This window comes from Sinorhizobium sp. 7-81, assembly GCF_030124405.1.
Classification (GTDB): domain Bacteria; phylum Pseudomonadota; class Alphaproteobacteria; order Rhizobiales; family Rhizobiaceae; genus Sinorhizobium; species Sinorhizobium psoraleae.
On the sequence record NZ_JASKLT010000008.1, the window covers coordinates 1 to 115,343 of the forward strand.

Annotated in this window: 99 protein-coding genes, 1 tRNA gene, 1 other RNA gene and 3 pseudogenes (1 of these 104 running past the window's edge); 48 read left to right on the top strand and 56 right to left on the bottom strand. The window is 61.6% G+C overall.

Annotated features, from left to right (window positions below):
* The 3 genes and pseudogenes from QN224_RS23140 to ppk2 all read left to right on the top strand — a co-directional run.
* Positions 1–643, top strand: a pseudogene (locus tag QN224_RS23140) (HlyD family secretion protein); the annotation flags it as partial.
* A 15-nt stretch (positions 644–658) separates the two neighbouring features.
* Entirely contained in the window at positions 659–2,359 is a 1,701-nt protein-coding gene (locus QN224_RS23145) for a SulP family inorganic anion transporter (RefSeq protein ID WP_283978537.1), read from the top strand.
* 148 nt (positions 2,360–2,507) lie between these two features.
* Complete coding sequence (ppk2, locus tag QN224_RS23150) at positions 2,508–3,287, top strand: polyphosphate kinase 2 (RefSeq protein WP_283978689.1); 780 nt, start codon at positions 2,508–2,510, stop codon at positions 3,285–3,287.
* A 110-nt stretch (positions 3,288–3,397) separates the two neighbouring features.
* On the opposite strand, the gene QN224_RS23155 is transcribed toward ppk2, so the two are convergent.
* The 6 genes from QN224_RS23155 to arcD form a co-directional block, all read right to left on the bottom strand.
* A complete protein-coding gene (locus QN224_RS23155) occupies positions 3,398–3,868 on the bottom strand; it encodes a histidine kinase (protein ID WP_283978538.1) in 471 nt (156 codons plus the stop codon).
* Positions 3,869–4,092: 224 nt separating this feature from the next.
* A complete protein-coding gene (locus tag QN224_RS23160; protein WP_283978539.1) occupies positions 4,093–5,640 on the bottom strand; it encodes a Na+/H+ antiporter NhaC family protein in 1,548 nt (515 codons plus the stop codon).
* Positions 5,641–5,671: 31 nt separating this feature from the next.
* Positions 5,672–6,613, bottom strand: coding sequence for a carbamate kinase (gene arcC / locus QN224_RS23165; protein WP_283978540.1), 942 nt, complete (start codon positions 6,611–6,613; stop codon positions 5,672–5,674).
* Between the two features lie 2 nt (positions 6,614–6,615).
* Positions 6,616–7,620 (bottom strand): ornithine carbamoyltransferase, encoded by a 1,005-nt coding sequence (locus QN224_RS23170; protein WP_283978541.1) that lies wholly within the window; start codon positions 7,618–7,620, stop codon positions 6,616–6,618.
* Between the two features lie 38 nt (positions 7,621–7,658).
* On the bottom strand, positions 7,659–8,888 hold the full coding sequence (arcA, locus tag QN224_RS23175; RefSeq protein WP_283978690.1) for an arginine deiminase: 1,230 nt from the start codon (positions 8,886–8,888) through the stop codon (positions 7,659–7,661).
* A gap of 48 nt (positions 8,889–8,936) precedes the next feature.
* Positions 8,937–10,409, bottom strand: a complete 1,473-nt coding sequence (gene arcD / locus QN224_RS23180; RefSeq protein WP_283978542.1) for an arginine-ornithine antiporter — start codon at positions 10,407–10,409, stop codon at positions 8,937–8,939.
* Positions 10,410–10,853: 444 nt separating this feature from the next.
* Between arcD and QN224_RS23185 the strand changes: the two genes are divergently transcribed.
* The 5 genes from QN224_RS23185 (at position 10,854) to QN224_RS23205 (ending at position 16,441) form a co-directional block, all read left to right on the top strand.
* Entirely contained in the window at positions 10,854–11,111 is a 258-nt protein-coding gene (locus QN224_RS23185; RefSeq protein WP_283978543.1) for a hypothetical protein, read from the top strand.
* A gap of 90 nt (positions 11,112–11,201) precedes the next feature.
* Entirely contained in the window at positions 11,202–12,593 is a 1,392-nt protein-coding gene (locus tag QN224_RS23190) for a DUF3300 domain-containing protein (RefSeq protein ID WP_283978544.1), read from the top strand.
* A 17-nt stretch (positions 12,594–12,610) separates the two neighbouring features.
* Positions 12,611–13,576 (top strand): DUF2950 domain-containing protein, encoded by a 966-nt coding sequence (locus QN224_RS23195; RefSeq protein WP_283978545.1) that lies wholly within the window; start codon positions 12,611–12,613, stop codon positions 13,574–13,576.
* 137 nt (positions 13,577–13,713) lie between these two features.
* Positions 13,714–15,822, top strand: coding sequence for a mechanosensitive ion channel family protein (locus QN224_RS23200; protein ID WP_283978546.1), 2,109 nt, complete (start codon positions 13,714–13,716; stop codon positions 15,820–15,822).
* A 103-nt stretch (positions 15,823–15,925) separates the two neighbouring features.
* On the top strand, positions 15,926–16,441 hold the full coding sequence (locus QN224_RS23205) for a CYTH domain-containing protein (protein WP_283978547.1): 516 nt from the start codon (positions 15,926–15,928) through the stop codon (positions 16,439–16,441).
* Positions 16,442–17,109: 668 nt separating this feature from the next.
* On the opposite strand, the gene QN224_RS23210 is transcribed toward QN224_RS23205, so the two are convergent.
* Both QN224_RS23210 and cpdR1 read right to left on the bottom strand, forming a co-directional pair.
* Positions 17,110–17,184 (bottom strand) — tRNA-Val (locus tag QN224_RS23210).
* Between the two features lie 287 nt (positions 17,185–17,471).
* Entirely contained in the window at positions 17,472–17,834 is a 363-nt protein-coding gene (cpdR1, locus tag QN224_RS23215; protein ID WP_003531148.1) for a response regulator CpdR1, read from the bottom strand.
* Between the two features lie 191 nt (positions 17,835–18,025).
* Between cpdR1 and QN224_RS23220 the strand changes: the two genes are divergently transcribed.
* Positions 18,026–18,907 carry an N-formylglutamate amidohydrolase gene (locus QN224_RS23220; RefSeq protein ID WP_173510141.1) on the top strand — a complete coding sequence of 294 codons (882 nt, stop codon included), beginning with the start codon at positions 18,026–18,028 and terminating at the stop codon, positions 18,905–18,907.
* A gap of 304 nt (positions 18,908–19,211) precedes the next feature.
* Positions 19,212–20,018 (top strand): histidinol-phosphatase, encoded by an 807-nt coding sequence (gene hisN, locus QN224_RS23225; protein WP_283978548.1) that lies wholly within the window; start codon positions 19,212–19,214, stop codon positions 20,016–20,018.
* 52 nt (positions 20,019–20,070) lie between these two features.
* Here hisN and QN224_RS23230 read toward each other — a convergent pair whose 3' ends face one another.
* On the bottom strand, positions 20,071–21,060 hold the full coding sequence (locus QN224_RS23230) for an alpha/beta hydrolase (RefSeq protein WP_283978549.1): 990 nt from the start codon (positions 21,058–21,060) through the stop codon (positions 20,071–20,073).
* Between the two features lie 456 nt (positions 21,061–21,516).
* On the opposite strand from QN224_RS23230, the gene QN224_RS23235 reads away from it, so the two are divergent.
* Positions 21,517–21,978 carry an Hsp20 family protein gene (locus QN224_RS23235; RefSeq protein ID WP_173509124.1) on the top strand — a complete coding sequence of 154 codons (462 nt, stop codon included), beginning with the start codon at positions 21,517–21,519 and terminating at the stop codon, positions 21,976–21,978.
* A gap of 97 nt (positions 21,979–22,075) precedes the next feature.
* Here the strand turns inward: QN224_RS23235 and QN224_RS23240 are convergent, their stop codons facing one another.
* Positions 22,076–22,702: a hypothetical protein gene (locus QN224_RS23240; protein WP_283978550.1), complete on the bottom strand. Its 627-nt coding sequence runs from the start codon at positions 22,700–22,702 to the stop codon at positions 22,076–22,078.
* 258 nt (positions 22,703–22,960) lie between these two features.
* On the bottom strand, positions 22,961–24,007 hold the full coding sequence (locus QN224_RS23245) for a low specificity L-threonine aldolase (protein ID WP_283978552.1): 1,047 nt from the start codon (positions 24,005–24,007) through the stop codon (positions 22,961–22,963).
* Positions 24,008–24,651: 644 nt separating this feature from the next.
* Here QN224_RS23245 and gltB point away from each other — a divergent pair.
* Both gltB and QN224_RS23255 read left to right on the top strand, forming a co-directional pair.
* Positions 24,652–29,373 (top strand): glutamate synthase large subunit, encoded by a 4,722-nt coding sequence (gene gltB, locus QN224_RS23250; protein WP_283978553.1) that lies wholly within the window; start codon positions 24,652–24,654, stop codon positions 29,371–29,373.
* A gap of 97 nt (positions 29,374–29,470) precedes the next feature.
* Complete coding sequence (locus QN224_RS23255; RefSeq protein WP_283978554.1) at positions 29,471–30,928, top strand: glutamate synthase subunit beta; 1,458 nt, start codon at positions 29,471–29,473, stop codon at positions 30,926–30,928.
* 207 nt (positions 30,929–31,135) lie between these two features.
* On the opposite strand, the gene QN224_RS23260 is transcribed toward QN224_RS23255, so the two are convergent.
* Both QN224_RS23260 and QN224_RS23265 read right to left on the bottom strand, forming a co-directional pair.
* Positions 31,136–32,404: a DUF459 domain-containing protein gene (locus QN224_RS23260; RefSeq protein WP_283978555.1), complete on the bottom strand. Its 1,269-nt coding sequence runs from the start codon at positions 32,402–32,404 to the stop codon at positions 31,136–31,138.
* Between the two features lie 175 nt (positions 32,405–32,579).
* Entirely contained in the window at positions 32,580–33,800 is a 1,221-nt protein-coding gene (locus QN224_RS23265; protein WP_283978556.1) for a lytic murein transglycosylase, read from the bottom strand.
* Between the two features lie 299 nt (positions 33,801–34,099).
* Between QN224_RS23265 and galU the strand changes: the two genes are divergently transcribed.
* Complete coding sequence (gene galU / locus QN224_RS23270; protein WP_283978557.1) at positions 34,100–34,987, top strand: UTP--glucose-1-phosphate uridylyltransferase GalU; 888 nt, start codon at positions 34,100–34,102, stop codon at positions 34,985–34,987.
* Between the two features lie 185 nt (positions 34,988–35,172).
* Here the strand turns inward: galU and QN224_RS23275 are convergent, their stop codons facing one another.
* The 9 genes from QN224_RS23275 to QN224_RS23315 form a co-directional block, all read right to left on the bottom strand.
* A complete protein-coding gene (locus QN224_RS23275) occupies positions 35,173–36,615 on the bottom strand; it encodes an outer membrane beta-barrel protein (RefSeq protein ID WP_283978558.1) in 1,443 nt (480 codons plus the stop codon).
* Between the two features lie 116 nt (positions 36,616–36,731).
* On the bottom strand, positions 36,732–37,187 hold the full coding sequence (locus QN224_RS23280) for an NfeD family protein (protein WP_283978559.1): 456 nt from the start codon (positions 37,185–37,187) through the stop codon (positions 36,732–36,734).
* 10 nt (positions 37,188–37,197) lie between these two features.
* A complete protein-coding gene (locus tag QN224_RS23285; RefSeq protein ID WP_283978691.1) occupies positions 37,198–38,193 on the bottom strand; it encodes an SPFH domain-containing protein in 996 nt (331 codons plus the stop codon).
* A 101-nt stretch (positions 38,194–38,294) separates the two neighbouring features.
* Positions 38,295–39,329: a ferrochelatase gene (hemH, locus tag QN224_RS23290; RefSeq protein WP_283978560.1), complete on the bottom strand. Its 1,035-nt coding sequence runs from the start codon at positions 39,327–39,329 to the stop codon at positions 38,295–38,297.
* Positions 39,330–39,442: 113 nt separating this feature from the next.
* Positions 39,443–41,320: a 5'-nucleotidase C-terminal domain-containing protein gene (locus QN224_RS23295; protein WP_283978561.1), complete on the bottom strand. Its 1,878-nt coding sequence runs from the start codon at positions 41,318–41,320 to the stop codon at positions 39,443–39,445.
* Between the two features lie 324 nt (positions 41,321–41,644).
* On the bottom strand, positions 41,645–42,037 hold the full coding sequence (locus tag QN224_RS23300; protein WP_336621123.1) for a GFA family protein: 393 nt from the start codon (positions 42,035–42,037) through the stop codon (positions 41,645–41,647).
* Positions 42,038–42,174: 137 nt separating this feature from the next.
* Positions 42,175–42,540: an outer membrane lipoprotein Omp10 gene (gene omp10, locus QN224_RS23305; RefSeq protein WP_173509138.1), complete on the bottom strand. Its 366-nt coding sequence runs from the start codon at positions 42,538–42,540 to the stop codon at positions 42,175–42,177.
* Between the two features lie 275 nt (positions 42,541–42,815).
* Positions 42,816–44,267: a homospermidine synthase gene (locus QN224_RS23310; protein ID WP_173509139.1), complete on the bottom strand. Its 1,452-nt coding sequence runs from the start codon at positions 44,265–44,267 to the stop codon at positions 42,816–42,818.
* Positions 44,268–44,512: 245 nt separating this feature from the next.
* Positions 44,513–45,391 (bottom strand): DUF3445 domain-containing protein, encoded by an 879-nt coding sequence (locus QN224_RS23315; protein WP_283978562.1) that lies wholly within the window; start codon positions 45,389–45,391, stop codon positions 44,513–44,515.
* Positions 45,392–45,551: 160 nt separating this feature from the next.
* Between QN224_RS23315 and QN224_RS23320 the strand changes: the two genes are divergently transcribed.
* Positions 45,552–46,493, top strand: a complete 942-nt coding sequence (locus QN224_RS23320) for a diguanylate cyclase (protein WP_283978693.1) — start codon at positions 45,552–45,554, stop codon at positions 46,491–46,493.
* On the opposite strand, the gene QN224_RS23325 is transcribed toward QN224_RS23320, so the two are convergent.
* Genes QN224_RS23325 through QN224_RS23335 form a run of 3 tightly spaced genes read right to left on the bottom strand, consistent with a single transcriptional unit; the run spans position 46,467 to position 50,175 of the window.
* Positions 46,467–47,093 carry an aminotransferase class IV family protein gene (locus QN224_RS23325; RefSeq protein ID WP_283978563.1) on the bottom strand — a complete coding sequence of 209 codons (627 nt, stop codon included), beginning with the start codon at positions 47,091–47,093 and terminating at the stop codon, positions 46,467–46,469. The two genes, QN224_RS23320 and QN224_RS23325, sit on opposite strands and share 27 nt — an antisense overlap.
* On the bottom strand, positions 47,090–48,247 hold the full coding sequence (locus QN224_RS23330; protein WP_283978564.1) for an aminodeoxychorismate synthase component I: 1,158 nt from the start codon (positions 48,245–48,247) through the stop codon (positions 47,090–47,092). The genes QN224_RS23325 and QN224_RS23330 overlap by 4 nt, the downstream gene beginning before the upstream one ends.
* A 53-nt stretch (positions 48,248–48,300) precedes the next feature.
* A complete protein-coding gene (locus QN224_RS23335) occupies positions 48,301–50,175 on the bottom strand; it encodes a M3 family oligoendopeptidase (protein ID WP_283978565.1) in 1,875 nt (624 codons plus the stop codon).
* 186 nt (positions 50,176–50,361) lie between these two features.
* Here QN224_RS23335 and QN224_RS23340 point away from each other — a divergent pair, with 186 nt between their 5' ends.
* Both QN224_RS23340 and QN224_RS23345 read left to right on the top strand, forming a co-directional pair.
* Positions 50,362–51,906, top strand: a complete 1,545-nt coding sequence (locus QN224_RS23340) for a sigma-54 dependent transcriptional regulator (protein ID WP_283978566.1) — start codon at positions 50,362–50,364, stop codon at positions 51,904–51,906.
* A gap of 180 nt (positions 51,907–52,086) precedes the next feature.
* Complete coding sequence (locus tag QN224_RS23345; protein ID WP_283978567.1) at positions 52,087–53,940, top strand: DUF882 domain-containing protein; 1,854 nt, start codon at positions 52,087–52,089, stop codon at positions 53,938–53,940.
* 74 nt (positions 53,941–54,014) lie between these two features.
* Here QN224_RS23345 and QN224_RS23350 read toward each other — a convergent pair whose 3' ends face one another.
* The 3 genes from QN224_RS23350 to QN224_RS23360 form a co-directional block, all read right to left on the bottom strand.
* Positions 54,015–54,281: a DUF2312 domain-containing protein gene (locus QN224_RS23350; protein ID WP_173509146.1), complete on the bottom strand. Its 267-nt coding sequence runs from the start codon at positions 54,279–54,281 to the stop codon at positions 54,015–54,017.
* Between the two features lie 175 nt (positions 54,282–54,456).
* On the bottom strand, positions 54,457–54,762 hold the full coding sequence (locus QN224_RS23355; RefSeq protein ID WP_173509147.1) for a DUF1244 domain-containing protein: 306 nt from the start codon (positions 54,760–54,762) through the stop codon (positions 54,457–54,459).
* A 121-nt stretch (positions 54,763–54,883) separates the two neighbouring features.
* Complete coding sequence (locus tag QN224_RS23360; protein WP_283978568.1) at positions 54,884–55,678, bottom strand: N-formylglutamate amidohydrolase; 795 nt, start codon at positions 55,676–55,678, stop codon at positions 54,884–54,886.
* A gap of 288 nt (positions 55,679–55,966) precedes the next feature.
* Between QN224_RS23360 and QN224_RS23365 the strand changes: the two are divergent.
* Positions 55,967–56,347: pseudogene (locus tag QN224_RS23365) on the top strand (DUF1036 domain-containing protein); the annotation flags it as partial.
* Entirely contained in the window at positions 56,347–57,786 is a 1,440-nt protein-coding gene (gene pyk, locus QN224_RS23370) for a pyruvate kinase (RefSeq protein ID WP_283978569.1), read from the top strand. The pseudogene QN224_RS23365 and the gene pyk, both read left to right, overlap by 1 nt.
* A gap of 86 nt (positions 57,787–57,872) precedes the next feature.
* Here pyk and QN224_RS23375 read toward each other — a convergent pair whose 3' ends face one another.
* The 6 genes from QN224_RS23375 to QN224_RS23400 all read right to left on the bottom strand — a co-directional run bounded on the left by QN224_RS23375 (position 57,873) and on the right by QN224_RS23400 (position 61,865).
* Positions 57,873–58,904 carry an alpha/beta hydrolase gene (locus tag QN224_RS23375; protein ID WP_283978570.1) on the bottom strand — a complete coding sequence of 344 codons (1,032 nt, stop codon included), beginning with the start codon at positions 58,902–58,904 and terminating at the stop codon, positions 57,873–57,875.
* 167 nt (positions 58,905–59,071) lie between these two features.
* The gene (locus QN224_RS23380) at positions 59,072–59,686 is read right to left on the bottom strand and encodes a tetratricopeptide repeat protein (protein ID WP_173509151.1); all 615 of its coding nucleotides are present in this window, start codon (positions 59,684–59,686) and stop codon (positions 59,072–59,074) included.
* A gap of 96 nt (positions 59,687–59,782) precedes the next feature.
* On the bottom strand, positions 59,783–59,908 hold the full coding sequence (gene ykgO / locus QN224_RS23385) for a type B 50S ribosomal protein L36 (protein ID WP_012709334.1): 126 nt from the start codon (positions 59,906–59,908) through the stop codon (positions 59,783–59,785).
* A 173-nt stretch (positions 59,909–60,081) separates the two neighbouring features.
* Positions 60,082–61,131 carry a 5-(carboxyamino)imidazole ribonucleotide synthase gene (locus QN224_RS23390; RefSeq protein ID WP_283978571.1) on the bottom strand — a complete coding sequence of 350 codons (1,050 nt, stop codon included), beginning with the start codon at positions 61,129–61,131 and terminating at the stop codon, positions 60,082–60,084.
* On the bottom strand, positions 61,128–61,592 hold the full coding sequence (purE, locus tag QN224_RS23395; protein WP_173510144.1) for a 5-(carboxyamino)imidazole ribonucleotide mutase: 465 nt from the start codon (positions 61,590–61,592) through the stop codon (positions 61,128–61,130). Before purE ends, QN224_RS23390 begins: the two co-directional genes overlap by 4 nt.
* Positions 61,593–61,661: 69 nt before the next feature.
* Positions 61,662–61,865 (bottom strand): YdcH family protein, encoded by a 204-nt coding sequence (locus tag QN224_RS23400; RefSeq protein ID WP_012066888.1) that lies wholly within the window; start codon positions 61,863–61,865, stop codon positions 61,662–61,664.
* Positions 61,866–62,077: 212 nt separating this feature from the next.
* Between QN224_RS23400 and QN224_RS23405 the strand changes: the two genes are divergently transcribed.
* Complete coding sequence (locus QN224_RS23405; RefSeq protein ID WP_173510145.1) at positions 62,078–62,251, top strand: YdcH family protein; 174 nt, start codon at positions 62,078–62,080, stop codon at positions 62,249–62,251.
* Positions 62,252–62,430: 179 nt separating this feature from the next.
* On the opposite strand, the gene QN224_RS23410 is transcribed toward QN224_RS23405, so the two are convergent.
* Together QN224_RS23410 and QN224_RS23415 are read right to left on the bottom strand one after the other, a co-directional pair.
* Positions 62,431–62,691, bottom strand: a complete 261-nt coding sequence (locus tag QN224_RS23410) for a metalloregulator ArsR/SmtB family transcription factor (RefSeq protein ID WP_153436425.1) — start codon at positions 62,689–62,691, stop codon at positions 62,431–62,433.
* Between the two features lie 86 nt (positions 62,692–62,777).
* Positions 62,778–63,557: a sulfite exporter TauE/SafE family protein gene (locus QN224_RS23415; RefSeq protein ID WP_283978572.1), complete on the bottom strand. Its 780-nt coding sequence runs from the start codon at positions 63,555–63,557 to the stop codon at positions 62,778–62,780.
* Between the two features lie 197 nt (positions 63,558–63,754).
* On the opposite strand from QN224_RS23415, the gene QN224_RS23420 reads away from it, so the two are divergent.
* The 3 genes from QN224_RS23420 to QN224_RS23430 all read left to right on the top strand — a co-directional run bounded on the left by QN224_RS23420 (position 63,755) and on the right by QN224_RS23430 (position 66,649).
* Positions 63,755–64,408 (top strand): thiamine phosphate synthase, encoded by a 654-nt coding sequence (locus tag QN224_RS23420; protein ID WP_173509154.1) that lies wholly within the window; start codon positions 63,755–63,757, stop codon positions 64,406–64,408.
* Between the two features lie 9 nt (positions 64,409–64,417).
* A complete protein-coding gene (locus tag QN224_RS23425) occupies positions 64,418–65,569 on the top strand; it encodes a tetratricopeptide repeat protein (RefSeq protein ID WP_283978573.1) in 1,152 nt (383 codons plus the stop codon).
* 279 nt (positions 65,570–65,848) lie between these two features.
* Entirely contained in the window at positions 65,849–66,649 is an 801-nt protein-coding gene (locus tag QN224_RS23430; RefSeq protein WP_173509156.1) for an inositol monophosphatase family protein, read from the top strand.
* A gap of 48 nt (positions 66,650–66,697) precedes the next feature.
* Here the strand turns inward: QN224_RS23430 and ggt are convergent, their stop codons facing one another.
* The gene (gene ggt / locus QN224_RS23435; protein ID WP_283978574.1) at positions 66,698–68,314 is read right to left on the bottom strand and encodes a gamma-glutamyltransferase; all 1,617 of its coding nucleotides are present in this window, start codon (positions 68,312–68,314) and stop codon (positions 66,698–66,700) included.
* A 411-nt stretch (positions 68,315–68,725) separates the two neighbouring features.
* On the opposite strand from ggt, the gene QN224_RS23440 reads away from it, so the two are divergent.
* The 3 genes from QN224_RS23440 (at position 68,726) to QN224_RS23450 (ending at position 72,637) form a co-directional block, all read left to right on the top strand.
* Complete coding sequence (locus QN224_RS23440) at positions 68,726–69,826, top strand: MotA/TolQ/ExbB proton channel family protein (RefSeq protein WP_269281489.1); 1,101 nt, start codon at positions 68,726–68,728, stop codon at positions 69,824–69,826.
* Positions 69,827–69,830: 4 nt separating this feature from the next.
* On the top strand, positions 69,831–70,862 hold the full coding sequence (locus QN224_RS23445; RefSeq protein WP_173509159.1) for a peptidoglycan -binding protein: 1,032 nt from the start codon (positions 69,831–69,833) through the stop codon (positions 70,860–70,862).
* A 125-nt stretch (positions 70,863–70,987) separates the two neighbouring features.
* Positions 70,988–72,637 carry an FAD-binding dehydrogenase gene (locus QN224_RS23450; protein WP_283978575.1) on the top strand — a complete coding sequence of 550 codons (1,650 nt, stop codon included), beginning with the start codon at positions 70,988–70,990 and terminating at the stop codon, positions 72,635–72,637.
* Positions 72,638–72,718: 81 nt separating this feature from the next.
* Here the strand turns inward: QN224_RS23450 and QN224_RS23455 are convergent, their stop codons facing one another.
* Together QN224_RS23455 and QN224_RS23460 are read right to left on the bottom strand one after the other, a co-directional pair.
* Positions 72,719–73,711, bottom strand: a complete 993-nt coding sequence (locus tag QN224_RS23455; RefSeq protein ID WP_269281493.1) for a tripartite tricarboxylate transporter substrate binding protein — start codon at positions 73,709–73,711, stop codon at positions 72,719–72,721.
* Between the two features lie 125 nt (positions 73,712–73,836).
* Positions 73,837–75,639, bottom strand: a complete 1,803-nt coding sequence (locus QN224_RS23460) for an ABC transporter transmembrane domain-containing protein (protein WP_283978576.1) — start codon at positions 75,637–75,639, stop codon at positions 73,837–73,839.
* 256 nt (positions 75,640–75,895) lie between these two features.
* Here QN224_RS23460 and rpmE point away from each other — a divergent pair, with 256 nt between their 5' ends.
* Positions 75,896–76,117, top strand: a complete 222-nt coding sequence (gene rpmE / locus QN224_RS23465; RefSeq protein WP_173509163.1) for a 50S ribosomal protein L31 — start codon at positions 75,896–75,898, stop codon at positions 76,115–76,117.
* A 236-nt stretch (positions 76,118–76,353) separates the two neighbouring features.
* Here rpmE and QN224_RS23470 read toward each other — a convergent pair whose 3' ends face one another.
* From QN224_RS23470 to QN224_RS23480, 3 genes are all read right to left on the bottom strand, one after another.
* A complete protein-coding gene (locus tag QN224_RS23470; protein ID WP_283978577.1) occupies positions 76,354–76,872 on the bottom strand; it encodes a DUF1465 family protein in 519 nt (172 codons plus the stop codon).
* Positions 76,873–77,250: 378 nt separating this feature from the next.
* The gene (locus tag QN224_RS23475) at positions 77,251–77,439 is read right to left on the bottom strand and encodes a DUF1192 domain-containing protein (RefSeq protein ID WP_283978578.1); all 189 of its coding nucleotides are present in this window, start codon (positions 77,437–77,439) and stop codon (positions 77,251–77,253) included.
* Positions 77,426–78,727 (bottom strand): MFS transporter, encoded by a 1,302-nt coding sequence (locus QN224_RS23480; protein ID WP_283978579.1) that lies wholly within the window; start codon positions 78,725–78,727, stop codon positions 77,426–77,428. The genes QN224_RS23475 and QN224_RS23480 overlap by 14 nt, the downstream gene beginning before the upstream one ends.
* A gap of 243 nt (positions 78,728–78,970) precedes the next feature.
* On the opposite strand from QN224_RS23480, the gene QN224_RS23485 reads away from it, so the two are divergent.
* Both QN224_RS23485 and QN224_RS23490 read left to right on the top strand, forming a co-directional pair.
* A complete protein-coding gene (locus QN224_RS23485) occupies positions 78,971–79,126 on the top strand; it encodes a hypothetical protein (RefSeq protein ID WP_283978580.1) in 156 nt (51 codons plus the stop codon).
* Between the two features lie 211 nt (positions 79,127–79,337).
* A complete protein-coding gene (locus QN224_RS23490) occupies positions 79,338–81,248 on the top strand; it encodes a tetratricopeptide repeat protein (protein ID WP_283978581.1) in 1,911 nt (636 codons plus the stop codon).
* A gap of 22 nt (positions 81,249–81,270) precedes the next feature.
* Here QN224_RS23490 and QN224_RS23495 read toward each other — a convergent pair whose 3' ends face one another.
* The 6 genes from QN224_RS23495 to tkt all read right to left on the bottom strand — a co-directional run bounded on the left by QN224_RS23495 (position 81,271) and on the right by tkt (position 88,504).
* Positions 81,271–82,188, bottom strand: coding sequence for a PhzF family phenazine biosynthesis protein (locus tag QN224_RS23495; RefSeq protein WP_283978582.1), 918 nt, complete (start codon positions 82,186–82,188; stop codon positions 81,271–81,273).
* Between the two features lie 187 nt (positions 82,189–82,375).
* The gene (locus QN224_RS23500; RefSeq protein WP_283978583.1) at positions 82,376–83,401 is read right to left on the bottom strand and encodes a class I fructose-bisphosphate aldolase; all 1,026 of its coding nucleotides are present in this window, start codon (positions 83,399–83,401) and stop codon (positions 82,376–82,378) included.
* A gap of 243 nt (positions 83,402–83,644) precedes the next feature.
* Positions 83,645–84,844 carry a phosphoglycerate kinase gene (pgk, locus tag QN224_RS23505; protein WP_283978584.1) on the bottom strand — a complete coding sequence of 400 codons (1,200 nt, stop codon included), beginning with the start codon at positions 84,842–84,844 and terminating at the stop codon, positions 83,645–83,647.
* On the bottom strand, positions 84,844–85,434 hold the full coding sequence (locus QN224_RS23510; protein ID WP_283978585.1) for a putative glycolipid-binding domain-containing protein: 591 nt from the start codon (positions 85,432–85,434) through the stop codon (positions 84,844–84,846). The genes pgk and QN224_RS23510 overlap by 1 nt, the downstream gene beginning before the upstream one ends.
* Before the next feature lie 5 nt (positions 85,435–85,439).
* Entirely contained in the window at positions 85,440–86,450 is a 1,011-nt protein-coding gene (gene gap, locus QN224_RS23515) for a type I glyceraldehyde-3-phosphate dehydrogenase (RefSeq protein ID WP_173509173.1), read from the bottom strand.
* A 71-nt stretch (positions 86,451–86,521) separates the two neighbouring features.
* Positions 86,522–88,504, bottom strand: coding sequence for a transketolase (tkt, locus tag QN224_RS23520; protein ID WP_283978586.1), 1,983 nt, complete (start codon positions 88,502–88,504; stop codon positions 86,522–86,524).
* Positions 88,505–89,023: 519 nt separating this feature from the next.
* Between tkt and QN224_RS23525 the strand changes: the two genes are divergently transcribed.
* The 3 genes from QN224_RS23525 (at position 89,024) to ssrS (ending at position 89,897) form a co-directional block, all read left to right on the top strand.
* On the top strand, positions 89,024–89,293 hold the full coding sequence (locus QN224_RS23525; protein WP_283978587.1) for a DUF4164 domain-containing protein: 270 nt from the start codon (positions 89,024–89,026) through the stop codon (positions 89,291–89,293).
* Positions 89,294–89,303: 10 nt separating this feature from the next.
* A complete protein-coding gene (locus QN224_RS23530) occupies positions 89,304–89,681 on the top strand; it encodes a cell division protein ZapA (RefSeq protein WP_269281517.1) in 378 nt (125 codons plus the stop codon).
* Between the two features lie 57 nt (positions 89,682–89,738).
* A non-coding RNA gene (ssrS, locus tag QN224_RS23535) (6S RNA) lies at positions 89,739–89,897 on the top strand.
* A 51-nt stretch (positions 89,898–89,948) separates the two neighbouring features.
* On the opposite strand, the pseudogene QN224_RS23540 reads toward ssrS, so the two are convergent.
* A pseudogene (locus tag QN224_RS23540) lies at positions 89,949–90,861 on the bottom strand (LysR family transcriptional regulator).
* Positions 90,862–90,938: 77 nt separating this feature from the next.
* Here QN224_RS23540 and QN224_RS23545 point away from each other — a divergent pair.
* Positions 90,939–91,169, top strand: a complete 231-nt coding sequence (locus tag QN224_RS23545) for a hypothetical protein (RefSeq protein WP_283978589.1) — start codon at positions 90,939–90,941, stop codon at positions 91,167–91,169.
* Here the strand turns inward: QN224_RS23545 and QN224_RS23550 are convergent.
* Entirely contained in the window at positions 91,164–91,373 is a 210-nt protein-coding gene (locus QN224_RS23550; protein ID WP_283978590.1) for a transcriptional regulator, read from the bottom strand. The genes QN224_RS23545 and QN224_RS23550 overlap by 6 nt on opposite strands.
* Positions 91,374–91,770: 397 nt before the next feature.
* Between QN224_RS23550 and QN224_RS23555 the strand changes: the two genes are divergently transcribed.
* From QN224_RS23555 to QN224_RS23580, 6 genes are all read left to right on the top strand, one after another.
* Positions 91,771–92,352, top strand: coding sequence for a 5-formyltetrahydrofolate cyclo-ligase (locus QN224_RS23555; protein WP_173509179.1), 582 nt, complete (start codon positions 91,771–91,773; stop codon positions 92,350–92,352).
* A 113-nt stretch (positions 92,353–92,465) separates the two neighbouring features.
* On the top strand, positions 92,466–93,290 hold the full coding sequence (locus QN224_RS23560) for a TIGR00282 family metallophosphoesterase (protein WP_173509180.1): 825 nt from the start codon (positions 92,466–92,468) through the stop codon (positions 93,288–93,290).
* 290 nt (positions 93,291–93,580) lie between these two features.
* Positions 93,581–94,741 (top strand): efflux RND transporter periplasmic adaptor subunit, encoded by a 1,161-nt coding sequence (locus tag QN224_RS23565; protein WP_283978591.1) that lies wholly within the window; start codon positions 93,581–93,583, stop codon positions 94,739–94,741.
* A complete protein-coding gene (locus tag QN224_RS23570) occupies positions 94,738–97,920 on the top strand; it encodes a multidrug efflux RND transporter permease subunit (protein ID WP_283978592.1) in 3,183 nt (1,060 codons plus the stop codon). The genes QN224_RS23565 and QN224_RS23570 overlap by 4 nt, the downstream gene beginning before the upstream one ends.
* A 269-nt stretch (positions 97,921–98,189) precedes the next feature.
* Complete coding sequence (locus QN224_RS23575; RefSeq protein ID WP_283978593.1) at positions 98,190–99,023, top strand: MBL fold metallo-hydrolase; 834 nt, start codon at positions 98,190–98,192, stop codon at positions 99,021–99,023.
* 131 nt (positions 99,024–99,154) lie between these two features.
* Positions 99,155–99,901 carry a YebC/PmpR family DNA-binding transcriptional regulator gene (locus QN224_RS23580; RefSeq protein WP_269281533.1) on the top strand — a complete coding sequence of 249 codons (747 nt, stop codon included), beginning with the start codon at positions 99,155–99,157 and terminating at the stop codon, positions 99,899–99,901.
* A 93-nt stretch (positions 99,902–99,994) separates the two neighbouring features.
* Here the strand turns inward: QN224_RS23580 and QN224_RS23585 are convergent, their stop codons facing one another.
* Entirely contained in the window at positions 99,995–100,996 is a 1,002-nt protein-coding gene (locus tag QN224_RS23585; protein WP_283978594.1) for an LLM class flavin-dependent oxidoreductase, read from the bottom strand.
* Between the two features lie 225 nt (positions 100,997–101,221).
* Here QN224_RS23585 and ruvC point away from each other — a divergent pair, with 225 nt between their 5' ends.
* The 4 genes from ruvC to QN224_RS23605 all read left to right on the top strand — a co-directional run bounded on the left by ruvC (position 101,222) and on the right by QN224_RS23605 (position 104,532).
* Positions 101,222–101,734 (top strand): crossover junction endodeoxyribonuclease RuvC, encoded by a 513-nt coding sequence (gene ruvC, locus QN224_RS23590; RefSeq protein ID WP_283978595.1) that lies wholly within the window; start codon positions 101,222–101,224, stop codon positions 101,732–101,734.
* Positions 101,735–101,789: 55 nt separating this feature from the next.
* The gene (gene ruvA / locus QN224_RS23595; RefSeq protein WP_283978596.1) at positions 101,790–102,407 is read left to right on the top strand and encodes a Holliday junction branch migration protein RuvA; all 618 of its coding nucleotides are present in this window, start codon (positions 101,790–101,792) and stop codon (positions 102,405–102,407) included.
* A 181-nt stretch (positions 102,408–102,588) separates the two neighbouring features.
* Positions 102,589–103,629, top strand: coding sequence for a Holliday junction branch migration DNA helicase RuvB (ruvB, locus tag QN224_RS23600; RefSeq protein WP_173509188.1), 1,041 nt, complete (start codon positions 102,589–102,591; stop codon positions 103,627–103,629).
* Positions 103,630–104,532: a metallophosphoesterase gene (locus QN224_RS23605; protein ID WP_283978597.1), complete on the top strand. Its 903-nt coding sequence runs from the start codon at positions 103,630–103,632 to the stop codon at positions 104,530–104,532. It abuts the gene before it with no gap.
* 22 nt (positions 104,533–104,554) lie between these two features.
* Here QN224_RS23605 and QN224_RS23610 read toward each other — a convergent pair whose 3' ends face one another.
* The 3 genes from QN224_RS23610 to QN224_RS23620 are packed head-to-tail and all read right to left on the bottom strand — an operon-like array spanning position 104,555 to position 107,591.
* Positions 104,555–105,499: an SDR family oxidoreductase gene (locus QN224_RS23610; RefSeq protein WP_283978598.1), complete on the bottom strand. Its 945-nt coding sequence runs from the start codon at positions 105,497–105,499 to the stop codon at positions 104,555–104,557.
* Positions 105,496–106,374, bottom strand: a complete 879-nt coding sequence (locus QN224_RS23615; protein ID WP_283978599.1) for a glycosyltransferase — start codon at positions 106,372–106,374, stop codon at positions 105,496–105,498. Before QN224_RS23615 ends, QN224_RS23610 begins: the two co-directional genes overlap by 4 nt.
* Positions 106,371–107,591 carry an NAD-dependent epimerase/dehydratase family protein gene (locus QN224_RS23620; RefSeq protein ID WP_269281550.1) on the bottom strand — a complete coding sequence of 407 codons (1,221 nt, stop codon included), beginning with the start codon at positions 107,589–107,591 and terminating at the stop codon, positions 106,371–106,373. Before QN224_RS23620 ends, QN224_RS23615 begins: the two co-directional genes overlap by 4 nt.
* Before the next feature lie 130 nt (positions 107,592–107,721).
* Between QN224_RS23620 and ybgC the strand changes: the two genes are divergently transcribed.
* Complete coding sequence (gene ybgC / locus QN224_RS23625) at positions 107,722–108,189, top strand: tol-pal system-associated acyl-CoA thioesterase (protein WP_283978600.1); 468 nt, start codon at positions 107,722–107,724, stop codon at positions 108,187–108,189.
* Between the two features lie 158 nt (positions 108,190–108,347).
* Here the strand turns inward: ybgC and ligD are convergent, their stop codons facing one another.
* Both ligD and QN224_RS23635 read right to left on the bottom strand, forming a co-directional pair.
* Complete coding sequence (gene ligD / locus QN224_RS23630) at positions 108,348–110,945, bottom strand: DNA ligase D (RefSeq protein ID WP_283978601.1); 2,598 nt, start codon at positions 110,943–110,945, stop codon at positions 108,348–108,350.
* 8 nt (positions 110,946–110,953) lie between these two features.
* A complete protein-coding gene (locus tag QN224_RS23635) occupies positions 110,954–111,808 on the bottom strand; it encodes a Ku protein (protein ID WP_283978602.1) in 855 nt (284 codons plus the stop codon).
* A gap of 377 nt (positions 111,809–112,185) precedes the next feature.
* On the opposite strand from QN224_RS23635, the gene tolQ reads away from it, so the two are divergent.
* From tolQ to tolB, 4 genes are all read left to right on the top strand, one after another.
* On the top strand, positions 112,186–112,905 hold the full coding sequence (tolQ, locus tag QN224_RS23640) for a protein TolQ (protein WP_269281556.1): 720 nt from the start codon (positions 112,186–112,188) through the stop codon (positions 112,903–112,905).
* Positions 112,906–112,932: 27 nt separating this feature from the next.
* Complete coding sequence (tolR, locus tag QN224_RS23645) at positions 112,933–113,385, top strand: protein TolR (RefSeq protein ID WP_173509197.1); 453 nt, start codon at positions 112,933–112,935, stop codon at positions 113,383–113,385.
* A gap of 9 nt (positions 113,386–113,394) precedes the next feature.
* Positions 113,395–114,465 carry a hypothetical protein gene (locus QN224_RS23650; RefSeq protein WP_283978603.1) on the top strand — a complete coding sequence of 357 codons (1,071 nt, stop codon included), beginning with the start codon at positions 113,395–113,397 and terminating at the stop codon, positions 114,463–114,465.
* 81 nt (positions 114,466–114,546) lie between these two features.
* A protein-coding gene (tolB, locus tag QN224_RS23655) for a Tol-Pal system beta propeller repeat protein TolB (RefSeq protein WP_269281561.1) crosses the window boundary here: on the top strand, positions 114,547–115,343 show its 5' portion. It continues 514 nt past the right edge of the window; only the first 797 of its 1,311 coding nucleotides appear in the window; its start codon is at positions 114,547–114,549; its stop codon lies off the right edge, out of view.

Here is a 115,343-nt window from a genome sequence, read left to right on the forward strand (position 1 = left end):
GCAGACGCTGGAGACGAAGATCTCCTCGCTCCTGCCGGCGCAGAAGGCAAGCGCCGAGGCGGCACTCGCCCAGGCTCAGGTGGACTTGGACAAGACGACCGTGCGCGCCGGCGTCGCCGGTACCGTGCAGCAATTTACCCTTCGGCCCGGCGACATCGTCAATCCGATGATCCGCACCGCCGGCATCCTCGTGCCCGATCAGCGCCGCACCGGACTGATTGCCGGCTTCGGCCAGATCGAGGCGCAGGTGATGAGGGCCGGGATGATCGCCGAGGCGACCTGCATCGGCAAGCCCTTCACCATCATCCCGATGGTCGTCACCGAGGTGCAGGACGTCATCGCCGCCGGCCAGTATCGGCCAACGGACCTGCTCGTCGACGCCCAGCAACTGGCACGCCCGGGCACACTGACGGCTTATCTGGAGCCGCTCTATCAGAGTCAGTTCAGCGGCATTCCGCCGGGAAGCAGTTGCATCGCCAACGCCTATACCAGCAATCATGACGCGCTCCATGAGCCCGGCATCAGCACGCAACGCTGGCTGTACCTACATGTCATCGACGCCGTCGCGCTGGTGCACGCAGCGATCCTCCGGCTGCAGGCGCTGCTCTTGCCCGTCCAGACGCTCGTCCTGACAGGTCACTGATCCGGAGGCAACGGCATGGGGCTGACCCTATCTCGCCTACCGCTGATTGCGAACCTTGCCGGTTACCGGGCGGGCTGGTTGCGCAGCGATGTCTCTGCCGGGCTCGCGATAGCCGCAGTCGGCCTGCCGAGCGCCATCGCCTATCCGGCCATCGCCGGCCTTCCGCCGGAGACTGGGCTTTACGCCAGCATCACACCCTTGATCGCCTATGCCCTCGTCGGTCCCTCGCAACGCCTGATCGTCGGGCCGGACGCCGCGACCATGACCGTGCTGGCTGCGGTGCTTGCCACGGTCTATGCTGTTCCCGGCGTAGCCGAGGACAGGGTCGCGGTGGCGGCCTTGCTTGCGCTCGCCGTCGGCGCGCTCTGTCTCATCGCGCGGGCGGTGCGGCTCGGGGTGCTTGCGACCTTTCTGTCGCGTCCGATCCTGATCGGCTTCTTCGCCGGCATTTCGCTTTCGATCCTGATCGGTCAGATAGACCGGGTCACCGGCATCGACATCGAGGCTGATGGCCTAGTCGCTCCCATCCTCGAACTTATCGCCAAGGCGGCCGCGATCCACTGGCCGTCGCTCGCATTGGCGGCCGCGTCATTCGCGCTGCTGCAGGCAGCGCGCATCATGCAATCGCCAATACCCGGGCCGGTACTGGTTGTCGCGCTGTCCGTACTCGTGTCCGCCCTTTTCGATTTCGAAGGGCACGGCATCGCCGTCGTCGGCGACATCCCCGATGGCCTGCCGTCCTTGACGCTGCCGTCGATCACGGGCCTCCCCTTCCAGTCGCTCCTGCTTGGCGCCGGCGCCATCTTTCTGGTGAGCTTCGGCTCCGGCATCATCGCCGCCCGCAGTTTTGGGGCCAAGGGCGGCTATCTGGTTGATCCCAACCGCGAGCTAGAGGGTTTCGGAGCGGCGAATATCGCCGCCGGGCTCTTCGGAACCTTTCCTATCACTGCTTCGGACTCGCGCACGGCAGTGAACTTTACCGTCGGTGGCCGGACGCAAGTCGCAAGCATAGTTGCCGCCGCTGCCCTCATGGCGGTCCTGATGTTCTTTGGCGACGTCCTGCGCATCCTGCCGATCCCCACGCTCGGCGCCGTGCTGGTGGCGACAGCGCTGAGCCTCATCGATGTTGCCGCCCTGAAGGAGATCTGGCGCATCAGCCGGATGGAGTTTCTTTTTGCGATCATCGCAATGCTCGGCCCAATCAGTTTCGGCGTGCTGGAAGGCGTCGTCACCGCCATTGCCGCGACGCTAGTCTACATTTTACGCAAGACGATGTTTCCGCGTGACGCGTTGCTCGGCCGGCTTGCCGGCCGCGACGGCTTCTATAAGCTCCATCGCAACCAGGCGGCGCGGCCGGTGCCCGGCCTTGCCATCTTCATGGTCCAGGGCAGCCTGCTGTTCTTCAACACCGACTACGTCCGGGAGCGTCTGCGTGCCGTGATCGACGCGTTGCCTGCCAATACCCGGTGGTTCGTCATGGATGCGAGCGCGATCGCCCAGATCGACATCTCGGCGGCCGCGATGCTCGAGGAGGTTCATGACGATCTCGGTAAGCGCGGCATCGCGCTTGCGATCGCCGAGCTGCATTTCGAGGCCCGCGAAATCCTCGAGCGGGCCGGCGTGATCGCGAAAATCGGCACCGGGATGATCTTCGAGGATCTGGACGACGCCTTGGATGCCTTCGAGAAAGGCGGCACCACAAGGGCGGCGCAGTAGGACCGACCGCCTGCCGCACGAATAGTAACTGTTGAAACACAACGGCAATTGGAGATGGGAGGATAGCATGGTCAAGAATGGCAAGAACGGCAAAAAAGCTAAAGAAAAGAACAGGGACAGCAACAGGAAAGTCGCCGGGGTGTATGCGATGGAGACGACCTCGAGCGGCGACTATGCGAAGGAACTCGCCCGATTGCAGGTGGAGATTGCCCACCTCCAGGCTTGGGTGAAGAAGAGCGGGGCGCGGATTGTCATCGTCTTCGAGGGGCGCGACGCGGCCGGCAAAGGCGGCGTGATCAAGCGTATCACCGAGCGCGTGAGCCCGCGCGTGTTCCGCGTCGTCGCCCTGCCGGCGCCGACTGATCGCGAGAAGACCCAGATCTACATGCAGCGCTATATCCAGCAACTGCCGGCGGCCGGCGAAGTCGTGATCTTCGATCGCTCCTGGTACAACCGGCCGGGCGTCGAGCGCGTCATGGGCTTCTGCACCGAGGAGAAGGCGCGACGTTTCCTCGAGCTTGCGCCGCGTTTCGAGGCGGCGATGATCGAAAGCGGCATCCTCCTGCTGAAGTATTTTCTCGACGTCAGCGAAGAAGAGCAGGAGCGGCGCTTCCGCCAGCGCATCGACGACCCGTTGCGCCAGTGGAAACTAAGCCCGATGGACGTCGAGTCCTATCGCCGCTGGTGGGATTATACCCGCGCCTACGACGAGATGATCCGCATGACCGACACCGACTATGCTCCCTGGTGGATCGTGCCGTCCAACGACAAGAAGCGTGCGCGCATCAACTGCATCTCGCACATGCTTGCCTCGATCCCCTATGAACGGGTGAAGTTCGCCGAACCCGACCTTGGCAAGCGCCAGAAGCGGCCCGGAGACTACGCTGCGGATACTCATATGCGCCGGACGGTCCCGGACGTTTTCTGAGTAGATGCATGTACGTGACGCATACGGCTTCAGGCGAACGGGCCGAAGCCTCGCAGGGAAACGATTGCGGCACTCGCAGGCCACGGACGTTCTCCGTCCCTCGGCGCGACTCACACCCTGTCGGGCGACCAGTCGAGGAAGAAGCCGACATCGCCCGGCACACCGCCGGGGAAATTGATGATCATCGCCTTCAGCTTGTAGCCCTGGGGTTTGCCGAACGTTTGGTAACGCTCGTAGAATTCCCTGGCCTTGCCCTGCAGCGTCTCCGGCCAGTCGCGATCGGCATTGTTGATCGCGCGGCCGCTGTCGGTGCAGAGCGAAGACGGGAAGCTGTAGACCATGGCTTCGAATTTCCCGGCCTTTACCGCGCTTGCGACGAGGCGGCGGACCACCGCGATTTCCTCCTCCGAGACGTGTTTCTCGAGGAAATCCGCAGCAAGATCGGCGAGCTTCTGTTCTTGCACTGCCCGGAGCTTTCGCTCCTTGTCCATTTCTGCCATCTCCCGCTCCAGCATTTGCATGCGAAGCTGCGCGGCGCTGATCGGTGCTGCATTCGGATCCAAGTCTTTGTTTTCCGGCATGTTGGTGCTCCACTTCAAATCAACAGGACGACAAAAGTGTTCAATAGCTGCTTGGTTCACTTCTTGGGCAGCGGCGTGACGGTGCCGTTGCGCTGAGTCGGTCTGGTTTCATGGCCAGCACTGCGCGAGCCCCATCTATGGTCCGGACACTAACCATCCGGTTCTTCGTCGCCGGCAAACTGACCTGAGACGTGAAATTTTCGCTCGATTTCCACCGCCATTTTCTACCTCTTGGAAACAAACGCAACTTCATCTGGAGCCGACGTGTGTTTCAGATTCGGCGCCGGATTTCTCGACTCATCTGGAGCCCCGAGACCCCCCGTTCGCACTATCCGCCAATTCAGAAGAGCGAAAATGATGGTGAGTAGCGGGTTCACGATATTGAAGAAACAGAAGGCAGCATATGCGGCGGTGGAAATCCCGAGTGTCGCTGCCATATATGCGCCGCAACTGTTCCAAGGTATGAGGGGTGAAGTCACCGTGGCCGAGTCCCCGACGACCCGCGACAGCATGACGCGGGCTAAGCCTCGATCTGCGAAGGTGCGACCGAACAACTTTCCAGGCAGGGCGATGGATATGTACTGATCGGAGGTGACTACGTTTGAGACAACCGACGTTCCGACGACCGTCGCGATCAATCCTGCCGTAGATTTCGTCCGCGCCACGATCGGATCGATCAGTCGCTTCAGCAGTCCCGCGTGTTCCACGACCGCACCGAAAGCAAGAGCCGTGATAATCAGCCAAACGGTGTTCATCATGCTCGACATGCCACCGCGGGAAAGAACCAGGTCGATGGATTTTTCCCCTGTCGACGAAATGAACCCATTGGCGAGCGCTGCCCATGCACCTTTCAGCAACGCCAAGCCGAGAGGCAGGTCTGGAGCTGCAGCAAACGTTGCGACGCCCTCCGGATCGTGCAGAACCGCCACGATGGCACCGGCGATAGCTCCTGCAAAGATGGTCACGAAGGGCGGAAGCCTGGCGATCGAGAGCAGGAAGACGAGTACGAGAGGCAGAAACGACCAGAGCGAGACGTCGACCTTGCTGTCGATCATTGCGAGCGCACGCGTGGCATCAAACTCGCCTGCCTGCCCAAGCAACGCAAAAGCGATCGATGAAAGAAGCAGCGCCGGCACGGAGGTCCAAAGCGATTCACGGATATGGCTGTAGATGTCGGAGCCGGCAGTCGCCGTGGCGAGATTCACCGTGTCAGAGAGTGGCGAAGCCTTGTCGCCAAAATATGCTCCGGAAATGATCGCGCCAGCCGTGACCGCCGGCGACAGCCCCATATTCGCAGCGATGCCCATCAAACCGATACCGAGCGTTCCCGCAACCGTCCAGGAACTGCCGATGCTGAAGGCGACGACGGCGCAAACGAGGCAAGTTGTTGCGTAAAAATAAACCGGGCTGAGCAGCTTCAGTCCGTAGTAGATCATTGAAATGATCGTTCCGCTCATCGCCCAGGTGCCGATGAGCGCTCCGACAGCCAGAAGAATCAGAATTGCCGGAAGGCCTGCAGCAATACCGTCTACGACGGCTTGGCGGATGTCATCCCATCGCGACCCGTTCTTATAGGCTACTCCCGCCGCAACAATCCCGCAGAAGAGTAACGCTATCTGGTTGGGGCCAGATGAGGCACCGCTGCCGAACAACACGAAGGAAAGCGAAAGAAAAACAACAAGAGCCAAGCAAGGGACAAGGGCATCGACCAGCGAAGGGGGACGTGAAATCGCTCTTGGGCCGATACCTTTCTCGCGAGGGATTTGTGCCATCTTAATTGTTCCAAAGTGCGAGCGTCTGCGCCTAAACACCATGCCAAGTCATTTCGGGGAATGAGGAATTGATAATGGTCCCCCGCTCCGCACGCACGATCGCCGGAATATCCGCCAATGCCCCGATCGCAGCCGAGTGCCCTGTCGTCTTGGCGAAATGGCACGCCGCTTCGACCTTTGGACCCATGGAGCCTGCGGGAAACGAGTATGCACTCAGATCGTCGGGCGGCGTCTTGAAGATAGCCTTTTGATCGGCTGTTCCCCAGTCGGTGTAGACCGCCTCGGCGTCTGTGGCCATAATGAACAGATCAGCTTCAAGTTCTCGCGCCAGAAGCTCCGAACAAAGATCTTTGTCGATTACCGCTTCCACTCCCCCAAGCTTCCGGTCCGCACCCCGCTCATACATAGTGGGGATACCGCCGCCTCCAGCGCAGATCATGACAGTTCCCTTGTCCAGTAACCAGCGGATCGGGCGTATCTCAAAGATCCGTTTGGGAACGGGCGATGGAACGACACGGCGCCATTTGTTACCGTCCTGCTTGAAAATCCATCCTTTCTCCTGATGGATCTTGGCAGCCGCGTCCGCTTCGTAGACCGGCCCCACGAACTTGGTCGGGTTCTGAAATCCGGGATCGGCACCATCGACCTCGACCATGGTGAGCAATGTCGCGAGCGGCACTTCGAATGGAAGGAGGTTTCCTAGCTCCTGCTCCAGCATGTAGCCGATCATGCCCTCTGTCTCTGCGCCAAGTACGTCGAGCGGATAGGCCTCATCTGGCTTGTAAGCTGCCCCCTGGAGCGCAAGCAGCCCAACCTGCGGACCGTTGCCATGCGTGATCACGACCTGATGTTCAGCGACAAGCGGTGCTATGGCTTCGGCCGCAATCTTGATGTTCTGACGCTGTACGCCTGCGGTCATCGCCTCCCCGCGCTTCAGGAGAGCATTGCCGCCCAACGCGATCACAACACGCATGTTCAATCTCCCAGCGTTGCGACAAGCAGGGCCTTGATGGTGTGCAAACGATTTTCCGCCTGCTCGAACGCAACATTCGCCTCGGATTCGAATACGTCGTTGGTTACTTCGAGGCCGTTGGTCATGCCATAGTCGTTGGCTATCTGCTTCCCGAGTGTTGTCTCGGTATCGTGGAATGCAGGCAGGCAGTGCATGAACTTGACCTGCGCATTTCCGCTCGCCTTCATCAAATCCGCATTGACCTGATAGGGGGTGAGCAACTGGATTCGCTCTTTCCAGACTTCCTTCGGTTCGCCCATCGAAACCCATACGTCGGTATGAATGAAGTCGACTCCCTCCACGGCCGCCTGGGGATCGTCGGTGATCATCAGGCGCGCTCCGGATTGCCCTTTGAGCTTCTCGGCTATGCTCCGATATTCCTCCGAAGGCCAGAGCGATCTCGGGCCACAGATCCGCACATCCATGCCCAGCAGGCAGCCGACGATCAGCAATGAGTGCCCCATGTTCGACCGCGTATCGCCCACATAGGCGTACTTGATGTCGCTGATCGGCTTGTCGGCGTGTTCACGCATGGTCATGACGTCGGCGATCATCTGCGTAGGATGATATTCATCGGTGAGGCCGTTATAGACCGGCACGCCGGCATATTTTGCCAGCGTTTCGACCCCGTGCTGGGAGGAGCCGCGATACTCGATGGCGTCATACATTCGACCGAGGACCCGGGCCGTGTCCTTGAACGATTCCTTGTGCCCGATCTGCGAACCGGCGGGGTCCAGATACGTTACGTTGGCGCCCTGATCGGAGCAGGCAACTTCGAATGCACAACGGGTGCGCGTCGATGTCTTTTCAAATATCAGGCAGATTTCCTTCCCTTCCAGGTGTTTCTGCTCCGTGCGTGCGTATTTGGCGCGCTTCAGATCGCGCGCGAGATCGAGAAGGTAACGAAACTCGCGAGGTGTGTAGTCCTGCACCGTAAGAAGCGAGCGATTGCGGAGATTGAAACTCATGATGCTGCTCCATTTGCCATAGTCAGGATGGGAATTCTTCAATAGGCCGGCTCTCGCCAGATTGGGCAGGTCATGCAGTGTCCACCACCGCGTCCGCGCCCCAGTTCCGCCCCTCGGATCGTGATGACCTCGATACCCGCCTTCCGCAGCAGCGTATTCGTGTGCGTGTTGCGGTCATAGGCGACGACTACCCCTGGCTCGAGCGCGACGACATTGTTGCCATCGTCCCATTGTTCGCGTTCCGCCTCATAAGCATTGCCGCCGGTGGCTACGGTTCTGAGTTTCCGGATGTCCAGCGCCTCGCTCACGACTTGAAGCATCGGACGCTCCTCGGCCCGGACCTCGAAGTTTCCTTCGTCATCAACGGGATGCAGGCTGTAGCAGCGGATCTGCTCGACCACGTCGGCGAAAAGCGTCACGACGTCACGGTCGCAGAAGCTGAAGACCGTATCGAGATGCATCGCGGCCCGACTCTTCGGCATCAGACAACCGATGACCCGCGTCGCTGCTTTGTTTTTGAATAGTGCTTGGGCCACTTGGCCCACCGACTGATAGGTGGTCCGTTCCCCCATTCCAACGAGCACGGTGCCGTTGCCTATGGGCATTACGTCGCCGCCCTCCATGGTAGCGTTGGCGAACTGCTCGTCCGAGTCGCCCCACCAGATATTGAAATCGCCGCCCTTGAAGATCGGATGAAATTTGTAAATCGCCCGCTGCACCAGCGTTTCGGCACGACGCGCGGGCCAGAACATCGGGTTGCAGGTCACGCCATTGTATATCCAACAGGATGGATCGCGCTGGAAGAGCGTGTTGGGGATGGGAGGAATAACGAATTCGAGTCCCCCGAAAGCGCCCACCATCAGCGCCTTGCCCCTGCCTTCGGGGAGGTCGGCAATGGCAATGCCGCCTATAAGGTAGGCGGCGAGTTGTTTCGAATCCATTTCATCGAGCCAGGGCCGCATGGCCTCGGCAATCTGGGCACCCATGACGTTCGGGGTGATGCGCCGATCAAGAACGAACTTGCGCGCATCGGCGTCGACGAGCGTCTCGGCGAGGAGATCATGGAGTTCGAGGACCTCGACTCCTCGCTCCTGCATTTTCAGAACGAAGTCGTAGTGATCCTTCTGAGCTTCGTGAACCCAGATGACATCATCGAACAGCAGATCGTGGCAGTTCGCCGGGGTCAGTCGTTGATGCGCCAATGATGGTCTGCACACCATGACGGTCCTGAGCTTACCTACTTCCGAATGAACACCAAAGTTGCGCATGCGCATCTCCTCCTTCAACCGGAGCCCCTGCAACTTGACCCATCACGCTCAGAGCGGGCTTATCTTTCCGATCCACAGCAAATAGGCGGCGACGATGGCGAGCACGACGACCAGGCAGGCAAGCCATAATTCAAATCCGGCAAACACCTGTTCGCCTCGCTCCCTCCTGGCCTTCGCGTAGACAAGGAGGCCAGGGGCAAACAGGATCGAGCACATCAAGAGGTAGCTGAGTCCGGCGGCGTAGACCAACCAGACGCCATAAAGCGTCGCCAGTGCACCTATGGCGATATCCCTGTTTCGACCGGACGCCCTCTGGTGATAGGTCTCTCCGCTCAATGCGAGCTTGAGGGCGTAGGCTCCGGAAAAGACATAGGGAGGCAGGATCGCAACCGAAGCGATGAAATAGAAGAACTGGTAGGCGCTTTTCGAAAAGAAGCTCAGGACCAGGAAAAGCTGGATCAGGATATTGGTCGCCCAGAGCGAGTTTACCGGCGAGCCGTTTTCATTGTCGACGGCAAACCAGCTCGGAAAGGTGCCGTCGCGCCCGCACGTGTAAGGAATTTCGGAGCAAAGCAATGTCCAGGACAAGAATGCGCCGCCAACTGAGACGATCAGCCCTGCATTGATCAAAGCGGCCCCCCATTGCCCCACGAGTGGCTGCAGGACTCCGGCCATCGACGGGACCTTGAGACCGGCCAGTTCCGGTTGGCTCAAAATCCCCGTCGAAAGCATGGACACGAGGACGTAAATTCCGAGCGCACCAAGAAAACCGATCACCGTCGCCCGACCGACATCGGAGCGCCGGGCTGCACGCGCGGAGTATACGCTCGCCCCTTCAATGCCGATGAAGACCCACAAGGTGACCAGCATCGTGCTCTTGACCTGTGACATGACGCTGCCGAGGTCGGGGGCATCAAGAGCACCCCCGCGTCCCCAGAAATTGAGCGTGAACCTGTCCCAATTGAACGCGACGACGGCGATCAATACGAAAAGGAAGAGCGGCGCGAGCTTGGCGATCGTGGTAACGATGTTGACGAAAGCGGCCTGCTTGACGCCCTTCAGCACCAGCCAGTGAATGGCCCAGAGGCAGATCGAGGCGCCGACGATCGAAACGAGGTTGTTCCCATCGCCGAACACTGGAATGAAAAACGATAGTCCGGAAAAGATGGCGACCGCATAGGCGACATTTCCAAGAAATGCGCTCAACCAATAGCCCCAGGCGCTGATGAAGCCCATGAATGGACCAAAGCCGGCCTTCGCATAGGCATAGGGACCGGCATTGAGATCCGGTTTGCGGTTTGCCAGCGTCTGATAGACAAACGCCAGCATCAGCATGCCGAAGCCGGTGATGACCCAACCGATCAATATTGCCCCGGGCGAAGCGGCGCGAGCCATGTCTGACGGCAAGTTGAAAACGCCGCCGCCGATCATTGAGCCCACGACTAGAGCAGTGAGTGGCAAGAGAGTGAGCTTGTCGGAATGCACCTCAGTTTTGAAGGTGCCCTCATGCGCGATCGTCATGTCCCCCTCCAAATCGCATGCAGTTGTTGCATTCACGCGTTTCAGCTCTCGGGCACAGCATTGCGGAAGCTTTGCACGTTCAGTAGGACGCGCGCTTTCCACATCGGGCAACTTTAGGAATGAGGACACAGCGTGTCATTGATTTGAGACAAATGCATCGTCCGTTCGTTCGCTTCCTGATGTGCTAACTCGTTGACGCAGATGCCGCGCAGTCTGAACCAGCAATATTCGCGACAGACCGGCCGGACTGTCGGCAGAAGTGAGGGATCTCCGTCGCTGCCACGACAAAGCCGACGCAGGACATGTGCTTGGAGCCAACGGCTGAGGCACAGAAAGCTGGGCGCAGATTGGCCGCGGCCTGCCTGTCTGGCTCGTTGATCACAATCAACGACGAACAGGAGTGATGGGCGTAACATCCAGAAAACAAGAAAGCGGGAGAGTACGATGAATCACACAGGGAAGATTCTGTTCGCTGCCACCGGTGCTATCGTGACCGCATTCCCAGCTTCCTATTCCTTGGCCGACGGCTACTCCGGAGATCACTACCCAGGCGTTGACATAAATCAGCGCGTCATTGACGGGCAGCGCGAGCCCATCAACAAGTATCTCCTCAAGCGCAGAAACGCGGCACAAAGGCCGGATCCCGGCGCCACGGGTACGATCAACCAGCAGCAACCGGTACGTACGAAGCCTGTGCAGTAGCTCGGCACCAAGCGGTCCGGGACGCAGAGCCGCCTCCTGCCCATAATAATGCCGTGAGCAATAGGCCGTGGAGCCCTTTGGAGGAAGAATATGGTCAGGGAGCAGTTTCTTGTGTTCTGCCGCGCGACGGCAGTCGCTTTAACCCTGCTTGCACCGTGTGGTCTGGCGCTCGCCCAGGAAACGGCGACGGCAGCGCCTACACCACAGCAGGAAGCCGCACCCGAGCCTCTCAGCGATGACGAGCTCGAAGTCCTGGTCGCCCGGATCGCACTCTATCCGGACGAGCTGGTGGCGCTTGTCTCGGCCGCTTCACTCTATCCGCTGCAGATCGTCGAGGCGGAGCGGTTTCTCGAGACGCGCAAGAAGAATCCTGGCCTCAAGCCGAAGGACGACTGGGACGGCAGTATCATCTCACTCCTGAACTATCCCGAGATCGTCAAGATGATGAGCGAGGACCTCGATTGGACGCAGGCCTTTGGCGAGGCGATCGCCAATCAGCAGAAAGACGTGCTGATCGCCATCCAGCAATCGCGCGACGAGGCGGTTGCCAAGGACATCATCGAGACAGACGACAAGATCAAGGTGGTTGAGGAGGGCGACAATATCGTTATACAGGCGGCAAATCCGGAAACGATCTACGTGCCGCAGTATCCGCCGGAGATGCTTTACGAGGCGGACTACGCGCCCGCGCCGATCAGCTATTACGAAGAACCCTATTCCGCCTATTGGTATCCCGGAGCCGCCTTCTTCGCGGGAGCCGTCACCGGCGCGGCGTTTGCCGCCATCGTCGACTGGGACGATTGGGGTGTTTGGGGCGGTGACTGGGACGGCGACATCGATGTCGACTGCAACAAATGCTTCAACAACATCGACTTCGACGGCAAGGTCAACTGGAACGACATCGACTGGAAGAACGTCGACCGCAGCAAGATCAACTTCGACCGCGACCAGCTCCAGAAATTCGATCGGACGAACATCAGGAACAACATAAAGGCCAACGGCAACAACAACATCCGCAACCGCGCCGCCGAGATCAATCGCGATCGGCCGCAGGCGCGCCCGGGTGGTGCTGGCGGCGGCCAGCTCAAGGACGTGCGCAAGAGCACCCTGGAGGGTCTGAAGGCTCAACCGAGACGGGATGCCACGGCGCGCCCCGGGGGCGGGCAGGCGGTGGCGAAGGCGAAACCCGGAGGCTCGAAGCCCAGCGTCAATCGCCCCAAGGGCAACAAGCCCTCGCAGGTGAACCGGCCAGCCGGCAAGAAGAAGATGGCCTCCAAGGTACAGAAGCGGCCGAAGAAGCCCTCCGGCCTCGGCAACGTCAATGCCGGGCGGCGCGAAGTGGCGTCGTCGCGGCGTGGCGGCCACAGCATGGGTGGCGGTCATCGCGGTGGCGGGCGGCCGCAGATGAGTCGTGGCGGCGGCGGCAGACCGCCGATGCACCGTGGCGGCGGAGGCCGTGGCGGTGGTGGACGCAGGCGCTGAGCGGAGGGAGAACGGCCATGACAAAACTTTTGCACACCCTTCTCCTCGGATCGGCGCTCTCGCTTGCGGGCGGCCTTGCAGGTATCGACGCCGTCGCGCAGGCGCAGCAGCCAGAGCAGGCGCAGCAATCGTCGGGCATCGACGACTACGCCGCGACCGAAGACCCGCCGGCCTTCGACGATCCGGCCAAAGCGGTGGAGGCCTTCAAGTCGAGGCTTGCCGCCAACGACTTCGACGGGCTGGCAAAGCTGCTAGGCCTCGATGCGGCAAAGGTGAAGACCGGCGAAGGGGCGATGGAAACCTTCACGCTCATTCGTGAAGGGGCAGCCCGCAACGTGGTCGTCCGCGATCTCGACCAGCGCAAGATCCTCGAAATCGGCGATCGCCTCTGGCCGCTGCCATTCCCGATCACCAAGGGTGAGGACGGCAAATGGGCCTTCGACACCTTTGTCGGGCTGGAGGAGATCGTCAACCGCCGCGTCGGCGAGAACGAGCTTGAGGCGATCGAAGCGGTACGCGCTTATGTCGAGGCTCAGAAGGACTATGCTTCCGAGGACCGCGATGCGGACGGCGTGCTCGAATATGCCCAGAAGCTGATCAGCAGCCCGGGCCAGACCGACGGGCTCTACTGGCCGGCCGATCAGGGCGACGGCGAAAGTCCAGTCGGCGATGCGATCAGCGAGGCGGCGCTCGAAAAAGCAAAGGCGGGCGAGGGCTATTTCGGCTATCGCTTCCTAATCCTGACCTCGCAGGGCAACAATATCGCCGGCGGCAAATACGATTATGTCATCAACGACAACATGATCGCCGGCTTCGGCCTGATCGCCTGGCCGGTCACGTATGCCGAGACCGGCGTCAAGACCTTCGTCGTCAACCAGCAGGGTATCGTCTACGAACGGGACCTCGGACCCAGCACCGAGGCGATCGTGCCATTCATCGACCGTTTTGATCCGGACGACAAATGGAGCGTGGTGGCCGACTGAATGCCGACCCGTGGGCTGCGGTGCCATTCGGAGTTCGCACGCCTTGACCATACCCCTGTTCTCGCCGGGGCAACGGCGGCGGCAGCGAACCGATTGCCAATTGTGCTGGTGCAAAGGAAGGATAACGGGTTATTGCGATGCTCAAGCGTGGTCACGGTGGCGCATTGCTCGCCTCGCTCCTTTTGCTTCTGCGGCTCGTTTTTGGCTTCGCCGCTCCTGTGGCCGCCCAAGAGCCGACGGCCGCGCCGCCTCCAGCCAAGGTGCAGCAACTCATCGAGTTGCTCGACGATCCAGAGGTTCGCCAATGGCTGGTGTCCAAGCAGACGGCTGCGCCGGCGGCACCGGTGCCGGCGACCGGGCTTGCCTCCCAATGGGTCGCGGAAATCAGGAAGCACTTGGGCGGGATGCGGGACGCGGTTCCACGGATGGCTCCCGAATGGCGGGCCGCGAAGGAGCGCATCGCCGGCGCCATGCAGAGCCAGGGAACGATGCCCATTCTGCGGGGGTTCGCCTTCCTTTTGCTCGTCGGCTACGGCGCTGAATACCTGCTACGCCATTTCCTGCGGCGCAATGCTGAGCGCAACGCCGCCCAGCACGGAGGCGGCCTTGGCGCCTTCATCCACATCGCACCTCTCGTCGCCTTTGCAATCGCCGCAATCGTCACATTCGTGCTTTCCGATTGGCCTCCCCGACTGGAGGCAGCGGTCGCACCACTGCTCATAGCCTGGATAAGTGCGCGCCTGCTGATTGCCGTCGCATCGGCTGTGTTCAAGCCGGCGGCGGAGGCGGCCACGACGCCAGGCGCAGAAGGGAAACGTGCGACGCTTGCCCCCAGCGCCGCCAGGTTCTGGTTCAATCGATCGGTGCTCTTCATCTGCGCGCTGGCCTTTGTGTGGGCGGTTACCGATGTGATGCAGGCCCTCTCGATTGCGGAAGACGTTCGCACACTTGTTGCCGCTATAATCGGGCTTGTCATTCTCGGCACGGCGATCGACACAACACTTCGCCGCCCGGTCGAGGCCACGACGGCGGCGCGCCGGATGCTCCGAAATGCGATGATTGTCGCCTTCCTGGTCCTGCTGTGGCTCCTTTGGGTCGCCGGCATGAAGGTGCTGTTCTGGATCGGTATCTATGTTCTCGGCTTACCGCCGCTCTTGCGCTTTACCAGCACGACGACGAGGACGATGCTCGACGCCTCGGCGACCGACGGCATGCGCGTGCTGCGCAATGTGTTGACCGAACGGGGCGCCCGGCTGGTGATCATTGGGCTGGCGGCTGCCTGGCTCGCCGTTGTCTTCCGCTTCAACGGCAGTTCGATGATGCAGGACGATGCCTTCAACCGCATCTTCCGCGGCGTTCTCGCCGGTGTCGTCATCCTGCTCGCGGCGGATCTCGTCTGGCAACTGGCAAAGGAGTTCATCGATCTGCGCGTGAAGCAGGCGAGTGTCGACGTCGCGGATCCGGCGCAACTCGCCCGTAATATGCGCCTGCGCACGCTGCTGCCGATTCTGCGCAACTTCCTGGCCGCCTTCATTGCGGTGGTTGCCGTGCTGATGGTGCTCTCTGGCCTGGGCGTTGCGATCGCTCCACTGATCGCCGGCGCGGGCGTCTTCGGGGTCGCCCTCGGCTTCGGCTCTCAGAGTTTGGTCAAGGACGTCATCAGCGGCGTGTTCTACATGATGGATGATGCCTTCCGGGTCGGCGAATACATCCAGAGCGGCAGCTATATGGGAACGGTCGAATCCTTCAGCATCCGCTCGGTAAAGCTGCGCCACCACCGCGGTCCGGTGTTCACCGTGCCGTTCGGCTCGCTTGGCGCGGTTCAGAACATGAGCCGTGATTGGGTGATCGACAAGTTCAAGATCAACGTTTCCTATGACACCGATGTCGCCAAGGTGAAGAAAGTGGTGAAGGGTGTCGGCGCGACGCTGCTCGAAGATCCGGAGCTGGGCCCGCTGATCATTGAAACGGTGAAGATGAAGGGCGTCGAGCAGTTCGGCGATTACGGCGTGACCTTGAGCTTCGCGATGACGACCAAACCGGGAAATCAGACCCAGGTCAGGCGTCGGGCCCAGGCCCTGATCAAGGAAGCCTTCAAGACGAATGGCATCTCGTTTGCCTCGCCGACGGTGCAGGTCGCGGGCGACGATACGCAGTCGACGACGGCTGCGGCCGCCGCGACCCGCGATGCAATTGCCAAGAAAAATGCGGTCTTAAGCCAGGGAGGCGAGGCTGCGGCGGAATAGCTGCAAAACGTCAAAAAGGACGTTCCTTGTCCCAGATCAATGAAGAGCACGTTTCGCCAGGGCAGAATATGGTTCGCGACGCGGCGCGCGCATAGGCAAAATAATGGCAATAGAGATCGAACGTAAGTTTCAGGTCTTGAATGATCGTTGGCGGAAGAGCGCCTCGGCGGGCTCCGCGCTTCGGCAAGCCTACCTCATTGCAACAAAAAACCGTACGCTGCGCGTGAGGACAATTGACGCCGAGCGCGCGACTTTGACAGCCAAGTTCCGCAGAGACCGTATGCGACGCGAGGAGTATGAATATGCAATACCGTATTCCGACGCGCTGCAGATGTTCGAGTTCGCGTTGGGTATCGTCGAGAAGACTCGATACCAGGTTCGCTATGCTGATCATCTCTGGCATATCGACGTCTATTCCGGGGTAAATGAAGGTCTGGTCGTCGCTGAAGTAGAATTGCGCAACTGTTGGGGTGATCCCCCGCATCCGAAATGGCTCGGCCCTGAGATCACGGGGAATCCGCTGTACTCAAATCGCGCGCTGGCAATGAGAAGCCGTGCGGCCCGTCAAACGCCTTCCTCGCCCTCGCCGGTTGGACGACCGACCGTGCCTATAGGGTGATCTGAAGCCGCCATGCATTCCGCGCCGAGAAACACAGATCCTTACTATGCTTCGCCTCGTGATTTGATAACCACTGCCAGTTCCACCGCCTCTGTCATGCCGCGCAGAAGCGACCTACTCGCCGTGATCAAGTGCAAAAGCTTAGAAAGCTGTGGGGGAGCACAGGGTGTTAGCGCGTTCGTTCTGCGCGGCCAGCTCGCCGGCCTCGTCGAACGTCCATTTGGCGGCACAAACCAGACCTGTGCCGAGCGGCTGCCAAACTTTGGCTCTCCACCCGGTTCGGCCTTTGCCGGAAGGCTACTGAAGAGCGGCAATTGCACCAAATCCCGTCTTCGGCCACTCCGTGCCCGTTAAACAGCAGGCTATTGGGACATGACGCATCATAAGAAACCAATTGGTTGCCGGCCGCGCAGCTGTAGGAGGGCAATTGGGGCAGAGTAAATCGGGCTTACGGTAATGATCTCGCCCTCTCCCGCAAACGACCCCGAGATGCCCGATTGTCCGTTGCATCGGGTTGCAATTGGAGAGCTCGGGAAGGTCCGGGTGAGAGTGCTCACAGTGGCTGCCGGGTGCCAAAAATGGCACCGTTTCACCGCCCCAACTTGGCACCATTTGGCACCAGAGACTAAAAAGGGCTCAGCGGTTTCCCGCTAAGCCCTTGAAAAGGATGGTGGGCGTGACAAGGATCGAACTTGTGACCCCTACGATGTCAACGTAGTGCTCTCCCGCTGAGCTACACGCCCATCCGATGCGGCGCATAGACCACAAAACCCTCGTCCGCGTCAATAGGCTTTTAGAAGGATTTTTGACAGAATTTTAGACGGCGTTCTCGAGTGGCGTTTCTCGTGGTTAAGCGGGTTCGCGCGGCGCCTTGCACACGCGGACCCTCCCGATAAGTCATTGAAATGAAAAGACTGTGGCCGATCCGTGTTGATCGGCCACAGCCTCGAAGCAGTGCGCGCCGTCCGCGCAGGAGTTTGGCGGGCGTTGTGATTTTCGTCCTGTCAGTAAGCCGGGATTTCCGAGTCCGTCAGGCCGCCAGCATCTTGTTGACCTCGTTTACGAGGTCGCGCAGGTGGAAGGGCTTGGAGAGGACCTTGGCATCCTTCGGCGCCTTCGAATCGGGGTTCAAGGCCACCGCGGCAAAGCCGGTGATGAACATTACCTTCAGGTCCGGGTCGAGCTCGGTCGCGCGGCGGGCGAGCTCGATGCCGTCCATCTCCGGCATGACGATATCGGTCAGCAGAAGCGAAAAGGGTTCTTCGCGAAGCCGGTCGTAGGCGCTGGCGCCGTTGTCGTAGGACAGGACCTTATAGCCAGCCTTTTCCAGCGCCTTCACGAGGAAGCGGCGCATGTCGTTGTCGTCTTCGGCAAGGAGGATTTTCGCAGTCATGAATTCGGCCGTGGCTTCTTCTTTTCAATGCTTGTGGAGTGCGGCAGCTCAGCAAACCGCAACATGGTAAATATCTGGTGAACAGGGCAGATCAAGCCCTGATACCAGCAAGACGTCACTATGGACACAGAGGCGACCAACTGGCAACATGATCTAAACAGCAAGATCCGGACATGGTAAAAAGGGTTGCGATGGGGGAAGTGGTCGAGCGGGAATTTTTCGAGGTACTGGAGCCCGCAAGTCAGCGGATTCCCTTTGTGTTCAATTCCCCGCATAGCGGCCGGTCCTACCCACTGTCCTTTCTGAGTCAATCTCGGCTTGACGCGCATTCGATCCGCCGTTCGGAAGATCACTTCGTCGATGAGCTGTTTCAAAACGCCACCTTTCTAGGGGCCCCGCTGCTTCGCGCCCATTTCCCGCGCGCCTTTCTCGATGTCAACCGTGAACCCTACGAACTCGATCCGCGCATGTTCGAAGGGCAGTTGCCGCCGCATGCCAACATAAGCTCGATGCGGGTCGCCGGCGGGCTCGGTACCGTGCCGCGCCTTGTCGCCGAGAATATGGAAATTTATCGCAACCGCTTTCCGGTCGAGGAAGCGCTGACACGCATCGAGTCGATCTACAAGCCCTATCATGCGACGCTCAGGAAACTGATCGCCCGCACACATGTCCAATTCGGGATGTCCGTGCTGATCGATTGCCACTCGATGCCTGGCAATGTTCACCTTCCGGGCAGCGGCCAGCGGCCGGACTTCATTGTGGGCGATCGTTACGGAACGAGCGCGGCGGGAGAATTGTCGCGCACCGCCGTCAACCTGCTCGAGCAGCTCGGCTACGTAGTCGCCCGCAACAAGCCCTATGCCGGCGGCTTCATCACCGAACATTATGGCCGGCCGACGCGCGGACTGCATGCGCTGCAGATCGAAATCAACCGCAGCCTCTATGTCGACGAAACGACCCTCGTCAAGAAGCCGGGATTTGCCGCGCTGACGGCCGATCTTACGACGTTCATCGCCGCGCTTGCACAACATGTCGAGGAATATGGTGCCTATCTGCCGCTCGCGGCAGAATAGTGCTTCCAACCGTCACTCAAAAAGAACCGCGCCAGCGGCGCGGTCAAGTCTAGGGAGGAAACACCCAAGGAGGGTATTTGCAGCCACAAGTGACTGCTCAAAGACTGTAATGTTGCGCTGCACAAATGTCAAGTTGTGGGCGCCAAAACTTCCGCACCGCAATGGGACATTTCCTGATCGACGGCGACGCGTGCGCCAATCCGACCCGCAGCCCGCCTTCTCGTTGCTCATCTCCGGCGTTCTTGCCTTTCGATCAAATTCGTCTATTCAGGATCGCCTTCCTTTCTGCCTTCGAGAGAGCGATATGTTGCCGGACCGCACCTTCTTCGACCGCCTCGCCGACGCTGCCAAAGCCGAAACGATGCCGCGTTTCCGGACCGGCACCAGTGTCGTCAACAAGCTCGAGGGCGGGTTCGATCCCGTCACGGAGGCGGACAGGTCGGCCGAGGCGGCTATCCGGACGCTGATCGAAAGTGCATTTCCGGGCCATGGCATCCTCGGCGAGGAGCACGGCAATGTCGGTCTCGACCGCGAGCATGTATGGGTCATCGATCCGATCGACGGGACGCGTGCCTTCATTTCCGGCCTTCCGGTATGGGGAACGCTGATCGGCCTCTATCGCAACGGCAAGGCCGTGATGGGCCTGATGGACCAGCCTTTTACCGGCGAACGCTATTTCGCCGACGGCGAGAAGGCGATCTATCGCGGCCCCGGCGGGGAGAAGGTGCTTTCGACGCGCGCCTGCGATGCGCTCTCAGATGCGGTGCTGTTCACCACGTCGCCGCATCTCTATACCGGCGACCTCAAGGAGCGCTTCGAAGCGTTGCAATCCAAGGTGCGGCTCTTCCGCTACGGTTGCGATTGCTACGCCTTCGCGCTTCTTGCATCCGGCCACGTCGACCTCGTCATCGAGTGCGGCCTGAAGCCCTACGATGTCGGCGGACTCATCCCGTTGATCGAACAGGCGGGCGGCGTCGTCACCAATTGGCAGGGCGGACCGGCGGAAATGGGCGGCGAGATCATCGCAGCCGGCAGTCGCGAGCTTCACGCGCAGGCGCTGGAAATACTACAGCGGAGCCCGTCCGACCCGGATGCGCGGCGCTCACTGTAGCACTTTGAATTGCTGCATGATTTTGTCCTTAAATCGATTCCTATCTACGGAATCATGCCGTGGGAATTAAGCTTTCCTCGAATTGGCCGGCCACCATGTCTGCCTCCTCGAACGCGGGCAGGAACGCCAAAATCGCGGCCATCGCCTGCGCGCGGTAACGGTCGGTCTCGTGAAGAAGCTCGTGACGCGCGCCATCGATCGGAATCATGTGCCCGGCGCGGAAGTTGCGTGCCAGGACTTCGACGGCAAGATGCGGCACGAGGCGGTCGGCAGTCGGGGCGAGGATTATGGTCGGCACGATGACCCGCGTCAGATGTTCGCGGCGCAGGACACGCCGTATTGCCTGGAAGGTCTCCCGCAGCCATCGGGCCGTTGGCGGCCCCAGCCGCAATTGCGGACAGGCATCGGTGAGCGCCTGGTTGCGCGCATAGCGATTTGGGTCGGCCGTCAATACGTTGTTCGTGAAGGGGCGATTACCTTTGTCGCGATGGAGCGGCAACGTTCCAAGGCCGATCCAGTCCATTATCGTGGCGATCGAAAAGATGCTCCGCTGGCCAAGGGCTTGGCCGCTGAGGCCGACAAAGGGGGCGAGCAGCACCATGCGGTCGATCCGGCTCGCGAGCATCGGCGCCAGCGACAGGGCCACCAGCGCGCCCATTGAATGGGCAACGATGGAGAAGGGCAGGCGCGTGTCTGGCAGAACGATCTGCTCGAGGAAGATCATGAGATCGCGCTCGTAGTCGGTGAAATGCTCGACGTGACCACGACCGGGCTGCCGCAGCAACCGTTCGGAGCCGCCCTGGCCGCGCCAATCGAAGGTGGCGACCCAAAAACCGGCCGCGTTGAGTTCGCCGATCGTTTCGAAATATTTCTCGATCGCCTCGTTGCGGCCCTGCAGCAGCACGACCGTGCCGCGGGCGACCGAGGCTTCCGTCTTGAAGACCGCATAGCGGATCTTGCGGTTGCCGACACCATCGAAAAAGCCCGTCGCGTGTTTACCCGGTATCGGGTTGTCCGGCGTCGAATGGAGGATCGTGGTCATGAACAGCGACGGCCCGAGATGCAAACACGTTGAACGAGTTGACGCGGGAAGAGGGAAGGGAAGTTTTCCGCTCAGCGACCGCGTGTTGTTTCTCAGGGATAGGCGGTGGCCTCAAGCGCGTCAAAGAAAAAAGGCCGGAAACGGTGGGTGAAATCCGGACGATCACCGTTTCCGGCCGCTGAAGCAGAAGGGACATGTCGCTTCAGCGCCGGGATTTTGTTCCCAGTGTCCTTGTTTTAACCCGCCTCGGCTGAACGGGGACCAAACCGGTCATTCATGCTCCGTTCACCAAATGCCGGTCGGAAAAAATCCGCGCAAAAATTCCCTTGAACTTGCGCAGACGCATTCCCATGTCTTGGTCACGGACGCCGATGATGGGTCCGTTCACCGGTCGAGCCGCAGCCTTATGGGGTGGCAGACCAGACATCGCAAATCGTTGCTCTTAAGGAGGACACCATGCGTCACTTCGACTTCTCCCCGCTCTATCGTTCCACCGTCGGCTTCGATCGCCTGTTCACCATGCTTGACAGCCTTGGTCAGCCCGATCAGTCGCAGACGTATCCGCCCTACAACATCGAACGCACGGGCGAAAATGCTTATCGCATCACCATGGCCGTCGCCGGCTTCGACGAGAGCGAGCTTTCGGTCGAAGCGCGTGAACACACGCTGACGATCAAGGGCGAAAAGAGCGAAGACAAGGGCGAGGAGAGCCAGTTTCTCCATCGCGGCATTGCCAAGCGCGCATTCGAGCGCCGCTTCCAGCTTGCCGACCATGTCGAGATCAAGTCCGCTTCGCTGAAAAACGGCCTGCTTCACATCGATCTCGTTCGCGAGATTCCGGAGGCAGCCAAGCCGCGTCGCATCGAGATCTCCTCGGTTGCTTCGCAGCCGAAGCAGATCGAGGCTCAGAACCTCTAATCTGGTCTAACGATCGAAATTCGAAAAAGACGGCGTCCCTCGGGGGCGCCGTTTTTTTTGCAAAAGGTGCCATCGATCCCTCCACCCCTCAGATGATCTAGTCGGCCGCGACAATGCGGCAGGCGCGGAAACCAAAGACTCTGCCCATCTTTCCCGCCCGCAGGGTCTGCGTAAGACGGTCGCTCAGAAAGAATATGCGGTTCAAGGGAGGGCTCACCCACAGATCGGGGCCCTCGAGTGCCGCCGGACTGACGGCCACATCGTCGTCATGAAGATTTGGCGGCATGCTCAAAGTGCCGTCACCGAATTCGATGACCCTTGGTGAGTGACTGAGCAGAAAGGCATCCTTGCGCTCGCCGATATTGAGACAAAAATATTCGCCCTCTACGGGCGTCGTCCGGTCATGCTGGAAAAGCTTGATCGGATAGAGCGAGGAATGGCCGAGATCGAATTGCCGCAGCACGTCTGCACAGGCCGCCGAGACCACTACCGCGCCTGCAGCAAGCACGAGATCGGCCTGCTTCTTTTCCTTCTTGTCAGGATACTTGGCGAAGATCTCCTTTGGAAAATGCTCGGCCGACATCCGTTCGCCGGCTTCATTCAATTCGGCCATTTGGCCCAGGCCCATCCCGGTCGGCAATGGATCGGCGGTAAATGCCGTGATGCGTGTTGAATCCATGAAGGCGCGGCTGGCCCAGACCTGTGCGCCCTTAGATTGTGTCATAGCGGCTGTAATCTCCTGCAATTCAGTTCGCATGCGCACAGAAACCCGGTCTGGCGGAGGCGGTAAGCGATCGGGTATCGTTAGCGGACCCCCCGTGAGACCGCGATCGAGACCGGCGTCAGGGCAACGGTGCATGTGGCTCGCTGATTTGTCACAACACTAAAGCATAGATGGAAACGGGAGGCCTGTGGCACGACCTACCGGTGATTGCGTAGGGCTACAATCACATGCCGTTTCAGATTTCGCAATTCCGCCCTGTCAGCAAGCTTCGACGAAGCGATCGACATCTTGCGACCGTGTGGCAAAGCTTGTGACAAGCCGGTAAAGCCCCTCGTCTCCGGCTACGCTGTCTGTCAAGTGGTCCGGCACATGCCAGTCGTAGAAGACTGCACCCTGTTGCTGCAGCTTCGACGCCACGTCCTGCTTCAGGATCACGAAGACCTCATTTGCCTCTGGCGACCAGGCAAGCCGGCTCCTGGCCGAGGCGGAAATTCCATCAGCAAGACGCGCCGCCATTGCGTTCGCATGGCGAGCAAGATTGAGCCACAGATCGCCCGAGAAGTAAGCGTCGAACTGCGCGGCGATGAAGCGGGACTTGGAAAAGAGTTGGGCGGCACGCTTGCGCAGGAAATGCATTTCCTGCGCCTTCGAGAGGTCGAACAGGATCAGCGCTTCGGCACACCAGCAGCCGTTCTTGGTGCCGCCGAACGATAGGAGGTCGATGCCGCGCTTCCAGGTCATTTCCGCAGGCGTCGTGCCGAGGCTGACGAGCGCGTTGGCAAAACGCGCACCATCCATGTGCAGCGGAAGCTTATGCGATTTCGCGACAGCAGCAACGGCATCGATTTCCGCCAGCGAATATACCGTGCCGCTTTCCGTCGCCTGGGTAAGGGTCACTGCCATCGGCCGGCCGCCATGGATGAATTCCGCGGGGAAGCGGCGGATCTCGGCTTCGAGCCTTGACGTGTTCATCTTGCCGCTTGCGCCATCGACCGGGCAAAGCCTTGCCCCGTGAGAGAAGAATTCCGGCGCACCGCACTCGTCGACGTTGACATGCGCCTCTCGATGACAAAAGATCACGCCGCCCGCCCGATTGACGCTGGACAGCGCCAGCGAATTCGCGGCGGTGCCGGTGCCGACGAAGAACACCGCCACGTCCTTTTCGAAAATTTCGGAGAACTTCTTTTCCACCTTCCGGTCAAGTTCGCTCGTGCCGTAGGCGGAGGCGTAGCCGCCGGCATGAGCCACCAGGCTTTCGGCGATTGCCGGATGGGCGCCAGCCCAGTTGTCGGAAGAAAAGATCATCTGAAGTCACCCTGTTCCTGCGGCGCCGCTGAAACCAGTCGCGCAAGATCGCCGCGATATTTTGAGTTTTCCGCGCGATCGCGTCCTTAAACTGGAATCATGCGGGAGTCGCGCCGGCCGTTTCGGCGAGACCATAACCGACTTCCACAGACGATCAATGCGCCTCCTGACCGGGTGTGCCAACACAAGACCAGTTTGAAACCAAAGTGAAGAAATCCCCGGATGATTGTAATTTAATTTCAAAAGCGCGAAATTTCCGGCAATCTTCGGCAAATTCTCTTCCAATATTTGCTCATATGCCCCTTGCGAAGGGGGGCGCTTTCTGGCATAGAGCGCATGAAATAGGACAGGTTTACTGTCCTATTTCGGTCTAGGGCCGGAACAATCGCCGGAAGTGCCGCAGAATGCGGCATTCGGCGTGTAGCGCAAGGGGTTTCCGCCGGGTTTCATCCGGTTGTTGACGCCTGGCATCACGATGGTCGCGGACATTCGTGCCTGGTGCAGCGCCGCGCTTCATTTGCGACCTGATCAGGATCATGCGACGATAATGCCCAGCTTTGCCGCAGCGCGAAAGGCGCGACGCGGCAGGGAATGCGCGGGCGGCGGTATGCCCGGAATCTCCGGGTCCAATAGGAGGGAAGACGATGACGGATCATTCGCCATCACAGCAATCAGGGCTCCACCTCGCACACGCTGCGACGGTTGCGAAAACGCCCGCATTCCCATCCGGATTGCCGCGAAAACAGGGACTTTACGATCCGCGAAACGAGCATGATGCCTGCGGAGTTGGTTTCGTCGCTCACATGAAGGGCCAGAAGTCGCATCAGATCGTGCGCGACGGCCTTTTCATGCTCGAAAACCTGACCCATCGCGGCGCGGTCGGCGCTGACCCGCTGATGGGCGATGGCGCAGGTATCCTCGTTCAGATTCCCGACCGCTTCTTCCGCGAGGAAATGGCGAAGCAGGGTGTCACTCTGCCGAAGGCCGGCGAATATGCCGTCGGCTATCTCTTCATGCCGCGCGACGAAAAGCTGATCGCCCATTTCAAGGACGTGATCAGCGAAGTCGTCGCCGAGGAGGGCCAGCACCTGCTCGGTTTCCGCGACGTGCCGGTCGACAATTCGTCGCTTTCGAAGGCGCCGGACATCGCCGCTACCGAGCCGCACCACGTGCAGGTCTTCATCGGTGCCGGCCGCGACGCCGCCACCAATGCGGAATTCGAGCGCCGGCTGTTCACGCTGCGCAAAGTGATCTCCAACCGCATCTATGCGGAGGCGGACGGCGGCGATCTCGGCTTCTACGTCGTATCGCTGTCGACTTCGACCGTGGTCTACAAGGGCATGTTCCTCGCCTACCAGGTCGGCGCCTACTACAAGGATCTCTCCGACGAGCGCTTCCAGTCGGCGGTGGCGCTGGTACACCAGCGGTTCTCGACGAACACTTTCCCCTCCTGGAAGCTCGCCCATCCCTACCGCATGGTCGCGCACAACGGCGAGATCAACACGCTGCGCGGCAACGTCAACTGGATGGCGGCGCGGCAGGCTTCCGTCTCCTCGCCGCTCTTCGGCGACGACATCTCCAAGCTTTGGCCGATTTCCTACGAAGGTCAGTCGGATACGGCCTGCTTCGACAACGCGCTCGAATTTCTCGTGCAGGGGGGCTACTCGCTCGCGCATGCGGTGATGATGCTGATTCCCGAAGCCTGGGCCGGCAACCAGTTGATGTCGCCGGAACGAAAGGCGTTCTACGAGTACCATGCAGCGCTGATGGAGCCGTGGGACGGGCCCGCGGCCGTTGCCTTCACCGATGGTCGCCAGATCGGCGCCACGCTCGACCGCAACGGCCTGCGTCCGGCGCGCTACATCGTCACCAGCGACGACCGCGTCATTATGGCGTCGGAGGCCGGCGTGCTGCCGGTCGCCGAAGACAAGATCGTTAGGAAGTGGCGGCTGCAGCCCGGCAAGATGCTGCTGATCGACATGGAAGAGGGCCGCATCATCTCCGACGAGGAGGTGAAGTCGACGCTCGCCAACAAGCATCCCTACCGCAAGTGGCTCAATGATACGCAGTTGATCCTCGAGGATCTGAAGCCGGTCGAGCCGCGGGCGCTTCGCCGCGACGTGTCGCTGATCGACCGCCAGCAGGCCTTTGGTTATTCGCTGGAAGACACCAAGATCCTCATGTCGCCGATGGCGACGACCGGGCAGGAAGCGATCGGCTCGATGGGCACCGACACGCCGATCTCGGCCATGTCGAACAAGGCCAAGCTGCTTTACACCTATTTCAAGCAGAACTTCGCGCAGGTCACCAACCCACCGATCGATCCGATCCGCGAGGAACTGGTGATGAGCCTCGTCTCGTTCATCGGCCCGCGCCCGAACATCCTCGACCACGAAGGCATGGCGCATGCCAAGCGGCTCGAGGTTCGCCAGCCGATCCTCACCAATGGCGATCTCGAGAAGATCCGCTCGATCGGCCATACGGAAGATAGGTTCGACACCAAGACGCTCGACTTCACCTATGACATTTCGCGCGGTGCGGAAGGCATGCCGGAAATGCTCGATCGTCTCTGCGAGCGGGCGGAAGCGGCGGTCAAGGGCGGCTACAACATCATCGTGCTCTCCGACCGCCAGGTTGGCCCGGATCGTGTTGCGATTCCGGCGCTGCTTGCGACGGCGGCCGTGCACCATCACCTGATCCGCAAGGGCCTGCGGACTTCGGTCGGCATCGTGCTCGAATCGGGCGAACCGCGCGAGGTGCATCATTTCTGCCTGCTCGCCGGCTACGGCGCCGAGGCGATCAACCCCTATCTCGCCTTCGACACGCTCGTGGACATGCACAAGCGCGGCGAGTTCCCGAAGGAAGTCGACGCCAACGAGGTTGTCAACCGCTACATCAAGGCGGTCGGCAAAGGCATCCTCAAGGTCATGTCGAAGATGGGCATTTCGACCTATCAGTCCTATTGCGGCGCCCAGATCTTTGACGCCGTCGGTCTGTCGTCGAAGCTCGTCGACCAGTACTTCTTCGGCACGGCGACGACGATCGAAGGCATCGGTCTCGAGGAGATCGCGGCCGAAACGGTCGCCCGCCACAAGGCCGCCTTCGGGGCCGATCCGGTGCTCGCCAACACCCTCGATATCGGTGGCGAATATGCCTATCGCATGCGCGGCGAGAGCCACGCCTGGACGCCGGATGCCATTGCCTCGCTCCAGCACGCGGTGCGCGGCAACGCCGAGGACCGCTATCGCGAATTTGCCGAAATGGTGAATGCGTCGTCGCTGCGCATGAACACGATCCGTGGTCTCTTCACGATCAAGAGCGCCGAGGCCGTTGGCCGCAAGCCGATCCCGGTGGAGGAGGTCGAGCCGGCGGCGGATATCGTCAAGCGTTTCTCGACCGGGGCGATGTCCTTCGGTTCGATCAGCCGCGAGGCGCATACGACGCTGGCGATCGCGATGAACCGTATCGGCGGCAAGTCGAACACCGGCGAAGGTGGCGAGGAAAGCGATCGCTATTTGCCGCGTCCCGACGGCTCGATGAATCCCGAGCGCTCGGCGATCAAGCAGATTGCATCCGGCCGTTTCGGCGTCACCACCGAATATCTGGTCAATGCCGACGTGCTGCAGATCAAGGTGGCCCAGGGGGCGAAGCCCGGTGAAGGCGGGCAGCTGCCCGGCCACAAGGTGGATGCGACGGTTGCCAAGACCCGGCATTCGACCCCGGGCGTCGGTCTCATTTCGCCGCCGCCGCACCATGACATCTATTCGATCGAGGATCTGGCGCAGCTGATCTACGATCTGAAAAACGTCAATCCGGACGCGGACGTCTCGGTCAAGCTGGTGTCGGAAGTGGGTGTCGGTACGGTTGCAGCCGGCGTTGCCAAGGCGCGCGCCGACCACATCACGATCGCCGGCTTCGACGGCGGCACCGGCGCCTCGCCGCTGACCTCGCTGAAGCACGCGGGCAGCCCGTGGGAAATCGGCCTTGCCGAAACGCAGCAGACGCTGGTGCTGAACGGCCTGCGCTCGCGCGTCGCATTGCAGGTCGACGGCGGCCTGAAGACCGGCCGCGACGTCATCATCGGGGCGCTGCTTGGTGCCGACGAGTTTGGCTTCGCGACCGCGCCGCTGATCGCCGCCGGCTGCATCATGATGCGCAAGTGCCACCTGAACACCTGTCCTGTCGGTGTCGCGACCCAGGATCCGGTCTTGCGGAAGCGCTTCAAGGGCACGCCGGAACACGTCATCAACTACTTCTTCTTCGTTGCCGAGGAAGTGCGCGAAATTCTCGCCTCGCTTGGGGTGAAGAAGTTCGACGAGATCATCGGCGCTTCGGAACTGCTCGAGCGCGACCGGATGATCGAACACTGGAAGGCCAAAGGTCTCGACTTCTCGAAGATCTTCCACAAGGTGGAGGCACCGAAGGAAGCGACCTATTGGACGGCGCGCCAGAACCACCCGATCGACGACATTCTCGATCGCAAGCTGATCGAAAAGGCGAGGAACGCGCTCGAAACCAAGGCGCCGGTCGCCTTCGAGACCGAGATCAAGAACGTCGACCGTTCGGCCGGCGCGATGCTTTCGGGTGCGCTTGCCAAGCGCTGGGGGCACAAGGGGTTGAAGGACGATACGATCAACGTGACGCTCAAAGGCACGGCGGGCCAATCGTTCGGCGCGTTCCTCGCTCGCGGCATTACCTTCGACCTGGTGGGCGACGGCAACGACTATGTCGGAAAAGGCCTTTCGGGCGGGCGCATCATCGTCCGGCCGCCGGAAGCCTCGAGGATCGTGCCGCATCAGTCGATCATTGTCGGCAACACCGTGCTTTACGGCGCGATCTCGGGCGAATGCTACTTCAACGGCGTCGCTGGCGAACGCTTCGCGGTGCGTAACTCCGGTGCGATCGCAGTCGTCGAGGGCGTCGGCGATCACGGCTGCGAATACATGACCGGCGGCGTGGTCGTCGTCATCGGCGGAACGGGCCGCAACTTCGCGGCCGGCATGTCCGGCGGCGTCGCCTATGTTCTCGACGAGGAGGGCGATTTCGCCCGCCGCTGCAACATGGCGATGGTCGAGCTGCAGCCGGTGCCGGAGGAAGACGACATGCTGGAGAAGCTGCACCACCACGGCGGCGACCTGATGCACAAGGGCATGGTCGATGTCTCGGGCGACATGACGCGCCATGACGAGGAGCGACTTTACCAGCTGATCTCGAACCATCTGCATTACACGGGCTCGCCCCGTGCCAAGGAGATCCTCGATGGCTGGGCGGATTACAGGCCGAAATTCCGCAAGGTCATGCCAGTCGAATACCGCCGCGCGCTCGAAGACATGGAGCGCATGAAGATGGCTGAAGCGGCCGAGTAACCGGCCCCTGTGACAACGGTCCCCGGTCCGGCAGGATCCGGGGGCACCTCGCGCGCTTGAACGCGCTGTTCAGATTTGAAGGTATCAGGATCGTAAGATGGGCAAGGTTACTGGGTTTTTGGAGATCGACCGGCAGGTGGCAAAGTACCAGCCGGCATCCGACCGCATCCGCCATTTCCGTGAATTCACCATTCCCATGTCCGACCAGGAAGTGCAGAAGCAGGCCGCGCGCTGCATGGACTGCGGCATCCCCTATTGCCACGGGCCGACCGGGTGCCCGGTGCACAACCAGATTCCCGACTGGAACGACCTCGTCTACAACGGCAACTGGGACGAGGCGATCCGCAACCTGCACTCGACGAACAACTTCCCGGAGTTTACCGGTCGCGTATGCCCGGCGCCGTGCGAGGAAGCCTGCACGCTGAACCTCGAGGACGTGCCGGTCGCGATCAAGACGGTCGAGCAGGCGATCGCCGACAAGGCCTACGAAATGGGATACATCGTGCCGCAGCCGGCCGTCACCAAGACTGGCAAGAAGGTCGCGGTCATCGGTTCCGGCCCCGCCGGCATGGCGGCCGCTCAGCAGCTTGCCCGCGCCGGTCACGAGGTCCATGTCTACGAGCGCGAGTCGAAGCCCGGCGGGCTGCTGCGTTACGGCATTCCGGATTTCAAGATGGAGAAGAACTTCATCGATCGCCGCATCGAGCAGATGCGGGGCGAGGGCGTCACCTTCCATTGCGGCATCAATGTCGGCGTCGACCTGCCGGTGCAGAAGCTCCTCGACGACAATGATGCGGTGCTCTATTGCGGCGGCTCCGAGACCCCGCGCGATGCCGGAATCCCGGGCGTGAACTTTGCCGGCGTGCATGATGCCATGCCGTACCTCGTGCAGCAGAACCGCCGCGTCGGCCGCGAGAACATCGACAGCGTCGGCTGGCCCTCCGAACCGATCCTCGCCGGCGGCAAGCATGTCGTTGTCGTCGGCGGTGGCGACACGGCATCGGACTGCGTCGGCACGGCTTTCCGCCAGGGTGCAGTCAAGGTGACGCAGCTCGATATTCGTCCACAACCGCCGGAAAAGGAAGACAAGCTCGCCGTCTGGCCATTCTGGGCGACGAAGATGCGCACGTCCTCCAGCCAGGCGGAAGGTGCGGTTCGCGAGTTCCAGGTCGCGACGCTGGAATTCGTCGGTGACGAGGACGGTGTGCTTACCGGCGTCAAGTGCTGTCAGGTGGACGAGCGGCGCAAGCCGATCGCCGGAACCGAGTTCATCATCAAGGCCGATCTCGCCTTCATCGCCATCGGTTTCCGCGGTCCCTTCACCAACAGCGTGCTCAAGGATCTCGGCGACAAGCTGTCCCTCAATACCGACCGCCGCGGTTCGACCAACGTCGTCGCCAATGAGCCGGACTACAGGACGTCGGTCGACAAGCTTTGGACCGCCGGGGACATCCGCCGCGGCCAATCGCTCGTCGTCTGGGCGATCCGCGAAGGCCGGCAGGCGGCGCGTGCCATCGACGAAGCGCTGATGGGGTCGAGCGTCCTGCCGCGGTAGTCGCTTCCGCGTACAACTGTCACAGGCCTCGCAAGATGATTGCGGGGCCTTTTTCTTTGGGGCTCATTACTCCCGGGCGTCATTCTTGCGCTTGACCGGCCGAGCTCGAGGGATGGAGGGGAGTTCACAGGCAATCAGCGATACACGACATCGGGCCATGTAGGCACTCTAGTTCCCTATGAGCCGACAGATCGCTTCGCCCTAGGCTCAGTTCGCGGTCGCCGGCTTAATGGCCGCCGACTGCGGTTTTGCCAGACGGAAATCATCGATGCGCCCGGGAGGGGCCACGACGACCGCGCCCTTCTCGATGAGCAGGTCGCGCGGGCTCTTGCCGGTGCTCTTCAACGGGGTGTCACCGCCGAGAAGCGCGGTCGCGCCGTCGAGTTCCGGATCGGTCAGGCTGATCGGCTGTGTCTTGACGATATCCTCATTCGCAAGTGGAGCCGTCACCACCAGATCTTTCAGCCCCTCCGCGCCCGGCACGTCCGTGTCGGTTGCTGCCGCCTCGCCAAGCAGCTTGCGGATGTCCTTCTCGACATAGAAGGCGAGCTTGCGCTTGCCAGCCTTGGTCAGGTTGATGCCGTCGGAACCACGCAGACGGACCTGCTGGCCGTTGATGTCGGAGCCGGTCAGCACGAACTTGCCGCCCTCGTCGACAAAGCCGTCCCAGATGTCGATGAACTGGCCGCCGGCCTTTTCGACCTCTTCGCGGAAGATGCCGTTGAGCGTCACCATGTCGGCGGTCATGGCGCTCGACTGGAACGGTGGCATGCCGACCCAGAGAACCGGAAGCGAATCCTTGCGCGCCAGAGTTGCGAGAGCGTTGACCCGCTTGCGGTATTCCTCGGTCCAGACATCTGTGCGGAACTTCTCCTTGACGTCGCCGATCCGCATCAGCTGTCGGTCATTGGCACCGAGACTGACGACGATCACGGAAGGTTTCAGCTCTGCCACATAGTCCGGCAGGATCTTCGGCCAGTCGAAATAGTCGTTGCGGACAAGGCCCGAAGAGCCGTTGGCGCGGGTTTCGACGATAATCCCCGGCGTTGTCTCGAAGGCAGTCTTCAGACCGTCGCCAAGGCTCCCGGCAACGAAATCGCCGACGACCAGGACCTTTTTCGCATCCGGCGATTTCTCGACAACCGGCGCCGGCGGCGGCGTTGCCGCCAGGCGCGGCTTGGCGCGTTGCTGGCGGCGCTGCTGCGGCTCTGCCGGTTGCTGCTGTCGGCGTTTCAGCACCCGTCGGGGCGCGGGCTGGCGGGGGTAGTCGTACTGATCCCGGTAGTAGATGCGCCTTTGGGGAACGAAGACGCCGAAGAGCCTCTGCAGGACATTGCGCCGCGGGACCGGCTCCTGCGCTTCGGCCATGGTGGCAAAGAAGCCGGCGACGAGCATTGCCACGGCCCCTATAAGGATCGGCGCGAAACGAAACGGATGCAAGAACCGCTTCACCCCAGCGTCTCTGATTGGCAACATGATCGCTTTCACCGTCAAACGCAGCAATTCCAGTTGCTACAGCGAGTTTGCGCATCCATGACACGCGCGGCGCTGCATGTGCAACTCACTATAGCATACATACGCCAAATCACGGCGATTTGGGACCGAATGAGCGGAAATCGCCGTGATTTGCAAAATTCGTGCGGAAGTGCCGTCAGTTGCGCAAGGCGCGTAGGAGGTGTTGCGTCGGTTCGCCATCCGGTGTCAGGCCGTTCTGGGTTTGAAAGGCCTGGATCGCGGCCTTGGAGCCCGAGCCGAAATTGCCATCGACCTCGCCGCTGTAATAGCCGAGCTCCTTCAGACGGTTCTGCAACTCGAACTTTTCGCTGATATCAAGGGATCCGTCTGGACGCGGCCAGCGCTGCTGCATTCCTGCGTAGCCGGCGATCTGGTCGGCAAGGAGGCCGACGCCGAGCGCATAGGAATCGGATGCGTTGTAGCGCTTGATCACGAAGAAGTTGCGCGTCATCAGGAAGCCCGGACCGTTGCCCCCGGTCGGCAGTTTCAGTTCGGCGCGCGTGTTCGGGCTTCGGAAACCCTTGCCGTTCGGCCGAATGAAGCCGAGCGCTGCCCATTGGCCGAGCGTCTTCGTCTGGCCCGAATATTTCGCGGCGTTGGCCGGCGGCACGACTTCGTAGCCCCAGGTCTCGCTCGGCTGCCAGCCATTCTTTTTCAAGAGGTTGGCGGCTGTGGCCAGTGCATCCGGGACCGAATTCCAGATGTCGCGGTGCCCGTTTCCGTCGGCATCGACCGCATAAAGCAGGTAGCTCGTCGGAATGAACTGCGTGTGTCCCATGGCGCCCGCCCAGGACCCGGTCAACTCGCGCGGCGTGATGTCGCCGCTTTGCAGGATCTTCAGCGCGGCGATCAACTGGGTCCTTGCAAATTTGGCCCGCTTCGGATCGGCATAGGCAAGCGTCGCAAGCGCGCGCGGCACATAGTGCAGCCGGTCGTCCTTTTCGAGGACGGCACCGTAGTTCGTCTCCATCGACCAGATTGCCAGGAGAATGTTCCTGTCGACGCCGAAGTGCCTCTCCAGATAGTTGAGCGTTCGGGCATGTTTGGCAGCCATTTCCTGGCCGACGCGCTTCGTGTACGGATTGACACGCGAGTCTATATATTCCCAAATCTTGTGCTTGAACTCGGGCTGGTAATTCGCCTTTTCGAGTACCGCCGGATCGGGCGTCTTCACGCCGGCGAACGCCTTGCGATAGGTCGCCTGGGTAACGCCGCTCTTGGCGGCGGTCGCGTAGAACTTGTTGATCCAGTTCTGGAAGCCAGGGTCCGCGTGTGCAGGTGCTGAACAAAGCGTAGCGGCAGTAACGATGAGGGCGGCGGCGATATGGCGGAAGAACGTTCTGCGGTTTCTGATCATCAGCTATCGGTTCCGTTTCTCATCGGAGCGTTCAGCCAGCGTTCATGCCGGGCGGAATACTCCGGTTTTGCAATGTCGCCCGCAGCATGCCGCGAAAGGGCAGCATGCGGTTCTCTTCACTCCGAACAGCGGAATCCGCATCGGATCAGGGGAGAAGCCTACAGAAACGAAGTCAACAAAGTCTTTACCATGAATAAGCCAGGTCGTCCTCTTTTGCAAAAAAATAGCAATCGGCGACTAATTCCAATCCAGTTTGCCTTTTTGAGGCTAGAGTTGAGAACCACTGCAAGGAGGTGTCTATGACCGACAAGCGTAAAGTCCGCAAAGCCGTGTTCCCCGTGGCGGGCCTTGGGACGCGTTTCCTGCCGGCGACCAAGGCGGTGCCGAAGGAGATGCTGACGGTGGTGGACAAGCCGGTCATCCAGTATGTCGTCGATGAAGCGCTGGAAGCAGGCATTGAGCATCTGATCTTTGTGACCGGCCGCAGCAAAGCGGTGATCGAGGACTATTTCGATATCCAGGTCGAACTCGACCAGACGCTGCGCGAACGGAACAAGAAGGCGGAAATCGAGCTGCTCGAGGCGATACTGCCGAAGGCCGGCACCACCAGCTTCACACGCCAGCAGGCGCCGCTCGGTCTCGGCCATGCGGTCTGGTGCGCGCGCGATCTCGTCGGTGATGAACCCTTCGCGCTTCTGCTGCCCGACATGATCATGAAGGGTGAGAAGGGCTGCCTCAAGGGCATGGTCGAACTCTACGAGCAAAGCGGCGGCAACGTGATCGCCGTTGAGGAATGTGCGCCCGACCAGGCCCACAAATACGGCATCGTCGGCGTCGGCGACAAAATCGGCGACGGCTTCAAGATCACCAAGATGGTCGAGAAGCCCGCGCCCGGTACCGCGCCATCCAACTTCTTCATCAACGGCCGCTACATCCTGCAGCCGGATATCTTCCCGATCTTGGAACGGCAGGAGCGCGGCGCCGGCAACGAGATCCAGCTGACCGACGGCATGGTGAAGCTTTCCGGCATGCAGCCTTTCGCCGCCTATCACTTCCGCGGCGATACCTACGATTGCGGGGCGAAGGACGGTTTCATCCTTGCGAACGTCGCCTTCGCGCTCGAGCGCGGCGACATCAGGCCCTCCGTCGAGGAGCCGCTGAAGGCACTGCTGCAAAGCCTGAAGTGATCTCAGTCGGACTGAAAAGCGGGTCGCGCCAGAGGGCGCGGCCTTTTTCATTATGCAGTGACGCCCTTTACCGACCCTCTTCTTCGCTCTTGGATCATTTCATCGTTTTATTGAAACGATGAAATGGTCTAACGCTTTGAAACGAGACAATTCCGGACAGAAAGCACACTTTTCCTGGAATTGCTCTAGCGCCTTAGCGTCAGACCGAGACCGATGCGGGCGGTGTCGCTCGACTCGCCGCGATCCCTGTTCGTTCGTTCGTAACTGATGTCGCCGGTGAGCGCGAGATAGCGGTTCATGTCCCAGGTCAGGCCGGCGCCGGTTCGCCAGGTGGTTTCGTCGGAGGAGATGGCATCCGACGGGAAGTTGCGCAATGTCACACTGTTCGACAGGCGGGCAACCAATGTCGAACGCAGTTCGCGGGTGACGATGCTGGTCAGCACATAGTCGATCGAGCCTGCGTCGCCGGGTGTCGTCGACGGGTCGAGATAGGTTGCGACACCGAGCAGGACGTCGGTGCCGCGCTGTGGCGACCAGTTGACGCGTCCGTCAACCGAAAGTCCGCGAAGATCGCCGAGCCGGTCGTCGTCGAAGCGGTAGGTCTCGTAGCCGAGCGCGAGTTCGCCATTGAGCTTTTCGCCAAGGTCGACCTCCAACCCGGCGCGGCCCGCGTAGGTTTGATAGGACCGCTCGAAGCCGAGCGTGTCCTCGCGCAGATCATAGTTCGACTTTCCGACTGACGCTTCGAGGAACGGGATGAGGGCCGGAGAAAGCTCGTAGCCGATGCGCGCGTTCAGAATGCCGATATTGCGATTGCGATCCTCGACAGAAAGCGTAGCCCCGTTGTCGAGCTCGACATCCCCATAGGTTCGGCGCTCGAAATCGGCACCGAGCGATCCGCGAATGAGACCGTAGTCGCGCTCGACGGCCGCGCCCAGCCGATAGATGTTCACGCCGGATTGCGTCTCGGCATTGGCAATCGCGTTCGGATCGTTGGCGTCTTCCCGTTCGAAGCTGTAACCGGCCCTCAGCCTGGCGATCGTCTGCTCACTGAGGTCGAGGCGCAATTCGGCGTCGAGGTCCGCGCGCGGTTCTTCTTCGCCCCGGCCCGACGTGTTGTTCTGCAAGACGCCTTCGCCGGTGATGCTCAGTTGGTGGCGCGACCAGTCCGAGGTGAGCGATCCCTTGAGACCGGTTTCGATGAAGCTTCGGCTCTCGCTGCGGCCCCCTGTCCTTTGCCGCTCGTGATTGAAGGTCTCGCTGAGGGCGGGTTTCAGGACGAACGTGCCGATGCGGATGCCCGGTGCCTGGCCCTCGTAGGGATCGATGCGCGCGCGCAGACCATCGATCGTGTCCTCGCGCCGGTTCAGGCGGTTGAAGTCCTCGTCGAGTGCCGGGGGAAGGTCGCTGCCGGCAACGGCACCGGTCGTTTGCGGATCGGTGATCGCTGCGACATTCGCCGTTTGGCCGAGGGTACCAGCGGCCAAATTCGCGACCGGGGCGTCTGGAGGAGGGCTTTCCGCGCCGGCAGGTGTGCCGGCGAAGAGGGCGCAGCCCGCCACGAGCCACGCCCGCATCCTCGGACGCAAGGCGCCCGCTGTGATCGAGCGTGAAATATTGGGCACCATGCGCCGTCTGTCCGCGAAAACGTGATTGCAATCGTTTCGCAACCGTAAAGGCGCGTGGTTAACCAATCGTTTCCAAATGGAAAATCCGGTTTCGAGACCGGTTTGCTGCCATGCGCTCACGCACGCTCGACGGTCAGGTTCCGGCCGCTGCTTGCCACGATCCGCACGCGCGTGCCGACCGGCAGATCAGGCCCTTCGACCGACCAGGTCGTGTCGTCCAGGCGTACGCGCCCTCGGCCCTCGGCGATCGGTTGCTCCAAAACCGCCGTGCGGCCGACGAGGCTTTCGCCGCGCTTGTTGAGCAGCGGCTCATCGCTCTCGACCGAGGAGGAGACGAAGCGCCGCCCGATGAGCACCGCGAACACCGAATGCAGCGCGAAGACGACGACCTGGATCTCCCAGACCCAGAATGCCGTATCCCAGAGGAGGAGGGACAGGCTGCCGGTAGCGAGCGCTGCGAACCCGATCCAGACCAGGAACACGCCTGGCAGCACCAATTCTGCCGCCAGCAGGACGAGGCCGAGCACCCACCAGCTCCAGGGCCCGAGTTCGAGGACGATGCGTGCGATCATGGGGACGCCCTCAAGAGGTCGTTTCGGAGGAATTGCCAGCCGGACCGGTGCGCGGCGTCGACTGGCGCGGGCGAGGCGAGCTAGGAGGCTGGCCCTCGCCGAAGACTTCCCTGGCGATGGCGCCGATGCCGCCGAGCGAGCCGATCAGCGAGGAGGCCTCCATCGGCATCAGCACGATCTTCTGGTTGTTCGCCGTGCCGATCGACGCGAGCGCCTCGGTGTACTTTTGTGCGACGAAATAGTTGATCGCCTGCACGTCGCCGGCGGCGATCGCCTCGGAAACCATCCTCGTCGCCTTGGCTTCGGCCTCGGCAAGCCGCTCGCGCGCTTCCGCGTCGCGGAACGCGGCCTCGCGCTGGCCCTCCGCCTGAAGGATGGCAGACTGTTTCGAGCCCTCGGCGCGCAAGATCTGCGCGTTCCTGGCACCTTCGGCTTCGAGCACCTGGGCGCGCTTTTCGCGCTCCGCCTTCATCTGCCGTGCCATGGCGTCGACCAGATCCTTCGGCGGGGCGATGTCCTTGAGCTCTACGCGGGTGATCTTGATGCCCCAGGGGTTGGCAGCCTCGTCGACGACGTGAAGAAGCCGGTCGTTGATCGTGTCGCGGTTCGAAAGCAGCTCGTCGAGATCCATCGACCCCATCACCGAGCGGATGTTTGTCATCGTCAGATTGAGAAGGGCGTTCTCGAGATTGGACACCTGATAGGCGGCCTGCGCGGCATTTAGCACCTGATAGAAGGCCACCGCATCCGCCGCGACGCTGGCATTGTCCTTGGTGATGACCTCCTGCGTCGGCACATCGAGAACCTGCTCCATCACATTCATCTTCGCCCCGATGCGATCGATGAAAGGAATAATGAGGTTCAGTCCCGGCTCCATGGTCTTCGTGTAGCGGCCGAAGCGCTCGACCGTGTAGCGATAGCCCTGTGGCACCGTCTTGATCCCGGCGAAAAGCACCAGGACGACGAGAACGACGAATGCAATGACCGCGATATCCATGCCGCCCACCGACATATCTCCCTCCTCGCAACTCCAGCGTTTGGAGTGCCCCAAGAGTATGACGTGGCGATTCGGCGCAATAATTCAAGCGGTGTGTAGAGAAGGGCCGCTTAGAGCCAGCCCTCAAGCTCGCGGCGCACGACGTGATTGAGCACTGCCATGCCTTCGGCACTGTCGTTCAGGCAGGGAATATGCGCAAATTTCTCGCCGCCGTTGTGGTGGAAGCTTTCGGCGGCCTGGCCGGCGATTTCCTCCAGCGTCTCCAGACAGTCGGAAACGAAGCCGGGATTGACGACCGCAAGACGCTTGATGCCGTCTTTCGCCAGCTTCTCGACGGTCTTGTCGGTATAGGGCTGCAGCCATTCCTCCGGGCCGAAGCGGGACTGGAAGGTGACCTGCAGCTTTTCCTCCGGCCAGCCGAGCTTCTCGCGCAATAGCTGCGCGGTCTGCTGGCACTGGAAATAATAGGGATCCCCCTTGTCGGAATAGCTCTTCGGAATGCCGTGGAAGGAGGCGAGCACGACTTCCGGCTCCCAGTCGAGCGCTGCAAGATGCTTGCTGATCGAGGCGGCGAGCGCATCGATATAGACCGGATCGTCGTGATAGGGCGGAACGGTTCGCAGCGCCGGCTGCCAGCGCATTTTCAACAGCGCCTCGAACGCCTTGTCGTTGACCGTTGCGGTCGTGGCCGCCGCATATTGCGGATAGAGCGGAAAGACGAGGATGCGATCGCAACCCTCCTTCTGCAGCACTTCCATGCGCGAGGCGATGGACGGTTGGCCGTAGCGCATCGCCCAGTCGACGACAACCGCCGGCCGATCGACAAAGGTCTTCGCCATCAGGCCGGCCTGATTGCGGGTGTAGGTGCGTAGCCAACTCTCATTCAGTTCTTTGTTCCAGATCAGCTCGTAGGCCTTTCCGACCTTGCCGGGTCGCGTGTTGAGCACGATGCCGTAGAGGATCGGATACCAGTAGAGACGCGACCATTCGATGACCCGCCTGTCGCTCAGGAACTCCTTGAGGTAGCGGCGCATCGAGGCGTAGTCGGTGCCGTCCGGCGTGCCGAGGTTCACGAGCAGCACGCCGATCTTCCCGGATCTCACGGAAGGGTGGTCGGTGGTCGGTTCGGCGCGTGCGGTCGTCATCTCGGTCCTCATGGGCGCTTCTGGTTGCCAGCGCCGTCGGTCTCAAGCTCTTCTAAAAAGAAATGCCGGCGCGGGGAAGCCCGCGCCGGCCGATCTGCCAGAGGCAAATTGTCTTACTTGGCCGGAATTGCCAGCTCGCGGCCGATTTCGAGCCTGCGCGGAGCGGGCTCGCCGTTGGCTGCGGAGATCTTCTGCCAGAGCGCGCCGTCGCCATAGAAGGACTCGGCGAGGTCCCAAAGCGTGTCACCGCGGGCGATGACGTGCTTCTGCGGTCCGGCAGCCGCCGTCTCGGTTGCCGGCTGAGCGGGTGCGGCAGCGGTGCCCTCGGCCGGCTTCGCCTCCTCTGCCGGAGCAGCTATGTCGCTCGCAGTCGTGCCAGGCGCCGCAGCGACTTCCGTGATGCGGCCATCGGTATAGGGCTTGAACGGCTGGTGCGCGGCAAGGTAGTCCGCGAGCACCGTCTCCAGTCCCGGACCGTAGTCATAGGCGTTCTCGCCCTTGGTCTTGAAGACGTCATAGCCGTCGCCGCCGCCGCGCATGAAATTGTTGCTGACCAGCGAATAGGTCTTCTCCGGGTCGAGCGCGGTGAAGGCCTCGCCCTCTTTCACCTCGACAGACACCAACCGGCTGCCTGCCGGCTTTGTGCGGTCGAAGGAATATTTGAGGCCGGCCACCTGCGGGAAGCGTCCGCCACCCTCTTCGATCTGGCTCAGACCGTTTTCTAGCGCGGCGCGAATGTCGGCACCTTTCAACTCGAAGGTCGAGAGGGTGTTCTGGAAGGGAAGCACGGTAATCGCTTCACCCATGGTCACGTCGCCGGCGTCGATCGAAGCGCGCAGGCCGCCGCCATTGGTGATGGCGATCGTCACACCCTGACCCTTGACGCGGTCGAGCATGGCGTCGGCCACCAGTGTGCCCATTTCGCACTCCTTGGCGCGGCAATTCTCGCGCGATCCATCGATCGGCGTTTCGGTCTTGGCGATGACCTTGGTTCGCAATTCTTCGATCGGCTTGGCGAGTTCCTTGATCCGGGCAAGCACAGCTTCGTCGGGCTTTATCGCGGAGTCGATGAGGATCGGATCGCCCTTGGCGGCCTTGACGACGCCGCTGTCATCGAATGTGACGACGAGGTCGCCAAGATATTTGCTGTAGGAGCCAGCCTGCACAACCGGCACCTTGTAGCCGCCCGGATTGTCGACCATCGTGGGATAGGGGCCTTCCGCCTTTTCATCGGTGTTCGACAACAGGCTGTGGGAGTGACCGCCGACGACGACGTCGACGTCCGGAATTTTCGCGATTGCCGCAAGGTCGCGCGGGTAGCCGACATGGGTCAGCGCAATGATCTTGTTAACGCCCTGTTTCTTGACTTCCTCGATGGCACTCGTAATCGTCGCGACGTCCTCGCCGATCAGGATATCCGGTCCGGGAGAGGCAAGTTCGGGCGTGTCGTTGGCGACGGCGCCGACGATGCCGATCTTCTGACCGCCGACATCGAGCACGATCGACGGTTTGATCCGGTCGCCGATCTTCGACTTGTGGCTAGGCAGCACGTTTGCCGTTACGACCGGGAAGGTGACCTTGTCGAGGAAGCTCGCGAGCCCGTCCTCGCTTTCGTCGAATTCGTGGTTGCCGACGGTCATCGCGTCGAACTTCATCAGGTTCAGGAATTCCGCTTCCGCCGCGCCCTTGTAGGTGGTGAAGAAGAGCGAGCCCTGGAAATTGTCGCCCGCGTTGAGCAGAAGCATATTCTTGCCGGTCAACTCCTGGCGTTTCTGGTCGATCAGCGTCTTCAGGCGGGCGACGCCACCAAAGCACTCATTCTTGCCTTCATCTTCCGCCGAGCAGGTCGAATCGAACTTGTTGATCGATTCGATACGGGAGTGGAGATCGTTGATGTGCAGGATGTTCAATTCATAATCGGCGAAGGCGGCGCCCGAGGAAAGGGCGAGAATAGACGCGGTCATGAGGCCGGTCCGTATGTGTCTGATCATGATGTTCTCCCGTTCTGCCTGTGGACTTCCGATCGATTGCGAAATCGCGAGGAATGCTCAATCCCCCGACCGAGGTGGCGTGGCGGATGTTTTCACCAGTTGCGGCCGACTTCAAGCGCTAAAGCCGCCCTTTCTTTGCCGGATTCCAACTACAGCGCCCCGCGTCCAATCGGACGTGCAAAAGGTCGCTGTAGCACTTTGAATTGCTGCATCATTTTGTCCCTAAATCGATCCCGATTTAAGGAATCACGCAGTAGGGTTAAGCCCGCTGCCGAACCACACGACGCGGCCTTCGAAGGGCCGCGATAGCTGATGCCGTTCGGGCTAAAGATGCCGCACTTCGGCGGGCGTTTCCGCCCAATTGTCATTGCGACCGTCGTAATAGCTTAGAGGTGCTACCATCAACTCGTCGGTGTCGATGCCATCGAGGCATGCGATATTGATATTGAGATAAGGACTGCCCGTCATATTCGGCACATCGATGCGCTGGAAAGGGTGCACGCCGCAGTGCTTGCAGAAAAGGTGATGGGCCACCTTGTTCCTTCCCTGGTAGTCCGTCAGTTCGCGCTCGCCTTCGATGAGACGAAAAGCCTCGGGCCTCGCGCGAACCGACCACAGGCGCATCTTCGTGCAAATGGAACAATTGCACTTTCCGGTGCCGGCACTGATGTCCAGATCGGCCTCGAAACGGACTGCGCCGCAATGGCAGCTTCCCACATAGGTCCTCAGTATCGTCTCCCCGTAGATTGGACGCGGGCTCCCGCTGGTCGATCAAAGAAAAGGCCCGCGCTTGGCAGGCCTTCTTCATTCAGAAGGGTGTTGAACGGAACCCTTCGTCACCGTGTCCATTCGGTTCAGCCGCGGCGCGCGAGCGAGAATTGTGCGCCGGAATCCGTGGTGCAGTTCAACTGGCTCTGGGTCACGAGCGCGCAGTTGACCTTCGACTGGGTGTTGCGCACCAGCGACGTCATGCTGATCTCGACAAGTGTCGGGCTGACATTGACGTAGTTGCCGGAGGCGAGGAGTTGGTTGGTGTCGGTGGTGCGTGTCGAGAAAGTTCCGCCGGCGAAGGTGGAAACGATGCCGTTCGGATCGACCCAGGCCCCTTCGACGCCGGCAGCCTGGCGAGGCGGCGGTCCGCCGATTTCCCGTGGCGACGACTGGCATGAAGCCAGCGCTGCCGCGGCGGCCAGAAGGGTCGGAATGGCGAAAGGCTTCATTGGCGTTTTCTCCCGCGTCTTGCCAAGGCGGTTTCGTTCTGTGCGCGAAACCATGCCGCGATCATGAGTTGAAAGCAAGACCGTCACTGAAATCTCGGCGATTTTGGATTGAATCGCTCCACGTCGTAAACGTGATCAATTCTAAGACGTTAGACCGCGATTCCGTCACTCGGAATGGCGGGCATTGCGCTGCCGCGCAACCTTTAACGGCGCTGATAAGAAAGCCCGGAGCAGCTATGCTCCGGGCCGGATCTACAACTTTATCTGCTGCGATGTCAGCGGAAGAGGATGTTCCGGAACTGCCACGGATCCTTGGTGTCGAGGTCTTCCGGGAACAGGCCCGGACGGCCCTCGAGTGGCGTCCAGTCCGTGTAGTGGCCTTCGACCGGGCCGAGATAGGGAAGCTGCACTTCCAGGCAGCGCTTGTAGTCCATCTCATCAGCTTCGACGATGCCCGCCTTCGGGTTCTCGAGCGCCCAGACCATGCCGGCGAGAACGGCGCTCGTCACCTGCAGACCGGTGGCATTCTGATAGGGCGCAATACGCCGGGTCTCTTCCAGCGACAGGCGCGAACCATACCAGTAGGCGTTCTTGTCATGGCCGTAGAGCAGCACGCCGAGTTCATCGACGCCGTCGACGAGTTCGTTCTCGTCAAGAACGTGGTGCACCGGCTGCGCATTGCCGCCGTTGCCGAACATCTCGTGAAGCGAGAGCACCGCGTCGTTGTTGGGATGATAGGCATAGTGGCAGGTCGGGCGGTAGGTGACCTCGCCGTCCTTGTCGCGAACGGTGAAGAAGTCGGCAATCGAGATCGATTCGTTATGGGTGACGAGGAAGCCGTACTGCGGGCCGGGCGTCGGGCACCAGGTGCGCACGCGCGTGTTTGCGCCCGGCTGTTCCAGATAGATCGCCGCCTTGCAGCCCTTCTTGTGCTTCTTGGCATTCTTCGGCATCCAGTTCTCGTGCGTGCCCCAGCCGAGTTCGGCCGGCTGCAGGCCCTCGGAAATGAAGCCTTCGACCGACCAGGTGTTCCAGAACACGTCGAGCGGTTTCGGCTCCTTGCTGCGCTGTGTGTCGCGCTCGGCGATGTGGATGCCCTTGACACCCGCTTTCTTCATCAGCTTCGCCCAGCCTTCGCGGTCGTCCTGATGCGGTTCCTCATATTTCAGGCCGAGATCGTCGGCGAGGTTGAGGAGCGCCTTCTTGACGAACCAGGAGACCATGCCGGGGTTGGCGCCGCAGGTCGATACCGCGGTGGTGCCGCCCGGGTTCTTCTGCTTTTCCTTGCGCACCGTTTCACGCAACGCGTAGTTCGTGCGGGCCGCGTTGTCCATTTCGGTGTTGAAGTAGAAACCGAGCCAGGGTTCGACGACCGTGTCGATGTAGAGCACGTCGAGCTTGCGGCAGAGCTTCATGAGGTCGAGCGAGGAGGTGTCGACGGAGAGATTGACGCAGAAGCCTTGGCCGCCGCCCTCGGTCAGGAGCGGCTTCAGCAGCTCCTTGTAGTTGTCCTTGGTGACGTATGCCTTGACGTGACGCACGCCATGGCGCTCGAAAATCTCCGTGTCCTTGGCGTCTTCACGCGGTTCGACCACAATCAACCGGTTCTTGTCGTATTTGAAGTGGCGTTCGATCAGCGGCAACGTGCCGTGGCCGATCGAGCCGAAACCGATCATGACGATCGGTCCGGTGATCTCGCCATAAACCGGGTAAGTGGTATCTGCCATTTTGGTCTTCTCCTGAGAAAACATCCCTGTGAGGTTGGTTGAAACGCGCGGGGAAAGCGGGCGTTCGGGTCTCTGTTCAAGCCAGCAGCGCCGGGCGTTCGATGAACGCGCCGAAGGCGCCAAGGCACTGCGATCTAGAGTATCTTGCCCGCTTCCAGGTGAAATCGCTGAAAGCGGATGCTCTAAGAGCATAGTTTCCTGTCACAATAAAGAGCCAGTGCGTCAACCGCGACTTTAGACTTTGCTTAACCGGCAACCGCCAGCAACGCCGCGATCAGCGCCTCCCGCTTGCTTACAAGACCCTTGTAGGCCGCTTCAGGCAGCGTCAATTCGCGCAGCTGGGCAACGAAGGATTGTGCAAGTGCCGCCGCGTCGGGGCGGCTCCTGAGTGCGGCAAGCGGGTCAGAATAAATGCGGATCGTGAAAACGATCGCGCCGGTCTCGGGCAGTTTGCGAAGCGTCTGGCGTTCAACGCGTATGAAGGTCCCGTCTTCGGAAAGCGAGATCGCTTCTGCATCGACCCCTTCGGACTTCGACTTCGGCAAGTGCAGCGCGCCGTCGACGTTGATCGCCCAGTTGAAGCGTTCGACGAAGCGGCCGGGCGAAAGATTGTCGAACATGCGGCTGATGAGTTCGGCATTGCGCGTGCCCTGGCCGAAGCCCGGAACGGGCGCATGAATCTCGTGCATTGCCCGGCCGAATTTTTCTGCCAGCGACCAGGAGGATGGAAAGGCGACATAGGCGGCAGCAAGCCGCCAATCGCCATTCCTTCGCTCCATGATCGCAAGATCGTCCTGGATCAGCGAACCCGCGGTGACGAGAGGGGCGTCGCCGACGAGCGCCACCCGGCGTTTGCCGACGATCATCGCGTCGCCCTCTCGCCGGTAAAGCGCCGGATACTGTCTCGGTAGGTATTCTGTCAGGACATTCAGGAGTTCACCCTGCGCAAGCTCCGTTCCGGCCTCGGCAACGAAGATGGTCTCGCGCATCGAGGTGAGCAGCCGCGCCTTTTCGTCGAGATAGAATTCAAGCGCATCGTCCGGTTCGATCCACCGATCGGGATCGAGCTGGGCGAGGCCGATCGTGAAGGGTTTCGACGAGCCGTCGTAGGGGGTGTGCTTCATGCTGGAGGACCGGAAGGTTTTGCGACTTAACCATATTCCCTTCCATTGGCATGGCGGGCATTCGGCCACAAGCGATTCGTGTTATAGCTCTTGCGTGTGTATATTCTTGCTGTAATTGCATTTCCCTAATGCGTTTGCCCGGAGGGATTGAGATTTGACCGTGCTTGGCGACCATCTCCAGACCTTGATGGAACTGGAGGCCCGATCGCCCGTATTGATCGCACTTTATGATCAGCAGGATCGTTTGTGTTTTGCCAATGACGCATTTCGCGCCGCCTATAATCTCGCTCCGGATGACTTTCCGACCTGGGCCGATCTTATGCGGCGCAACTATGCCTGCGGCAAGGGCACGGTGGTGAAGACGGACGACATCGAAGCCTGGATCGCGGCCACGGTCCATCGGCGCGGCAAGGTCCCGTTTCGTGCGCTTGAAACCGACCTTCATGACGGCCGCTGGCTGTGGATGACGGAGACGGTCGACGCTAGCGGCTGGATGCTCTGCATTGCCGTCGATATTACCTCGATACGCGCGGAGGAACGCGAACTGCGGCAGGACCGCGATTTCGCGGTACGTGCGTCGCAAGTGGACGAACTGACGAGCGTGCCGAATCGGCGCTATACGATGAACAGGCTTAACGAGTTCATCACGAACTGCACTGGCAACCCGGATATGTGGGGTTGCGTGGCGATCATCGACATCGACTATTTCAAGGCAATCAACGATCGCTATGGCCACCAGCGTGGCGATGAAGTGCTGCTCGATTTCGCCCGCCAGATGCAGGGGTTCGTCCGCCGCTCAGACTGCTTCGGCCGAATCGGCGGCGAGGAGTTCATGCTGATCCTGCCGGACACGACGGTCAGTGAAAGCCATCTCATTCTCGATCGGTTGCTGGACAAGGTGCGTAGCGCACGCCCGCTTTCGAACATCCCGGAGTTCTATTACACCTGCTCGGTGGGGCTTGCGGAATACCGCGAGGGCGACACCGTCAACGACATTTATGCCCGAGCGGACGAGGCCCTTTACCTTGCCAAGCGCGAAGGGCGCGACCGGGTGAAACGCTATACTCTGGCGGGTTCAGACCACGAGTTTCGCCCGGATTAAACCTCGTAGGGAATTGCCGAGGTAGAGGCGTCCGCTTTCAAGATCGGCAGGGGAGAGCCGGGAAACGCGCGCGCGGCGCTGGCAGACGAGCTCGGTGCGCAGCACGCCGGCCAACAGGCCGCAGGCGATCGGCGGCGTCTTCAGAATGCCGCTTCCGTCATCGAGAAAGACCGAGGTTATCGTGCCTTCGCAGACCTCGCCCTTTTCATTCAGCAGAATGACCTCGTCGGCCTCCGCTGCGGAGAACTCGCTGCGCGCCGCCTCGAAGACCTCGCGTCGTGTCGTCTTGACCCGAAGCAGCCGATCGCTGGAATCGAGCCTTGTGGCAGCGATCCGCACGCGCCAGACGATTTCGTCGGAAAGAGGGGAGAAGGGAGCGGTGGTCACGGCGATGACGCCGTGGCGATCAAGCGTCAAGCGGACCCGCAGCGGACCTTCGGCGCCGCGCACCGCCTCCTTCAGGTGCCCTTCCGCAGCGCCTGCGCCTGCAAAGCCAAGCCGCCTCGCCGAGCGCGTCAACCGGGCGAGATGCAAGCGAAGCCGGACGAAGCCGCTCTCCGGCTCGAAGCGCATCGTTTCGATCAGGGAAAAATCCGTCATCGCGCAATCTCGGCGTCGCCGATGGCGAAGCGCGCCTTCAGCAGGCATTCGTCATATTCCGCCTCGGCCTTCGAATCGAAGACGATGCCACCGCCGACATTGAAGACTGCCCGGCCGTTGGGAAACAGCGAAATCGTGCGGATTGCCACATTGAATCGCATGACGCGGTTCGGCGCGATGAAGCCGATAGCGCCGCAATAGGCGTCGCGCGGCCCGGATTCCAATTCATGGAGGATTTCCATCGCCCGGATCTTCGGTGCGCCGGTGATGGAGCCGCAGGGAAAGAGAGCCGCAAAAATATCGGCGATACCGGTATCGGGCCGAAGTTTCGCCCTGACGTGGCTCACCATCTGATGAACGGTCGGATAGGTCTCGATGTCGAAGAGTTTCGGGACGTCCAATGTTCCGACTGTGGTAACGCGGGAGATGTCGTTGCGCAGCAGGTCGACGATCATCCGGTTTTCGGCCTGGGTCTTTTCGTCCGCCCGCATCCCGGCAATGATCGCCGCGTCCTCCTCGGCCGTCGCGCCGCGCGGCGCCGTGCCCTTCATCGGGTGGGTTTCGATCCAGCCGTCGGCGTCGACGCGGAAGAACAGTTCCGGCGAGCGCGAAAGGAGAACCGGGCCGTCGAGCGCCACCAGCGCCCCGTATTTCACCGGCTGGCGCTCAATCAGCGACCAGAAGGCCGCGCGTGGGTCGCCCGACCAGCGCGCATATATCGGCATCGTCAGGTTCGCCTGATAGCAGTCACCTTGGCGAAGGTGCCGATGCAGGCGTTCGAACCGCGCGCGGTAAGCGGGAAAGTCCAAGCCGGCGCAAGGCTCGGAAAGAAAGGGTTCGTTTTCCGTCCGTCGCTGCGGTTCGGCAAGAGGGTGACCTTCCGCGGGCGCGTCGAAGACGCCGAAGGACATCAGCGGTGTTTCACGGTTCTCCTCGGCAAAGGGCTCGAGCTTTTCCTCGAAGAGGTGGCCGGCCTCATAGGCCATATAGCCGGCGAGCCACTTTCCGGCGCGGTGAGCGCTTTCGATTTCCGCAAGGCCGCGCCGGAATTCGCCCCGCGTACGCGCCGTGATGACGCGTGAAGGTTCGGCGAAGACCGTCGTCCGGCTCTCGCTGTCGTCCCGGAAAAGGACATAGGGCGCATTCTCGATCATCGAAGCTGGTCGTCGTCCGTTCAACATCCGGCCGTTGGGCATTAGCCGGCGGCTTAGGCTGCCTTATCAAGCGCCTCCAACTCGTCGATCAGCCCCTCAATCATCGACAATCCCTGCGCCCAGAACGACGGATCGGTGGCGTCGAGCCCGAAGGGCGCCAGCAGTTCCGAATGATGCTTGGTTCCGCCCGCTTTCAAGAGCTCGAAGTACTTCTCCTGGAAGCCTTTCTCGGCCTTTCGATAGACGGCGTAGAGCGAATTCACGAGGCAATCGCCGAAGGCATAGGCATAGACGTAGAAGGGCGAATGGATGAAGTGGGGGATGTAGGCCCAATAGGTTTCATAGCCCTCGGAGATCCGGATCGCAGGCCCAAGGCTTTCCGTCTGGATCGAAAGCCACATCTCGCCGAGGTCATCCGCGGTAAGCTCGCCGTCCTTGCGAGCGGTGTGGACCTTGCGCTCGAATTCGTAGAAGGCGATCTGGCGCACGACCGTGTTGATCATGTCCTCCACCTTCTGGGCGAGCATCGCCTTGCGCTCGCGCTTGTCCTTAGTCCGGTCGAGGAGCGCCCGGAAGGTCAGCATCTCGCCGAAGACGGAGGCGGTTTCGGCAAGCGTCAGCGGTGTCGAAGCCATCAGCGCGCCCTGTCCGCCGGCGAGTACCTGATGCACGCCGTGCCCGAGTTCATGGGCGAGCGTCATCACGTCGCGCGGCTTGCCCATATAATTGACGAGCACATAAGGGTGGACGGACGGAACCGTCGGATGGGCGAAGGCGCCGGGCGCCTTGCCGGGCCGCACCGGCGCGTCGATCCAGCGGTCATCGAAGAAACGCCGGGCGATCGCGGCCATTTCCGGAGCGAAGGCGTGATAGGCGGAAAGCACCGTGTCCTTCGCGTCGTTCCACGGGATGAGCGCGTTCGGCGTTTCCGGCAGCGGCGCGTTCCGGTCCCAGAATTCCATCTGCTCCATGCCGAGCCACTTCGCCTTCATGGCGTAGTAGCGGTGCGAAAGACGCGGATAAGCTGCCTTCACCGCGGCGGCCAGCGCGTCTACGACCTCCCGTTCGACGCGGTTGGCGAGATGGCGGCTGTCGGCGATATCCTCGAAGCCGCGCCAGCGGTCGGAGATTTCCTTGTCCTTGGCGAGCGTGTTGGTGATCAGCGTGAAGGTGCGGATGTTCGCCTTGAAGGTTTCGGCGAGCGCCATCGCCGCCTTCTTGCGGGTCTCGGGCGAGGGGTCCTGCAGAAGGTTCAGAGCAACCTCGAGCGGCAACGCCTCGCCGTCGACGTTGAAGGTGAGCGCCGCGACCGTCTCGTCGAACAGGCGGTTGAAGGCCGTCGCGCCGGTCATCGATTTCTCGAGGAAAAGCTGCTCCAGCTTGTCGTCGAGCTGATAGGGCTTGTCCTTGCGCAGGTCGAGGATCCAGGGCTTGTAGTGTGCTGCGAGGGTGTCATTCTTCAGAGCCGCATCGATGATGCCGTCCTCGATGCGATTGAGTTCCAGCGAGAAGAACAAGAGATGAGCCGACATGTCGGTAAGCTTCGACTGGACGTCACCGTAAAGCTTGCCGTTGGCAGGCTTTGACGTGTCGGAGAAGTAGGTCAGCCCGGCAAAGGAGGCGATCCGCCCCATAAGGTCCTCAAGCGCTTCGAACTCCTTCACGGCCGCGCCGATACCCTCGTCACCGGTCTTGCCGGCCGCCTCCGTAAGCTTGCCCTTCCATTTCTTCTCGAATGCGATCGCGTCGGCATCCGCCTTCGCCAGGTCGGAGCGGAACTCTTCCGCCGTGGAAGACACGTAAAGATCTTCAAGGCGCCAGGACGGCAGATCGCCGAGGTCGGCGGCAACGCCATGCGCCTGTCCGGCCGTCGCGCGAAGCGCGGATCGAGTGGCGGAAGCTGCAAGGTTTCGAGCGGATAGCGGCATCTTCGGATTTCTCGCGTTGTGGCTGGGGCAACAAGCCATATGGGCCTCTTTGCTATCGCCGCCAATGGATAAAATGCAAGCTTTTCTCAAAACATGATGTTCAGCCCTTTATGGCACGAATGGCTGGCATGATTTGGCACATGAGGTTGGCCAAAGAGTACTGCGTGTCCTAAGCAGGAGGCTTTCGTGACATCACATATTCTTGTCATCGATGACGATCCGGTCCAGCGCCGGTTGCTGACGAACATGATCGAACGACTGGGTCACGTCGCGCATCTCGCCGACAATGGCCGCAGCGGTCTCGAAGTGCTGGTGCGCAAGGGCGGTATCATCAACGTCATCCTGCTCGACCTCCTGATGCCCGAGATGAACGGCCACGGCTTTCTCGAAGCGCTTGCCGAACGCGGCGTCGATACGCCCGTGATCGTCCAGACCGGACAGGGCGGCATCGAAACGGTGGTCCACGCCATGCAGGCCGGCGCCTTCGACTTCCTCGTCAAGCCGGTCTCGCCGGAGCGGCTCTCGGTCGCGATCGGCAACGCGCTGAAGATGGCGCACCGCGACGGCAAGGTGAAAACGTCGCGTCGGTCGCGCGGTGGCGCGATCGGCTTCGACGACATCGTCTCGGCCAGCCCGGCGATGATACGGGTCATCGATCTCGCCCGTCGCGCCGCGCAGTCCAATATCCCGATCGTGCTTGAAGGCGAATCCGGCGTCGGCAAGGAGATGGTAGCGCGCGCGATCCAGTCGGCAAGCGACCGGGCCGGCAAGCCGTTCGTCACCGTCAATTGCGGTGCGATCCCGCACAACCTGGTCGAAAGCATACTCTTCGGTCACGAGAAGGGCGCCTTCACCGGGGCAACCGAAAAGCACACCGGCAAATTCGTCGAAGCGGATGGCGGAACGCTCTTCCTCGATGAAATCGGCGATCTGCCGCTCGATGTTCAGGTGAAGCTGCTGCGGGCCGTCCAGCAGGGCGAGATCGAGACCGTTGGCGCGCGTCATCCGCAGAAGGTGAACGTGCGGCTGATCTCGGCCACCAACAAGGATCTCATCAACGAGGTGCGCGAAGGCCGGTTCCGGGAAGATCTTTATTACCGCCTCAACGTCTTCCCGATCACCATTCCGGCGCTGCGCCGGCGCAAGGAAGATATTCCGGTGCTGGTGCGCGCCTTCGTCGAGCGCTTTGCCGCCGAGCAGCGGCTCAACGCACCGCTGACGGTGTCGAGCGGCGCGATGGCGCTGCTGACGGCCTATGACTGGCCGGGCAATATCCGTCAGCTCGAAAACGCGATTTTCCGCGCTGTGGTGCTCGCGGACGGCAACGAACTCACGGTCAAGGATTTTCCGCAGATCGCGACCCAGATCCCCGGCTATGTCGTCGCCGATCGTTCGGGTTTCTCCTGGGGCGAGGCCGGGCCGGAGCGCGCTCCGACGCTTGCCGGATATGCTCCGAACGCTCATGCCGATTTGAAGGTCGCGGAACAATTAACGTCCCGGGAGCATGCGTCGGATAACCGTCTGGAGAACGCGATTGCCAGCGTGGATGAAGGTGGCGACGTGCGCAAACTCGCCGAGGTCGAGGAAGAACTGATTCGTTTTGCCCTGAAGTTCTACCGCGGGCAGATGAGTCAAGTGGCGCGAAAACTCGGAATCGGGCGCTCGACGCTCTACCGAAAGCTCAAGGATTACGGCATAGATCCCGATAATCCGCTGCGCGAAGCCGCATAAATTCGACGCATTCACAACTGATTAGCCGTGCAATTAGGTCACCGCCGTTTAGACCTTGTTAGTGAACTGTTCACTATATTATAAGGGGCGGTGACGACTGTGGCATATTTGCCATGCTGTCACCTTATTTGACAGTCATCTGAGACAACAAAGCACGGTTGTCCGTCGGACGGGGATTGAATGCCAAATTTGTTCGGTTTGAAGAAGCCAGTCGGCTTCTTAGCGCGCAGAGTCTGCTCGGCGATCGCCCGCAAGGCGCCGCAGGTTCTTGCCTCAATCGCTTTGGCGGCGTCCCTCGTCACGCCGGGCATGGCACCTCCGGTCGGGGCCGCTGGCCAGACCCGAACTTTGAAGCTCTATTTCATCCATACGAAGGAAAAGGCGCAGATCACCTTCAAGCGCAACGGCCGCTACGATTCCAAGGGGTTGCAGCAGGTTAACCGTTTCCTGCGCGACTGGCGGCGCAATGAACCGACCAAGATGGACCCGAGGCTTCTCGACCTCATCTGGGAAGTCTACCAGAAGAGCGGTTCACGCGATTATATCCATGTCGTTTCCGCCTATCGCTCTCCGGCCACCAACGGCATGCTGCGGTCCCGCTCCAAAGGTGTCGCCAAGAAAAGCCAGCATATGCTCGGCAAGGCGATGGATTTCTACATCCCTGACGTTCGGCTCAAGACGCTGCGCGAGATCGGCATGAAGTTCCAGGTCGGCGGCGTCGGCTATTATCCAACGTCCGGCTCTCCTTTCGTCCACATGGACGTCGGCGGCGTACGCGCCTGGCCGCGCATGACCCGCAACGAGCTCGCGCGCCTCTTCCCGGACGGCAAGACCATGCACGTACCTTCCGACGGCAAGCCGCTGCCGGGCTACCAGCAGGCCGTTGCCGATTACAAGCGGCGCGTCGGCGCCTCGGCTATCGAAGTTGCCGGCGGCGGCGCCAAGGGACCGGGCGACGTCAGCGGCAAGCGCAGCGGCAATCTCTTCGCCATGCTCTTCGGCGGTGGCGGCGACGAGGATGAAGAACCAGCGGCAATCGCCGCCGGCGCTGCGGACGACGGCGAGGGCGCGGCACCGGCCGCATCTGCGCCGGCTGCACAGGAAGCGCTTCCGGGCGTCGCGGGATCGGTCGCCGGCTCGACCACGGAAGAGCAGCAGAACATCAATGCGCCGGTTCCGGCCGTGCGCCCGGCTTTCAAGGAGACGCCGGCCAACGGTGGCGTTGCGGTTGCGCTTGTCGCTCCCGAGAAGAACACTGCCCAGGAGGCAATGGCTGCGGCCATGCAGCAGCAGACGCCGGCCGTGCCGTCGGAATATGCGGATCTCAGCACGCTGAAGGTCCCGGTTCCGCAGATGCTTGATCGTCGCGATATGAATTCGCTGGTCGCCAACGAAACGCTTGTGGCGTCTGCCGACGCTGCGGTCGGCGACACCGAAGCTCAGGCGCTTGCTTTCGTGCCGGTACCCGCGATGCGTCCGGCCGGAGAAGCTGCTCTTGCGGCCGTTGCCGGAGTCGAGGTTGCCGTACCAGCTTTCGCCGATCGTCCCGTTGTAGCGTCCGCCGAGGCGCCGAGCGACGTCGCTGCCGAGGCGGCAACGCGTGTGGCACTCGCAGCGCCGACAGCAGAACCCGAACCGACCGCACAACCGATTGAAATGGCCGCCTATGCGCCGCAGTCCAGCGCGAGCTCGAAGGCGTCGGTTTTCGACAGCGCCTTCAGCACGCAGGCGGAGGCACCGGCGAAGAGCCATCGACCGAAGAAGCGGGACGCAGAAGCTGCGAGCCGTTCGTCCGTCCGCACCGAGCCCAAGCTGACGCAGAAGATCATTTCGGAATGGGCGCTTTCGACCGGTCGTGTCGCTACCCTGTCGAAACCCGTCAAGGCACCGCGTTTCGTCAGCAAGTCGCTTCGGGTGGCCCCGACGACAGTCTATGCTGCGGGCTTTACGAGTGGCGTCCGCGCGGTCGATACGGCACGCTTCAGCGGCAGTGCGGTGAATTTCATGGAAGTGAAGAAGTTCAGCACCAACTGATCGCTACCCTTCCCGGAACAAAAAATACCCGCCGGACGCACCGGCGGGCATTTTGTTGGAATCCGGCGGCGTACTTATGCTGCGTCTTCGGCTGCGGGAACCATGCCCAGCGCCTGCAGATAGGTGTCGAGGATCGCTTCCTGTTCCATGCGCTCGTCATGGTCCTGCTTGCGGATGGAAATGACCTTGCGCAAGATCTTGGTGTCGAAGCCCATCGACTTTGCCTCGCCATAGACATCCTTGATGTCGTCGGCGATGGTCTTCTTTTCCTCTTCCAGCCGTTCGATCCGTTCGATGAAAGCGCGAAGCTGGTCGCGTGCGACGCCGTGAGCATCCGACATGATCTTCTCCTTATGTGGGGATGAATTTCTTGGGTGCTGTGACCTGCCGCGAACCGCAGCCGAGGTCAAGGGCGATTGCGCAACATCGGCGCGATTTCCCGGAGCACGATCCCGGAAAATACGACGCGTTTTCCGCCTCCACCGCGCCGCCAGCCCAAGTGGAATTATGGAGAGCTTATTCCTTCGGCCGGTTGCGCTCGAAGGCGAGCTTTTGCTCGGCGGATGCGTCCGTTTGATGCTGCGCGCGCCACTCTTCATAAGGCATGCCGTAGATGGCCTCGCGCGATTCCTCCTTGCTCATCTCAATGCCGGAGGCTTCAGCCGCTTCCCGGTACCAGTTGGACAGGCAGTTGCGGCAGAAGCCGGCGAGATTCATGAGATCGATGTTCTGAACGTCACTGCGTTCGCGCAGATGCGCCACTAGCCGCCGGAAGGCCGCGGCTTCGAAAGCGGTTTGCTGATCCTGGCTGAGTTCCGTCATCATAGGGTCTCCTCTGACAGCGCCCGTGCGTCTTATCGGATGCGTAAAGGACGCTGTAGCACTTTGAATTAGTGCATGTTTTATCCTTAAATCGGCTGCGATTTAAGGAGGCATGCAGTGGTCAGCCGTCATAGGCGCCCGTGCGCGAGGGGTGCCGCTGATAGTCATGCAGCATCGGCAAGCTGTTGAGTTCCGCCAGGACGGGGACGAGACGCCGAGCCCAGGCGGCAACGTCAGTCGCGTCGGCGATCAGGTCCTGGCGGATCTCTATCAGAGCGTGGGCGATGCCCGGCGTCATGCAATGCCGGTACATGGTATCGCCGCGCAGTGCCCCATCATAGGGCTCATTGTTGCCGACGACGATATCGCCCGCTGCTTCAAGCCGCTCTATCAGCGGAAACACCGCGCGCGGGTCGTTGTCCCAGAGCACCGCGGCATGCCACGGGCGGGCGATACCCTTCCAGGTCGGCGTGAAGGAATGAAGCGAGATCACCAGCGGCGCCTTTCCTCCCGCCGCGGCGGCCCGCGCGATGGTCTCGGACACGGCTCGGTGGTAGGGGCGATGGAAGCGGTTTAGCCTGTTCTCCCATTCCTCGTCCGTGATCGGATGATTGCCGGGGATGATCGCGCCGTCGGAGATCTTCATGATCAGCGTCGGGTCGTCCTCGCCGCGGTTCGGATCGATCAGCAGCCGCGAGAAGCAACCGAGCACGGCCGGCGCATCGAGTGCGGCGGCCAATTCCCTGGTAAGCGGCTCGACGCCGATGTCATAGGCGATGTGACGGGCGAAGGCGCTTTCCGGAAGTCCTAGCCTTCCGTATTCCGGTGGAAGGCGATTCATGGCGTGGTCGGCTAGAAGAACGAGACCATTCGCCGGATTGCCTTCAACGATCTCGTAAGGGGAATAGTGCTGCATGCCGCTCCTGCTCGATCTGCCAACGCCGGCTCGTGATCGCATGCGCAACCGCTATTCGCAAGAAAAAGGCGAAACTCTTCCACCTTCTGTCACCAGAATGCCAATTATAATCGATTAGGGTTGCGTTGACTTTCGGGGCTGGTCGTCGCAAGAAAGTGCCACGCAAATCAAAACGGAGTTCCGTTGGAAGCCGTGTCTAGACATCCTTTTTCCAAAGCGAAACCGGCCCTGGGAACGTTCTGGGCCGCCCTCCTGTTTTTATTGGCAATCTCTGGTTCGTTTATCTTCGCCGACGAGGCTCGTGCCGATTTTCGTGTCTGCAACGGCACGCAAACCCTGGTTGGCGTGGCGATCGGTTACCGCGCCAAGGAAGGCTGGGTGACGGAAGGCTGGTGGCAGGTGCCGGCGACGACCTGCGCGACCCTGATCGAGGGTGAGCTGCAATCCAGATACTACTATCTCTACGCGGAAGATGCGGTGCGCGGCGGTCGCTGGACCGGCGACGTCAACATGTGCGTCGCCGAGAACGAGTTCAAGATCACCGGCGTGCAGGACTGCTTCGCACGCGGCTTCCAGCGGATGGGATTCAAGGAATATGACACGGGGCGGCAGGGCAGCTGGATGGTTCAGCTTTCCGATACGCCCGGCACGCAGGAAAGCCAGAATTGATGAAGCGGAACAGAAAAGTCAAAATCCTCGCCACACTCGGACCGGCGTCGTCCGACGAGCAGATGATCCAGAAGCTGCACGAGGCGGGGGCCGATCTGTTCCGTATCAACATGAGCCACGCGAGCCATGATGTCATGCGCTCGATGATCGAGAAGATCCGCAACGTGGAAGCCCGGTGCGGCCGGCCGATCGGTATTCTCGCCGATCTGCAGGGTCCGAAGCTGCGCGTCGGCAAATTTGCCGAGGGCAAGATCGAGCTCAAGATCGGCCAGACGTTCACCCTCGACAACAAGGAGATCCCCGGCGACAACACCCGCGTCTATCTACCGCATCCGGAAATTCTCGAGGCGGTGAAACCTGGCGACCGCCTGCTGATCGACGACGGCAAGCTGCACCTCAGGGCCGAGAAGACGGACGGCAAGAGCATTGTCACGACCGTTGTCTCCGGGACGAAGATATCGGACCGCAAGGGCGTGAGCCTGCCCGACACGCTGCTCGGCGTCGGCGCGCTGACGGAGAAGGACCGCGTCGATCTCGACGCCGTGCTGGCGACAGGGCAGGTCGACTGGGTGGCGCTCTCCTTCATCCAGAGGCCGGAAGACCTCGCCGAGGTCCGCAAGGTTGCCCGCGGCCGTGTTGGCCTGATGTCGAAGATCGAAAAGCCGCAAGCGATCGAGCGCATCGACGAGATCATCGAGCTTTCGGACGCGCTGATGGTGGCGCGCGGCGACCTCGGTGTGGAGATGCCGCTCGAGTCCGTTCCTGGCCTGCAGAAGCAGCTGACGCGCGCCTGTCGGCGTGCCGGCAAGCCTGTCGTCGTTGCGACCCAGATGCTGGAGTCGATGATTTCATCGCCGGTTCCGACCCGCGCTGAAGTGTCCGACGTGGCCACGGCCGTGTTCGAAGGTGCCGATGCGGTCATGCTTTCGGCCGAGTCCGCCTCCGGCGAGTACCCGATCGAGGCGGTTTCGACCATGGCCTCAATCGCGAGCAACGTCGAACGCGACCCGCATTACCCCGGCATCATCTATGCACAGCGCACGCCGCCGGAGGCGACCGGCGCCGACGCCATTTCTCTCGCCGCTCACCAGATCGCGGAAACGTTGAAGCTGGCGGCGATCGTCACTTATACGTCGTCAGGTGCAACGGGCCTGCGCGCCGCACGCGAGCGGCCGCAAGTGCCGGTTATCGCGCTTTCGCCGATCGTCGAGACCGCAAGGCGCCTTTCGGTCGTCTGGGGCCTGCACTGCGTCGTGACCGAAGATGCAACCGATCTCGACGATATGGTCAACCGGGCCTGCCGGATCGTCGCGTCGGAGGGCTTCGGAAGGCCGGGCGACCGTATCATCATCTCCGCCGGCGTGCCGCTCGGAACGCCGGGCGCGACCAACATGCTGCGCATCGCCTATATCGGCTCGGACGGGCTCACCGGCGTATAAGACTTTTCCTGCATTGGAGCATTGCTACTGCATGTGTCGTTAAATCGTAGCCGGTTTAAGGAGAAAACATGCAGCAATTCAAAGCGCTACAGCGTCCTTTGAGCGTCTGACAAGACGCGCGGCGCTGTGGCGGCGAGGCGGGCTTCGGCCTGCCGCGCTACCTCCTGCAGATCGAGCGGCTTGCCCGCCAGCTTCTCGATCGCAGCAACGATGACGTCGGTCACCACGTAGTCCGGCTTGTGCCCGAGATTGCCGATCCACAACAGTTCCGAGCCGGCAATATCGCGCGCAAGGCCGCGCGCATGGATATCGGCAAGAACGATGGCGTCGCTGTCGCCGGTGATGATGACGGTCGGTGCCGCGATCTCGCCATAGCGCGGAGAGACACGCGTCACGTAGGCGTGCAGGTTGGCAATGTCGATTGCGTTGTGCCGAAAGGTCATCGGCCGTAGCACCAGATGCGGAGCGGTCTTGTTTATGTAATCCACGGGTCGCGTGTTGGGTGAGAAGATCGAGAGCGTACTGCTGTCGATGAGGCGCAGGCCGAGCGGCGTCGCGACGGTGTGGGCGAAGAGCCAGCCAAGGCAAGGCAGCTTCGTCAATGTGACGTACCAGTCGATTCCGCCAGGCCAGGGATGCGTCGCCGGTGCGAGAAGAACGACGCCTGCGGTTCGCTCGGGGTGATGAAGCGCGAAACTTGCGGCAATCGCGCCGCCGAAGGAATGTCCGACAATGATGGCACGATCGATGCCACGACGCTCCATCAGTTTCGAGATCGCATCCGCCTGACCGTCGGGCCAGCCATTGACGGCTCCGCCCCGCTCTGAATAACCGTGTCCCGGCCGGTCGACGAAAAGCAGCTCCGCCCGCCCTTCCAGCGCCGGCCTGAAGGCATGCATCTGGTCGAGCAGATTACCGCCGGCACCGTGGATGAAGACGACAGGCGGTAGATCGGCACCGCTGGGCGCGGCGACGTGAATGCAGTTCATGCGGAAGCCGCCGACATCGACGAGTTCGCCCTGATTCGGAAAGCGTGCGGATATGCTGCGCGCTTGCCAGATACTGTAGCCGACGCTGGCGATTATCAGGGTAGCGAGTAGCAGTAGCGCGGCGAGCATGATCGGATCGGTCTTCCCCAAAATTGCGCTTGAGAAAGTCCAGTTTCTACCGCATGTGCCTTCGGAAGCAATCCCGGGACGGCCGTTTGCGCGCCGCCCCCGCGAAGCGGGGCCGTGCTGCACGCAGCTTGCGTAGCGAAGCGCTCACACAATACATCCGTTTCAGCTCAGGTCCGGCTGCCCGCGAGCTTCTCCGCCAACTCGCCAAGCTGTTCCTGCGCCTTTCGATCCGAAGGGTAGATGTCGAGGAACTGTTGCCAGGCCCGCATCGCCAACTCGTCCTTGCCGGCGGCAGCGAGCATGGTTGCCATGCCCGCAAGGGCGCCGAAATGCCGTGGCTCGATCGCGAGCACGCGATTTATGTCGGACATCGACTTGCGGTAGTTGCCCATTTGATAGTGCAGGGTGGCGCGGCGGTTCCAGCCTTCAACATAATTCGGGGCAAGAACGATCACCTGGTCGAGGATGTCGAGCGCGACGGGCTGCTTGTCGTCGGTGATCGCCTTGTCGGCCCATTGCATCAGGAGGTTCACCGTAGCGCTGCCGGATTCCTGCCATTCCAGACGGATGCGTTCCGCCACCTGCCGCGCCCTGCTTTCGTCGCGTTCCTTCTTCAGGTCGGCGAACAGAGAATCAAGACGTTGTTTCGGCGTCGTGAGGTTTGCCGTTTCCGCTTGCGGCGAGGGTTCCGCCGCCCGGAGTGAATTGTCGGCTCCTGGGGAGACGGTGAGCGTGGCAAGACATGCCAGAATCGTGGTCACAAAAATACGCATGGCGGACATCGTAGCCCGCCATGGAACAAGATCAAATCAAATATGGGGGATCACCAAGGGCGAACCGCCAATCAGGCAGGGCAATTCGGCCGCTGCCCGGGACCCTCAGCCCTGACGAGCCTTGAAGCGAGGGTTCGACTTGTTGATGATGTAGACGCGGCCCTTGCGACGAACCAGACGGTTTTCGCGGTGACGGGTCTTCAGCGACTTGAGCGAATTCTTGATCTTCATTTTTCTGATCCGCAGGTTTCGGGGAACGAAAATTCGCCCGGTAATCTCTAACAATCAAAAGCGCGCCATTCAGCGCGCTCCAAGTAGGCAGGCACATACCGTGTCGCCCCTATTGTGTCAACCGCAAGGCAGGGGATTTTACCGCCGCACAGCGCAAATCTGTGGGCTTCCCCTCAGCGCAGCCGGGTGAAATGGCCCATCTTGCGGCCGGCGCGTGCCTCGGCCTTGCCGTAGAGGTGAACCAGCACGTTGCTTTCGGCAAGCAAGCCCGCCACCTCGGCAATTTCGTCGCCGATGAGATTTCGCATCACGCAGTCCGAATGACGCGAAGGGTCGCCTAGCGGCAGGCCCGCGATCGCGCGGATGTGCTGCTCGAACTGCGAGACGACGCAGGCCGCTTCCGTCCAATGGCCGGAATTGTGGACGCGCGGGGCGATTTCGTTGGCGACGACGCTGCCATCGGCCATCACGAAAAACTCAACTCCGATCACGCCGACATAGCCGAGCGCGTCGAGTATGGCCGTGGCCGCGGCCCGCGCTGCGTCTGCTGTCGCGGAGCCCACAGACGCCGGCACGGTGGAGGTGTGGAGAATACCGTTCCGATGAACGTTTTCCGCCGGATCGAAACAGACGCTGTTGCCGTCGGGACCGCGCGCGGCGATGATCGAAATCTCCCGCTCGAACGACACGAAGCTTTCCAGGATGAGAGGCACCTGTCCCAGAGCCATGAAAGCGCCGGCTGGATCGTCCTTAGTCGAGCGGAACACGCGCTGGCCCTTGCCGTCATAGCCGAGCCGGCGGGTTTTCAGGACCCCCGCGCCACCGAAATCGGCGAGTGCCATTTCCAGGTCGACTTGACTGTCGACGGAGTGAAAGCGCGCCGTAGCGATGCCGCAGTCATTGATGAAGCGCTTCTCGACGAGCCGGTCCTGCGCCACTTCCAGCGCCTTCGGCGGCGGAAAGACCGGGCGCGCGGCTGCGAGCCTTATGGCTGCGGAGACGGGTACGTTTTCGAACTCGTACGTGATGAGGTCCGAGGCCGCGGCGAGCTCATCGAGCCCGTGCACGTCGTCGTAGGGCGCGACGATCTGCGCGTTCGCGACCTGGGCGGCGGGACAATCCGGCTGCGGCTCGAGGATGACGGTGCGGAAGTTCAGGCGGGCAGCCGCCATCGCCAGCATGCGGCCGAGCTGACCGCCGCCAATGATGCCGATGGTCTTCATGCCTCGTCCACCGGGTACTCGGCAACCGAGACGGTCTGCTGTTCGCGCCAGTCGTCGAGGCGATCGGCGAGGTCGTCGTCGCCAAGTGCGAGGACGGCGGCGGCAAGCAGCGCCGCATTGATCGCTCCCGCTTTTCCGATCGCCAGCGTGCCAACGGGAATGCCGGCCGGCATCTGCACGATCGAAAGCAGGCTGTCCTGGCCGGAAAGCGCTTTCGACTGCACCGGAACGCCGAAGACCGGCAGCGGCGTCATCGATGCGCACATGCCCGGCAGGTGCGCCGCACCGCCGGCGCCGGCGATAATCACCTTGAAACCTTCGTCACGTGCGCCCTTGGCGAAACTCACGAGCCGATCCGGCGTGCGGTGCGCGGAAACGATGCGGGCCTCGTAGGCGATGTCGAGCGCCTCGAGCGTGTCGGCGGCGTTCTTCATCGTCTCCCAGTCCGACTGGCTTCCCATGATGATGGCGACGGGCGGGGTGGTGGTGTCGGTCACGTCTGTCTGGATCCGTTTCAGGCGATGATGTCTTCAGGCGATGATATCAGGGATGATCTGGTCTTCGATCTTGGTGATCTTGTCCTTGATGGCCAGTTTCTTCTTCTTCATGCGCTGGATGCGCAGTGCATCGCAACCGGTTTGGATCATCGCATTGATGGCCGCATCGTAATCTTCATGTTCCTGCCTCAGGCGCGCAATGGTCAGTCTGAGTTCGGCCTGGTCCTGGTCCGGCATGCAAAATGATCCCCATCAGCCCGGCCGCCGTGATCTGCGATCCGGAATTTTCATGCGCCGCTCTACCACATCTTGGGCGATGACGGGAAGTTATCCGACGTCATCATTTCGCCTTCGACAAATGAAAAATGGCGTGGCAGAGTAATAAGGTTTCAACCATGAAACATCCGGCATTTACCTGCCGGATGCAAGCAAAAGGAAGGGACTGCCAAATGACCATTGAGGCTCATCTTGCAACGCTTGAGAAAAAACATGGCGCCCTGGAACAGGAGCTCCACGCAGCTCTCAACTCACCGTCCTGCGAGGACGAGTTGATTAGCGACCTCAAGCGGAGGAAGCTGCGCATCAAGGACGAAATCGAAAGACTCCGTTCCTCGACTCACTGATTCTGAACGGTATTTTCGTGAGGCGTTGTCTGCTTTGGTGACAACGCAACAAGGTCAAGAACCAATCCCATCACGGAATGCATAAACAATAGACCGGGCTTGATGCCCGGTCTATTTCTGCCGGGCGCTCTGTTTTCGCGACTCCCGACGGAAAACCGTTACAATTTTCCCGGAAATCGCTACGACCAGAACTGGTCGAGCCAGAGGTTCAGCTTGTCGAAGCCCGGCTTGTGGATCGCATAGATCCGCCGCGTTCCGCTGGAGGAAACCGACACCAGATTGCAGTCGAGCAGGGCCTTGAGGTGCTGCGATACCGCCGGACGGCTGATTGGCAAACCTTCGGCCAATTCGTTCACCGTCTTCGGCGCGCGCCGCAGTTCCTCCAGCAGGTAGCGCCGGTTCGGATCCGCGATGGCATCGAAGGGGTCCGCGATGGTCATGGCCGAACGTTAAGCGAATTCTACGCAAGCGGCAAGAAAATTGTGCGCTGCGGCATGGGGTTGCTTCGCAGCAATTTCCGCACGCCTCAGCCGCCCGACATGAGGCTTGTAAGACCATCCCAGACGAGTCTCGATCCGGCGATAAAGGCCATCGTGTACATGAAGGGATAGAAAATCTGCGGCTTCATCCGCCGGACGATCCAGGCGCCGCAGGCGGTCGCGACCATTGCCAGCGGGAAAAGCGTGGCGGATGTCTTCAGGTTGCTGATGTCGAGTTGGCCAAGGGCGAAATAGGGAATGAGTTTCACCGCATTGAGGACGGCGAAGAAGCGCACGATGGTTCCGGTATATTCACGCGGATCGAGCTTCAGCGGCAATGCATAGATCTGAAAAGGCGGGCCGCCGGCATGGGCGACGAAGCTGCCGTAACCGGCAAACGAGCCCCAGAGGGCGGCCGGGCCGGCTCGGTGCTGCTTCGGGGCAATCGCCACGCCGTTGCGTGAACGCCAGACATTGTAGACATAGCGCAATACAAACAGCACCGTGATGAGGCCGATGATCAATCTCAGCGCGTCGCGCGACACATAGGCCGATGTTGCCCAGCCGATGGCGATGCCGGCGATCGCGCCGGGGAGCAGCATCGTGAGCGTCCTCCGATCGCCATGTTTGCGCCAGATCCATAAGGAGACGATGTCCATGGCAATGAGGATCGGCAGCAGCAGCGCTGCCGCCTGCACGGGCGACACCGCCATCGACAGAATCGGAACGCCCATCAACGAAAGCGCTTCTCCCATGCCGCCCTTGCTGAGGCCAACGAGCAGGACTGCGGGGACAGCGATGAGATAGAAGTCGAAATCGGGAAGCATGGGTGGCGGTTGATCCTTTGGTCATCTCCGTCTATCCGTTTTCCCGAACGAAATCGAGTGGCGGCTTTCGCTCCTACAACGCCGCGCGTCCAATCTGGGCGCGCTAAATCGCTGTAGCACTTTGAAGTGCTGCGTGATTTTGTCCCTCCGATGTAAGGAATCATGCAGTGAAGCAGGTGTCGCCAGGAACGGATGTCATGAGCAATGTAGAAAACCGCTGCCGCCTTGTGCTGATCGTGCCGGACATGGCGGATGCCGTGCAGCGTTCGAAGCAGCTTGCCGACGCGTTGAGGGGAGGCGACGTGGCGTCCGTCATCCTGCCGCAGTACGGCCTTAGCGACGCCGAGTTCCAGAAGCATGCCGAACTGCTGGTGCCGGTGATCCAGCAGGCGGGTGCGGCGGCGCTGATCGAGGGTGACACGCGGGTCGCGGGACGCGCCAAGGCGGATGGCCTGCATATCGCCGGCGGCGCCGATGCGCTCGGCGACGCGATCGAGAAGCACACGCCGAAGCTGATCGTCGGAGGAGGCAATGCCTCCGATCGCCACCACGCGCTCGAAATAGGCGAGCTCAGGCCGGACTATGTCTTCTTCGGCCGTACCGACGGCGACATCAAACCGGAAGCGCATCCGAAAAACCTCGCACTCGCCGAATGGTGGGCGTCGATGATCGAAATTCCCTGTGTCGTCATGGGCGGTACCGATCCGCAATCGGTGCTTGCGGTCGCCGAAACGGGAGCCGAGTTCGTGGCTCTTCGTCTTGCGGTCTTCGGCGAGCCCGAGCAGGCGCCGGCGGTTGTCGCTGCCGTCAACGCATTGCTTGACGAAAAAGCGCCACGGTTTGAAGATTAAGACGATCCGATGTTGAGCCGTTTGTCGTCGAAGTCCAGCCGGGCTGCAGCCCTCCTTATGGCCGTCGCTCTCGTGGCGATGCCGGTTCGCGCCCAGCAACCGGCCACCGGTGCGCCTGCCGAGGAGGGCAACGCGCCAAAGCGCGGGCGGATCACTCCCTTCAACGGTGCGGCCCCGCCGGAAGGCGCGGCTCCGCAGCAGAAGCCCGACACCGACGCGGCAAAAAAGACGAAGGCCGGTGATGGCAGCACGCCGTCGGAAGGCGTCAACGTTATCGATCGCATGGGCGCGCAGTTGCCGGCGCTTCCGGCGGAAAAACCGTTCACCGGAAAGGTGGACGATGCCTATGGCGCCTTCCAGCGCGGCTACTATCTGACGGCGATGGACTTGGCGTTGCCGCGGGCGCAGCTCGGCGACCCAGCAGCGCAGACGCTGGTTGCATCGATCCTGGAGCAAGGTCTCGGTGTCGCGCGCGACGCCAAGGAGGCAGCCTTCTGGTACGGCCAGGCTGCCAATAACGGCGATCCGGCGGCCATGTTCAAATACGCCCTGATCCTGATGGAGGGGCGTCACGTCAAGCGCGACAGGAAGAAATCCGAGGAACTGATGAAGAAGGCGGCCGACCTCGGCAATGCTTCGGCGCAGTTCAACTACGGACAAACGCTCGTTGCCGACATGCCGGGCGAAAAGGGCCTGAAGGCGGCGATGCCCTATTACGAGAAATCCGCCGAGCAAGGCATCGCCGACGCACAATATGCTCTCTCGCAGATCTATCTCAACGTCGACGGCATAGACGAGAACAAGCGCACGCGTGCCCGGGAATGGCTGCAGCGCGCTGCCCGCGCCGGCTACGACACGGCGCAACTCGACATGGCGATCTGGCTCGTGGAAGGCATCGCCGGCGACCGCAACCTCGAAGAAGGCTTCGCCTGGATGAAGCGTGCGGCGGAAAGCGGCAATGTCGTGGCGCAGAACCGACTGTCGCACCTCTATGTCAATGCGATCGGCACGCGCCCGGATCCGGTCGAGGCGGCGAAGTGGTATGTGCTGTCGCGCCGTGCCGGCCTCAAGGACGATGCGCTCGAGGACTTCTATCTGGGCCTCAACGAAAGACAGCAGAAATCCGCGCTTGCCGCGGCGAACAAGTTCCGCTCCTCCTGATATCGGCTGCGCGCCAAGTCGGTAATCGCTGGTCCGTTTGACGGCGGCAACGCTATTTCGCTTGAACTTCCGCGGCTTTTGTGGTCTTGAAGCCGCGGTTTTTGTCCGCGGCTTCCCATTCTCGATACACGCCCTGCGGACGGAGTGAATTCACTCGGTTTTTTGACGACGGACCAGCTTCGGTCGCGCCCTGCGCGCCTTCGGGCAGGATACGTCAGACAGGTTCAATGTCCGGTTCGAGATGGCTCAGCCGGCCTTCGCTATCAAAGGATTCGCCACATGGCTCGTTCTGCCCTTCTCAATGTCATGGTCCAGGCCGCCTTCAAGGCCGGCAAGTCGCTGGCACGCGATTTTGGCGAAGTGCAGAACCTCCAGGTGTCGCTGAAGGGGCCGAGCGACTATGTTTCCCAGGCCGACCGCAAGGCCGAGCGGATTATCCGCGAAGAGCTGCTCAAAGCCCGGCCGACCTATGGCTTCCTCGGCGAAGAGGGCGAGGAGATCAAGGGAACCGATGGAGCGCACCGCTGGATCGTCGACCCGCTCGACGGCACCACCAACTTCCTGCACGGCATTCCGCATTTTGCCGTTTCGATCGCGCTGGAACGTCAAGGCGAAATCGTCGGTGCCGTCGTCTTCAATCCGGCAACGGACGAGCTCTACACCGCCGAGAAGGGTGGTGGTGCTTTCCTCAACGACCGCCGCCTGCGCGTCGGCGCCCGCAAGAACCTGTCGGATGCCGTCATCGCCACCGGCACGCCGCATCTCGGCCGCGGCAATCATGGCAAATATCTGATCGAACTTCGCCATGTCATGGGCGAAGTCGCCGGCATCCGTCGTTTCGGCTCCGCCTCCCTCGATCTCGCCTACGTGGCCGCAGGCCGCTATGACGGTTACTGGGAACGCGACCTCGCCGCATGGGATATCGCGGCCGGCATCCTGCTCATCCGCGAAGCCGGCGGCTGGGCGACCGACGTCGACGGCGGCAGCAAGCCACTCGACGACGGTTCGGTCGTTTGCGGCAATGAATATATCGCCAAGGCGCTGCGCGATGTGATCCATCGCCCCGTTCCGGCGAAGTAAACGGCAGCCTTCTTCCTGGACTTCGAAGTCTCGGCGGCGAGATAGGTTTCAGTAGGCCAGCGCGCAGCCGTCCTTGCGCGGATCCGAGCCAGCCTGCAGCACCCCGCTGGCCGCGTCGATCATGATCGCCTGACCGCCGCCATGGGGCATCTCGGCCATCTTGATCTCGTGGCCTAGCGCCGCGAGGCCGTTCAGCGCATCCTCGCGAATGCCGCGCTCGGCCTCGAAACGGCCCATCTGGTGAAAGCCGCGGGCGCAGTCGATGGCCTCCTGCACGTTCATGCCAAAGTCGAGGATATTGGTCAGCACATGGCTTTGGCCGACCGGTTGGAAGCCGCCGCCCATCACGCCAAAGCAGAGCCAAGGCTTGCCATTCTTCATTGCCATCGCCGGGATGATGGTGTGCAGCGGGCGCTTCCAGGGCGCCACGCAATTGGGATGCGCAGGATCGACGCGGAAGCCGGTGCCGCGGTTCTGCAGCAGCACGCCGGTCTTCGGACTGGCCAGGCCGGTGCCATAGGGCCAGAACAGCGAGTTGATGAAGGAGCAGGCATTGCCCTCTTCGTCGACCACGCTGATATAGACCGTATCGCGATAAGTGGTGCCGCCGGCCGCGCCCAGCGTCGGCATGGCTTTCTTCAGGTCGATGCGGCCGCGCAGCTCGTCGGCGAAGCCAGCCGACAGCAGCTTCTCAACAGGCACATCGGCAAAGGCGGGGTCGGCGACATACATGTCGCGCGCCTGGAAGGCGAGCCTCGTGGCCTCCGCCTCGATATGGAAACGTTCGATACCGACCGGATCATATTTGCTCAAGTCGAAGCCGCTCAGGATGTTGAGCATCAGCAATGTTGTGATGCCGACGCCGTTCGGCGGTATCTCCATGAGCTCGATGCCGCGATAGGTCGTCGAAATCGGCTCGACCCAGAAGGCCTCTTGCGTGGCGAAATCCTCCAGCGCATGCCTGCCGCCCAGGCTGCGCAGGTAGGCCACCATGTCCTCGGCGACCCAGCCGGTATAAAAGCCGTCGCGGCCGTTGGCGGCGATCTCGCGCAAGACTTTCGCATGCTCGGGCTGGTGGAAGACCTCACCGGCCTTCGGCGCGCGGCCGTTTGTCAACCACATGCGCGCGGAATTGGCGTCCGCCTTCAGCTTGCCTTCATTGCGGCTCCAATCGGTGGCGACTCGCTCGGTCACCACGAAGCCTTCCTCGGCATGGCGGATGGCGGGCTGCAGCAGATCGGCCAGCGGCATGGAGCCGAAACGTTGGTTCAGCTTGCTCCAGGAATCGACCGCACCGGGAATGGTGACGGCATGCACGGAGGTCAGCCCGATCTCTGGCAATCCCTGCTTCAGCAGATGCTCCGCGGTGAGGCCCTTGGGCGCGCGGCCCGAGCCGTTAAGGCCATAGACCTTGCCGTCCTTCCTGTCGGCATCCGCCAGATTGGGACTTGCCGGGGCGAAGAGGACGAAATTGTCGCCACCGATGCCTGTCGAACCTGGCTCGACCACGCATTGCACGGCGCAGGCGGCGATAGCGGCGTCGGCGGCGTTGCCGCCGCAGCGCAGGATCTCGATGGCGGCGAGCGTGGAAAGAAAGTGCGAGGTGGCGGCGGCGCCATGCCGGCCCATGACGACGGAACGGCCGGGCAGGTGCAGGTCACGCATGGGGCTGGAACTCCGGGAGGCTCGGGAAAACTCAGGACCCGGAGCCTATGCCCATGCCGGTTGAATGGAAAGGGCCAGTGTCACGTGGCAGTTGGGTGTCACGGCGGCACTTGAATGTGAGAGTGCGGCTGTTTCGGTCACCTCACCCAGTTCACTACGAGAATACCGAGGGCCGAATGCTCAAAGTAACCGCTGAGCCATTAACGCTCTGCCCCTTCCGTTTTCCCTTCAATTTGGCGCAAAGTTCCACTAGTCTCCGGGCCGGAGCGATGCCGCCCCGCCGCCGACTACGCATTTTCTCGAATTGACGTCGAATTCGAGGAAATGCCACGGCAATTCAAAGCGTTGCGGCAACCCTTGCGTGTCTGAGGAAGCGCGCGGTGCTGGAGAACCCGGGAGTTTGGCTAACCTATGACGAAACTGAATCTGTCCGGATGGAGCGGTCGGGAGAGCGTGGAGGAGAACTACAATCCGCACAAGCTTTCGAGTCCCATGCCCTATTTCTGGACGATGGTCATCTTCCTGATCATCGTCGGTTTCGTCGCCGCCATTCTCTTTCGACAGGCTCGTGAAGCCTTCGTCGGCAATCCGGGCCTCAATGGGCTCATCCTCGGTGTTCTGCTGATCGGCATTCTTCTCGCGTTCAACCACGTCCTCGGCCTGAGGCCCGAGGTCCGTTGGTTCAACTCGTTTCGTGCCGCGGGAAGTGCGGACAAGGTCGGACGTGATCCGGTCCTGCTCGCGCCGATGCGGGCGCTGATCGGCGGCCGACAGACAACCGGCATTTCAGCGATCGCTTTGCGCTCGATCCTTGATTCCATTGCCACGCGTCTCGATGAATCGCGCGACATAACCCGTTATATCGCGGGCCTTCTCGTCTTCCTCGGCCTGCTCGGCACCTTTTGGGGTTTGCTCGGCACGATCGGTTCGATCAATACAGTCATCCAGTCCCTGGACGCCGGTAGCGGCACCACGGAAGATTTGCTGGGCACTTTGAAAACCGGCTTGTCCGCGCCACTGACCGGCATGGGAACGGCCTTTTCCGCTTCACTCTTCGGGCTTTCCGGATCTCTGATCGTCGGGTTCCTGGACCTCCAGGCCGGACGCGCACAGAACCGCTTCTATACGGAACTCGAAAACTGGCTTTCCTCGGTAACCGATGTCGGTTCGGGGTTTTCCTCGCCGGTCAGCATTGCCGGAGAGCCGCCCATCGAGGAGCTGCGCCGGCTGACGGATCAGCTCACGCGGCTCAACCAGGAGGGCGGCGCAAATCAGCGCACGACAGCCGCGATGGCGTCATTGGCGGAGGGCATCCAGGGCCTCGTCAAGAACATGCGCGGCGAGCAGCAGATGCTCAGGGACTGGATCGAGGCGCAGCAGGAGGAAGCGAAGTCGATGCGCAAGACCCTCGACAAGCTGACGTCGCGCATCGGCCAGGCCGAGAGGATCACCGTGCATGGGGAGAAGTCGATGGCCAAGCTCAGCCGCGTAGACGAGAGCGGAGGCGACTGAGTCCATGGCCCTTGCCCGTAAAGGTCGCAGTCACCGAACGATCGACTATTGGCCAGGCTTCGTCGACGCGCTCTCGACGTTGCTGATGTCGATCATGTTTCTGCTGAGCGTCTTCGTGCTGGCGCAATTCCTGCTTGGACGGGAAATCACCGGCAAGGACGAGGTGCTGAACCGGCTGAACAGCCAGATCAATGAACTGACGCAGCTTCTTGCACTGGAAAAGAGCGGCAAGCAGGATCTCGAGGATTCGCTTGCGAACCTCCAGGCTTCGCTTGCCCAGTCCGAAGGCGAGCGCTCGCGCTTGCAGGCGCTGCTCGACCAAGGCGCCGGCAGCACCGAAGCGGCCAACCAGAAGATCGGCCGGCTGGGATCGGAACTGGAGGCCGAGCAGCAGGTCAGCGCTCGTGCGATGAGCCAGATCGAGCTTCTGAACCAGCAGATTGCCGCGCTGCGCAGCCAGATCGCGGCCATCGAGGGCGCCCTTCAGGCGTCGGAGGCGAAGGATCAGGCATCGCAGGCCAAGATCGCCGATCTCGGCCGTCGGCTGAACGTGGCGCTGGCCCAGCGCGTGCAGGAGCTCAATCGCTACCGGTCCGACTTTTTTGGCCGATTGCGGGAAATCCTCTCCGATCGTGAAAACATCCGTATCGTCGGTGACCGCTTCGTCTTCCAGTCGGAAGTGCTCTTTCCGTCGGGCAGCAGCGACCTGAACCCCGAAGGCCAGGCCGAAATGGCGAAACTTGCCGCCGCGCTTCTCGATCTCGCCAAGGAAATTCCCGCCGAGATCAACTGGGTCCTGCGCGTCGATGGCCATACCGACAATGTGCAACTGTCGGGATCCGGCCGTTTCGCCGACAACTGGGAGCTGTCGTCCGCCCGCGCGACATCGGTCGTGAAGTTCCTGATGTCCAGGGGCGTGCCAGCGGACCGGCTAGTGGCCGCGGGCTTCGGCGAATTTCAGCCCATCGCCGAGGGTGACAACCCTGAAGCTCGGGCACAGAACCGGCGTATCGAGCTGAAATTGACAGAGAAATAGCGGCGTCTCCGAGCCCTTGAATTGACCTTGACGTCTGCGTAACAGTTACGTCCCAGCAATTCAAAGTGTTACAGCGTCTTTGTGCGTCTGGAGGGACGCACGGCGTTGTAGGGAGGGCGCCTTGCATGGATTGTGATGTGTTGGTCGTTGGTGCGGGCCTTGCCGGGCTCGTGGCGGCGTCCGAGGCTGCGGCGCGTGGCCGCAAGGTGATCGTTCTCGATCAGGAGGGGGAGCAGAATCTAGGCGGTCAGGCCTTCTGGTCGCTTGGAGGCCTGTTCTTCATCGATAGCCCTGAGCAGCGGCGCATGGGAATTCGCGACAGCCGCGATCTCGCGCGCCAGGACTGGCTGGGCTCGTCGCAATTCGACCGGCCGGAAGATCATTGGCCGCGGCTCTGGGCCGATGCCTATCTCGATTTCGCCGCCGGCGAGAAGCGCTCTTGGCTCCATTCGCTTGGGCTTCGCTTGTTCCCGGTGGTCGGCTGGGCCGAACGTGGGGGTGGGCTCGCCCACGGTCACGGCAATTCGGTCCCGCGTTTTCACGTGACTTGGGGCACCGGCCCCGCTGTCCTCGGTCCCTTTGTCCGGCAGGCGCGGGAAGCGGAAAGCCGCGGCCTTCTGCGATTCCGCTTCCGCCATCGCGTTGATGAACTGGTGACGACCGATGGTGTGGTAACAGGCGCCCGCGGCGCGATCCTCAAGGCGGATCCGGTGGCGCGCGGCCAGCGCAGCTCGCGTGACGTCGTCGGAGGCTTCGAAATCTCGGCCGGGGCGGTCATCGTGAGTTCCGGCGGCATCGGCGGCAATCATGAACTCGTACGCCGAAACTGGCCGCGCAAGCGGCTCGGGCAACCTCCGGCGACGATGGTGAGCGGCGTGCCGCATCATGTCGACGGCCGCATGCTCGAAATCGCCGGCCAAGCGCGAGGTTCCGTCATCAATGCCGATCGCATGTGGCACTACACGGAGGGCCTCAGGAATTTCGACCCGATCTGGCCGGATCACGGCATTCGCATTCTGCCGGGGCCGTCCTCGTTCTGGTGCGATGCCGACGGCAATCGGTTCGCGGCGCCTGCGATGCCGGGTTTCGACACGCTCGGCACTTTGGAGGCGATCCGCCGCAGCGGTCACGACTACAGCTGGTTCATTCTGACCAGGGCGATCATCAAGAAGGAATTCGCCCTTTCCGGGTCGGAGCAGAATCCCGACCTCACCGGCAAGAACCTGGCGCTTCTCCTGAAGCGGCTCGGCAAAAATCCGCCGGGTCCCGTCCAGGCTTTCATGGACAAAGGCGAGGACTTCATCGTCCGCGACCGGCTCGAGGACCTAGTCGAGGCGATGAACCGGCTTTCCGGCGAGAACCGGCTTTCGGCCTCCCATCTGAGAGCGCAGATCGAAGCGCGTGATCGTGAGATCACCAATCCCTTTTCCAAGGACGCTCAGGTGATCGCGATCCGCGGTGCTCGGACCTATCGCGGCGACCGGCTGCTGCGAACCGCAAAACCGCATCGCCTTCTTGATCCGAAGGCCGGGCCGCTGATCGCCGTTCGGCTGCACATCCTGACGCGCAAGACACTCGGCGGCCTGCAGACCAATCTCGCTGGGCAGGTGCTGGAGATATCCGGCGAACCGGTTCCGGGTCTCTATGCGGCGGGCGAGGTGGCCGGCTTCGGCGGCGGCGGCATGCATGGCTACAACGCGCTCGAGGGGACCTTCCTCGGCGGCTGCATCTTCTCTGGCCGCGCGGCGGGGCGCAACGCCGGATTCGCGACGTAGACGTCCGACTGGCGGGGTTGGTTGGTGCAAGCGGCGGCAATGCGCCGGGTCCGTTTCAGACCCGGCGCTTGACCGAAAGCGTCAGTCCATCTGGATGTTGGCGTCGCGTACCACCGGCGTCCACTTCGCAAGCTCTGCCTTGACGTGGGCGCCGAGCTCCTCGGGCGTCGAGCCGACGATCTTCGCGCTGAACTCCTCCATGCGCTTCTGGACCGCCGGGTCGGCGAGCGCCTTGTTTGCCGACTCGTTCAAGCGGGCGATCACCGGCTGGGGCGTGTTGGCGGGTGCGAAGAGCGCGTTCCAGGTATAGGTCTCGTAGCCGGGAATGCCGGATTCGGCGATTGTCGGAATATCGGGGAACGACGGTGCGCGTTCGGCGGTCGTGACAGCGAGCGCCCGCAAGGTTCCGGCCTTGATATGCCCTGACGACGAGGGGAGATTGTCGAACATGATCGGGACCTGGTTGCCGATGACGTCGTTCAGCGCCGGCCCGGAGCCCTTGTAAGGGATATGCTGCATGCTGACGCCCGCCATCTTCTTGAAGAGCTCGCCCGAGAGATGAAGCGGTGTTCCGTTTCCGGACGAGGCGTAGCTGTACTGGTCCGGCGCTGCCTTGAGCAAGGCGAGCAATTCTTCGACGGTCTTGGCCGGCAGCTCCGGGTTGACGACCAGCACGTTGGGCACGATGACCAGCAGGGAGATCGGCGCGAAATCCTTTTCCGGGTCATAGGGCTTGGTCTTCAGGATCAACGGATTGAGTGCGTGCGTCGCAACCGTGGCCATCAGGATCGTATAGCCGTCGGGATCGGCGCGGGCGACGTTGGCGGCCCCGAGATTGCCGCCGGCACCGGCCACGTTCTGGACGATGACCTGTTGGCCGAGATCCTCCGACATCTTCTGGGCAATGATTCTCGCGACCACGTCGGTCGAGCCGCCGGCAGCAAAGGGGACAACCAAGGTCACTGGCCGATCCGGAAAGTCTTGCGCTTGCGCTGTTGGCCCAATGGCCAACGCGGAAAGCGCGGTCAGGCCGAAGGCCATAGCGGCGCGGCGGGTCAATCTCGTGAATGCCATGCGGAAATCCTCCCAATGTCGTCGGTGACGATGCCGGCTGCAAAAGGCCGGGTCCTTAAGAATAGGGCCCGGCTCCGGCGGTGCAATGGCGGAAGATGTATCAGCGGCGGTTGGACGACGAAAGTCTAAGTTCGAGCCGCAATGAAGAGCGCTTCCGCGCCGTGGTCGAACTGCAGCCGGGCGAGCTTTGCGTAAAGGCCGCCTTGGCGGATCAGCGACGTATGTGTGCCTTCCTCGACGACGCGGCCGTGGTCCATGACAAGGATACGGTCGGCCTTGAGCACGGTCGCCAGCCGATGTGCGATGACAACGGTGGTGCGCTGCCGCATCAGGCCGTCGAGCGCCGTCTGCACCAATGTCTCGCTCTCGGCGTCTAGCGCCGAGGTCGCCTCGTCCAGGAGAAGAATCGGCGCGTTCCTGAGGATCGCCCTTGCGATGGCGATACGCTGTCGCTGGCCCCCGGAAAGCGTGACCCCGCGCTCGCCGACTTCGGTGTCGTAGCCCCGATCAAGCCTTGCGATGAATTCGTCCGCCTGCGCGGCGGCAGCGGCTGCGCGGACGGCTTCCCGGCTCGCATCCGACGCGCCAAACGCAATGTTGTCGTGGACGGAGGCGGCGAAGATCGTCGTGTCCTGCGGCACGATGGCAATGCGGCCGCGCAACTCCTTGGGGTCGACGGTGCGGGCGTCGATGCCGTCGACTGTGACAGTTCCTTTCGCCGGATCGTAGTAGCGCAGGAGCATCGAGAAGACCGTGCTCTTGCCTGCGCCGGAGGGGCCGACGATGGCCACTGTTTCGCCCGGCTTGACCGCGAAGCTCAGGCCGTTCAGGCTCTTGTAATCCGGGCGCGCCGGATAGGCGAAGTGGACGTCGGCAAACTCGATCGCCCCCTGTGCCGGCACCGGCATGGCGACCGGATGCTCGGGCGCCTGGATCTGCGGCACTTCCGTCAGCAGTTCGTTCAGGCGCTCGGCGGCACCCGCCGCTTGCGAGAGTTCACCCCAAACCTCCGAGAGCGCGCCGAGGCTGCCGGCGGCGAAAACTGAATAGAGGAGGAACTGGCTGAGCGTGCCTGCCGAGAGCGTGCCCGCGAGCACGTCGCGCGCGCCGAACCAGAGCACGGCGACGACGCTGCCGAAGACCATGGTGATGGCAAATCCGGTGAGGATCGACCGCGCCTTGATCGCCGCCCGCGCCGCGCCATAGGCGTCTTCCACCGCGCTGCCGAAATGCCGATTGGCGCTTTCTTCACCGTTGAAGGCCTGGACCGTGCGGGCTGCCGCGATCGCCTCCCCGGCATAGGCGGAGGCTGTAGCAAGTGTGTCCTGCGCCTCGCGCGAGCGCCGGCGGACAGACCGGCCGAAACCGACGAGAGGAAAGACGATGACCGGGATCGCTGCAAGCACGAGGCTCGAAAGCTTCGGACTGGTATAGATCATCATGCCGATGGCGCCGAGACAGAGGATCAGATTGCGCAGCGCCACCGACGCCGTGGCGCCGACGGCCGATTTGATCTGCGTCGTGTCGGCGGTCAGGCGGGACACGATTTCCCCTGACTGGTTGACATCGAAGAAGGAGGCGGAAAGCCGGGTGACCTTGGCGAAGACATCTCGGCGGAGATCGGCGACGATGCGTTCGCCGAGCGAGATGACGAAGTAGTAGCGCGCGGCACTGGCAAGAGCGAGGACAATGGCCAGCACCATCAGCATGGAGAAATAGGTGTTGATGAAGCCGGAATCGGAATTGGAGAAGCCGTTGTCGATCATCCGGCGGACAGCCAGCGGCAATGTCAGCGTGGTGACCGCGGCGAGCGTCAGCGAGATTGCGGCTCCAACCACAAACGGGCGGTATCGCGCCAGGTAGGGCAGCACGGCGGCAAGCGGGCGAATGGACCTGCGTGCTGGCGGTTGGTTCTCTCGTGTGGACACATGACCCCCGATCGCCTACAGCGCCGCGCGTCCGATCGGACGCGCTAAGATCGCTGTAGCACTTTGAAATGCGTGGAAGGGCTTTCCTGATAAGTCTTCCGCGCGGCACTTGTTATCCCGCAGACCTTCATGTATAGGCACGGCATCGAATTGGGGAGCCGTAGCCCAGTGGCGGTCTGCGGCTTCATTTACGTGTTCGGTCCCAAAGTCGCAATGCCTTGCGACAATTGGACCCTGGAACTCTAGGAAGATTGTTATGAAGGCAGACATCCATCCCGACTACCACACGATCAAGGTGGTCATGACCGACGGCACCGAATACGAAACCCGTTCGACCTGGGGTTCGGAAGGCGCCACCATGAACCTGGAAATCGACCCGAAGTCGCATCCGGCCTGGACCGGCGGCAACCAGCAGCTCGTCGACCGCGGCGGCCGCGTCTCCAAGTTCAAGAAGCGCTTCGAAGGCCTCGGCCTCTGATTGCTCGCTGTTTTCAGCGTGTTCGAAGCCCGGCCCTGCCGGGCTTTTTTGTTGCCCGCGTCTACAGCGCTGCGCCTCCTGTCAGAGGCGCAAAGGTCGCTGTAAACTTTGAATTGCTGCGGGTTTTTATCCTCAAGTCGGTAAGGATAGATGCGGTAGCAGAGTCATGCTCCGGCACGAAAAACCCGGCGCGCGGCCGGGTTCTGGATTGTCAGGGAAGGTGAGCCGTTCGGGCGTCAGTTGGCGCCGAAGGCGGTCTGCAGCAGCTTGATCTGCGCCTTGACGCCGTTCTGGTTGTCCGGAACGAAGCTCGTCGCCTCCTGCGGCCGGTAAATCTCTCGATCGAGCATGGCGACGCGGTTCTGCAGGCGGAGCGACCGTTCGATCAGATCGCGGAACGTCTCCGGAAGGTCATTCCAGCCGGGCGCGCTGCGATCGACATTGAAGCTGTCGAGGCGAACCTTGCTCTTTTCTGAAAGAACCTGATCACGGCTCATCTCGCCGTTGTTGACGGCGCGTTGAAGGAGAAGCCAGGAGGCCATCTGCATCAGCCGCGTGGTAAGCCGCATCGACTCGGCCGCGTAGAGCACCGACGCCATCCGCGGCAGCGTCTTGGAGGCCAGGCGGCCCGGCCCATCGAGATAGCTTGCCGTTTCTTCGACCAGGCCCATGCCTTCCGCATAGAGCGATTTGAACTGCGCCGAGGACGCAGCGTGTCCCGCGAAGCTGACGGTATTCAATCCTCTCTCGGACATGGCCTGTTTTTTCCCTGGTTCAAACGCATAACGGTCAGGTGACGGGCGGCTCCGGGAAAAACGTCCCCTGGCCCCCTCTATGGTTGAAGAATGACCCCATACCGCATTCCGCGCAAGGGTATTCTTAAGAAAGGGTTAATCTCCACAATTCTTTGAAATACACCGGTCGCAAGACAAAAAAAGAGCCGCGGAAGGCGGCTCTCAAGGTAAAACAGGGAGAAAAATCAGACCCATTCGCCAGTCGGAGAAAATGTCTGAGTCCGGGAGAAACCGGATGACTCGACAATCGCCGAAAATGCTTAATTTGCCGTTAAGCAGCGTTCATTTCGGGTCGCGAAGAAGGAGGCGCGGGCGCAAGAAGACTTTGCGCGTCGTCACCTAGCGAAAGAGCTTCTCCGCTGCGGACTTGCTCGCCGACTTACGCGCCCGCTCGGCCTCCAGTCTTGCAATCTCCTCCGTCAAAAGCGCGATGCGCGCTGAAAGTTCATCGACCGAGAGCAGCGACAGGTCGCTGCCGATCTCGTGGACCGTCTTCTTCTTGGGAAGGTCGTCGTCAAACAGGCTCATTCGATCTCTCCTCTTCCTCGGGGTTGTCGCTGATATCGTCTCGCGGCTCATCGAGCGGTGCGGCGCGCGGCGAAAGCTGCAGGCTTTCCGGCGTCGTCGGCGTACCGGCGTTGACCGGCGAGAAGGCGTCGCGCTCAGCGACCGGAACCGGTGCGCGGCGGCGACTACGGACGATTGCGTAGGCCGTGATCAACATATGCGCGCAGGCAGTGATCATGAACAGGCCGTAAGGCCCCGTCGCCGTCATCACCGGTCCGCCGATCGTCGGGCCGATGATCGTGCCAATGCCGTAGAGCAGCAAGAGGCCGCCTGAAACCTTGACGAATTCTTCGGGCGTCGCGAAGTCGTTGGCGTGGGAGACGGCGATCGGATAAAGCGCATTGGCGGCCGCACCGTAGATGGCGATCAGCGTCAACACGATCCAGACCTGGCCCGGTTCGACGAGGAAGAGCAGGAGACCCGCAAGCGCGCCGATGCCGGCGAGCACCGCCAGCACGTAGCGCCGGTCGATGCTGTCGGAAATACGGCCCGCAGGCAACTGCATGACGGCTCCCGAAAAGATTGCCACGCTCATCATCGTTGCGACGGTGCTGTCGGAAAGACCGGCCTGGCGACCGAAGACCGCGCCGAGCGTTCCGAAGGCGCCGTTTGCGATACCGACCAGCAGAATCCCCAGGAAGGAGACCGGCGAATTGCGGTAGAGGCCGCGCAGATCGAGCCGGACCTGTTTCAGCGGCTGCGGCGAGGCGGCCTTGGAGAGCAGCGTCGGCAGCATCGCGACGCAATAGAGAATGCCGCAGATCATGAAGAAGAAGGTCGTCGACGTCTCGCCGAATGGGATCATCATCTGGCCGCCGACGACGCCGAACAAAGTGATCGCGATATAGAGCGAGAAGATCACGCCACGGCTTTCATTGGTGGCGCGCTCGTTCAACCAGCTTTCGATGATCATCGATGTGCCGGCGGTCGAGAAACCCGTGACAGCGCGCAATGCAACCCACCAGATCGGATCGACCAGGATGCCGGTTAGCAAGGAGATGATGGCGATCAGGGCGGTGAAGACACTGAAGGCGCGCACATGCCCGATGCGCTTGACGACATTCGGCCCCAGGAAGCAGCCGAGAACGAAGCCGGAGGCCCAGGAGGTGCCAAGGAGTCCGAGAATGGTCGTCGGATACCCTTCCGCCGTGCCGCGGACCGGCAGGAGCAGACTCTGCAGGCCGTTTCCAAGGAAGAGAAACAGGGTACCAAGCAGGAGCGCGGTGACGGGAAGCAGGTTCTTTCTCATCATCAATCCGAAAATCGTTCTGCCGTCAGCAAGCTAGGGCCGAGCTCCCGCAATTGCCAGCCGGATTCTGTGCCACCTGTCATTGCAAATCGGCGGCGGAAACAATAGCCCTCTATGCGACCAAAAGTGACGACGATATGACGTCGAGGAAAGAGACAGGAAAAGTGCACAAAGGTTTTCCGGCCCATCCCGCTTCGGCATCGCGGCCCGTCGTGGCGAACAGAGCTTTCGGGGATTGAACGAATGTCGAAGATCCTGGCGGCTCTCCTACTATTGGCAATGTGTGTTCAACTCATCAAGCCGTTCGGCTTGCCGGGGCTGCGCCAACGTCGTGACTTCTGGAAGATCGCGGTTTTCGCGATCGCGGTGATGATGGTCACCGTGCTTGTGCGGCCCTAGATCATTTCATCGTTTCGTTGAAACAGAGAACTGATCGAACTCTTTGAAGCCAGGCAATTCCGGACGGAAAATCGCGGCACGACCCAGAATAGTTGATGTCCCGTACGGCTGGTTCCATTTGAAACAGATCCTCTGTACGCGCCGGGCTATTCTGATGGCCGAGGTGCGGAAGTATCCGCACGACATCCAGACTATAAAAGGATAAGTTAGCTTGTTCGGACACAAGATGAAAATCGAGGGTCTCTTGGAACGTCGTCTGACCGCCATCCTCGCTGCCGATGTCGTGGGTTACAGCCGTCTCATGGGAACCGACGAGGCCGGCACGCTTGCAGCGATGAAGAGGCATCGCCGCGAGTTCCTGGAGCCAAAGATCGCAAACCACAAGGGACGCGTCGTCAAGCTTGCGGGCGACGGCATGCTGGTCGAGTTTTCGAGTGTGGTGAATGCCGTCGCCTGTGCAGCCGAGATCCAGCGCGGCATGCTCGCCAGGAACGAGGGCCTGCCAAGGAGCCGGCGCATCGAGCTCCGGATCGGTGTTCACCTCGGCGACGTCATCGTCGAAGACGGCGACATTTTCGGTGACGGGGTAAACGTGGCGGCTCGGCTCGAGGGCTTGGCCGAGCCTTCCGGCATCGCAGTTTCCGCCTCAGTGCGCGATCATGTCGGCTCGCGGCTCGACCTTGGCTTCGTGGACAAGGGGGAGCATGCGTTGAAGAACATTGCCGCGAGCGTCCGCGTCTACACCATCTCCTTCGGCGGCGGTGTAGCAGTACAGAAGCCAGCGGAGCCGACCGCCGTCACGGTAGAGCCCGGCTATGAGCTCTCGGTCGCCGTTCTTCCTTTCACGAACATGAGCCAGGATCCGGAGCAGGAATATTTCTCCGACGGCATCACCGAGGACATCATCACCGATCTGTCCAAGATTTCACGCCTGCATGTCGTCGCCCGAAACACCGTATTCACCTACAAGGGCAAGCCGGTGAAGGTGAAGCAGATCGCCCAGGAACTCGGTGTCCGCTTCATTCTCGAAGGCAGTGTCCGCAAGGTGGGCGAGCGGGTGCGCATCACGGGCCAACTTATCGACGCGCAGACCGGCGGACATTTGTGGGCGGACCGCTACGATCGCGAACTCACGGATATCTTCACGATCCAGGACGAGATCACGCATGCGATCGTCGACCAACTCAGGATCAAGCTGTTGCCGGAGGAGAAGAAAGCGATCGAGAGCGATCCGACCACCTCCGTGGAAGCCTATACCTACTATCTTCGGGGTCGGCAGTTCTCCCGTACCTGGACCCGGCCCTACCTGCTGCTTGCGCGCCGGATGTTCCTGAAGGCTGTCGAACTCGATCCGAAGTATGCTCGTGCCTATGCGGGCATAGCCGAATGCGAATGTGCGATCAGGGATTGGCACGAAAAGGAGTTTTCGCTCGACAGCATTCTAGAGATGAGCGCAAGGGCGCTCGCCCTCGACTCAAATCTGGCGGAAGCGCATGCCTCACGCGGGCTGGCATTGAATCACCAAGGGCAAACGGAGGAGGCCGGCCGCGAGTTCCGCCAGGCTCTGGCGCTTGATCCCTCGCTTTATGAAGCGAATTTATACTATGGTCGCTTCCTGTTTGCGCTGGGTCGGTTTCAGGAAGCGGTCGGATTCTTCCAGCGCGCGGCCGAGATCAGGCCGGACGACTATTTTTCGCCAATTCATTTGATGGGTTGCTACTTCTCGCTCGGGATGGAAACCGAGCGCCAGCGCTGGGCGCGCATCGGCATCGAGCGGGCCGAACGCGCGCTCGAGCGGCATCCGGAAAATGCCAGCCCGGCGCATCGCGGCGCGCTGGCGCTCGCGCACATGGGCGAACCCGAGCGCGCGAAGGAATGGGTGACTCGTGCGCTGGCGATCGATCCGGACGACGTGGTCGCGCAATACAATGCAGCCTGCGTCTACTCGCTTCTCGGCGAGGGCGAGCGCGCGCTGGATCTCCTTGAGACCGTCGTGCCGCAGAGTTCCTGCTATCACCTCCATTGGTTCCAGCAGGACTCCGATCTGGACGCCATTCGCGACCACCCGCGCTTCCGCGCGCTCCTCGACGCGTTCGGGAACCAGGAGGCCGCGACGCGCTGAACCTCGCGCTGTCGCGGCAGAATCACACCTCGATCGATCCGCGCATGACGGCCACGCAATCGCCCGAGACGCCGACCTTGCGGATCGAGCCGCCCTGCTTGCTGACGGCAACGGTTATGAGGCTGCGCCGACCCATCTCGACTCCCTGTTCGATCGTGAGTTGGATTTCCGCGTCGGCATCCGGAAGGAGCGAGACGAGATAGGCGCCGAGCGCGGCGCAAGCGCTGCCGGTTGCTGGGTCCTCGATGACATTGTCGAGCGGCGCGAACATGCGGGCTCTTACCTGCCACGGCTGCTGCTGGGTGCGGGCGTAGAGGAACAGGCTGAAGCTGTCTTCGGCAAGCGGATAGCGTGCATTCGCTTCGTCGAAGACGCTAACGTTCGGGCGCGCCATCGCGAGCGTTTCCACATCCCGGATTTCGGCGACCGCGAAGGGAAGGCCGACGGAAATCCGCACCGGCGCGTGGCAGCGATCGCTCACGCTTTCTGGGCGGAGTGAGGCACAGGCGGCGATGGTCGCTGTGTCAATGACCGGGCCGATGGCAAGCTGCTGTGGCGCGACGATGCTCGCGCCTGTAACAACGCTGTCTTGGCGCAAGAGGGCCACCTCGACCAATCCCGCCTTTTCCTCGAAACGCAGGTGGTCGCCCGGCAACTTGCCGAAGATTTCCGATTGTCGACCGAGCACGAAGGCGGTGCCGACATTCGGATGTCCAGCAAACGGCACTTCGGTCGTGGGCGTGAAAATGCGCACCCGCGCGGTGTTTGCGGGATCGCCTGGCGGAAGCACAAAGGTGACTTCGGAATAGCCGAATTCCGTGGCGATCGCCTGCATCTGGCGATCGGTCAATCCGCGTGCGTCGGGGATCACGGCAAGCTGATTTCCGGCGAAGCGCTCGGAGGTGAAAACATCGACAGTGGCGAAGGAAACGGTTGTCATTGAAATGCTCCTGCTCGATCGACATACCGATAGAGCCGTTGTGCGCCGGCCGGAACAGCGAACTTGTCTCCCTGACAATTGCCGCGCGGCGGAGATCGCCGCTATCCATCCCCAAGCAAAAGCCCGGCGACATCGCTGCCGCCGGGCCTTCTCCTCGCTCCCCACTTTTCGGTCCGGTGCTGACGCCTCAGGCGGCCTTTTCGAGGTCCTTTTTCCAGCTGCCCTTGGCCGCGAGGCTGCACATCTTCGCACGATGCGTGAAGGCGCGCTGGCCGGCGGCGACGTTTTCCGCCTTGCCGTTCCAGGCGGTGAGCGCCTCCTGCTGCAGAGCGCGGCCATAGGAGAAGGTGAGCTTCCAGGGCAGGTCGTGCGCTGTGTTGATGGCGGAAAGATGCGCGGTTGCTTCCTCCGTCGACTGGCCGCCGGAGAGGAAGGCGATGCCCGGAACGGCGGAAGGCACGGTGCGCTTCAGCACCTTGACCGTGCGCTCGGCAACCTCGCTGACGGACGCCTTGCGCGCCTTCTTGCCGTCGATCACCATGCTCGGCTTCAGGATCATGCCTTCGAGCTTGACGCGCGCGTCGCCGAGTTCCTCGAACACGGTGCGCAGCACCCATTCCGTAACCTCTTCGGAACGCTCGATCGAGTGGTCGCCGGGGGCGCCGTCCATCAGCACTTCCGGCTCGACGATCGGCACGATCTTCGCTTCCTGGCAGAGTGCGGCGTAGCGGGCCAGTGCATGGGCGTTGGCCTTCACTGCACCCCAGGTCGGAAGGGTATCGGAGACGGCTATGACACCGCGCCATTTGGCAAAGCGGGCGCCGGCCTCATGATACTTGGCGAGCCGTGCCGCGAGGCCGTCGAGGCCTTCGGTGATCGTCTCCTTTGCGAAATAGGGCAAGGGCTTTGCGCCAGTGTCGACCTTGATGCCGGGAATCGAGCCGGCCTGCCGGATGATCTCGACGAGCGGCGTGCCGTCGGCTGCGTTCTGGAACAGCGTTTCTTCGTAAAGAATGACGCCGGAGATGTAGTTGCGCATCGCTTCCTCCGACCGCAGCAGCATCTCGCGATAGTCGCGGCGCGAGGTCTCGGTGGATTCCAGTGCAATGCTGTCGAAGCGCTTCTTTATTGTTGCGGTCGACTCGTCAGCGGCGAGCAGGCCCCGGCCATTGGCGACCATCGCAACCGCAATATCTTCCAGTCTTTCGCTCATGTTTTTTCTCCTTAGACAGCGCCGATCACGAACGGAGCGGGCGACGAATGAAAACAAGTTCGGTCTGAGGCGCAGATGCGTCCGCCGCGTTCCGAATAAAGGCGCGATAACAGAAGAAATTGTCCGGGAAAATGGCGGGAAAATCGACTAAAACGATTTAAATTATTTTAATCGTTTGAAATATCATAATTATTTTTACCTTCCGACCCAGGCCGATGAGCTTGCCCGGGTCGGAAAGCCTGATCACTTCTGCTGGTGGAGGATGTCGACGCCCGGTAGCGGCTTGCCTTCCATCCATTCAAGGAAGGCGCCGCCGGCCGTCGAAACATAGGTGAAATCGTCGGCGACTTCGGCATGGTTGAGGGCTGCGACCGTATCGCCGCCGCCGGCAACCGAGACGAGCGAACCGGCCCTCGTGCGGGCTGCCGCATGCTTGGCGGCAGAGACGGTCGCCTTGTCGAAGGGTGTGATTTCGAAAGCACCGAGCGGACCGTTCCACACAAGCGTTTCGGCGCGAGAGATCCAGTCGTTGACTGCGGCGACCGATTTCGGGCCGACATCCAGCATCATGGCATCAGCCGGGATCGCCTTGGTATCGACGACTTCGTTGTCTGCGCCGGCCTTGAACTCGCGAGCCACGACGCCGTCTTCCGGCAGCACGATGGCGCAACCGGCCGAGGACGCGGCGGCAATGATCGATTTTGCCGTGTCCGCTAGGTCATGCTCGCAGAGGGACTTGCCGACATCGATACCCTGTGCGGCGAGGAAGGTATTGGCCATGCCGCCGCCGATCACCAGGGCGTCGACTTTCTTCACCAGGTTCTGGAGCAGGTCGATCTTGGTCGAGACCTTGGCGCCGCCGACGATAGCGACGACCGGGCGCTTCGGGTTGCCAAGGCCCTTTTCGAGGGCTTCGAGCTCGGCCTGCATGGTTCGGCCGGCATAGGCCGGAAGGTGGTGCGCGAGCCCCTCGGTCGAGGCATGGGCGCGATGGGCGGCGGAGAAGGCGTCATTCACGTAGATGTCGCCATTGGCGGCCAGCGCCGTGACGAAAGCCGGATCGTTCTTTTCCTCGCCCTTGTGGAAGCGGGTGTTTTCAAGCAGGAGCACATCGCCGTCGTTCATCTCGGCAATGGCATTGGCGGCCTTGTCGCCGATGCAGTCGGCGGCGAAATGAACGCGCTGGTCGAGAATTTCCTCGACGGCGGGCGCGATCATCTTCAGCGACATGTCGGCGACCGGCTCGCCCTTAGGCCGGCCGAAATGGGCAAGCAGGATGACCTTGGCACCCTTTTCCGAGAGCTCGCGAATGGTCGGCGCCACGCGCTCGATGCGGGTGGTATCGGTCACCTGACCGTCCTTGACTGGTACGTTGAGATCGACGCGCACCAGTACGCGCTTTCCGGCGATGTCGGTCAGATCGTCGAGAGTCTTGAAAGTCATCAGATAGTCTCCGGTGATAGTCTCTGGAAAAGGGTAGGGTAGTCGATGACGAGGCCGTCCTCGTCCACCGGCAGGTCGGCCGTGAAGCTTCCATCCTCTGCCTCGAAGCGGTAGAGCTTACCGTTCTCGAGGCAGGTGTAATGCTGGCCGTCGACCGTGGGTTCGAAGCTATCGAACGGCACAAAGAGCATCTTGAGCTTTGTCGTACCGGCTTTCCGGTTGAGGTTGAGCCTGCGGATCGGGAGCGTGTTGGTGAAGGGTGTGCCGGCCAGGTCGATGTCGATGCAGCCGTCGAATTCAGGAAGGGCGACGCCGTTGAGGTCGCGCCAATGGCCCTGGCGGTCTGAGAGCAGGTGCAACGTCCTGCCTTCCGTCGTTTCGATCAGCAACGACATCACTTGCCAGTGCGCGTCGCAGTCGATCCGGTAACGCAGACCATAAGGACGGCCGCCGCGCTCACCGATAACGACGCTTTCGGCGCGGATGGCCGCGCCGGCCGTTGCTTCAAGAGCCGTGAGGCTCAGATGTTCGAGCCCTTCCCCTTCGAGCGGGCGCCACCGCACCGTCGTTGAGGAAAGGGCCCGAAACATCGGTCTTACAGGAGCTTGCCGAGGGCGACCGCCGTATCCGCCATGCGGTTCGAGAAGCCCCACTCGTTGTCGTACCAGGAGAGGATCGACACGAACTTGCCTTCCATGACCTTGGTCTGATCCATATGGAAGATCGAGGAATGCGGGTCATGGTTGAAGTCGACGGAGACGTTCGGCTGAAGCGTATAGCCGAGAATGCCCTTGAGCGGACCATCGGCGGCTGCCTTGATAGCCGCGTTGACCTCTTCCTTGGTCGTCTCGCGCTTGGCGACGAACTTGAGATCGACGACCGAGACGTTCGGGGTCGGCACGCGCACGGAGACACCGTCGAGCTTGCCCTTCAGTTCGGGCAGCACGAGGCCGACGGCCTTGGCAGCACCGGTGGAGGTCGGGATCATCGACAGGGCGGCCGCACGTGCACGGTAGAGATCCTTGTGCATCTGGTCGAGCGACGGCTGGTCGTTGGTGTAGGAGTGGATCGTCGTCATCATGCCGTGGTCGATGCCGATGGCGTCGTGCAGCACCTTGGCGACCGGCACCAGGCAGTTGGTCGTGCAGGATGCGTTGGAGATGACGAGGTGGTCCTTCGTCAGCTTGTCGTGGTTGACGCCGTAGACGACCGTCAGATCGGCGCCGTCCGCGGGGGCCGAGACGATGACGCGCTTGGCGCCGGCTTCGAGGTGGGCGGCCGCCTTGTCGCGCGCGGTAAAGATGCCGGTGCACTCCATGGCGATATCGACGCCGAGTTCCTTGTGCGGCAGTTCAGCCGGATTACGGATGGCGGTCACCTTGATCGGCTTGCCGTTGTTGATGACGATGGCGTCGCCCTCGACCTTCACATCAGCCGGGAACCGGCCGTGGATGGAATCGAAACGCAGCAGGTGCGCATTCGTCTCGACCGGGCCGAGGTCGTTGATGGCGACGACTTCGATGTCGGTGCGGCCGGATTCGACGATCGCGCGGAGCACGTTGCGGCCGATGCGGCCAAAACCGTTGATGGCGACTTTCACTGTCATGTCGGGTCTCTCCCTGTCAGAATGGCATTGTACGGAAAGAGGGCGCCCTTGGGGAGCGCCCTCGGGCTTGATCAGGACAGTTTGGCTTCCGCGGCCGCTACGACGGCTTCCGGCGTGATGCCGAAATGCCTGTAGAGGTCCTTGTAGGGACCGGAGGCGCCGAAGCTCGACATGCCGATGAACGTGCCATCGGTGCCGATGAAGTGATCCCACCCCTGCCGGACGCCGGCTTCGACCGCAATCTTGACCGGTGAATCGCCGATGATGGCCTGCTGGTAGTCTTCGCTCTGTTCGGCAAAGAGCTCGAAGCAGGGAACCGACACGACGCGCGTCGAAACGCCCTTGGCGGTGAGCGTCTGGCAGGCCTTGACGGCGATCTCGACTTCCGAGCCGGTAGCGAAGATCGTCACCTGGGCATCGCTTGCGGAAATCAGGTCGTAGGCGCCACGGGCGCAGAGATTTTCTTCCTCATACTCCGTGCGCACGGCCATCAGGTTCTGGCGCGTAAGCGCGATGCCGGACGGACGGTTATGGCTTTCGAGCGCAAGCTGCCAGCATTCGGCGGTTTCCGTCGCGTCGGCGGGACGGAACATCAACAGGTTCGGAATGGCGCGTAGCGCAGCCATGTGCTCGACCGGCTGATGGGTCGGACCGTCTTCGCCGAGACCAATGGAATCATGGGTCAGCACATGGATGACGCGGATGCCCATCAGCGCGGCGAGGCGGATCGACGGGCGGCAATAATCCGAGAAGATCAGGAAGCCGCCGGAATAGGGGATGAGGCCGCCATGCAGCGCCATGCCGTTCATCGCCGCCGCCATGCCGTGCTCGCGCACGCCATAGTGGATGTAGCGGCCGGAGAAGTTGTCCGGGGTGATCGAATGGGTCTGGCTCGTCTTGGTGTTGTTCGAGCCGGTGAGGTCGGCGGAACCGCCGATCGTCTCGGCGAGAACGCCATTGATGACTTCGAGCGCGTCCTCGGAAGCCTTGCGGGTCGCGGGCGACGGCTTGGTGTCAGCGAGTTTCTGCTTGTAGGCGCTGATTGCGGAGGCAAGGCTCCCTTCGAGTTCGCCGGAGAAGCGGCGGATGAACTGTGCCTTCTTCTCGGTCTCGGTCTTTTCGAGGCGCTCTTCCCAGTCTTTCCGCACCTTGGTCGAGCGAAGGCCGGCGAGACGCCAGGCGTCGAGCACGTCCGAGGGAACGGTGAAGGCTTCGGCCTCCCAGCCAAGCGCCTTGCGGGTGGCGGCGATTTCGTCGGCGCCGAGCGGCGAACCATGGACCTTGTGGGTACCGGCCTTGTTCGGGGCGCCGAAACCGATGACGGTCTTGCAGGCGATCATCGTCGGCTTGTGGGATTTCTGGGCCTGTTCGATCGCTGCCGCAATCGCGTCCGGATCGTGACCGTCGATCGCGATGGTGTTCCAGTTGCAGGCGCGGAAGCGGGCATGCTGGTCGGTCGAATCGGCGATCGAGATCGGGCCGTCGATCGAGATGTTGTTATCGTCCCAGAAGACGATCAGCTTGTTGAGCTTGAGGTGGCCGGCAAGCGCGATCGCTTCCTGGCTGATGCCTTCCATCAGGCAGCCATCGCCGGCGAGCACGTAGGTATAGTGCTCCATCAGGTCGCTGCCGAACTCGTCACGCAGCTTGCGCTCGGCGATCGCCATGCCAACCGAATTCGCGAGACCCTGGCCAAGCGGACCGGTGGTGGTCTCGATGCCGGCCGCATGGCCGTATTCCGGATGGCCGGCCGTGCGGGAGCCAAGCTGACGGAAGTTCTTGATCTCGTCGATGGTGATGTCCTCGTAGCCCGTGAGATAGAGCAGCGAGTAGAGCAGCATCGAGCCGTGGCCGGCCGAAAGCACGAAGCGGTCGCGGTTGGGCCAGGCGGGGTTCTTGGGATCGAAGCTGAGGTATCGCGTGAAGAGAACCGTTGCGATATCGGCAGCGCCCATTGGGAGACCCGGGTGGCCGGAATTTGCCTTCTCGACGGCGTCCATGGAGAGGAAGCGGATCGCATTTGCCATCCGATCGTGTTTTTCGCGAGAGATCATGACTGTTCCGTTTGAGTTCGGTGGTCAGGGACGGTCTCTATCCTCCAAGACCGTGTGAGAAGCGGCAGACACATAGCAGGTGCTCCACGCGAGTCAATAAATACGGGCCTTCCGCGGCCAAATGGCGACGTGCTTTTCGATACCGTTCTTGTGCGGGCAGCATACAGTATGAGTGCGATTGCTCGGGAGCAATGATCCACAGCTTCCGACGGCGTTTTGCCGCACGGGGCATTGTTGAGACTTATGTAATGGGTTTAAAAAGAACCGAGGCGAAGCAGCGGACTGCGTCTGGCGATTCGGCTCTTCCGGAGCGGCGCGTTCGGGGAACGTGCAGACGACTCTACAGCGCCGCGCGCCCAATCGGACGCGCTAAGGTCGCTGTAGCGCTTTGAAATGCTGCGTGATTTTGTCCTAAATCGATTTCGATTTGAGGAATCATGCGGCGGCAGATTGATTTAGGGCGGGGCGGAAATCCGCTTCACACTTTTCCTCATCCCGCTCTAGAGAGGTATCGGGAGCATGCCGGCAAAGACGGTCAAAGCGGCGATCGAGGAGCTACGGAACGCGGTGCAATCGCTTGAGGGGGCGATAGACGGTCGTTTCGACAAGGAAAGGGATTTGAGCGAGTTCGAGGGCGAGGTGCGGCGGGTCAATATCGATCGCTCGCGGCTGGCGCAGGAACTCGATCAGTCCCAGTTCCGGGCCAATCGGCTGGAAGAGGTCAACCGCGAAGTCTCCCGTCGCCTGGTGACGGCGATGGAAACCATTCGAGCGGTGCTGGATCGTTGAGGTTTACGCTATGGCGCAGGTAACGGTGACGATCGACGGCAAGGCCTACCGGATGGCCTGCGAGGAAGGGCAAGAGGATCATCTGAGCGACCTCGCGGCGAGGTTCGATCAATATGTGAGCCACCTAAAGGGACAGTTCGGGGAAATCGGCGACCTGCGGCTGACCGTGATGGCCGGCATCATGGTCATGGATGAACTCAGCGAGGTCAATCGCCGGCTCAAGAGCCTCGAGACGGAACTGGGCAACCTGAAGAGCGGCCGCGACGTTCAGCTTTCCGAGCAGGCGAGGAGCGAGGAGGCGCTGGCCTCGGCACTCAGCGAAGTGACGGCGCAGATCCACAGCATTGCCGCCAAGCTCAACGGCCGCGCCGGTGCTCCGGCGAACTGATCGTCTTCTTTAAAAACGCCTCTGGCGAAAACCGCCAAGAGCCTCTATATCTGAGCGCGCGGTCTGCGCTTCCCGACAGGAACCACAATCCCCGGGGCCATACACGATCTCAAGGGAGTTGTCCCTGGCCGAACTCGTGGGTTCGGACACACGGCGCCCACCTACTTTGTAGGCACCCGGGATCGTAAACAATCCACCGGTCGTCGTGGATCGCACTTCCCCTTTCTCGTAGCGGATCCTGCTGCTACAGCGTCTTTGCGCGTCTTATCAGACGCGCGGCACTGTAGTGCCCAGGAAAGCGCTGCGAATGGCATCGGCCATTGCGTCGGTCGTCGGTGATCGGTTCTCCGATCTCGTGCGCAGCACCACGTTCGACATGTCGATGACACCAAAACCGTCGTCCTCGGTCAGTTCGCGGCAACCGGGCGGTATGGCGCTGCGCGACAGCGGCGCGATCGCAAGACCTGAAACGACGGCGGCTATCAGGCCGCCGCTCGTACGGCTGACATAGGCGACACGGCTCCGTCTCCCACGCTTCTTCAAATTCTGCATCGCCAGGTCGTCGCACCATCCGCCCGTTGCATAAGTATAGGCGGCGATCGGCAGGGGCTGCCGCTCGTGTATGCCGTGTTGATCCGAGGTCACCCAGACGGTTGGATCCACCATGAGGACCTCGTTCTTGCTGCGTCCACCTGGCTCGAAAACGATGGCGATATCGATCTCGCCCGCCTCCAGCGCTGCCAGGTTGGACATCGACGTACCCTGTTGCACCGTGACCTCCACGCCAGGATGGATGGCGGCGAACGCACCCAAGGCTTTTGGCAGGGTGGAGTTGATGTATTCCTCGGGGATGCCGATCCTGACCGAGCCGTCCAAGGCCGGCTGGCGCATGGATGCCGCCGTGTCATCGAGAAGGGCGACGATGCGCCGCGCATTGTCGACGAGGCGCTGACCTTGCGTCGTCAGCACGACCCCGCGCGAATGCCGGTCGAACAGCGCGTCGCCCAGCATGTCCTCAAGCTTCTTGATCTGCATGCTCACGGCCGACTGGGTGCGGCCGACGTTGTCGGCCGCCTTGGTCAGATTGCCGGAGTCGGCAACCGCGAGGAAGGTTCTCAGGAGATCGCTGTCGAGTGGAAAGGACATGTAACCAGCCATCAGAAAATCTGATGATAGGTATGTTCGCAATTCGTTTGTCAGATGTCAACCAATGGCGGAAAATACAACTCTTTCGAGCGTCCTTTCGGAGATCCGCTCATGAGCATGCCCTTCACTGCCCGTTCCGCCAGCGCTTCCTCGATCATGCAACTCCGTTCGCTGCTTGGGCACTGGCGTGCCTGGCAGGCGTCGCAGGTCGCGCAGTGCCGCGAGGCGCCGTGGGACAATCCGCGATTGCTCAAGGACGCTGGCCTGAGCGGGCCTCGCTGGCCGGCGGGCCTGGACGGCGCGCGCCTGGAAGCCGTCTATCGTTCCCACTGGATGTTATGAAATCAGATGGAGCCTTGCTGCGCGAAAGATCGCTTCGGCGAGGTTGCCTGCCTGCAGCTTCCGCATCGCGCCGTCGAGCGCCCTGTTGATGCGTTCCATCGGAATGTCCGTCTCACAAACCATCTCCTGCCGGCTCCTGCCGCGGGCGGCAAGGGCGAGGCAACGCAACTCGAGGGCGTCGAGTTGATTCATCTTTTCGGCCATGGACTTCCGCCCGCCACTCTCGCTCGCAAGGCCGTGCCGCCGCAATGCACGCGGGATTTGGCCTGAGCTAATTATTTGAAATCGCGAACGTATCTGCACACGCCAGGCGACTTTCGAAAGCGGAACCGTGCCTAGAGCGCCGTGCGTTCGAATGAACGCGCAAAGGATGCTCTAGTGATCAATGACGCGCGAACGCCGGGCCGAAATGGGAAAGGCGCGGAGGATTGTTGCGCAGCTACAGCGCCGTGCGTTCTACCAGACGCACAGAGGTCGCTGTAGCACCTTGAATTACTGCGTGTTTTTATCCTTAAATCCGCTCCGATTTAAGGAGACATGCGGTGGGCGCTTCGCGCTAAACCGGCATGAAGGGCGAGGAGCCCGCAGGGAGAGGTCTCGGATGTCACCGAAGGATTTGAAGGCAGCGCTGCGAAAGGAACGCCTGGCTTTGCGGGATGCGATGCCGTTGGAAGTGCGTATCGAGGCGAGCCTTTCCATGGCCGACCACGCCGGCGATGTCATTGCACTCGACCCCGGTCATGTCGTTTCCGGCTTCTGGCCGATTCGCTCGGAAGCGGACATCCGGCCGCTGATGGTACGGCTCAAGGATCGCGGCGCGCGGCTCTGCCTGCCGGTGATCATCGACAAGAACACCATCCTTTTTCGCGAGCTCGTCGATGGCGTGGCGGTGGTCCAGACCGGCTTCGGTACGACCGGGCCGGGCCCGGACGCGCCAGAGATCGATCCCGACATCATGCTCGTGCCGCTTTCGGCCTTCGATTCGGTGGGGCATCGGATCGGCTATGGTGCCGGCTATTATGACCGCGCAATCGACCGCTTGCGCCGCAAAGGTCACATGCCGCGACTCATCGGGATTGCATTCGACTGCCAGGAAGTGGCATCAGTGCCGGCTGAACCGCACGACGTGGCGCTTGACGCGGTGCTGACGGAGAGCGGTTTTCGGCATTTTAGAGCGGAATGAGGAAAAGTGCGCGGTTTCCGCCGCATCCCGCTCTAGCTTTTAGAACCGATCACGTTGTGGGACTTAGGGTCGATTGACCCAAACCATGGTGATCCAAGCGGGATTGAACGGGTATGCGACTTCTTTTTCTGGGGGACATGGTTGGCAAGACGGGCCGCACGGCCGTCTGGGAGCGTCTCCCGGGATTGGTCGGCGACCTGAAGCTCGACTTCGTCATCGTCAACGGCGAGAACGCCGCCGGCGGTTTCGGCATTACCGAAGACATCTTTCTCGAAACGATCAATGCCGGCGCCGACGTGGTGACGACCGGCAATCATGTGTGGGACCAGAAGGAAGCGGTGGTCTTCTGCGAGAGGCACGACCAGTTCCTGCGCCCGGCAAACTATCCGGCCGGGACGCCGGGGCGCGGATCCAATCTCTTCTTTGCCCGCAACGGCGCCCGCGTGCTGGTCGCCAACATCATGGGGCGGGTCTTCATGCATCCCGAGCTCGACGACCCTTTCAAGGCCGCCGAGACGATCCTCGATGCCTGTCCGCTCGGGGAGCAGGCTGACGCCATTGTCTTCGACTTCCATGCGGAGGCCACCAGCGAAAAGCAATGCTTCGGCCATTTCGTCGACGGCCGCGCGAGCTTCGTGGTCGGAACGCACACCCATGTTCCGACTGCCGACCATCAGATCCTCAACGGCGGCACCGCCTATATGAGCGATGCCGGAATGTGCGGGGACTATGACTCGTCGCTCGGCATCGACAAGGAAGAGCCGCTCAATCGGTTCATCTCCAAGATGCCCAAGGGCCGCTTCGAGGCGGCTTCCGGCCCGGCAACGATCTGCGGCGTCGGCGTCGAGATTTCCGATCGCACGGGCCTTGCGGAGAAGATCGCGCCGCTCCGACTTGGCCCGAGACTCAGCGAAACGATCCCGCAGTTCTGGTCGTAATCCCAGGATAGCCCGCGCGATCTGGCGATTTTACACGCGATTTCTGGCGTTTGCCGCCGGCAATCCGGTGCTGCATATCGTCTTTCCCGAGTTGCCTTTTTTCAAGTGACAGCCCCACCAAATGGTGGCAGGTTAGCGTCAAATCCAGAGCCGCACGGGATGCGGCCGCCGTTTGCAAGTTTTCCATTTGATGCCGCCCGCAGGCTCCTGCTTCGGGTTTTCAGTGTCGCCAGATGTGCCGGGTTCGCGCCGGTCGGTTTGGTGGTTTCAAGCGCTTTCGGAGGACGTGCATGTTGCTAAAGTGGCATTTGCCAACGATTTTCAGCGTTCCGTTCTTTCTTCTTGCCGCACTGCCCGCGGCTGCCCAGAACGCACCGCCGCCGCCGACTGTGACCGTTGCCAAACCGGTGGTGCGCGATGTGATCGACGCTGACGAATTCATCGGCCGCTTCGAACCCGTCGACGAGGTCGCCGTCCGCTCCCGGGTCGGCGGCTATCTCGACGAGGTCTTATTTACCGACGGTGCACTGGTGAAGAAAGGCGACAAGCTTTTCGTCATCGACCAGCGACCGTTCCGCACCGCTCTCTCCCAGGCCGAAGCCTCGCTTGAAGCGGCGCGATCGACGCTTCAGTTCGCGGAATCCCAGTTCAAACGCACGGAATCGCTCGCCGGTACGGGCACGCTCTCGGTATCAGCGCTCGACGACGATCGTCGTGCGCTGCTTGCGGCGCAAGCCAATGTGCGCGGCTCCGAGGCGGCCGTCGAGCGGGCCAGGCTCGATCTCGAATATACGACGATCACGGCACCGCTGAGCGGCCGCGTTGACCGGCGCCTGTTGTCGCCGGGCAACCTCGTCCAGGCGGATCAGACCGTGTTGACGACGATCGTTTCGCTCGATCCGATCGATTTCTATTTCGACGTCGACGAGCGGCGGGTACTTTCCTACGCCCGCACCGCGCGGGAGCGGGGCAGCGTGCTTCAGGAGGGCGGGGGGGCGCTCAACGTACTGGTTACGATTGCCGACGCCAGCGAACGACCATTCGAAGGCAAGCTCGACTTCTCGGAAAACAGGGTCGACAACCAGACAGGCACGATGCGCCTGCGCGCCCGGTTCGCGAACCCGAACTTCATCCTCCAGCCAGGCCTCTTCGGGCGCGTGGAGGTTGAAGGCTCCAATACCTACAAGGCGATCCTCGTTCCTGATGAGGCGATCGCCGCCGACCAGAACGAACGCGTCGTCTACGAGGTCGGCGAGGATGGAAGCGTCATGACCAAGCCCGTGCGTCTCGGGCCGCGACTGCATGGCTACCGGGTCATTCGCAGCGGCATGACGGGCGAGGAGACGATCATCGTCAACGGTCTCATGCGCGCCCGACCCGGCGCGAAAGTGAAGCCCGAACTCGTCGTGCTCCCGCAGGAAGCAGCGCAAGCGGCGGAGAATGCCCAATGAGATTTGCGCACTTCTTCGTCGATCGGCCGATCTTCGCTTCGGTGCTGTCGATCGTTCTCCTGATCGTCGGCGGCATCGCCTATTTTCAGTTGCCGGTGGCGCAATATCCGGAAATCGCCCCGCCCACCATCGTCGTGCGCGCCTCCTATCCGGGGGCGGATGCCGAGACCATCGCCAATACCGTCGCCACGCCGCTCGAACAGGAAATCAACGGCGTCGAGAACATGCTCTACATGTCCTCCTATTCGACTGCCGACGGCTCGATGGCATTGACGATCACGTTCAAGCTCGGCGCGGACCTCGACCAGGCGCAGGTTCTGGTGCAGAACCGCGTTTCCGTAGCCGAACCGCGACTGCCGGAGGAGGTCCGGCGCATCGGTGTCACCACGACCAAAAGCTCGCCGGACCTGATGATGGTCGTTCATCTGCTGTCGCCGAACGATCGCTACGACCAACTCTATGTCTCCAACTACGCCCGTACGCGCATCCGCGATCTGCTCGTTCGGCTGGACGGCGTCGGTGATGTTACCCTGTTCGGCGAGCGCGAATATGCGCTGCGCGTGTGGCTCGATCCGCAGAAGCTCTCCGCCTACGGCATGACCTCGGGTGATGTGGTCGAGGCGCTGCGCGAGCAGAACGTCCAGGTTTCTGGCGGTGCCATCGGCGGACCGCCGATGTCGGGCGACAGCGCCTTCCAGTACACGGTTACGACCGACGGGCGTTTCAGCGACGCCCGGCAGTTCCGCTACGTGATCGTCAAGGCCACGGAAGACGGCAGGCTTGTGCAGTTGCAGGATGTCGCCCGCGTCGAGCTCGGCGCCCGCGAATACGTCACCAACAGCTATCTGAACGGCAGCCCCGCCGTCGCGCTCGGCATCTTCTCGCGCCCTGGTACCAACGCGCTCGCCGCGGCGGAAGCGATCCAGGCCACCATGGCGGAGCTTTCGAAGGATTTTCCGGAGGGGCTGGAATACAGGATCATCTACAATCCGACGGAATTCATCGCGGAGTCGATCAATGAGGTCTACAAGACGATCGGCGAGGCCGCGATCCTGGTGGCCCTCGTCGTCATCGTTTTCCTGCAATCCTGGCGCACGGCGATCATTCCGATCGTGGCCATCCCCGTCTCGCTGATCGGTACCTTCGCGCTGCTTTTTGCCTTCGGCTTCTCGCTGAACATGCTGACGCTCTTCGGCCTGGTGCTTGCGATCGGCATCGTCGTCGATGACGCGATCGTCGTCGTCGAGAACGTCGAGCGCAATCTCGCGCAAGGCATGACCCCGAGGGAAGCGGCGCATGTGACGATGGACGAAGTGGGCGCGGCGGTCATCGCGATTTCGCTCGTCTTGACTGCGGTGTTCGTACCGACCGCCTTCATTCCCGGCATAGCCGGCCAGTTCTATCTGCAGTTTGCGGTGACCATTGCGGTGGCGACAGTCATCTCTGCGCTCAATTCTCTGACGCTTTCGCCGGCACTTGCAGCCATTCTGTTGCGGCCGCATGAAAGTCACGAGCATGAAAGCCGCAATCCGATCACACGGTTCGGTCGGGCGCTCGCCAATGGCTTTAACCGTGGCTTCGATCGCATGGCCGATGGTTACGGATGGGTGGTGCGCAACCTCGTCAAGACACGGATGGCGCTCGCGGCCGCGCTCATCGTTTTCGTCGGCCTCCTTGGTGCTACCTGGTACATGGCCCAAGTCGTGCCGCGCGGCTTCATTCCGACGATGGACCAGGGCTATGCCATCGTCGTCATCCAGCTTCCGGACGGCGCCTCGCTCGAACGGACCGACGCGGTCGTGCAGCGGGCATCGGCGATGATCAGGGACGTGCCCGGCGTCAGGGACGCAGTCGCGTTTGCCGGTTTCAGCGGCGCGACTTTCACCAATGCGTCCAACTCCGGTGTCATCTTCACGCCCTTCGACAGTTTCGAGGAGCGGCTCGCCAACGGGCAGAGCGCCACCCAGATCATCGGTCAGATCTTCGGCACGATGCAGAGCATCCAAGAGGCCTTCATCATCGCCATTCCGCCGCCGTCCGTGCGCGGCATCGGCAATGCCGGTGGCTTCAAGATGCAGGTCATGGACCGCCAGAGCGCCGACATGCGCCGTGCGCTCGGGCTTGCCCGCCAGATGATGGGCATGGCCAGCCAGACCGAAGGGCTGACCGGGGTCTTCACCACCTTCTCGGCATCGAGCCCGCAATTCTTCCTGGCGATCGACCGCGACAAGGCGCGAGCATTGAACGTGCCGATCCCGAATATCTTCGAGACGCTCTCGATTAATCTGGGGACGTCCTATGTCAACGATTTCAATGCATTCGGCCGCGTCTACCAGGTTCGCGCCCAGGCCGACCAGGAATATCGCGTGGAGAGGGAGGATATTCTCGCTCTGAAGGTGCGTTCCGCGTCGGGTGCGCTGGTACCGCTCGGAACGCTTGTCGAGATCCGCGATACCAGCGGACCTTCGCTCGTCCAGCGCTACAACATGTATGTTTCAGTGCCGCTCCAGGGCAATCCCGCGCCTGGCGTCTCGACCGGCACGGCACTCGACAAGATGGAGGAACTCGCCGCCCAGGTCCTGCCGCAAGGTACCACCTTCGAATGGACCGAGCTTGCCTTCCAGGAGCGCCAGACAGGCAACACGGCCGCCTTCATCTTTGCGCTTTCGGTGATTTTCGTCTTCCTCGCGCTCGCCGCACAATATGAAAGCTGGGTGCTGCCGCTGGCGATCATCCTGATCGTGCCGCTTGCCGTTCTCGCCGCGCTTCTCGGCGTTGCCATCCGCGGGTTCGACAACAACGTGCTCACGCAGATCGGCCTCATCGTGCTGATCGGCCTTGCCGCGAAGAACGCGATTCTGATCGTCGAATTCGCGAGGCAAGGAGAGGACGAAGGCAAGACGCCGGTCGAAGCAGCGATCGACGCAAGTCGTGTGAGGCTTCGGCCGATCCTGATGACCGCCTTTGCCTTCATCCTCGGCGTCGTGCCGCTGGTGATCGCAACAGGTCCCGGCGCCGAAATGCGCCAGTCGCTCGGCACGGCGGTCTTTTCCGGCATGCTGGGCGTGACGTTTCTCGGCCTGTTCCTGACGCCCGTCTTCTATGTGACGCTGCGCTCGCTGGGCAGGAAACGTGCCAAGGTCATCAAGGAAGAAGCGGCAGGGGCGCCGGCGGAATGACATGTCTCCTGGGCCGGTCTGAAGGAAACGCTTCGAGCCGGGCGTTCGAGAAATGCGGACAATGACGCGATTGTGAGCGCTGGCGGTTGTTTGGCGCTGGACGGAGCGGCGACCTTGAATGATCCTGCCACGCGCTAGATCACGATGACCTTAGGTCTCATCGACCTAAGGTCATCGTGATCTATTCTAATGAGTTAGAGCGGGATGCGGCGGAAAACCGCGCACATTTTTCCTCATCCCGCTCTGAAAACGCGTGTGAGGGGTGAAGGATGCTGCTCCGATACCTTGCCTACACTCTTGCCACCATCTGGCTGATCCATAGTTTTTGGCCGGAACATGCCCATGCGCAGCAGTCTCCGCCCCCGGTCAGCCAATGCCAGGCGATCGCGGAAGCAACGCCGAAGGCGACGTTCGTCAGCGTCACGCCTCCGGGGGCAACGCTTGCGGCCGCAGCCGACAGCGAGGTCGACATAACCTATCTCGGCCACTCGACATTCCTGATCGAAACGCCGGGCGGCATTTCGATCGCCACGGACTATAACGGCTGGTTCCGGCCTCCCGCGCCGCCCACCGTGGTGACGATGAACAAAGCCCATTCCAGCCATTACACGCTGGCGCCGGATACTGCCATTCGCCACGTCCTGCATGGCTGGGGCGAGGATGGCGAGGCGGCCGACCATGATCTGGTCGTCGGCGACGCCTATATCCGCAACGTGACGACGGACATACGCTCCGGCTACGGAGGCTCGGAACTCAACGGTAATTCGATCTTCATCTTCGAGGTCGCGGGGCTCTGCATCGGCCATCTCGGTCACCTCCATTACGAGCTCGACGACAGCCATTACCGTCAGATCGGCCGGCTAGACGTGCTCATGGTGCCTGTCGACGGCGGCCTGACCATGGGGGCCGAAAGCATGAGCCGCGTCGTTTCCCGCTTGCGTGCGGCGCTGATCCTGCCGATGCACCGGCCGCCGTTGATCGACGATTTTCTGGCGATGTTCGGCGACGGCTTTGACAAGAGCTTTGCCACGGGGGCGACCGTCAAGGTCTCGCTCCGATCCTTGCCGAGCAAGCCGTTGATCTATGTTCTGAAGGGCATGTGAGTGAGGCGCCGTTTCGATCACGGTCGCCATTTGCCGCGAATTGAAAAGACGCGGCCCCCTGCTGGACGGGGCGCGGCAATAAAACTATAAGGCGCCCCATCTCATTAAATTTCATGCATGCAGAGGGTGCCATGGCTGGCCATTCACAGTTCAAGAACATCATGCACCGCAAGGGCCGTCAGGATGCGGTGCGCTCTAAAATGTTTTCCAAGCTCGCGCGCGAAATCACTGTCGCGGCAAAATCCGGCATGCCCGACCCGGCGATGAATCCGCGCCTCAGGCTCGCGATCCAGAACGCCAAGGCGCAGTCGATGCCGAAGGACAACATCGAGCGGGCGATCAAGAAGGCGTCGGGTGGCGATGCGGAGAACTATGAGGAAGTCCGTTACGAGGGCTACGGCCCGGGCGGCGTCGCCGTCATCGTCGAGGCGCTGACCGACAACCGCAACCGCACCGCCTCGAATGTCCGCTCGACCTTCACCAAGGCTGGCGGCGCACTTGGCGAAACCGGCTCGGTTTCCTTCTCATTCGATCGCGTCGGCGAAATCACCTACAAGCTTTCCGTCGGCGATGCCGACAAGGTCATGGAAGCGGCGATCGAAGCGGGTGCCGATGACGTGACGACGGACGAGGATGGTCATACGATCATCTGCGGCTTCGAGGACATAGGCGAGGTCTCGAAGGCCCTCGAGGAGGTTCTTGGCGAAGCGGAAACCGTCAAGGCGATCTGGAAAGCGCAGAACACCGTGCCGGTGGACGAGGAAAAGGCGCAGTCGCTGATGAAGCTGATCGACAACCTCGAAGACGACGATGACGTTCAGAACGTCTATTCGAACTTCGAAGTTTCCGATGAGGTTCTTGCCAGGCTTTCGGCCTGACGTTCCCTTTTGATCTGACGAAAACGACCCGCGCTCCGAGTGGAACGCGGGTTTTTTGTTTCAGCATGGCTTCGCAGCCGACGAAACTCTCGCTCACTCTGCAGCCGCGAGGTCCCGCTGCGCCTGGCCAAACAGCTTCAAGGAGTGCAGCCGCGCCTCCATGTCGAAGATCGGCATGGAAATGATCAGCTCGTCGGCCCTGGTCTGCTCAAGGAAGGTCTGAATTTTCCTGCGGATCGTCTCGGGACCCCCGACGACCGCATAGGACATGGCGTGATCGACGAAGATCTTTTCGTCGCCGCTCCACAATCCGTCCATGGATTCGACCGGCGGCGGGAAGCGGCCGCGGGCGTTGCGGCGAAGTGCCACGAAGGACTGCTGCATGGAGGTGAAAAGATAATTCGCCTCCTCGTCGGTATCGGCGGCAACCCCCATGACGCCGACCATCACGTGCGGCTTGTCGAGCTGCGACGACGGCGTGAAGCGTTCGCGGTAGATTTCGAGCGCGGTGAGCAGCATGTCGGGGGCGAAATGTGAGGCGAAAGCGAAGGGGAGACCGAGCATGCCGGCGAGGTGAGCACTGAAGTGGCTTGAACCGAGCAGCCAGATCGGCACATTGGAATCGGCGCCGGGCACGGCGATGATCTTCTGGTCGTCGGTGACGGGACCGAGCAGCGCCTGGAGTTCCACGACATCATTCGGAAAATTGTTGGCGCTGGCCTCCATGTTGCGCCGGAGTGCCTGGGCCGTCCTCATGTCGGTGCCGGGCGCACGGCCGAGGCCGAGATCGATGCGGCCGGGATAAAGCGCAGCCAGCGTGCCGAACTGCTCGGCAATGACGAGAGGCGAATGATTGGGCAGCATGATGCCACCCGAGCCGACGCGGATCGAGCGCGTCGCCGCCGCCACATGGGAAATGACCAGCGACGTCGCGGCGCTGGCGATGCCTTTCATTCCGTGATGCTCGGCCAGCCAGAAACGTTTGTAGCCGTTCTCCTCCGCTGAGATCGCCAGCCGGCGCGAGTTTTCGAGCGACTGGGCGACGCTGCCGCCCTCGGTTACGGGCGACAGGTCGAGAACGGAGAAAGGGATCATGGCAGGACCTTCAATTAAAGGAAATTGATCGATCGCAATGTAGGTTCAAGTTTCTTAAAGCCAAGAGTGGCACTGCATGTTTCCTTAAATCGCATTCGATTTGCGTCTGATGAGACGCGCGGCGCTGTAAGCCGTTTTCGCGACCGCGCCTGCCATTCCTGTGCAATGTTTTTGTTTTGTTCACTTTTTTCTGGCAGCGTCCCGCTGACCGACATAGGGTGAGGCATGCAGAACACGATTCGCATCATCGGCATCGACCCGGGCCTTAGACGCACGGGCTGGGGCATCATCGAAACCTTCGGCAATTCGCTGCGTTTCGTGGCCTCTGGCACCGTGACCTCCGACGGCGAGATGGATCTTGCTTCGCGCCTCTGCCAATTGCATGACGGGCTTGCGGATGTCGTGCACAGCTACCAGCCTCACGAAGCGGCCGTCGAGCAGACTTTCGTCAACAAGGATGCGACCGCGACGCTGAAGCTCGGCCAGGCGCGCGGTATCGCGATGCTTGTCCCGGCTCGTGCCGGCCTCAGAGTGGCGGAATATGCGCCAAACGCGGTGAAGAAGGCGGTGATCGGCGTCGGCCACGGCGAGAAGCAGCAGATCCACATGATGCTGAAGGTGCTGATGCCGAAGGCTGAGTTCAAGGGCAATGACGCCGCCGACGCGCTTGCCATCGCCATTTGCCACGCACACAACCGGCAGGCGATCACCAGCCGCCTCGCGGCTCTTGCCGGCTAGGTGGCCCATCTGCTTAAACGTTTGCGCTCCAAACCACCCAGAAAGACAAGATCAGATGATCGGCAAACTCAAGGGCACCATTGACGAGATCAGCGAGGATCACGTCGTTCTCGACGTGCATGGCGTCGGATATGTCGCCCATTGTTCGGCACGCACGCTCGGCAAACTCGGATCGGCGGGCGAGGCGGCAGTGCTCTTCATCGAGACCTATGTGCGCGAGGATCAGTTGAAGCTCTTCGGCTTCCTGACCGCGCTCGAGCGTGAATGGTTCCGCCTCCTCCAGAGCGTTCAGGGCGTGGGGTCGAAAGTGGCGCTGGCAGTGCTCTCGACGCTGACACCCAGCGAACTCGCAAGCGCGATAGCGCTGCAGGACAAGGCATCGGTCTCCCGGGCGCCGGGCGTCGGTCCCAAGGTGGCCGTACGTATCGTTACCGAACTCAAGAACAAGGCGCCGGCCTTTGCAGGAGAGCCATCTGCCGCGATCAGCCTCAAGCAGGAACTGGGCGAGGGGGTTGCCTCGGCACCTGTCGCGGACGCGGTTTCTGCACTGACCAACCTCGGCTATTCGCGCGACCAGGCGGCAAACGCCGTCGCCGCGGCCTTGAAGAACGGGGGGGAGGGCGGCGACAGTGCCAGGCTTATTCGCCTTGGGCTAAAGGAACTGGCGCGGTGAGGGCGGAAGGCCAAGCCTTTCTCCGGCCACAAAAGCATTGGAATGAGGTAATCGCGTGCCGACCGCGCTGGATTGCCCGTTGCGTTCCCAATATGGTCGAACGCGTGGGAACCACCGTGGCAAGGGGCTTAGACCCGGACGCCATGCTGCCGTGCCGTTCATCCCGAAATGGAAGTTTGACATGAGTGAAGCCGCACGCCTGATTGCGCCGGAGAAGCGAGGCGAGGATCTCGATGCGACGATGCGTCCGCAGTCGCTGGACGAGTTCACGGGCCAGGCGGAGGCGCGAGCCAATCTCAAGATCTTCATCGAGGCGGCCCGCAATCGCGGCGAGGCGCTCGACCACGTGCTCTTTGTCGGTCCGCCCGGTCTCGGCAAGACGACGCTCGCGCAGATCATGGCGAAGGAACTCGGCGTCAACTTTCGCTCGACCTCCGGACCGGTCATTGCGAAGGCCGGCGATCTCGCGGCGCTGCTCACCAATCTCGAAGAGCGCGACGTGTTGTTCATCGACGAAATCCATCGCCTGAACCCGGCAGTCGAGGAAATCCTCTATCCGGCCATGGAGGATTTCCAGCTCGATCTCATCATCGGTGAGGGACCGGCGGCGCGCTCGGTGAAGATCGACCTTTCGAAGTTCACGCTCGTGGCGGCGACCACCCGCCTCGGCCTGCTGACGACGCCGCTGCGCGACCGCTTCGGCATTCCGGTGCGGCTCAATTTCTATACGGTCGAGGAACTGGAGCTGATCGTCCGCCGCGGGGCGCGGCTGATGGGCCTCGGCATGACCGACGAGGGTGCACGCGAAATCGCCCGCCGGGCGCGCGGCACGCCGCGTATTGCCGGCCGTCTCTTGCGCCGGGTGCGCGATTTCGCCGAGGTGGCACGAGCGGAGGCCGTAACCAGGGAGATCGCCGACGAGGCGCTGACCCGCCTCCTCGTCGACAGCATGGGGCTAGACCAGCTGGACCGCCGCTACCTGACGATGATCGCGCACAATTTCGGCGGCGGGCCGGTCGGCATCGAGACGATTGCGGCCGGGCTTTCCGAGCCGCGCGACGCGATCGAGGACATCATCGAACCTTATCTGATCCAGCAGGGCTTCATCCAGCGCACGCCGCGCGGCCGGGTGCTGACGGCGAACGCCTGGAAGCATCTCGGCCTCAATCCGCCGAAGGACCTGGAAACAACCCAGTTCCGCCTGACGCTGGAGAACGACTGAATGATCACGCGCCGGGGATTCCTGCAGACGCTCGGCAGCGGCTTCGCGAGTTTCGCGGCGCTCGGCAGCTATGCCTTTGCGATCGAGCCACTCGCGCGGCTGAATATCGCGCGCTACAGGCTGACACCGCCCGGCTGGACGCCCGGCCTGAAGCTTCGCGTGGTAGCACTCGCCGATCTTCATGCCTGCGAACCGTGGATGTCCACCAAGCGCATCGCCTCCATATGCGCGCAAGCCAACGATCTCGGCGGCGATGTCACGGTTCTGCTTGGCGATTATGCATCGGGCATGAACCTCGTCACACGCTATGTCCACTCCAGCGAATGGTCGAAGGCGCTCGCCACGCTCAGGGCCCCGCTTGGCGTCCATGCGATCATGGGTAATCACGATTGGTGGGAGGACAGGACCGCGCAGAAGAACGGCGGCGGCGAGACCTTCGGGCATCGGGCATTGGCGAATGTCGGCATTGCGGTCCACAGCAACGCCGCCATCCGCCTGGAGAAGGACGGATTTGGATTCTGGCTTGCCGGGCTCGAGGACCAGCTGGCCCTTCTGCCCGGCAAGAAATGGGGCCGGCGCTCGATGACGGGCCTCGATGATCTCGACGGAACGCTGGCGCAGGTGAGCGACACGGCGCCCGTCATCCTGCTTGCTCATGAACCCGATATCTTTCCGGAAGTGCCGGCGCGGGTTTCCCTGACACTGTCCGGCCATACTCATGGCGGCCAGGTGCGGTTTGCGGGTCTTGCGCCAGCCGTGCCTTCCCGTTTTGGCGACCGGTATGCATATGGTCATATCGTCGAAGGGGATCGCAATCTGATCGTCTCGGGCGGTCTCGGGTGCTCGATCGCGCCGATCCGTTTCGGCGTCCCACCGGAAATCGTCGTGGTCGATCTTGGATAGGTTGCCGTGACCGTTTTGCCGGTTATTGCCCGTCATCCGGCGGCCTTCTCCCGCTTGGAAAGGCTAGGGGCACGCCCGCGTCCCCGGCCAGTTCGCGTATCGTTGCCGCCAGAAGATCCCGTCCTCCGGGCGACCAGCCGAGCGCTCGCAGCTTGTCCGTCGACATGACCTTGAACTCATCCATACCCGCCTCCGCCGGCAACGGAAGGGGACATCCGGTTGCCGCCTGAAGAAGCGAGAGGATGTCGCGGTTGTCCGTCAGCACGTCTGAGACGTTGAAGACCTCGCCTGCGACTTTTGCGGGGTCGGCTTCCAGCATCAAGCGCACTGCCTGGGCGACATCGTCGCCATGGACCTCGGTGCCGGCGCGCGGCGGAACGGCCTTGCCTGCGAGGTAGTCGGCAAAGAGGCTGCTCCATTTGTGGTTCCGGCCGGGACCCGCTGGCCCGTAGACCCCGGTCGCGCGCAGGCTGACGGTGACGAAGCCGTGGCCGGTCATCGATTTCAAGGCGTCTTCACCGGCAAGCTTCACCGCGCCGTAGAGCGTGTCGGGCATGGCGGGCGATGTCTCGTCGACGAAAGGTACCGGCGTTTCGCCGTAGACGGCGCGGCTCGAAAGAAAGATGCAGCGGCGAACGCCGGCAGCGCGGGCCTCTTCGAAGAGACGGACTGAGCCGTCGAGATTGGCGCGGCGGAAGCCGTCCGGGTCACTGCCTTCACCGCCTCGATACTTTCCTTCGACATGCTCGAAGGCCGCATGGACGAAATAATAGATATCGTCGAAGGCGGTGATCTGCTCCGCATCCGGATCGAGATGAAGCGAAACGTGGGATACCGGCTGCGAGAAGAACCCCGCGGGCGGTGGCATGCGCCCGCCGACCGTAACCTTGTAGCCGTGGGCGATGAGGTGCTCGACGATGAAACGGCCGACGAAGCCGGTCCCGCCGGAAACAAGAACGCGGGTCATGAGGGCACGGTGCCGGCTTGTACCGGATTGTCGAGCGTGGCGAGGTCCGGAATATTCTCGCCAGTCAGGTACGCGCGCCAGAGCTCGATGAGCGGGCGAAGAGCCTCGGCGCGCGGGTGATCCGCCTCCCATGGCTTCTCATACTGGTAATGCAGCACGCAGATCGAGCGCCAGTCCCAGAGCGCCGGCAGATTGAACCAGACATATTGCAGCATGTTCATCGTCACGGGCAGGCCATGCCAGTCGGGAAAGTAGCTCTGCAGGAAAGTCTGGTCGGTGCGCGGCCAGAAGGCGTCCGGCGCATCGAGCACCGCAACCATCTTCTCGAACGTATCGAGCGACGGTTCCGCGACGAAAACGCCGGAATTCAGCCGATGAAAGTCGCCGAGGCTCTCATAGACGTTCGGAGCGGCGGAAAATTCCGGGTAACGGAAGAGTTTGTCGATGTTACGGAGCACGATCGCATCGGCGTCGATGAAGACGCAGCGCTCGTATTCGACGAGTTGCCAGAGCCTGAGCTTGCAGAAATTGTCGAGCGGCGAGTGGAAATCGGGTTTGCGGCCCTTGGTGAAGGGCGCTTTTTCATGAACATTGCGCCGCGCGTGCCTGGTGTTGAATTCGTCGGATAGCGGCAGCAAATCCGTTTCGACAAGGCGGCAGCCGAAGTCGCCGAGCGGCTCAAGTGTCGAGGGGTCCACGCCGCCGGTGTGCAGGACGACGATATCGGCTCTCGTTCCCGTTAGGCGAATGGAGCGGGCGAGTGCCCGCGCGCCGAGGGCGTAATCGGCATTGGTGACCAGCGTCACAAAGGCGTGGCGGGCGCGGGCGGGTGAGGAGGGGCGGAGCCCCTCCGGATCGGTAGTCGAGAGGCTCATGAAACGGATTTCAGACGCTTGCCTTCCGGATCGTGGTTGATCAGCGGCGCTATTTCCTTCGTCCAGGCCGAGACGGCCGGTACCCGCGAGCGGTCTACGCGATAGGCGAACTTCTTCGCCACATCGACGATCTCCGAGAGCAATCCATCCTGAAGCCGGATCGGGTCGAGACCCAGCGCCAGGAACTTCTCGTTGTGCACCACCAGATCGTTTTCGGCCGCTTCCTTGCGCGGATTGGGCAGCCAGGCGATCTTGGATCCGGTCATGCCGGCGATCATCTCTGCCAAGTCGCGGACGCGATGCGTCTCGGTCATCTGGTTGAAAATCTCGACGCGGCTGCCGCGCGCAGGCGGATTGTTGAGCGCGAGTTCGATGCAGCGGACCGAGTCCTGGATGTGAATGAAGGCGCGGGTCTGGCCGCCGGTGCCATGAACCGTCAGCGGATAGCCGATCGCCGCCTGGATCAGGAAGCGGTTCAGCACCGTGCCGTAATCGCCATCATAGTCGAAACGGTTGATGAGCTGCTGGTGCCGGCGCGTCTGCTCGGTGTGCGTGCCCCATACGATGCCTTGGTGAAGGTCGGTGATCCTGAGGCCGTCATTCTTGGCATAGAACTGGAAGAGAAGCTGATCGAGGCACTTTGTCATGTGATAGATCGAGCCGGGATTGGACGGATAAAGAATCTCCTGGCTCACCGTCTCGCCGTTCATCGTCTCGATCCCGACCGGCAGATAGCCCTCGGGGATCGCCGCACCGACGGTCGAATAGCCGTAGACGCCCATTGTCCCGAGATGCACGAGATGGGCGTCGAGGCTGAGTTCCACCAGCGCGTTGAGGAGGTTGTGCGTGGCGTTGACGTTGTTGTTGACCGTGTAGTTCTTGTGCCGGTCGGTCTTCATCGAATAAGGCGCGGCGCGTTGTTCGGCGAAATGGATGACCGCATCCGGCCGGTGCTCGGCGAGCCAGTTCTTGAGGAGTTCATAGTCGCGAGCGAGATCGATCAGGTTGAAGTGGATGCGCCTGCCGGTCTCCGCGTGCCAGATGCGGGTGCGCTCCTGAATCGAGTCCATCGGGGTCAGCGATTGCACGCCGAGCTCCGTATCGATCCAGCGGCGGGAGAGGTTGTCGAGAATGTGGATGTCGTGGCCCGCATCGGACAAATGCAGCGCGGTCGGCCAGCCGACGAAACCATCACCGCCGAGGATTGCAATCTTCATGCACGGTTCTCCTGATCGCGAAGAAGGACATGGTGAGGTGATAGGATAGGATTGTGACAAAGCTGCAATGCTTGCAAATGGCTTTTTGTTCCTGCACAGAAAAAGACAAATCCTCCCGGAGAATGAGACGATGTCACTAATTTCGCTCGCGGGCGAGCTGACCGAAAATGGCCATCGGCTGGTGCAGCGAGTCTATTACGAGGACACCGATTTTTCGGGCGTTGTCTATCATGCACGCTACCTGCATTTTATGGAGCGGGCCAGGACGGACTACCTGCGATTGCTCGGCGTTGAACAGGCATCGCTCGCAATAGAGGGGGATACGGAAGGCCTCGTCTTCGTCGTCCACCGCATGGAGATCGACTTCAAATTGCCGGCGCGCATGGATGATATCCTGACGATCGAGACGGCGACCGAGCGGGCCGGTGGCGCCAAGATGATACTGCAGCAGGAGATCCGCCGCGACGGTATGCTCCTGATCGCCGCCAAGGTCATCATCGCCGTCATCAACGGGCAGGGGCGACCACGAAGGTTGCCGGAAGCGCTTGCAGTAAAGTTCCTGACGGCGGGTCATAGGATTCCGACCCGGGTCGAATAGCCCTACAGCGCCGTGCGTCTTCTCAGGCGCACAAAGGTCGTTGTAGCACTTTGAATTGCTGCATGTTTTTGTCCTTAAATCGGTTCCGATTTAAGGAAACATGCAACAGGCACGGTGCGGTCGGGAAGCCGCATAAACTCGCCTTCGTCCCTCGCGAATCAGCCGGCGACCGAACTCAATATCTTCTTCGTCAGCGATTGCCTGATCTCGCCGATATCCGCCCACGGATCGGTTCCGGCTTCGATGCGTTCAAGAATATCGGAAATCTGGAACGTGTTGGCGGCTGCAAGGCTTTCGAGTTCGTCCCAGCTGACTGGAGTGGCGACGGGGCCGCCTGCGCGGGCGCGGGTGGAGTAGGGGGCGATCGCCGTGGCGCCGCGGTCGTTCCGGAGCCAGTCGATGAAGATCCGCCCCTTGCGCTTCGCCTTCGACATGGTGGCGACGAAATGCTCCGGATCGCGCTCGGCAAAGGATTGCGCGATCGCCTTGGCGAAGCCTTTTGCCTCGTCCCACCCAGCATGCGGGCGAAGCGGCACAATCACGTGGACGCCCTTGCCGCCGGTCACCATGGCAACCGTTCTGAGGCCGATGTCGGCCAGTTCGTCGCGCAGGGCGGCGGCCGCCGCCTTCACGGTGGCGAAATCGACGCTCGGATCGGGATCGAGATCGAACACCAGCCGGTCAGGCTTCTCCAGCCGGTCGATCTTTGCGCCCCAGATATGGAACTCGAGCGTGCCCATCTGCACCGCGGCGACCAGGCCCTTTGCATCATGGACATACATATAGTTTTCGGTCTCGCCCGACGCTTCTTCAATCGGCACTTCCCGGATGGCGTCCGGAAAGCCGTCGCTTGCATGTTTCTGGAAGAAGCACTGTCGCTGCCCGCCCTGCGGGCAGCGCACCAGCGAGACGGGATGGTCGGCCGCAAAGGGCAGCATCCTGCCCGCCACGACGCCGTAGTAGCGGGCGAGGTCGATCTTGGTGATCCCCTGGCCTTCGAAGAGGACGCGATCCGGATGCGAGATGCGGACGCCAAGGACATCGGTATCACCCTTTGCGGGCGACGCCGTGCGCGTCTTGGTTGACGATTTGCCTCTTCCCGTGTCCGCCTCGGCGGCTGTCGGCTTCGGTGTTTCCAGTTTCACGGCCTTGGCCTCCTTGTCCTCGCGCAATCCCTCGAATGAGCCGTGGCGGATATGTCCGTCAGCCGTAAACTCGGTGAAATCCACCTCTGCGACAAGATCGGGCTTCAGCCAGACGGCATTTCGGTTCCTTTCCTTCGGCACGCTGTCGAAGGGCGACGTCTGCCGCCTGCGCTTTGCAAAGACGGCGGCGAGTTCCTCCATCGCCTTTTCACCGAAGCCGGTGCCGACGCCGCCCCGGTAGACCAGGTTGTCGCCCTCGAAGGTCCCGAGAAGGATCGAGGCGAAGGCGCGCCCCTTTTTCGACGAGGGGGTGTAGCCGCCGATGACGAATTCCTGGCGTTTCGTACATTTGACCTTCAGCCAACTCCGGCTGCGTCCGCTACGGTAGCGAGCATTCGCTTCCTTGGCGATGATGCCTTCCTGTCCGGCCTTGCATATGGCGGCCAGCACATGCTCGCCGTTGCCTCGAACGTGCTCGCTGTACTGAATGGTCGACGTGGTGCCGAGCGTGTCGAGCAGGGTCTCCAGCCGCTCCTTTCGCTCAGCGAGTGGCTTGCTGCTCAGGTCCTTTCCGTCGAGCTCGATCAGATCGAAAGCATAGAGCCGTGTGCTGGCTCCGGTCCTCAGTGCCTTCTGCAGGGCAGAAAAGGACGAGCCTTCTTCCGATAGCGCCACCACCTCGCCGTCGATCAGGGCGGACTTGCAATCGAGCTCGGCAAGGGCGGAAGCAATAGCCGGGAACTTCGCGGTCCAGTCGAGACCGTTGCGCGTGTAACAGCGGACGGTGCCGCCGCCGATGGCGCACATCAGACGGTAGCCGTCGAACTTGGCTTCGTTCAGCCACGCATCGCCGGCAGGCGCTTTCGTCACCAGCGTCGCAAGTTGCGGCGCCTTGAACGCGGGCAGCTTGCCGGAGGATCTTCGCGTTGGACGCTTGCCTGCATTGTCGTTCTCGGCAATCGCGCCAGCCTTCAGATTGGCCGCCGTGCTCTTGTTCGAGTGCCAGACACGCGCCCGCTTTTCGCCCTTGCCCCCGGCGATCTCCTCCATCCTGCGGCCGGTGACCACGCTGGTGATGTTCTCCTTGATCAGGCTCTCGCCGTCCTCCGACGCTACTTCGTCCGACTCCTTGACGAGCAGCCAGTTTTCGCGCTTCTCGCCGTCGCGCGGCCGCATGCGCACGAGCGCCCAGCCACCCTTCATTCTGCTGCCATGCAGCCGGAACGAGAGTTTGCCCTTCTTCAGGCCTTCGGACGGGTCATCTTCCGGCTCCCACCAGCCGGTGTCCCACAGCATTACCGTGCCGCCGCCATACTCCCCTTCCGGTATCGTGCCCTCGAAGTCGCCATAGGCCAAGGGGTGATCCTCGGTGCGCACGGCCAGCCGCTTGTCTTCCGGATTGAGGCTCGGACCACGCGTCACCGCCCAGCTCTTCAGCACACCTTCCCATTCGAGGCGGAAGTCGTAGTGCAGGCGCGTGGCATCATGCTTCTGGACCAGAAAGCGCTTTTTGCCGGGATGCGCCCGGGTCACCGTACCCTTCGGCTCGCGCGTTCTCGAGAAGTCGCGGCGTCGGTTGTATTCAGACAGCTGTTCATTGCGAGCGGCCATGGTCACCCTCATGCCGATTTCCGGCGGCCGCCGCGCGCAGACGACTTCGCCTTGGTTTGCGGCTTCTTGCCACCACCGCCTTCCAGGCTCTTCTTCAGGGCCGACATGAGATCCACGACATTGTCGCCTCGCCGTTGCGGCCGTTCGCCTTCCTCGACCTCGACACGCGCCGACTTGCCCTTCATCTTGCGCTTGACCAGCTCCTTCAGCGCCGCAGCATAGTTGTCCTTGAATACATCGGCGTCGAAAGGGGCGCTCTTCTTCTCGATCAGCGCGGTCGCGACGTCCAGCAGCTCCTTGTCCGCCTTCTTCCCGGAGATCTCGGAGAACATCGGGTCGGCCTTTCGCAACTCGTCGGCATAGCGGAGCGTCTCCAGAAGCAGGCCGTCGCCGCAAGGCTTTACGGCGACGAGATATTCCCGGCCCCTCAGCGTCAATTGCCCGAGCCCGACCTTGTTCGATGTCCTTAGTGCGTCGCGCACGACGCGATAGGCATCCTCCGCCAGTTCATCGGCGGGCACGAGGTAATACGGCTTGTCGAAATAGAGCGGCGGGATATCGCTGGTCTCGACGAACTGAACCAGTTCGAGCGTCTTCTTGGTCTCCAGCTTGATCGCATCGACTTCTTTGGGTTCGAGCAGGACGTACCTGTCATCCTCGTATTCATAACCCTTGACGATTTCGTCCACATCGATCGGCCCGATGCCTTCGACCACCTTCTGGTAGTGCACCGGTTTGCCCGAGGGTTTATGAATTTGCCGGAAGGAGATGCTGGCTCCCGAGCGGGTCGCGCTGAAGAGCTCGACGGGTATCGACACCAGCGAAAGCCGAAGCTGTCCCTTCCACATTGCCCGAGGCGCCATGGCAACACCTTACACGGAGTCCGTTGCAGCGCGGCGGAAGTGCCGCGTCGGTTTTTTCGCTTTCAGTCTCAGGGAAAAGGAACTCATGCGATCGAAACGTGCGACGCGTTATGAAGTTCCGTGATACTCCAGTGGTCGAAGTGCCGCCGCAGTAACACTCCCTTAACCATAATGGTGTCTTAATCCGTGTATTAGGATTTGTGCAGTGCACGTCATCCTTTGACCAAAATTGACGGCAAGAAGGCAACCTGAAGCATTAGATCGCAATGCCGCGATCAGCGGCGATGCCGGGGCATTCTTGCAACAGGACGTTTGGGCGACCCGGTCATGAGCATGAGCCGCTCTTGCCGGGTATTTGGATTCGGGGACTGGAAACGATGGAACAGGTTGGATTGGCCGCGACGAGCGATGTGACCCTCTGGTCGCTGTTCATGGAAGCGGGCTTTGTCGTGAAGCTGGTCATGCTGGGGCTGATCGCAGCCTCGGTCTGGACCTGGGGTATCGTGGTCGACAAGACGCTCAACTTCGGGCGCGTTCGCCGCCAGCTCGACAATTTCGAGCAGGTCTTCTGGTCCGGCCAGTCGCTTGAAGAGCTTTATCGCACGCTGTCCGACCGGCAGACGGCCGGCATGGGCGCGATCTTCGTCTCGGCGATGCGCGAGTGGAAGAAGAGCTTCGAACGCGGCGCCCGCTCTCCGATCGGCCTGCAGATGCGTATCGACCGGGCGATGGACGTCACGCTCGCTCGTGAATCCGAGACGCTCGAGGCAAGGCTCGGATCGCTGGCGACCATCGGCTCGGCGGCTCCCTTCATCGGTCTCTTCGGAACGGTTGTGGGCATCATGACCTCGTTTCAGGCGATCGCCGGCTCGAAATCGACCAACCTTGCCGTTGTCGCGCCCGGTATCGCCGAGGCGCTTCTTGCGACCGCCATCGGCCTGCTCGCCGCTATCCCCGCGGTTATCGCCTACAACAAGTTTTCCGCCGACGCCGGCAAGCTGACGGCACGCATGGAAGCCTTCGCCGACGAGTTCTCCGCCATCCTGTCGCGGCAGATCGACGAGAAGCTGCAGTCCTCGCGCCAAGCTGCGCAATAACGACCCTCGAGCACGGAGACCACGCTGATGGGTATGGCAGTTGGCGGAGCCAAGGGTTCGGGCGGCGGACGACGTCGACGCAACGGCAAGAAGGCAATCATGAGCGAAATCAACGTCACGCCCTTCGTGGACGTGATGCTGGTTCTCCTGATCATCTTCATGGTGGCGGCACCGATGATGACGGTCGGCGTGCCGATCGATCTGCCGGAGACGCAGGCCAAGGCGCTCAACTCCGATACCCAGCCGATTACCGTTTCGGTCAATCCGGCCGGGGAAATCTTCCTGCAGGAAACACCGATCGCCATCGACGAGGTCGTTCCGAAACTCGAGGCAATTGCCACCACCGGCTACAACGAGCGCATCTATGTGCGCGGCGATACCAACGCCGACTACGGCACGGTGATGAAGGTCATGGCGCGGATCTCGGCGGCCGGCTTCAAGAATCTCGGCCTCGTAACGCTTCAAGAACAGGAAAAGTGATCCCCGGTCATGAAGGGCAGTCTCGCAACATCTGCTGTCCTCCACGCCCTGGTGCTCACCTGGGCGCTGGTGTCGCTCGGTAGCCCGGCCGATTTCGAAGTCGCGGACGTCGAGGCGCTGCCGGTCGACATCGTACCGATCGAATCGATCACACAGATACAGCAAGGCGACAAGAAAGCCCCCGCAAAGGAGAAGGCTTCCCCGGTTCCGACCAAGAAGCCGACGCCGGTCGAGAACGCCGAGAACATCGGCGACAACGACGTGGACCTGAAGACGCCGCCCACACCCAATACCAAACCGGTCCAGAATGAATCGGCGGCCGCGCCGGAGAAAACCGAGAAGGCGCTGCCGACACCAGATCCGGTCAAGGATGAGATCCAGAAGGTCGAGGAGCCCGAGCCGGCGTCGGAGCCCGCGACGGAGGTTGCGGCACTGCCCGAGCCGAAGCAGGAAGTGAAGCCCGAGACCAAACCGGAACCGGCGCCGGCGGAGGAACAGCCGGCCGAGAATCCGGAGGCCGAGGCGCTGCCCGACAAGGTGCCGACGCCGATGGCGAAGCCCAAGGTCGAAAAGCCGGCGCAGACCGCCAAGACGCCAGAGCGCAAGAAGGAAGAGACCAAGAAGGAGCAGAAGAAGGCATCCTCCGCCAAGGAGAGCGACTTCAACGCCGACGAAATTGCGGCGCTGCTCAACAAGCAGGAATCGTCCGGCGGCGGCGCGAGGCGCTCGACCGAAGAAGCAGCGCTCGGCGGCAAGAAGACGACCAGCGGCAACACGCTTTCGCAGAGCGAGATGGATGCGCTTCGCGGCCAGATCCAGAACAATTGGTCGATCATCCCCGGAATGGCCGATGCCACGGACGTCCGCATCAAGGTGACGATGCGGCTCGACCCGAACGGCGAACTGGTCGGAGAACCGGAAGTCGAAGCGACGGGTGGCTCCGATGCCGCGCGGCGGGCGCTCGCCGGTGGAGCGCGACGCGCCATCCTGAAATCCGCGCCCTTCAAGGGATTGCCGGCCGACAAATATGATTCCTGGAGCGAGGTGGTCGTCAACTTCGACCCAAGCTCGATGCTCTAAACAGGTTGGGGCGGGATGCGGGCGGAAAACGGCGCGCACTTGTCCTCACCGGTACAAAAAAATGAAAGGCTGAAGGGCTTTATGGAAATGCTGAGACGCAATTTTTTCCGCCTTCTGATGGTGATGTTCGCAGGCTGTGGGCTCATTGCTTCGCCGGCAAACGCACTCGTCGAGATCAACATCAACAAGGGCAACGTCGAGCCGCTGCCGATTGCCGTGACCGACTTCCTGCAGGGTGAACTCGGTCAGAAGATCTCCGACGTCGTTGCTGCCGATCTCAAGCGCTCCGGCCTTTTCGCACCGATCGACAAGGGCGCGTTCATCGAGAAGATTTCCAACCCGGACGCTGCCCCGCGATTTGAGGACTGGAAAGTCATCAATGCCCAGGCGCTGGTCACCGGACGCGTCACCCAGGAAGGCGATGGCCGACTGAAGGCTGAATTCCGTCTGTGGGATACCTTTGCCGGTCAGCAGATGCTGGGACAGCAGTTCTACACCCAGCCGGAAAACTGGCGCCGCGTCGCCCACATCATCGCCGATGCGATCTATGAGAGGATCACCGGTGAAAAGGGCTACTTCGACACACGCATCGTCTATGTTGCCGAAAGCGGCCCGAAGACGGCACGCAAACGCCAGCTCGCGATCATGGATCAGGATGGCGCCAATTCCCGCGCACTCACCAATTCGAACGACATCGTTCTGACGCCGCGTTTCTCGCCGAACCGTCAGGAAATCACCTACATGTCGTTTGAGAACCAGCAGCCGCGCGTCTACCTGCTGCAGCTCGAAACCGGACAGCGCGAGGTTGTCGGCAACTTCCCGGGTATGACCTTCGCACCGCGTTTCTCGCCGGACGGCCAACGGGTGATCATGAGCCT

Coding starts and splice junctions, on each gene's coding strand:
- QN224_RS23145 (WP_283978537.1), top strand. CDS start 659: ATGGGGCTGACCCTATCTCGCCTACCGCTGATTGCGAACCTTGCCGGT.
- ppk2 (WP_283978689.1), top strand. CDS start 2,508: ATGGAGACGACCTCGAGCGGCGACTATGCGAAGGAACTCGCCCGATTG.
- QN224_RS23155 (WP_283978538.1), bottom strand. CDS start 3,868: ATGCCGGAAAACAAAGACTTGGATCCGAATGCAGCACCGATCAGCGCC.
- QN224_RS23160 (WP_283978539.1), bottom strand. CDS start 5,640: ATGGCACAAATCCCTCGCGAGAAAGGTATCGGCCCAAGAGCGATTTCA.
- arcC (WP_283978540.1), bottom strand. CDS start 6,613: ATGCGTGTTGTGATCGCGTTGGGCGGCAATGCTCTCCTGAAGCGCGGG.
- QN224_RS23170 (WP_283978541.1), bottom strand. CDS start 7,620: ATGAGTTTCAATCTCCGCAATCGCTCGCTTCTTACGGTGCAGGACTAC.
- arcA (WP_283978690.1), bottom strand. CDS start 8,888: ATGCGCAACTTTGGTGTTCATTCGGAAGTAGGTAAGCTCAGGACCGTC.
- arcD (WP_283978542.1), bottom strand. CDS start 10,409: ATGACGATCGCGCATGAGGGCACCTTCAAAACTGAGGTGCATTCCGAC.
- QN224_RS23185 (WP_283978543.1), top strand. CDS start 10,854: ATGAATCACACAGGGAAGATTCTGTTCGCTGCCACCGGTGCTATCGTG.
- QN224_RS23190 (WP_283978544.1), top strand. CDS start 11,202: ATGGTCAGGGAGCAGTTTCTTGTGTTCTGCCGCGCGACGGCAGTCGCT.
- QN224_RS23195 (WP_283978545.1), top strand. CDS start 12,611: ATGACAAAACTTTTGCACACCCTTCTCCTCGGATCGGCGCTCTCGCTT.
- QN224_RS23200 (WP_283978546.1), top strand. CDS start 13,714: ATGCTCAAGCGTGGTCACGGTGGCGCATTGCTCGCCTCGCTCCTTTTG.
- QN224_RS23205 (WP_283978547.1), top strand. CDS start 15,926: ATGGCAATAGAGATCGAACGTAAGTTTCAGGTCTTGAATGATCGTTGG.
- cpdR1 (WP_003531148.1), bottom strand. CDS start 17,834: ATGACTGCGAAAATCCTCCTTGCCGAAGACGACAACGACATGCGCCGC.
- QN224_RS23220 (WP_173510141.1), top strand. CDS start 18,026: ATGGGGGAAGTGGTCGAGCGGGAATTTTTCGAGGTACTGGAGCCCGCA.
- hisN (WP_283978548.1), top strand. CDS start 19,212: ATGTTGCCGGACCGCACCTTCTTCGACCGCCTCGCCGACGCTGCCAAA.
- QN224_RS23230 (WP_283978549.1), bottom strand. CDS start 21,060: ATGACCACGATCCTCCATTCGACGCCGGACAACCCGATACCGGGTAAA.
- QN224_RS23235 (WP_173509124.1), top strand. CDS start 21,517: ATGCGTCACTTCGACTTCTCCCCGCTCTATCGTTCCACCGTCGGCTTC.
- QN224_RS23240 (WP_283978550.1), bottom strand. CDS start 22,702: ATGACACAATCTAAGGGCGCACAGGTCTGGGCCAGCCGCGCCTTCATG.
- QN224_RS23245 (WP_283978552.1), bottom strand. CDS start 24,007: ATGATCTTTTCTTCCGACAACTGGGCTGGCGCCCATCCGGCAATCGCC.
- gltB (WP_283978553.1), top strand. CDS start 24,652: ATGACGGATCATTCGCCATCACAGCAATCAGGGCTCCACCTCGCACAC.
- QN224_RS23255 (WP_283978554.1), top strand. CDS start 29,471: ATGGGCAAGGTTACTGGGTTTTTGGAGATCGACCGGCAGGTGGCAAAG.
- QN224_RS23260 (WP_283978555.1), bottom strand. CDS start 32,404: ATGTTGCCAATCAGAGACGCTGGGGTGAAGCGGTTCTTGCATCCGTTT.
- QN224_RS23265 (WP_283978556.1), bottom strand. CDS start 33,800: ATGATCAGAAACCGCAGAACGTTCTTCCGCCATATCGCCGCCGCCCTC.
- galU (WP_283978557.1), top strand. CDS start 34,100: ATGACCGACAAGCGTAAAGTCCGCAAAGCCGTGTTCCCCGTGGCGGGC.
- QN224_RS23275 (WP_283978558.1), bottom strand. CDS start 36,615: ATGGTGCCCAATATTTCACGCTCGATCACAGCGGGCGCCTTGCGTCCG.
- QN224_RS23280 (WP_283978559.1), bottom strand. CDS start 37,187: ATGATCGCACGCATCGTCCTCGAACTCGGGCCCTGGAGCTGGTGGGTG.
- hemH (WP_283978560.1), bottom strand. CDS start 39,329: ATGACGACCGCACGCGCCGAACCGACCACCGACCACCCTTCCGTGAGA.
- QN224_RS23295 (WP_283978561.1), bottom strand. CDS start 41,320: ATGATCAGACACATACGGACCGGCCTCATGACCGCGTCTATTCTCGCC.
- omp10 (WP_173509138.1), bottom strand. CDS start 42,540: ATGAAGCCTTTCGCCATTCCGACCCTTCTGGCCGCCGCGGCAGCGCTG.
- QN224_RS23310 (WP_173509139.1), bottom strand. CDS start 44,267: ATGGCAGATACCACTTACCCGGTTTATGGCGAGATCACCGGACCGATC.
- QN224_RS23315 (WP_283978562.1), bottom strand. CDS start 45,391: ATGAAGCACACCCCCTACGACGGCTCGTCGAAACCCTTCACGATCGGC.
- QN224_RS23325 (WP_283978563.1), bottom strand. CDS start 47,093: ATGACGGATTTTTCCCTGATCGAAACGATGCGCTTCGAGCCGGAGAGC.
- QN224_RS23330 (WP_283978564.1), bottom strand. CDS start 48,247: ATGATCGAGAATGCGCCCTATGTCCTTTTCCGGGACGACAGCGAGAGC.
- QN224_RS23335 (WP_283978565.1), bottom strand. CDS start 50,175: ATGCCGCTATCCGCTCGAAACCTTGCAGCTTCCGCCACTCGATCCGCG.
- QN224_RS23345 (WP_283978567.1), top strand. CDS start 52,087: ATGCCAAATTTGTTCGGTTTGAAGAAGCCAGTCGGCTTCTTAGCGCGC.
- QN224_RS23350 (WP_173509146.1), bottom strand. CDS start 54,281: ATGTCGGATGCTCACGGCGTCGCACGCGACCAGCTTCGCGCTTTCATC.
- QN224_RS23355 (WP_173509147.1), bottom strand. CDS start 54,762: ATGACGGAACTCAGCCAGGATCAGCAAACCGCTTTCGAAGCCGCGGCC.
- QN224_RS23360 (WP_283978568.1), bottom strand. CDS start 55,678: ATGCAGCACTATTCCCCTTACGAGATCGTTGAAGGCAATCCGGCGAAT.
- pyk (WP_283978569.1), top strand. CDS start 56,347: ATGAAGCGGAACAGAAAAGTCAAAATCCTCGCCACACTCGGACCGGCG.
- QN224_RS23375 (WP_283978570.1), bottom strand. CDS start 58,904: ATGCTCGCCGCGCTACTGCTACTCGCTACCCTGATAATCGCCAGCGTC.
- QN224_RS23380 (WP_173509151.1), bottom strand. CDS start 59,686: ATGTCCGCCATGCGTATTTTTGTGACCACGATTCTGGCATGTCTTGCC.
- ykgO (WP_012709334.1), bottom strand. CDS start 59,908: ATGAAGATCAAGAATTCGCTCAAGTCGCTGAAGACCCGTCACCGCGAA.
- QN224_RS23390 (WP_283978571.1), bottom strand. CDS start 61,131: ATGAAGACCATCGGCATCATTGGCGGCGGTCAGCTCGGCCGCATGCTG.
- purE (WP_173510144.1), bottom strand. CDS start 61,592: ATGGGAAGCCAGTCGGACTGGGAGACGATGAAGAACGCCGCCGACACG.
- QN224_RS23400 (WP_012066888.1), bottom strand. CDS start 61,865: ATGCCGGACCAGGACCAGGCCGAACTCAGACTGACCATTGCGCGCCTG.
- QN224_RS23405 (WP_173510145.1), top strand. CDS start 62,078: ATGACCATTGAGGCTCATCTTGCAACGCTTGAGAAAAAACATGGCGCC.
- QN224_RS23410 (WP_153436425.1), bottom strand. CDS start 62,691: ATGACCATCGCGGACCCCTTCGATGCCATCGCGGATCCGAACCGGCGC.
- QN224_RS23415 (WP_283978572.1), bottom strand. CDS start 63,557: ATGCTTCCCGATTTCGACTTCTATCTCATCGCTGTCCCCGCAGTCCTG.
- QN224_RS23420 (WP_173509154.1), top strand. CDS start 63,755: ATGAGCAATGTAGAAAACCGCTGCCGCCTTGTGCTGATCGTGCCGGAC.
- QN224_RS23425 (WP_283978573.1), top strand. CDS start 64,418: ATGTTGAGCCGTTTGTCGTCGAAGTCCAGCCGGGCTGCAGCCCTCCTT.
- QN224_RS23430 (WP_173509156.1), top strand. CDS start 65,849: ATGGCTCGTTCTGCCCTTCTCAATGTCATGGTCCAGGCCGCCTTCAAG.
- ggt (WP_283978574.1), bottom strand. CDS start 68,314: ATGCGTGACCTGCACCTGCCCGGCCGTTCCGTCGTCATGGGCCGGCAT.
- QN224_RS23440 (WP_269281489.1), top strand. CDS start 68,726: ATGACGAAACTGAATCTGTCCGGATGGAGCGGTCGGGAGAGCGTGGAG.
- QN224_RS23445 (WP_173509159.1), top strand. CDS start 69,831: ATGGCCCTTGCCCGTAAAGGTCGCAGTCACCGAACGATCGACTATTGG.
- QN224_RS23450 (WP_283978575.1), top strand. CDS start 70,988: ATGGATTGTGATGTGTTGGTCGTTGGTGCGGGCCTTGCCGGGCTCGTG.
- QN224_RS23455 (WP_269281493.1), bottom strand. CDS start 73,711: ATGGCATTCACGAGATTGACCCGCCGCGCCGCTATGGCCTTCGGCCTG.
- rpmE (WP_173509163.1), top strand. CDS start 75,896: ATGAAGGCAGACATCCATCCCGACTACCACACGATCAAGGTGGTCATG.
- QN224_RS23470 (WP_283978577.1), bottom strand. CDS start 76,872: ATGTCCGAGAGAGGATTGAATACCGTCAGCTTCGCGGGACACGCTGCG.
- QN224_RS23475 (WP_283978578.1), bottom strand. CDS start 77,439: ATGAGCCTGTTTGACGACGACCTTCCCAAGAAGAAGACGGTCCACGAG.
- QN224_RS23480 (WP_283978579.1), bottom strand. CDS start 78,727: ATGAGAAAGAACCTGCTTCCCGTCACCGCGCTCCTGCTTGGTACCCTG.
- QN224_RS23485 (WP_283978580.1), top strand. CDS start 78,971: ATGTCGAAGATCCTGGCGGCTCTCCTACTATTGGCAATGTGTGTTCAA.
- QN224_RS23495 (WP_283978582.1), bottom strand. CDS start 82,188: ATGACAACCGTTTCCTTCGCCACTGTCGATGTTTTCACCTCCGAGCGC.
- QN224_RS23500 (WP_283978583.1), bottom strand. CDS start 83,401: ATGAGCGAAAGACTGGAAGATATTGCGGTTGCGATGGTCGCCAATGGC.
- pgk (WP_283978584.1), bottom strand. CDS start 84,844: ATGACTTTCAAGACTCTCGACGATCTGACCGACATCGCCGGAAAGCGC.
- QN224_RS23510 (WP_283978585.1), bottom strand. CDS start 85,434: ATGTTTCGGGCCCTTTCCTCAACGACGGTGCGGTGGCGCCCGCTCGAA.
- gap (WP_173509173.1), bottom strand. CDS start 86,450: ATGACAGTGAAAGTCGCCATCAACGGTTTTGGCCGCATCGGCCGCAAC.
- tkt (WP_283978586.1), bottom strand. CDS start 88,504: ATGATCTCTCGCGAAAAACACGATCGGATGGCAAATGCGATCCGCTTC.
- QN224_RS23525 (WP_283978587.1), top strand. CDS start 89,024: ATGCCGGCAAAGACGGTCAAAGCGGCGATCGAGGAGCTACGGAACGCG.
- QN224_RS23530 (WP_269281517.1), top strand. CDS start 89,304: ATGGCGCAGGTAACGGTGACGATCGACGGCAAGGCCTACCGGATGGCC.
- QN224_RS23545 (WP_283978589.1), top strand. CDS start 90,939: ATGAGCATGCCCTTCACTGCCCGTTCCGCCAGCGCTTCCTCGATCATG.
- QN224_RS23550 (WP_283978590.1), bottom strand. CDS start 91,373: ATGGCCGAAAAGATGAATCAACTCGACGCCCTCGAGTTGCGTTGCCTC.
- QN224_RS23555 (WP_173509179.1), top strand. CDS start 91,771: ATGTCACCGAAGGATTTGAAGGCAGCGCTGCGAAAGGAACGCCTGGCT.
- QN224_RS23560 (WP_173509180.1), top strand. CDS start 92,466: ATGCGACTTCTTTTTCTGGGGGACATGGTTGGCAAGACGGGCCGCACG.
- QN224_RS23565 (WP_283978591.1), top strand. CDS start 93,581: ATGTTGCTAAAGTGGCATTTGCCAACGATTTTCAGCGTTCCGTTCTTT.
- QN224_RS23570 (WP_283978592.1), top strand. CDS start 94,738: ATGAGATTTGCGCACTTCTTCGTCGATCGGCCGATCTTCGCTTCGGTG.
- QN224_RS23575 (WP_283978593.1), top strand. CDS start 98,190: ATGCTGCTCCGATACCTTGCCTACACTCTTGCCACCATCTGGCTGATC.
- QN224_RS23580 (WP_269281533.1), top strand. CDS start 99,155: ATGGCTGGCCATTCACAGTTCAAGAACATCATGCACCGCAAGGGCCGT.
- QN224_RS23585 (WP_283978594.1), bottom strand. CDS start 100,996: ATGATCCCTTTCTCCGTTCTCGACCTGTCGCCCGTAACCGAGGGCGGC.
- ruvC (WP_283978595.1), top strand. CDS start 101,222: ATGCAGAACACGATTCGCATCATCGGCATCGACCCGGGCCTTAGACGC.
- ruvA (WP_283978596.1), top strand. CDS start 101,790: ATGATCGGCAAACTCAAGGGCACCATTGACGAGATCAGCGAGGATCAC.
- ruvB (WP_173509188.1), top strand. CDS start 102,589: ATGAGTGAAGCCGCACGCCTGATTGCGCCGGAGAAGCGAGGCGAGGAT.
- QN224_RS23605 (WP_283978597.1), top strand. CDS start 103,630: ATGATCACGCGCCGGGGATTCCTGCAGACGCTCGGCAGCGGCTTCGCG.
- QN224_RS23610 (WP_283978598.1), bottom strand. CDS start 105,499: ATGACCCGCGTTCTTGTTTCCGGCGGGACCGGCTTCGTCGGCCGTTTC.
- QN224_RS23615 (WP_283978599.1), bottom strand. CDS start 106,374: ATGAGCCTCTCGACTACCGATCCGGAGGGGCTCCGCCCCTCCTCACCC.
- QN224_RS23620 (WP_269281550.1), bottom strand. CDS start 107,591: ATGAAGATTGCAATCCTCGGCGGTGATGGTTTCGTCGGCTGGCCGACC.
- ybgC (WP_283978600.1), top strand. CDS start 107,722: ATGTCACTAATTTCGCTCGCGGGCGAGCTGACCGAAAATGGCCATCGG.
- ligD (WP_283978601.1), bottom strand. CDS start 110,945: ATGGCCGCTCGCAATGAACAGCTGTCTGAATACAACCGACGCCGCGAC.
- QN224_RS23635 (WP_283978602.1), bottom strand. CDS start 111,808: ATGGCGCCTCGGGCAATGTGGAAGGGACAGCTTCGGCTTTCGCTGGTG.
- tolQ (WP_269281556.1), top strand. CDS start 112,186: ATGGAACAGGTTGGATTGGCCGCGACGAGCGATGTGACCCTCTGGTCG.
- tolR (WP_173509197.1), top strand. CDS start 112,933: ATGGGTATGGCAGTTGGCGGAGCCAAGGGTTCGGGCGGCGGACGACGT.
- QN224_RS23650 (WP_283978603.1), top strand. CDS start 113,395: ATGAAGGGCAGTCTCGCAACATCTGCTGTCCTCCACGCCCTGGTGCTC.